We start from the raw sequence: 115,343 nt of genomic DNA, 5'->3' as shown, positions 1-115,343 counted from the left end.
TTGCTCTAGGGAATTAAAGATATTCTCAACTGTACCAAATTGTGTAATAAGGCTGCTTGCGGTTTTCGGTCCTATTGACGGCACACCAGGGATATTATCCGACTTATCGCCGATTAAAGCCATCACCTCACGTAATTTATCAGAAGTAACGCCGAATTTTTCAACAACATTATCTTCTGTAATATATTTGGCTTTTAGCGGGTCATATATTTTTATATTGTCATTCATTAATTGCAGTAAATCTTTATCAGAAGATATGACTACTACTTCTTCCCCAATAGAAGCAGTTTTAGCAGCAAAAGTTGCTATGATATCATCAGCTTCAAAGCCATTTTTTTCTAAAATTGGGAAGTTTAAATTTCTTGCAACATCACGCACTAATGGCAGTTGTGCAATCAAATCTTCAGGCGGTGGTGGACGATTAGCTTTATATTCAGGATAAATTTCATGACGGAAATTTTTACCGCCACTGTCAAATACTACTGCTGCATGCTTCGGCTTAAAGTCATTAAGTAGCTTTAGCAGCATTGAGGTAAAGCCGTAAAGAGCCCCTACAGGCTCACCTTTTGGTGAGGTTAAAGGCTGTTGGGCATAATACGCTCTGAAAACAAATCCATACCCGTCTATTAATAGTAAAGTATTTTTCTTGGTCATTTTGTACGAGGATTAAAGATAAATTATAATATAATAATGAATTAAAACAGTGATTTCAATTTAAGAATTTTACTCCTCTTTTTTTTAATCTCTGCTATATTCTGTATAATTACTTTTTAGCAGAAATGCATTATGTTTAAATTACTAAATCCTCATTATTTTGATAAATTGTCAAAAATAGTAATTCCTATATTGGCAATATTGACTTTTTTAACATCGGCTATTGGTCTTTATTTAGGGCTGGTAGTTTCCCCGCCTGACTATCAACAAGGCGAATTCGTACGTATTATGTATGTTCATGTGCCTGCCTCTTGGATGGCACTCGCTATTTATGTATTTATGGCAGCCTGTAGCTTCAGCTATTTAGTATGGAAAACTACTATGTCATATTTGCTTGCAGTAGCTGCTAGCTATATCGGGGCTACTTTCACTCTAATTAGCTTAGTAACGGGCAGTATATGGGGAAAACCTATATGGGGAGTATGGTGGGTATGGGATGCACGGCTTACTTCAATGTTAATATTATTCTTGCTATATTTAAGCTACATTATAATAGTTAATAGTGCAGAAGATATAAGAAAAGCACAAAATCCTGCTTCTATTATTGCTCTTATTGGGCTTATTAACATACCAATAATAAAATTTTCGGTAAATCTCTGGTATAGCCTGCACCAGCCAGCTAGCGTTTTAAGATTAGGATCACCAACCATCCACTCATCAATGCTAAAACCTTTAATTATAATGTTTGTAAGTTTTATATTATATTTTTTGTTAATATTATTTTTAAGAACCTCTATATTAATCAACAAAATTAAAAGCTGATAAAAAAAATGACCTACGCTAACTCAAGTTGCCAATTATTGCATAATTGCCAACTTGGCTTATATAAACAAAACTTACGCTATGTTATAGCAAATATGCTAAAAACTCTTATTACACAGCAATGTTTTATAGTGAAGCACTTCATAATATCCCTTAATTCATGGGCATTATATCAAACATAGCGTAAGTTTTGATAAAATTAATTGAATTAACAAAAGATGAAAACAGATTCTTAGAATTTTCTGCTTATTGTTTTAAAACTTATTATTATATTAATTGGGAAAAGAAAATAAAAAAGATAAAAGCAAATGCTCGAAAAAATAATAGCTCTATTATTAAAGCTAAAGAATTAAAATTATTGGAATAACAATCTTTCCAAATGTGTGCTATCTTTTAGAAAAACTAAAAACCTTAAAATCTTCATAAGGACACTATATTAATTTACCACTTAGGGTCACTATACTTCTAATAAATTGAACTTAACACTAATATCTTTGTAGGCTTTACTTAAAAATTCAAGCAAAATGTAATTGAATAAACAATAGGAATAAGGTGCTGGGAATTAAGCTCAGCCATTAATATAACGACTTCCGCTATACTTCTTATTTTAAAAATAATTATAATAGCAGATTCCCAGCATAAAGCGTATACTTGGAGTTAGTTTATATTAATAGTAGAGTTCAAATACTATTAGATAAGTAAACTATAGATAAAATTATTAATTAGTCAACCCTCAAATAAAAGTAATCCCCGCCGCAAGCAGCGGGGTATTTTAGAAGAAAGCTAGCTGATGATCCTCATGCAGTTTCTGATATTCCTTGCCTTGGTTTTTTACGTATTTTCCTATCATATTCTCATTTCCATGCTTACCTACCGTACTCGTAAAATATCCATCAGTCCAAAATTCTCCACCCCATAATTGTTTCTTTACCTGTGGACACTGTCTAAATATTTGACGAGCTGTAACACTTTTAATTGTTGTTACTATTTTTGTTACGCTATAGGTTGGTACAGATTGTACCAAAAAATGGACATGATCTTCATCAACCCCTATTTCTAAAAAATTTTATTTGATATCTCTTTTCTATCTCTAAACATATTTCTCGTAATACTTGATCAACTGATACGTCAAACACTGCTCGGCGATATTTTGCTGGAAATACCATGTGATACAGCAGTACCGTAACATTATGACTTTTATGTATATATTTGCTCATTCCGCCATATTACGCCGCAAGCGGCGGGGAATATACCCAAAAGAGATTTAAATTTATTTGACATTTTTATATAGCATAAGTCATTAAGGTACTGACAGAGCGAGAGTATCATGTTATAGTAAGCAAATATTAACAAGCATGTAAAGAGATATGGCACGAGCATATGCAATAGAACTAAGACTAAGAGTTATAAAAGCTGTAGAAGCAGGGATACGAATAAGTAAGGTAAGTAAATTATTTAATGTAAGTCGTGATACTATATATAAATGGAAAAAATTAAAAGATAAGCAAGGTACTTTAGAAGCAGCAACTGGTTATCAGAAAGGACATAGTCATAAGATAAAAGATTCAGAATCTTTTAAAGAATTTTTTAAAGCTAATATGAATAAAACATCAAAGGAGTTAGCAAAGCAATGGGGTAATATTGCATCTGTAACTATTTTAAGACAAATCAGAAAACTTGGCTATAGCTATAAACAAAACTCATTTTCATCCGAAAAGAGATATTAAATTAAGAAATGAATTTATAGCAAAGATACAAACCATCACAAAAGACAAATTAGTATATCTTGATGAATCTGGAATAGAGGATAATGCTTGCAAAGAGTATGGATGGAGCATTATAGGACAAAGGTGTTATGGAGAAAAGGTGTATCAACATAAATTTAGAATAAGTATGATAGCTGGTCTTTGTAATGGTAATCTTATTGCTCCTGTATTTGAAGGTAATTGTAATACAGAGGTCTTTAAAACTTATATTAGGGATGTATTAATTACAGAATTACAACCTGGGCAAACCGTTATTATGGATAACATTAATTTTCATAAAAATTCTAAAGTTAAAGAGTTCATTGAATCCGTTGGTTGTACCATATTGTATTTACCAACTTACTCTCCTGATTTAAATCCTATAGAGCATTACTGGTTTAAGATAAAAAATGAAATTAGGAAAGTTGTAGGAGATTTTGAAACATTTTATGATGCTGTTTTTAATACTATTAAATTGTCAGTATCTTAATGATTTATGCTATATCATCTTGCTTAATCTTGGTCAAAGTGTAGCATAAAATTAGTTCTATATAATCAACACCAATATCTATTTTAGCGAATTTAGGTAAAAGATCAGCTACTTCTTCCCACCTTTTTAATAAATCACGTTCATGAATATGCTTCATGAAAAACTGTAAAATTCCTGACCAAGCTTGTTTTTTTAGTTCTATATCAGGAATATCATGTACATTAATTAATTGATAGTCATTAGTCCATGTAGCTTTTACTAATTCACTGTTTTCAAATAATTCCCATAGATTTCGTGGAGCATTATATTTTTGCACTCCGTTATAAAATATCAAAGGATATATGAAAGGGAACTTTTTACTTTTTGTTGCTTTCTTATGGTATTCAGCAATTTTAAACATATATTTAAATAGCCGCAAAGCCATATTATATTTAGATGTGCTTTGATGTTCGAGCAACAGAAACAAGTAACCTTTTCTATCTCCAAACTTAGCAGAAAATAGAATATCTACTATAGATTTCTTAAGTTTTTTATCTACAAAACTATCTTTTTCCATTTTCAGCTTTTCAAAGGAAATCAAATTTTGTATATGGGGAGGTAAGGGCATTTGAAAAAATTCTTTGGCAACTATTGGATTTTCAAATGCACTTCGGATAATTTCGTCGTGTTTAGGTTTCTGGGACATAAGTAATAATGATATGTTGCACTATAAATATACCATTATTACAATTATTTCAATTAAAGATTAAATTTTTTATTACAACAAATTATAATTCTCTGACTGGTTTTAGTACTAATTTTTTCTTGTTAAAAATATTTATTTTAGCTAATAAGCTAATTTTAGCTTTTTTCAAACTACGTTTATAGTTTTCACCTGTTACTGCATCATAGCTAGTGATTAATGACGGGATAACTTCATTATAATATATTTTATAAAGCTCATGCATAGTTTCCTTTGTTGTGAGATACCCCCACTTTATTGCCTGCTGAGGTACTCGTGCTAGTGCTTCAATGCAGGCTACTGCCTCTTCAATTTCAGGATTTTTATTTTTATATACATCAGCTGATGGTGATAAATTAGCTTGCATATCTTTAAACATAGCATCAATCATTAATGCCATATATTTATCTGATTTAAATTTCCTGACAAAAACTAAACCATGTTTATTGCTATATCTTAAAAGCTTAAATTTATATATAAAAATCATGAAATTTATTGCTAGAATTTTTAAACCTCTTACTTTATTAGCATGATAAAATTTAAGCTTTGTCTCATAATCTAGCTGCTTTTTCATTCCTGCTTTAAGCAATTTATGCAGTAAATTACGGCAATGTTCTATATCTTTTTTACGAGCAATACGTGCTTTATCTGTTGCTTTAGTGCCAGAAAAATTAGCTGAATGGCGGGTGATTTGCCTGCCTTTATTGTCCCTTTTTATATCAGCAAAATGCCCAAGTTCTTGAGCTGCTATAATCTGAAGTCTTGCAACAGCAGCAAAACCACCACCATACATAGGGTGATCCTTACTATTTTCGGCGAAAGGATTACCGCCGCATGAAACAAAAATAGCTACATCTTTGCCATTAGTGCTTTGCATTCCACTATTACCGCCTACTTTCTGCCAGTTAACCATATCCATCATATCGCCGATATTATGGGAGTAGGTTATAAATATCTCTGTTTTATCAAGAAGTAGCCATTTTATGACGATCGGGTGAGTAGATTGTACAAAAATACGGGCTAACATTTCCATTACTTCTTTTTTGACTGGCTGTAGTTTATGGATTTGTTTTTTTAGATTATCAAAGACAGATTTTATTTTTTGATCGGTAGCAGAATTTCTATATAGATTTTGGAAAAGTTTTGTAGTTTCAGGGATTAAATGTGGTTCTGTTAGCTCTTCTTTGCTAACCATCATACTAATATTAAAAGCAGGGTCACTAAATCTTGCAAAATTGCAACAATCATCGGTATCTATTCTTAGCTTTCCCGACTTAATTATCTGCATTGCTAAGTTCTCATACTCTATTTCTATATCCTCTTTATAAATAGCAGGAACATGATCAAGAATATGGTATATAGTACTCATCCTTTTGCAGCACCTAATAAGACATCATTATGCTCATCAGTATGCTTAAGTATCTCAAAAGTCATCAAATCAATACCTATTGGTTCATATTTTATATTAAGTTTAGCTTTTTCAGCTTGAGCCTTTCTATACTCATCTAACTTAGGGCATACTCTTTTTAAGCAATTTTCAACAAACTGTTCTGAAGATTTTAATTTTAATATTTCTTTTGCATCCTTTCTACGCTCTTCATCTTTAATACATAAATCAATATTATGCTCTGTAACAAATAATTGAGGAGCCTCAGTTCTTGCTAGTTCAATTATATCTTTATTCTTTTTTGCAAAATTACGAATATTTTTTTCATAAGGCGATTGAGATTCAACCAGTTCATCTATGACTATTTCCATACTTCCATGTTTCTCTCTCTTATCATTAATTTCCTTTTTTAAAGTACGGATATTTTTATCATTAAGCTTACACATTTTATATAATAGCAATAACATAAAATGATTTAAATCTTGTTCTTCACAAGGAATATTTTTTTTCTCACATTCTTTTTTATAATATTCCTTATTACAAAAATGATTAATTCCTCTTTGTTCACCTGACCAAGAAAGCTTTTAAAAATATAAAGACCAAGGATTAATTGAAATATAAGATAATAGAATACTAGCCCATTGCCCTAGCTTCATTTTTTGAATTATAGTAATAAAAGTAATCCCCGCCGCAAGCAGCGGGGTATTTTAGAAGAAAGCTAGCTGATGATCCTCATGCAGTTTCTGATATTCCTTGCCTTGGTTTTTTACGTATTTTCCTATCATATTCTCATTTCCATGCTTACCTACCGTACTCGTAAAATATCCATCAGTCCAAAATTCTCCACCCCATAATTGTTTCTTTACCTGTGGACACTGTCTAAATATTTGACGAGCTGTAACACTTTTAATTGTTGTTACTATTTTTGTTACGCTATAGGTTGGTACAGATTGTACCAAAAAATGGACATGATCTTCATCAACCCCTATTTCTAAAAATTTTATTTGATATCTCTTTTCTATCTCTAAACATATTTCTCGTAATACTTGATCAACTGATACGTCAAACACTGCTCGGCGATATTTTGCTGGAAATACCATGTGATACAGCAGTACCATAACATTATGACTTTTATGTATATATTTGCTCATTCCGCCATATTACGCCGCAAGCGGCGGGGAATATACCCAAAAGAGATTAAATTCAGATAAATTATTTTCTATTTGTGAAAATTTATATTCTACAATATTGGTAGGATTACTTTTTACTTTCTCTTCCCATATTTCTTTTAATTCGGTTTTTGCTCTGCTGCCAATTTGAGCTAAAAATGGTGCAGACTCCTTTATCATAGTGTCAGCATTATATTCTATATAATTTATCAAAGACGCAATATCATTAAAGACTAAATTTAATATAAAGTCTTTATTATATAATTGACCAGAATCAGTGCAAGGAGGGTCATATTTAGTGCATCTCTTTTCTGCAAAGGAATTCCACAAGGCTTGATTATTGTTATATTCCACCTTAGTGTGATCGCTAATTACTGCAGCTTTTAGATCAGTGCATTCTTCCTGCCCTTCTTGTACATGCTGATCATTAGGATTAGTTATGAAGGGAACATTAAGCAGTGATATTCTCCATAATGATTTATCAGCTCTGCTGTTATAATAATCATCACTTTTTATAACTATCTGATCTCTATTGATAAGATTAGCTGCTTCTAGAGTCTTTAATGCCTTAGTAAGACTATTCCTATGTAATTTAAGTTCTTGTTGTAATTCTTGATAAGAAATTACAATAGAATTTGAATTTTGTGTTAAATAATCAACAGCGTTGTCATAATCGTATCTACTACCAGAACAGCCATGATCATATTTACTAACAGAAGATTTATAAATCTTCGTAAAAAAATATAATAACACAATCTTAGCTGTTGCAGAAATGTTACAATTAGAATTTAATTCTTTTAAGAACTGATAAGGTACTCTAATAAACATCTTAGTTTTTGCAAGATGTTGTCTCTTACCTTCTAAGGTAGGTATAAATGTTTTATCTATAGAATCAATATTATCTGACTGAGAATGATCAGTACCTTTAGTCTCTATATTATCATCACACCTTAAATTGAATCTATCAGGTTCATATTTAAGATCATTAAAAACATCATTAGGAATAGTAGCAGTAATAGTATTACGATTATTTTGTCCTTTGTCATTTTTCTCTTTGTAGATAATGAAATATCCCTTATCCTCTAGGGATTTCTGCAATATAAATACTTCAAATTTAGAACAAGCAAGTCGCTCTGCCCAGCTTTTAGCGGAAAGAGATACAGATCTATTACGTCCTTTAGAAGAGTTAATACAGATAAGAGAATCAGCTAAGATATAATACATCTTCTCAAGAGTAGATAACCTAGAGCATGATAATATATGAGAATAAGACATATCCAGTTATTGGGATGTATGATTGTGATTGATTCTTAGTGGTATCATGGAACCCATGTATACCAATATTATAACTTGGTAATCCAAGTGGATAAAATAATTGCATTTTATGCTCCTTTTATGGAGCTAAGTACCTGAAATCCTTGACTTTTTTATAAAAAAATATACTAATAAACTTATAAAGCCCTGCGAAAGCTTTTATAAGTTGTTAAGTCTTGGGGTATTTTAATTCTAGGACTTAACCCTTTGTTTGTTCTGCAAAATAAGCTCACGAAGTAGAGCCTATCACAACAAAAATCATTTGTCTACTCTTTTTCTAAAAAACAAGGACAAATGATCATATAGTACAATATTATTGTCATTAAAAAATTGTATAATCTCGAGTTCTTTCTGTTTGCCAAAAAGTGTTAAGCGTTGCTCATTTTGGTACTTTTCAGCCTCAATTATTACTGATCTATTTATATTTAGTACTTTAGCAAGATCGGATTGACTAATATTGAGAATGCATCTTGCACCTTTTAACTGGAATCTAGTTAGTGTACTCTCTGTGTTTATATTAATTATATTTTGTGGTTTGTATTGAATACTAAATGGATTAGGAAAATAGATATTATTACAAGAGAAAAAATGAACAAGTGCAGCATTATGTTTTAGTAAAAAATCACGAGTTTTGTTGAGTTCTACTTTGCTAATTGTAGTTTTACTAACATGTAATAATAATGCAATGTCGCGTACACCTAAATCTAAAATATTCCGAGCAACTTATTAACTGCAGAGCTGTTATATACATCATGTTCCATAATTAAATATTTAAAGATTTCGCAATATAATCACGTATGATGGCACTAACGGATTTTAATGAGCTCTTTGTCCTTTTATTATGTCTAGAGAGTTCCTCTAATTTGAATAAAACAGAAGAAGGAAGTGAAATTGTAGTACGAACAAGAGAGTCCTCTTCTTTTGCATAACCATAAGGTTTATCTGCTAATTCTTTTGCTAAATTCTCAATCTTTTGTTGAGAAATCTGCAATGGACGTTTTTTAAATGCCATAATCAGAACACTTCTTTAATTAATTCTAGTATTTCATTTTTAGCTTGTAAATTGTTATATTCTATTACTGCCTTCCCTAAAGGCATCACATCTCTATATATTTTTCGGTAATAACAACATGTATTTAATAGTTTTAGTTGAGGGAAATCACTAAGATAATCAAAAAATTCTTTTCTCTCATTTGTTCTTACAGTTGGGTTCGTGCTAGCCATAGTGTGTAATATGTAAGATGACAATTTGGGGTTAATATCTTTTACTCTTATGATTTGTTCTTGTAATTCAACTATAGTATCTAAATCTAATTGACTAGCTTGATGAGGAGATATTAGTACGTCAGCAACACTGAATCCTGTAATCATTTCCCTACTATTACGTCCAGCCACGTCAACAATAATGTAATTAAATTTTTTGTTTAATTCTTCTAAAGTAGTCGAAATATTATCATATTTCTCTATCAAAGTAATTGATGGCATAAGTTTTGCTTCTTGGCGATCTTGATGCCAACGTGACGCGGATCTTTGAAAATCAGCATCTACTAAACACACATCATAATTGCTATATGCAAGTGCTAATGCAATATTAGTGGCAGTAGTTGTTTTACCTGTACCACCTTTATTACTTCCTATAATTACAATCATAAAAATTTTTTACTAAATGTTAAAAACTAATTTTGCTATATCAAAATATAACACGTTAATAATAATTATACTGCATAAAAAATAATTATTCAATCATATATATTAATTCATAAAATCATCATTCATTTTTCATAAAAAATAATTATTACCTCATAAGTATGAATTATTCTTGACTTAAAGTTTTAAGCTTATATAATATATGAGATGTAGTAATAGAGAACAAAGAAGGAGATTATTACAGAAAAGAAAAAACCGATAGATGCTCGTCCTAGCCAAAGTTTGAGCATATACCAGTCAATGAAACAACCCATAAATCAATATGAGGTCATATATGAATATATCACACTATCCTTGTGATGGCAATAATGGTAGAGTATTAGCTGATCATGGATCAAACCAATCAAAACACCTACAACCTAACTACTTTTTACCTAGTAGTAAAAGCGAGAGTTACTATAGCAGAAAGTACAGCGGATCAATAAGCAGAATATTACGCATAGTATCTGCAAGCCTATTATCGGCTATGTTGCTCACAGCAACATTAGATGCTAAAGCACATCCTAGCGTAGAATCTCAAGAAGTTACTGTACAATCACCTAATACTGAGCCTAATGGAAGCCATAACAACACCTCAAGACGGTTTAAGTTCAAAAACCCATTGAACCATTTTAGTAATATATTAGGATTTAATAGCAGTAGTACTGCTCCTAAAGCTCAAGAAAAGCCAATTGAAAAGTTACAAGATCTATATAACAATGACCCCGAGGAACAAGCCGATAATAACTTTAATAATGTCAACACATCATTTAATTTTGGAGTAGATGGATCTGATACTCTCAGCAGAGATAGTATATATTTCACGCCTCAAGACAATCTTGTAACAAAAGATTGGGTTGAGGAGACTGTATATTCTAAGCCAAGGGATGATACTCTAATACAAGATTTACACTCAAGCATATATGATCATGGCTTATCCCAAACTGATCTATCACTATCAGTGCCACTTGCAGAGGAACTGCCATCTGCCCCACTACTAGAATACTTAGCATCAGCACCTAGTTATGATGATTCATCACAATCATTTAATTTTACTAACGAGGAGAAAAAAGCAATAGAAGTATTAGACCGAGTACAAGATGGAGATAGTGCATACAATACATTATCAGATGATACGATATCAGATACTTCATTAGAACACTCTTTAGAGTCAGGCTGCAGCATTCCAACCACGCCTAGCATAGCTAATGATGCATCAAGTCAAAATCAAGTCAAAATAGAGATAGGAGGAGCGAGTGTAACAATACCGTATCATTTTCTTGCAAGAAATGAAGAAGATACATCGAGTCTATCTAATTTTAGTGAGAATGATGCTGAGTGGGAGGATGACGCCATAGAAGATGTTACCACAAGAGTAACGCCGGAATTATCAAATGGCACAACAAACACAGAACCAGTAAATACTTTTAATGGTTCTGATACTACTAAGTCATCAACACCAGGTCCAACACAAGATTTACCTAAGATAGTAGGATATCAGTATAAAGAGCCATTAATGCCGAACAATCATTATAAAGCAAAGTCAAGTTCTGCTGAGATTTTAGCGAAACTTACGGCTCAAGATAAGTTGAAAGATAAGTTGTATAAGACATTAAGCAGTAAAAAAGCAGCAATGGAGATAGAAGAAGAAATAGATGATGAGTTAGAAGCTGGAACGATTAATTCAAAAGAAAAGGAGGTAGATGCTGTGTATTTAATAAAACTATCAGCATCTGAGGAAGCAAGACAAACTATCGCAAGCAATAAATCAGCAATAGCAAAGAACAAAGCCTTATTAGAAGAGCAATACGCTACTATTGCAAAATCAAGATTAGGCTTAGCATATCAAGATCCTGATACTGAGATAGGTAATACATTTACTTCTGAGTGTGAGTCAAAAAATAATGAATTAGTCATAGATAACGATGATGCAGCTTTAACATTGCCACCACCAACGGAAGCAGAATTAGCATTAATGGGGGAGAGTATGATACCTAATGCTAATGGCATCAATACCACTCAAACAATAGGCTACGACGTATTAGAACAGGAGCAAGAGAGGCTACCACTACCACCATACCCAGTAATAGAGGTGAATAGAGAGGAAAATATATCTGAAAAAGATGATGAGGATTTACCATTTCCACCCCCGCCAACTGCAGAGGAGTTAAAGAAGATGGGTATAGCGTCTGATATCATTGAGGATGACGATTTACCATTTCCTCCGCCTCCAATAGAAGAGGAACTAGCAGAGCTAGATAAACTTGCTACAGTATCAGAAGACGGTATTCAAAACTCTATTACTGAAGCAGATGCTGCACCTAGCAACGAACACTACGTACAGGATACCTCTATGGACAAAGAAGAGCTACTTAAAAAAGCATCTACAATAGCATCAAGCAGCACTCAAGCACGTCAGGCAAGCAAAATAGCAAGTCACCATATCAAACACCATATATTTGCAAGAGATATAGTAACTGCTGCAGTAGCTGCGGGTGATGATGAAGCCGATGATGCAGCTGAAAAACCCCACGGCTATAGTATATGGAGTAGTGGCACATTGGCATCATCTAAGCAAAAAGGGGAAGCAGCAGGTGCAGGTGGCTACAGTACTAAAATAGCTGGAGGTACTATAGGAGCAGACATTAACCTTGAAAATGACCAGCTTGTTGGTGCGAGTTTTAGCAAGTTTAGTAGTCGTGTTAAATATCAAGATCAAGGCGAGTCAAATGATTTAAGCAGCAGCGGCAAGAGTGTGAGCAGAGCTACTAGATATGATACTCAAATACTTAGTCTATACGGCTTGAGTCCAGTAAGCCGTAATATCAGCCTCTCAGCTATAGGTTCAGCAGGATATAGCAAAGGTGACAAAGCACATTCAAAACTATTGAGCCTTGAGTCGCACTTGCACTACAAAATAGCATTACCACAAAATATAACATTAATACCTCATATTGGCTTTAAGTACGAGTATGAGAAAGCAAAATGTTACCAAGAGCAAATAGGAAGCAACCTGTCTATAGAGCGAGGAAAGAAGAGCTACCAAGCCATGAGCGGCGAAATAGGCAGCAGAGTAATATTTGCTCCTATTAAACTAAATGCGAGTGGTACGTCTAACATCATACTATCTAATACCATACTAACACCTACTGCACATTTTTCGGTAGAGAGAAGAATAGGAAGCAGAGGAGGGCATAGTCCGTATCATTTAACATATCAAGGTAATGGCGGAGTAGCTCAAGAGATAGGTGCTAGTACCACGTACATTAATCCGCAGCACCAAAAGACAAGTTTTAATGCTGGCATTGGATTGATCGCAAGCCATCAGAACATCAAATTAGGGCTACTATACGATCATACAAGGCAGAAGCGATTTAAGTCTCACCAAGGAGTATTAAAGTTAAAGGTTAGTCTTTAAAGACGAAAAGAACTTTAGAAAATTTAGAAAGCATTTAAAAAATTAAATAAACAAAACTTACGCTATGTTATAGTGTCATTGTCAATTAAAAAGGGACCAGTAAATTGCACGAAAAAGGAACCACTATATTTAAAAATTTTTATGCCATATTACCTCCAGATTTATAGTTATTAATACGATAACTTTTACCTTTTATGTTTAGTATATGAGCATGATGTACCACTCGATCAATAATTGCATGAGTTAATACTTCATCAGCAAATATTTCATTCCATTTTTCAAAATCCTTGTTTGTGGTAATAATGGTAGATTTATTTTCATATCGTTTAGCAATAATATTAAAAAAGTCTTCTACTGAATGTTTTGGCAATTGCTTAAACCCGAGCTCATCAAGAATTAATAAATCAAACGATAGGAGTAATTTAACCTTTTTGTGATAACTATTATCTGCTCTTGCAATATGTAAATTATAAAGCATATCCGATACCGTAGTAAAATATACAGAGTATTCTCGTGTTAAAGCTTTTAATGCTAGCCCAATGGCAAGATGAGTTTTCCCAGTTCCTGAATCACCTATGAATATTACATTTCCCTTAGTATTAATATAATCACAAGTTGATAAATCACTTATTACTTTGGCATCAACACTTGGTTGGAAATTAAAATCAAAGTCTTCTAAATTTTTAGTTACCGGCAATTTAGCAGCACTTTTACGGCGACGGTAATTATTATCCTTACGGTTAGATTTTTCATCTTCACATAATAGTGATAGAAATTCTTTAAATCCTAGTTTATTATTTTGAGCATAAATAATCCTTTCATTTAAACTATTGACTATACCTGATAATCTAAAGCTTCGTAGGTCATTAAATAAGTTCTGCATTATTACCTCCAAACTCTGGTAATGGTAAGTTTACTGCATTACTATTTAAAATATTCTTAATTTTAGAGTAAGAACTTATACCATAATGTAGTGCTCTATGACAGGCTTTATCTATTAAGTCATCATTGTAAACCTTACGTAAAGAAATGATACCTCGTGCACAACGTTGCCAATCATTCACTCTTGTTTGTTGTAATGATTCTAATAATAAACTGCAATTATTCCCTATCTGCTGCATTTGTTGTTGATAATGTTCACTATATTCTATAAAACCTGGGCATAGACGTTTGTATTTAGCATAATGAGACGGATTAGTGGTAAATATCCCCTTGCCCTCTGTTCTAACGTGTCTTGCTATTAAATCATTTTGTATAGAAAATATTTGAACAAGTTTTGGGGACAATTGTACCATTACCTCACTGTATATATATTTTGCTGGTACAGAGTAATAATTATTATCTATGGTAATATGACAATCTTTTGCTACTTTTCGATTATGCCAAGATGACAAATCAAAAGTTTCTAATGGTAAAGGAATCAAACTACTTCTTTCCTCTTGCTCAAACAGTTCTCTAGGTATTCTCTTAGTAGTACCATGTATTCGGCTATTGGCCTTATTTAACCAATTTGCAAGACCATTTGTTAGCAACGGAAGTAAAATGATACAGAGCAACGGATAAAAATTGATACAGTATTAAAGTAATATCTTCTGAATAAGGAGGTAATGAATAATGATAATACTGGAGCAAATAATGGAAATAAAAATATTGAATAAACATGGTAAAAGCTTAAGAAGTATAGCAAGAGAAGTAGGTGCATCAGTAAATACAGTACGTAAATATTTAAAATATGATGGTAACCCTAAATATAAAGATAGGCCAAAGTTGGTAACAAAGCTTGCCCCATATAAAGACTACTTGAGTAACAGAATAAAATCTGCCCATCCTGTATCACTACCTGGTACTGTACTGTTTCAAGAGATAAAGGAGTTGGGTTACACAGGCGGGATGACCCAACTTAGGGATTATTTAAGGAGTATAAAGCCTGCAGCTAAACAGGAGGATATGATAAGATTTGAGACTGCTTCTGGCAAACAGATGCAAGTTGACTGGATAGAATTTCGTAAGGGGAAAAGTCCTCTATCAGCTTTTGTGGCTACATTAGGATTTAGTCGAGCAAGCTATGTAGAATTTGTTACTAATGAGAAGCTTGTAACATTAATAGAATGCCATAAGCGGGCATTTGAATATTTTGGCGGAGTGCCAGAAGAAGTACTGTATGACAACATGAAGACAGTAATACTGGATAGGGATACATATGGTCCTGGCATACACCGCTTTAATAAAGGTATGCTGGATTTTGCCAAACATTACAGTTTCCGATTAAAAGTGTGTAGGCCTTATAGAGCAAAAACTAAGGGCAAGGTTGAGCGATTTAACAGATATATAAGAGAAAGCTTTTATAATCCATTAGTAACAAAATTAAAAACTGCAGAGTTAGTGTTGGATGTGGATACTGCAAATTCAGAGGTACTAAAATGGTTGCGTGATACTGCGAATCGGCGTGTGCATGGAACAACAGGCGAAATACCTGCAGAAAGATTAAAGTTTGAAAGGAGCAATCTTCAGCCACTACCATTGGATTATAGTGGTAGTCATCCTGCAGCACTAGAGATTATGGAAGATAAAAGGGAACAATTTTCTACAGTTTCCTTACAACATTCCCTATGCATATACCAAAGTATACTGGAGGCATTATGAACCTGCAGCACCAACGTATAGAAGAGCTGTGCCGCTCTTTAAACCTTATTCAGATAGCTGAAAATTATTTTGATATTGCACAATCCTCTAGTAAAGAAGACTCAAGTTATATGGATTTCCTTGAGTCAATATTAAAAACAGAGCTGTTGGCACGACAGAATAGAAGTAAATCAATACTCACCAGAATGGCAGGTTTTCCTGCTATTAAAACGCTGGATAATTTTGATTATGATTTTGCTACAGGAATAAAACGCAAGATTCTGGAAGGTCTAAGGTCTCTGTCTTTTGTAGAAAGACAGGAAAATATTATTCTGCTTGGTCCTTCTAGAGTAGGGAAAACCCATATAGCTATTGCTCTTGGTTATGCAGCTACACAATGTGGAATCAAGACTAAATTTACAACAGCTGCAGATTTGATGCTTGTACTTAATACTGGGCTAAATCAGGGAAACCTGGACTCCATATTCAAAAGAGTCATACTACCATATAAATTACTTATAATAGATGAGTTTGGATATCTGCCGTTAAAACCAGAACAAGCTAATCTGTTATTTCAAGTTATAGCAAAGCGTTACGAAAAGGGTAGCATAATTCTTACAAGTAATCTTCCATTTGGACAATGGCATAATAGTCTTGCTCAGGATAGTGCTCTTACAGCTGCTATTTTAGATCGTCTGCTTCACCACTCCACTATACTTAATATTAAAGGTGATAGTTTCAGGCTTAAGGATAAAAAGAAAGCTGGTCTTGTGCCAATAGGAATTATTAATAAACAGGAGGAAAATCTTATGACTTAAATATCAGATAATTTTTTTATGATACTGTATCAATTTTCAGCCGTTGCATATTAAAAATCTGTATCATTTTTCGACCGCTGTTGACAATTTGTTAATTCTTCATATCTATCAAATTTACGACCAGCAAAAAAATTATTTTTAACGTATTTTATTCCCGACTCAACTTTGCCTTTTTCTTGAGGTTGATACACTCGACAAGGAGAAAGTAAAATTCCATAATGATCGGCTAAGCACTTATATTCCTTCTGATATACTGGCTCATAAAAATTGGCATCTACTACTCCAGCTTTAAGATTATCAAGTTTTATTACTTTTGGACTACCAGCAAAATAATTAAATGCATTGATATGACATTGAATCCATGTTTGACAACTTTGATCAAACACTACTTCATAATAATCAAGGCGACTATAGCTTAAACGCATATTAAATACATATGCTTTAACTCTACGCCCTTTAGAATTATACTGTAAGCCTATGTCACCAAAATCTACTTGTGCTTCCTCTCCTGCTAAAGTATGAAAACGAATGCAACTGTTATCCTTAATTTTATATTTTTTGATATAACGGGTCAAAGAAGTATAACTGCTTGTATAACCTTGATTTTTTAACTCCTCAAAAATTCTTATGTAACTCAGATTTTTTTCTAATAACTCAATTATTTTTTCGTGCCAAAAATCCAAAACTGAAGATCGTTCATAGATTGCTGGGGATTCTGTACCAGCCTCTACATAGCGGTTTATTATTTTTCGTACTGTTTTGCGGTCTGTTCTTGTTAGTTTGGCAATATTCCTTTGACTATTGCCTTGTTTATAAAGGGTGATAATTGTTGTATACATATTTATTCTTATCATTGTATCACTAGATATTTACTTGCTTAATTATCTAGTGAATATTGCACATTAACCTTATTAGGTCACACCAACTTCTCTGGTCCCTTTTTCGTGCAATTTACTGGTCCCTTTTATTTTAGCAATGACAGTTATAGCAAATATGCTAAAAACCCTTACTACAAAGCTATGTTTTTACAGTGCATCACTTTATAATATCCTTTAATTTATAGGAATTATATCAAACATAGCGTAAGTTTTGTAAATAAAAATTCAAGAGGAATATATGTACAGATTAGTAAGAGAAGCAAGAGATATAGCATGGTTAGAGATTGCAGGTATGAGCAATTACCGCAATTACGATTACAAGGAGGCAAGAGCAGATTTTTTAGCGAGTTTCCCGTCAATAGTTGGGACTATGGCAGCTCCAAAATCTGGTACTAATGATTTGCAGCAACCAATGCTACAGCGAGCTGTAATTGAGGTATGGCAAAAAAAAGCTCAAAAGCAGAAATCACTGATATAGCACACAGTGGCTAAGCAACAGAGACGAGGAGTACGCAAAAGAGCTTGGCAATATGTTATTTCCATTTACAAGAGATGGTCAATATGGAAGTTTCTTTAGCGGCAAAGCTGGCTTATCACTGAAGAAAGATATCGTAGTTATTGAAACTGACCACTTAAGAAGCGTACCTGAGTTATTAGCTGTAATAGTGCAAATTATGATTGTACATATAGCATAAATCATTAAGATACTGACAATTTAATAGTATTAAAAACAGCATCATAAAATGTTTCAAAATCTCCTACAACTTTCCTAATTTCATTTTTTATCTTAAACCAGTAATGCTCTATAGGATTTAAATCAGGAGAGTAAGTTGATAAATACAATATGGTACAACCAATGGATTCAATTAACTCTTTAACTTTAGAATTTTTATGAAAATTAATGTTATCCATAATAACGGTTTGCCCAGGTTGTAATTCTGTAATTAATACATCCCTAATATAAGTTTTAAAGACCTCTGTATTACAATTACCTTCAAATATTACAGGAGCAATAAGATTACCATTACAAAGACCAGCTATCATACTTATTCTAAATTTATGTTGATACACCTTTTCTCCATAACACCTTTGTCCTATAATGCTCCATCCATACTCTTTGCAAGCATTATCCTCTATTCCAGATTCATCAAGATATACTAATTTGTCTTTTGTGATGGTTTGTATCTTTGCTATAAATTCATTTCTTAATTTAATATCTCTTTTCGGATGAAAATGAGTTTTTTTATAGCTATAGCCAAGTTTTCTGATTTGTCTTAAAATAGTTACAGATGCAATATTACCCCATTGCTTTGCTAACTCCTTTGATGTTTTATTCATATTAGCTTTAAAAAATTCTTTAAAAGATTCTGAATCTTTTATCTTATGACTATGTCCTTTCTGATAACCAGTTGCTGCTTCTAAAGTACCTTGCTTATCTTTTAATTTTTTCCATTTATATATAGTATCACGACTTACATTAAATAATTTACTTACCTTACTTATTCGTATCCCTGCTTCTACAGCTTTTATAACTCTTAGTCTTAGTTCTATTGCATATGCTCGTGCCATATCTCTTTACATGCTTGTTAATATTTGCTTACTATAACATGATACTCTCGCTCTGTCAGTACCTTAATGACTTATGCTATACTATGCCGAATTGTTATAAAATTAAACTTCGCACGGTGGGTTATAGACTGGTCTATAAAGTTATAGATACGAGGTTAGTAGTGGCTTTGTTCGGAAGGGTAATAAAAAAGGAAGGGTAGTATGTAGAGAATACCATATAATATTCTGGAATAGATAAGTTATAAATTAAAAATGCCATACAAAGAAAGAACAAAAACAGGTTTGCCAAGAAAAATAGATAAGCCGAGATATAAAATAACCAATTGGTCACAATATAACGATAGTTTAAGAAAAAGAGGGATGGTCAGCCTGTATTTCCCTGAAGGTGATTTAGAGTCTTTGTTCATTAATACACAACCTTACGTAGAGGGAGAATCTGGGAGGACAACGACATACCAAGTACCATATATACAACTAATTTATACATTATATCGTTTATTTGATTTCGGGCAGCGTCAAATAACAGGTTACTTTGAGGATCTATGGCGGGGCAAGGGTCTTGAGATTCCAGTACCAAGTTTTGGTCATCTATGTGATTTATTTTCACAGATACCATTAGAGGTCAAACAGTTTTGCAATAAACTTGCTGTGCGTATCAAGAATGGCGAAGCTATATCTCTGATACTAGATAGCACAGGTCTTAGATTTAATACAGCTAGTAACTGGTATGAAACAAAATACAATAAAGTCTGTAAGAATAAGCCATGGCAGAAAATGCATATTTCTATAGATCCTGCAATGAATATTCATGATGTTGAGATTACTGATTGCTATACTGCTGATATAGAGATGCTAGAGTCCTTAATACCAGAGAATATATCGGTAGATAGAGTAATTGCTGATGGTGCTTACTATAGTATTGAAGGAGTTGAGAAATTAAGTAATTGCGGTATTACGCCAGTAATGCCTCCCCCACGTAATGCTAAGATATATGGTCAAGATAACACCATATGGCATGATAAGGTTGTAAGTTATATTAGTAAGAAAGTAACATTTATGCATTTTATAAAAAATACTGTTATGGAATTAGGGCACGAATTGAAGCTCAAATTTCAAGAATTAAGAGATGTATTGGTTCATCTCTATTAACTAAAAAAATATCATCACAAAAACGTGAAGCAATTGTTATTACCAATATTATAAATTTATGGAATTCATTCGGTAAATGTGTCACAGTCAAAATAGGATAATTACGTCTAAAAAAGACCAACAGATACCCTTCCGAACAAAGCCTGTGCCAACCAGAAGAAGAGATTGGTAAGTATTATAAGGCTGTTTGGAAATCAAGAAATATGAAGCATGTAGTAATTATTAAGACGTTACTTTATACTGGGGTACGAGTATCGGAATTGGTAAAAATAAAAATATCAGATATAGATTTAGATAGTTGTCAAATTAGAATTAACCAAGGAAAGGGTAATAAAGGTAGAATAGTTCCGTTTCCTAATGCATTTACAGAAGTATTGGCTGTACACATAGAAAATGTGAAGAAAAATAAGACAATTTACCTATTTGAATCTAGTTGGAAGAAACCTTATTCTGATCGAAGTATTAGAAAAATATTAATGAACTATACAAAAGAAGCAGGTATTGAGAACTCAATATCACCACATAAATTACGACATTATTCTTTTTACATGGATGAAGAAAAAAGGTGTAGATGATGCATTGATTCAACCTTATTCAGGGCATGAGAGTCGTCAATCGCTTGAAATATATTCAAAATTATCACTCGTAGACTGCCAACCAGAGTATGAAAAAAAGATAAAAGAATTCCCTGTTTAAATGTGGCGGCTCATCACAGCTACCTTAACACTGGTCCTGATTCTGATAAGGATTGGTTATTATGGTCATGCGATATATTAGCTAATCTTGCAGCTTTAGATTCAGCTTTGGATTTTGTACTTTTTTGTGAATGAGGTTTTTGTGGCAATGCACAAGCGTTGCTAGCGTTCCTAGAAGCAGCACTAGCTAAAGCTTTGTGTAAATTTGGAAAATGATCTGTGAGATTTATAGACATAGTTACAATAAGGATGTCTGTTTAATTCGTGACTAATTAATCATAGATGATTCCTTTTTAAGCTTAATAATGTTTCTTAGTTCTTTATTATTAAGTCAAAACTTACGCTATGTTTGGTTCTAAATATCGTAAAGATGGAGAACGCAGCTGTTGTTGCATATAGTCATCTAAAAGCCCTAACTTTATTTGGTAAACCGTTTTACCGATTGTATTTGCAGTCCTTTTGAGAAATGCCCAAACTAAAAATGCCCAACTAATATGATTACGTTGAATACGCTGTTTCCTGCATTGACAACGTTCTATCCCAGTAAGTTGCTTAATTTCTCTGTGCATGCTCTCAATTACCCATCGAAAGCCACACTCATCTTGTGCAGCTTTAGAAGATTTGTGAGTTTTGTTATTGGTAACAACATACTCAACTCTGTTGGTAGAAACAGTAAATTTAAACAAATTAACATGCTTATTTTTAGCAAAGCCTTTTATATGAATCTCTACTCCATGCCTGATCTCTTCATCTGAAAATGTCAACTCTTTTACAGCTTTATAAGGTTTAGAATCGTGTGTTTTACTAACGTTTCTATTGGCTTTAATAGGGGCATAATAATATTTCCCCAGAGAGTCAACATGTTGCATAATTTTGTGTGTAGAATACCATGTGTCAAAAAGTACTGTTTGAAAAGGAATCTTCTTGCTATAAACAGCATTATTTAACATGTTTAATAGGTGTTCTAGTTTTGTTGCTCCATCATGATCAGGTGCAAAAATTCGATAATCTATTACCCAAAACTTATTAATATCAGGGTTATAATATACCAGACTCACTACTCCTATACCTTTAGTAACTCTACCTGTAGCTCCACTGTACTGCGATCTTGCAATTTCTATTTGCTTCGTATTCCTTTTATTTAAAACCGTATCATCAAATATTGTATATCCATTAGATGAAAAAATAACATCATTCTTGATGTGTTCCCATAACAAAGAAGGTGTATATTTTTCATTCCTTAAAAATCTATTAATAACATCATGACTACATTTCTTTGCATGTTCAGCGTAGTAGGTTAAACTATAATTCTTTTGGCTAACTATTAAAAATTGACAATAATCTGTCCTATTAATTGGTATTGCTTGCAACTTTATCCTCTTTGACATGTTTAATTATTTTTACAATAATTTATCACTTTTTTACTCATAGCGTAAGTTTTGAAGTTTATCTTACCAAGATTATGTTTCTGCAGGACTTTATGTATAGTAGCCGTAGAAAACGAAATGTTATGTAAACGTTTTAGTTCATTCTGAATACGTCTTGCTCCTAATTTCCTCTCTTGTCGTAACACTAGTATTTGTTGCTCTGATATATCATTTAATTTCTGAAAAGGAAATGTATGCGGTTTCCTGCTTAAAGAATGCAGCTCCTCAATACCCAATAACTCATAACGTTTATACCATTTACGTAAGGTGAATCTTGAAATACCATAATAACTACACACTTTCCCTGCATTACCTGACTCTTAATATAATTTAACCCAACTCAAACATATTTTAATCTTAGAGTCCATTTTGGTATTTTTTATAACTAAATTACATTTGAGCTTACATCCTTATTATAACTATGTCTATAAATCACACAAATGATCAGCTAATACTCTACCATTATTGCCATCACAAGGATAGTGTGATATATTCATATATGACCTCATATTGATTTATGGGTTGTTTCATTGACCGGTATATGCTCAAACTTTGGCTAGGATGAGCATCTATCGGTTTTTTCTTTTCTGTAATAATCTCCTTCTTTGTTCTCTATTACTACATCTCATATAACTAATAATTATATAAGCTTAAAACTTAAGTCAAGAATAATTCATACTTATGAGGTAATAATTATTTTTTATGAAAAATGAATGATGATTTTATGAATTAATATATATGATTGAATAATTATTTTTTATGCAGTATAATTATTATTAACGTGTTATATTTTGATATAGCAAAATTAGTTTTTAACATTTAGTGTATACTCCACACTATTCATCCCAACACTACCAGCCACTCGTCTTATCACATGATAATAGTTATTCCTAATCCAATCAGCCATAAATCTTGTTGGCATTGTTAATGTCAAGGTTTTGGTTTCCTTACACTCGGCAACTTCTGCTTTTGCAAACCAAGCTTGGTCAATATGATCACCCAGCTCCTCCCTCACACCTTTTCTAATTTGATGCCATGCTGTCTCTTCTGCTTTTGCTTCTGATTCCCTAGTTGATCCTAGGTCTCCAATAGATTTGCCATTAGGATCAATATCAAATGTTTTTGTTTTTTGTGGTAGCATTTCTTCTCCTACTTCCTGCACATAATACCCATTAATGCCATATACTGCTTCTAATTGCACACTTAAAGTTGCTATTTGTCTCTCATTTTGTCAACAGCGGTCGAAAAATGATACAGATTTTTAATATGCAACGGCTGAAAATTGATACAGTATCATAAAAAAATTATCTGACAAAACTTACGCTATGAGTAAAAAAGTGATAAATTATTGTAAAAATAATTAAACATGTCAAAGAGGATAAAGTTGCAAGCAATACCAATTAATAGGACAGATTATTGTCAATTTTTAATAGTTAGCCAAAAGAATTATAGTTTAACCTACTACGCTGAACATGCAAAGAAATGTAGTTTTGTTATGGGAACACATCAAGAATGATGTTATTTTTTCATCTAATGGATATACAATATTTGATGATACGGTTTTAAATAAAAGGAATACGAAGCAAATAGAAATTGCAAGATCGCAGTACAGTGGAGCTACAGGTAGAGTTACTAAAGGTATAGGAGTAGTGAGTCTGGTATATTATAACCCTGATATTAATAAGTTTTGGGTAATAGATTATCGAATTTTTGCACCTGATCATGATGGAGCAACAAAACTAGAACACCTATTAAACATGTTAAATAATGCTGTTTATAGCAAGGATTCCTTTTCAAACAGTACTTTTTTTGACACATGGTATTCTACACACAAAATTATGCAACATGTTGACTCTCTGGGGAAATATTATTATGCCCCTATTAAAGCCAATAGAAACGTTAGTAAAACACACGATTCTAAACCTTATAAAGCTGTAAAAGAGTTGACATTTTCAGATGAAGAGATCAGGCATGGAGTAGAGATTCATATAAAAGGCTTTGCTAAAAATAAGCATGTTAATTTGTTTAAATTTACTGTTTCTACCAACAGAGTTGAGTATGTTGTTACCAATAACAAAACTCACAAATCTTCTAAAGCTGCACAAGATGAGTGTGGCTTTCGATGGGTAATTGAGAGCATGCACAGAGAAATTAAGCAACTTACTGGGATAGAACGTTGTCAATGCAGGAAACAGCGTATTCAACGTAATCATATTAGTTGGGCATTTTTAGTTTGGGCATTTCTCAAAAGGACTGCAAATACAATCGGTAAAACGGTTTACCAAATAAAGTTAGGGCTTTTAGATGACTATATGCAACAACAGCTGCGTTCTCCATCTTTACGATATTTAGAACCAAACATAGCGTAAGTTTTGAAGTTTTAAAGACCTCTGTATTACAATTACCTTCAAATATTACAGGAGCAATAAGATTACCATTACAAAGACCAGCTATCATACTTATTCTAAATTTATGTTGATACACCTTTTCTCCATAACACCTTTGTCCTATAATGCTCCATCCATACTCTTTGCAAGCATTATCCTCTATTCTAGATTCATCAAAATATACTAATTTGTCTTTTGTGATGGTTTGTATCTTTGCTATAAATTCATTTCTTAATTTAATATCTCTTTTCAGATGAAAATGAGTTTTTTTATAGCTATAGCCAAGTTTTCTGATTTGTCTTCAAATAGTTACAGATGCAATATTACCCCATTGCTTTGCTAACTCCTTTGATGTTTTATCATATTAGCTTTAAAAAATTCTTTAAAAGATTCTGAATCTTTTATCTTATGACTATGTCCTTTCTGATAACCAGTTGCTGCTTCTAAAGTACCTTGCTTATCTTTTAATTTTTTCCATTTATATATAGTATCACGACTTACATTAAATAATTTACTTACCTTACTTATTCGTATCCCTGCTTCTACAGCTTTTATAACTCTTAGTCTTAGTTCTATTGCATATGCTCGTGCCATATCTCTTTACATGCTTGTTAATATTTGCTTACTATAACATGATACTCTCGCTCTGTCAGTACCTTAATGACTTATGCTATATAGCTCACCATTGGATGCAACAAGGAAAGGAAGAAGCAAGAGAAGAAGCAAAAGCTATTATGGCTAAAAAAATGCTAAAAGAAGGCATACCATTAGATGCTGTTATAAAAATTACAGAATTATCTAAAGAAGATTTAGAAAGATAAAATCACTATATATTTAAGTATTTTGATAAAGACTAAGAATCTCAAAATCTTGCCCTCTTAAAAAGAACTTTTCTGGCAATGTAATTTTTGCTACAAAATTTTTTACTGATTTTCTTGATAAATATATTGTAGCTGTAGTATTACTATGCTCGTCGTTATTTATACGATTTGCAAGTAATGTTATTATTTGCTCTAATTCTACATCATTTTTAGGATAAAGCTGTAAATCAAATTGCTGATTGCTAGTTGCATTCTCAATTGATGAAAAGCTTTTAGCAGTGATTTTAATACCGCCTTCATCTTTAATGATATCGCAATTAACAACTACTAAACTTTTAACGTCAAGTAGATGTACGTAATCTTTTAAAACCTCTTCGCTAAAAATACTTAACTCAAATATATTTTCAGGATCAGAAAGCACTAAGGTAACAAACCTACCTCTTGCTGACATACGAGAATCTTTCTTTTGTATTACACCAGCAATCATTACTCTATTAGTACCATCAGGCAAATTATTATGTAAATCAGCTGAGCTTAAGATATTTAGACGATTAAATATTTCTTTATATTCTGTTAGCGGGTGATTTGAGATAAATAGCCCCATAGCTTCAAATTCATAAAAAGCTAAAGTATTTTTATCAGCGTAATCGCTTGAAACTAATATTTCTTTGCTTAAGCTAGAGACTTTAATTAAACTAAATTGATTAGATGCCTGCTCTTCATGGTAAGAAACCGAATATGCAAGAAGCTTAGAAATGCTTGAAAATAACTGCAATCTATTATCATGTAATTCATCAAAACAGCCAGCTTTAATTAGATTTTCAAGTAATTTACTGTTGATAGCTTTTGGTGGTAATCTCTCAATAAAATCAATGATCGATTTAAAAGCACCTCTTGCATTTCTTTCATCTGTTACTAGCTTACCAAAATTCGGTGTGACTCCTTTTATAGCTCCAAGTGCAAACACTATGGAATGCTCTAAAATACTAAAATATCCATCAGAAATATTAATATTCGGTGCAATAATTTTTATGTTATTATCTTTTGCTTCTTGTAGAAATAAATTAATTTTATCGTGATTATTTAGTTCAAGATTTAAGCATGCAACTACGAATTCTGCTGGATAATTAGCTTTAAGATATGCTGTTTGATATGAAATAGCCCCGTAAGCTGCGGCATGGGCCTTGTTAAAACCATAACCAGCAAATTTAGCAACAGTGGCGAAAATAGATTTAGCTTGAGCCTCAGAAATATTATTAGCTATTGCACCTTTAACAAAAATTTCTTCTTGCTGTTCCATCTCAGCTTTAATTTTTTTACCCATGGCTCTACGAAGCAAATCAGCAGCTCCTAGCGTATAACCAGCTAAAACTTGAGCAATTCTTTGAACTTGTTCTTGATATATCACTACTCCATAAGTTTCTTCTAAGATAGGCTTTAATAACTCATGCAAATAATCAGGCTGCTGTAATTTATGCTTACAAGCTATATAGGTTGGAATATTTTCCATAGGTCCAGGGCGATATAACGCACCAAGAGCTATCAAATCATGTATGGAGTCGGGTTTAAGACGTCTAAGTGCATCTTTCATCCCAACACTTTCAAACTGGAATACGCCGACTCCTTTACCTTTACATAACATTTGATAAGTTTTTTCATCATCAAATGTCATATCGTTAAAATCTATTTCTATATTTTGTTTTTTTAACAATTTCTTACAATTGGTAATAACAGTTAAAGTTTGCAGCCCAAGAAAATCGAACTTAATTAAACCCGCAAGCTCGCAATATTTCATAGAGTAGCCGACTACTAGCATATCGGAGTTAGCATCTTTGTAGACAGGTACTATATCAACTAAATCAGTACCAGCTATTACGATTCCTGCTGCATGTGTTGACGAGTGGCGATGCAGCCCTTCAAGAATTAATGAGGTATCAAGTACTAATTTAATTAATTCTAGCTCACCCTCTAAATTATATAATCCGTTACCTTTAGCAGCATTTGCAAGCTCTGGCACTTCTCGTATTGCCTGCTCAAGAGTGACGGGATTAACTGCACTAAACGGCACTAATTCAGTTAAATAATCCGCAAATTTATAGGGCAGGCTTAGTACTCGTGCTACATCCTTAATTACCGCTTTTGCCTGCATTTTACCGAAAGTTATAATTTGTCCTACTCTATTATTACCATATTTAGAACGTACATAATTAATAACTTCTTCTCGTCTTTCCTGACAAAAATCAATATCGAAGTCAGGCATTGAAATACGATCTGGATTTAAAAATCTTTCAAATAATAGACCAAATTTAATAGGGTCAAGATCAGTAATAAGTAGGCTCCAAGCAACAACTGATCCTGCTCCTGAGCCTCTGCCTGGTCCTACTAAAATACCTTGATTTTTACTCCATTTTATAAAGTCGGATACGATCAAAAAATAACCAGCAAAATTCATACTGCATATAATATTTAGCTCATAATCAAGGCGAGCAAAATACTCAGTTTTAATATTTTCTTGATCTTCTATGGAAATATTTTCAGATTTGAATTTTGTATCAAGTCTTGCAAGTAACCCGTCTTTTGCTTCTTTTCTAATTAAATCAGTTTCACTAATATCTTTAGTAGCAAAATTAGGAAGCATTGGAGGGTTTGTATGGGCAGCAAAATAACAACGCTGTGTTAAATTTACTGTATTTTCGATAGCACTAGGTAGATCGGCAAAAAGCTCTATCATTTCTTTTGCTGATTTAAAATAACAATTCTCGCTAACTGTTTTACGATCAGGATATTCTTTAGTAACACCGGCAGAAATACATAATAATACATCATGTGCATCATGCATGCTTTTTTTGCTGAATAATACTTTATTAGTAGCAACAAGCGGAATATTTAATTTTGATGCTATTTTAATATAATTATCTTCAATAAGTTGCTCTTCCGGTAGATCGTGCCTCATAATTTCAAAGTAGAAACGATCTCCAAAAATTTCTTGCAAGTTTCGTGCAAACATTTCAGCTTGCTCTTCTTTATTAGCAAGCAAGCATTTCCCTATAATACCCTCAGTATAACAACATAATGCTATTAATCCCTCTTGATATTCTTTTAAATTCTCAAAAGTAATATGGTTGCATATTTTACGATCATTCGTGGTAAAGGTGATACTGGATAGTTTAAGCAAATTTTTATAGCCAATTTCATCTTTAGCTATCAATAATATTTCTGCAAAAACGTTTGCTTCATATTGTATGTTTAAAATAACTCCGTGAATGGGCTGCAAACCTTTCTTTATTGCATATAAAGCAAACTCTAGCGATCCAAATAAATTTTCTTTATCTGTTAAGCAAATAGCAGGCATTTTATAAGAAGAGGCAAGCTCCACTATTTTTTCAGTAGTTAATGCACTCGCTAAGAAAGAATAGGAACTTTGCGTTCTTAAATGTATAAATTCAGTTTGCATTTTTAATTAGTGTTAAAGTGTAGGGTTTTGTTGTAGAGTCCTATGTCATTCCTGCGGAAGCAGGAATCTAGGCAAAAATTACAAATACGGCAAATCCTTTAGGATTAAAAGCTCGATTCATCTCGCTTTATGCCGGATTCCCGCCTATGCTGGAATGACATCAGCACTAAATCTTACTTCCTACTTTATAATATTTAAAGCCAATGCTCTTCATTTTATCAGCTTTTAAGATATTCCGTAGATCAATCATTATAGGTGATTTTACCAAGTTGTAAATTTTCTGCCAATCAAGTTCTTGAAATTCACTCCACTCGGTGGTAATAACTATAGCATCAGCAGAATCACAAGCTTTGATTACGGAATCTAGATATAACAAATTTTCATTTTGAAAAGTTTTTTGAGAATTTTCAAGACCCATGGGATCGAATGCCTTAACGTACGCCCCTTTATCTAATAAATTTTTAATGATCTCAATTGCAGGACTTGCTCTAACATCGTCGGTACCTGCTTTGTAGGTTAAGCCTAAAACTGCTATATTCTTACCTTTTAAATCTTCATCTAATAAAGTAGCTATCTTATCTACCATCAGGCTCGGACGCTCTTTATTACTTCTAATCACTGCTTCAAGAATTTTAGAATCTATGTGATTATTCTTAATGATACTATTTAATGCCAAGATATCTTTTGGAAAACATGAGCCTCCAAATCCAGGTCCAGCATTTAGAAAGGCTGTTCCAATTCTTTTATCAAGCCCTATCCCTTTAGATAAATTTTTAATCTCAGCCCCAATTTTCTCGCATAAATTGGCCATCTCATTAATAAAAGCAATTTTAGTAGCTAAAAAACTATTTGAGCCATATTTAATAAGCTCTGCTGTAACTAAATCAGTTACTACTAATTCTGCTCCATTATCCGTTAAAGGCATATAAATCTTTCGTAATATATCCTCTGATTCTTTATTATTTACACCAATCACGATACGATCAGGATATAAAAAATCTTCTACAGCATTCCCTTCACGTAAAAATTCCGGATTTGATGCAACATTAAATGAGAAGCCTTTTTCTTTTAAATAATTAATGATATTATTACAACTATTTGGTGGTACAGTTGATTTGATAACTATTAAACAATCTTTGTTTATATGTAGAGAAATTTTATCTATTGCCTCATAAACATAACTTAAATCGGCTTCGCCTGATTCTTTAGAGGGTGTACCGACTGTTATAAATACTGCTTCGGTATTTTTAAGTTCATCATTATAAAAGCTAGCAAACTTTAACCTTTCATGTTCCAAAGCTTGCATAAAATATTTATCAAGTTTAGCTTCATAAATTGGTAATATTTTCTTATTTAACTTAGAGATTTTGGCTTCATCATTATCAAGACAAGTGACATTATGACCTAGATAGTTCATCATAACACCTGAAACTAATCCCACATAGCCGCTACCAATAAATGTAATATTCATAATTTTTGATGATTTTTTCTAGATTATACTTTATATTTAACAAATATTACAAGTCTAAAACTTGCGTAATCTTTTAATCGATTTATAAACTCGAATGAATTTTCTCAAAAAAGCTTTTATTAGTATTTTTACAACTTTTGCTGCATTGTTTCTAGTTGCATATTTAATTTTTTATAGTGCAAATCATGGACATATGAATAAACCTTTTAAAAGAGTAATTGAATTTTATTTAAGTAAGAATGATATCAAAGCTGTAATAGATGACTTAAATTTTAAAGAAAATCACTTAATAATTAATAAAATTTCTCTATATCTTATAGATAATGCTGAAGGGGAAATTAATGACCTTGATATTACTTTAAATTTCAAAAATCTATTTTCTAATTCATTAATAGAAGCATATTTTAATGTAGCTCAATTTTCGGTAATATCAAATAATAAGGAAGAAATTATAAATACTCAAATAAATGGTGATTACTCCTTAAATATATTCCAAAGAAATATTTTAACTAACATACACCTAACTTCAATAAAAAGTGATATTTTAACAGATGAAAAAGGGGCAGGGCTGCCGCTTGGAAAAGCTATATGTGTTTATAAAACTAGCAATACAAAAAATAACCCTAAAATAGCTGATTGTAATCTGAATTTTGGGAACAAAGCTTCTTTATCTTTAAACAGTAAAGTAACCGATAAAAACATAGATGCCAATGCCAATATAGTAAATATTCCTCTGATAATTTACCAAACAGTAGAAAAAATTATTCCTAACAATCCTGTGATATCCTATTTGCGAGAGCATATAAAACAAGGTCACATTCAAAATGGCGAATTAAGCATTAAACTAGATAGAAAATTTTTAAAAGAAAATATTTTAGAAGATGATAATTTAAAAGCAAATTTGCATATATCAAATTTTGAATATAAATATTATAAAGATTTACCTGCTTTAACTAAAGTTGATACTAATGTAGTTATGTCAGGGGCAGAGGTAAAATTCCTAATTAACGAGGCTTATAGCGGTAACAGCGTTCTATCTAATGGTATTATGACTTTTAAATGGGAAGGACCTATTAAGTCACAATTTGTTTTTAACGCTACTGCTAAAGGTGAAATTAGTGATTTAGTTGATTTTATCCGAAAGGACGCATATCAAAATATTAAAAATGAAGATATTGATTTGAAAGGAATTAAAGGAAATGCCAATTCAATAATAGAGATAATAATTCCTATCAATTCTGAAATCGATAATAGCTATAATATTACCTCAACATTAACTGATATAAATTTTAATACTTTAAGTAATAATATATTGTTACAACAAGGTGAGGCAAAAGGTGTTTTTAGAGATAACCAATTAAATATTACTGGTAAGGGTAAAATCAATAACTATGTAAGTAATTTTACTTACGACCACGATATGGTAGATGAAAACAATAATTGTCTGCTTAAAATAAAAAGTAATATTACAGCAAATAATAAAAGTTTTGGCATATTAAAATTAATGTCAGGTAGTGCTGTTCTAGATTTTGAATATAAAAAGCAAAATAATAATACAACTATTGATCTTAATTCTAACCTTGATAATTTAGAGTTTTATATAGATAAAGTAGCTATCCACAAACAGTTGCGTAAAAAAGCTAATTTAAATATCCATACTAAATTAAGTGATAAGGGCTCAGATAAGAATATCGAATTTAATCTGTCAGGAGATGATAGTTTAAAAATTAGTGGTAATATCTTAGCTAAGAAAGATATTTATAATATATCTCTGTCTTCTATTAATCATAAAAATACAAGATTAAGAGGAAAAATAACCATAGATAGTCATAATCTAAATACTGAAATTTATGGAAGTGTACTAGATCTTTCAAACTCTAATATGATGGAGTTTTTACAAAAAGATAGCGATTCCACACGTAATGTAGTGTTAAAAACTAACATATATAAAATTTTATTAAAAGATAATGTAATTTTAGATAACTTTGATTTAGCAATTAAATGTGATAAAGTACGCTGTTTTTCTGGTTCTCTAAATAGTAATATTTCCAATAATGAAAAAGTGAGAATGTCTCTTACTGCACAAGAAAGCTATGAACAATGGTTAATTGAGTCAGATAATGCTGGAGCATTACTTAAAGGACTTGGGATGTATAGTTCTATGCAAGACGGTTATGCTAAAATTAACCTGAATACTAGAAGATACAAAGTTAAAAAAGGCGATATAATACCAATATTAGATGGTAAATTCTATATAACACGTTTTGCCTTAACCGATACTCCTTTTTTAACAAGATTAGTTTCTTTCGTTTCAATGCCTGGTCTTCTTAGCTCGATAACCAATAATAAGAATATTTCATTTGAAGATATGAACGGTAAATTTAGTTATCAAGGAAATGTAATTACATTATCCAGTGCAGAAGCACACGGACCATTTTTTGACTTTACTATGAAAGGTAATATTGATACCAACCAAAAATTAATTCAAATTAAAGGTAACGTTATCCCATCATTTTTCTTCATTAGTAGTATTGTAACTAAAATACCAGTAGTGGGTAAGATATTTTCTAAAGTTGCACCTTATTCTTTAAAAATACAATATAAATAATATGTTTTTGATAAAGAAAATAAGTATAGATAAAATATATTTACTTGGGATTTTGCTCTTAGGTCTGATTTCCGGTTTCACGTTTAATTTAATTTTTTTTACCGTTCCGTACCAATTATCCGAAGCAAGATATACAACCGATATAATAGGTTTAATATCGCTTGCTGCTTTTCCTTATTGTTTAAAGGTTGTATGGTCTCCCTTTATTGATAAATATTCTATCCCTTTTTTATGTTCTAAATTTGGAGCAAGACGTGGCTGGGTGATAGCATCACAGCTATGCCTAATTTTAGCGATGACCGGATTTTTAAGCTTTAGCCCTTGTGATAATATATATATTACAGCCACTATATTATTTATTATCTCTTTTTGTGCGGCTACTCAGGATATTGTACTTGACGCATACCGCATTGAGAGACCTAATTCACAAAAAGAACTTTCTTTAGTGTTTACTTTCGGCAGTATAGGATTCCGGCTTGGGATGTTACTCGGTAGCGTCGGTGCTTTATATATATCGGTTATTTTTGATTGGAGTACTGTTTATAAATTGGCTATTTGCATTACTCTTCTTGGACCTATAATTGTTTTATGCATTAAAGAACCAAAACAAAAACAACAATCTCATAGAACAAAAGATTTAATAAATCTGAAACAATATTTTGAAGTTATTAAAAGCAGCATTATATCCTTGAAAAACGAACAACGGCATTTATTGTTAATCATGCTATTTGTTTTTTTATATAAAGCCGCTGATTCTATACCTATGGCTATGAGTTCACCTTTGTTATTAGATTTAAGTTTTACTACTCATGAAATAGCTTTTATTTACAAAGCTTACGGATTGCTTATCATGATAGTAGGAGGAGCGTTAGGCGGAATTTTATCAACAAAAATCGGTATATTACGCAGTGTTTTAACCGGCGGCATTATTCAATTACTTTCACCTCTTATGTTCATGATCCTTGCTATTGTCGGATATAACGTAAAAATATTTATAATAACTATTACTACGCAAAATTTTTGCATTGGTTTTGCTGGAACTATTATCTCTATATATTTTGCAAATCTCTGTAATAGTGAATTTGTTGCTACCCAATATTCTATTATAGCATCTTTTAGCTCGGTTAGTCGTATTGTTTTAGCTGCTCTTGGTGGCATTTGTGCAAAATATCTTTCTTGGTCTTTATTCTTTTTTTGTAATACGTTATTTAGTATGTTATTTATACTGGTCTTCTTTAAAGTATATGATAAAAAAATATAAGTGTTATTACATGGATCGAAAAATGTCTTCAGTGTCATCCCGTGGCTTGGGAACTAGATCCAGAATAAAGCGAGATAAAATCGAGCTTTTAGCTCTAAAAATTTACTATATTTATGTTTATTTTACTGGATTCCGTCGACAAGCCACGGGATGACATCGAAAACAAAATTAATTATATTGGAAAGAAAAAGAATGAATAATAAAAAATCTAACCAAGCTGAAAAAAGTATATTAAGAGGCATACAAGAGGCTGTTCTATATTCTAAAGGAAAATTAAAAGGCATAAAAGCAAAAAAACATAACATCTCATTACCTGATGTTGATGTAATTTATAAAAAAAAATAGAAACAGAAGTTTTTATTTATGAAATTATATTCTTTTCAAGAACATTTATCAGAGGTTAAAGTAAGGTTATCCAGAATATTTATTATTTTTATAATTGCATTTGCTATTTGCTATTATTTTAGTGATAATATTTATAGTTTCTTATTGGAGCCACTTGCTAAACTAAGTAAAGATAATTTACGAAATATAATTTATACCGGACTTACCGAGGCATTCTTTACTTATATTAAGCTTGCAGCTTTTGCAGCTTTCGCTATTATTATACCAGTAATTGCTTTAGAATGTTACTTATTCATTAGTCCTGGATTATACTATCATGAGAAAAAAATTATTGCGTTTATTCTTTTTATATCGCCTATTTTATTCTGGTGTGGTAGTATTTTCGTTTTTTATTTCGTAATGCCAAAAGCTTGGAATTTTTTTCTTAGTTTTGAAAAGCGTGATTTAATAGTACCGATAGTTTTAGAAGCTAGGATTAGTGAATATTTAAATCTAGTTATTCATCTAATTATAGCTTTTGGTGTTGCCTTTCAACTTCCAGTTGTTATAATAATATTAAATATATTAAAAATAATTACAATAGAAACGCTTAAGCAAAAAAGACGCTTTGCGATAGTTATTAACTTTATTATTGCAGGAATATTAACTCCTCCAGATATATTAAGCCAGTTTGCTCTTGCAATACCGCTGCTTTTATTATATGAAATTTCAATAATAATATGTAATTATATAGAAAAAACCGAGGTCATAAATGCTAAATATTAAATGGATTAGAGAAAATCAAGAATTATTCGATGAAAAGCTTAGACAGAGATTTATTGAACCTATGGCAAAAAGAATCGAAGAGCTTGATGGTAAAAAAAGAAAAATCACTAATCTAATTCAAGAATTTCAGCACGCACGTAAAGTAAAGTCAAAAATTTTAGGTAACATGAACCCTAAAAGCGGAGAGGAATTTGAGGGATTACAAAGAGATGTCAAGGACATCAATGAAAAACTAGAAGAACTTGAACAAGATTTAAACAATAATAATAAGCTAAATGAGCTATTAAATACTCTTCCTAATATTCCCGATGAAGAAGTGCCATATGGTATTGATGAAAGTATGAATAAATTAATTCGTACTCATGGAGAAGTAGACCTTAATGTTCTAAATAAAAAACAGCATTTTGAACTAGGTGTAAAACTAGACCTAATGGATTTTGAGCAAACGGCAAAAATTTCAGGTGCTAGATTCGTAACATTAAAAGGTGATTTAGCAAAATTAGAGCGTGCTTTAGCCAATTTTATGCTTGATATTCATACTGGAGAGTTCGGTTTTCTTGAAGTGTCGCCTCCAGTGCTAGTTCGAGATAATGCTATGTATAATTCGGGTCAGTTACCTAAATTTGCCGATGAATCTTTTGCAACTACAAACGGTTATAGGCTAATTCCAACTGCAGAAGTATCGTTAGTAAATATGGTTGCCGATACTATTATTCCTCGTGAAAAATTACCTATGAGACTTGTTGCTTATACACCATGCTTTAGATCAGAAGCAGGTAGCAACGGCAGAGATACTAGAGGTATGATTAGATTGCATCAATTTGGTAAAGTAGAGCTTGTATCTATTACAACACCTGAAGAGTCAAAAAATGAGCATGAATATATGACTAATGCTTCAGAAACTATCTTACAAAAACTGGAATTACCTTATCGCACTATGCTACTTTGTACTGGTGATATGGGATTTGCATCACAAAAAACTTATGATATAGAAGTGTGGCTTCCTGGACAAAAACAATATCGTGAAATTGCTAGCTGTTCTAATTGTGGTGATTTTCAAGCACGTAGAATGAAAGCACGATATAAGGAATTTGGTAGTCATGATACTACTTTAGTTCATACCTTAAATGCTTCTGGCTTACCAATTGGTAGAACTATGGTTGCAATTTTAGAAAATTATCAAAATGAAGACGGTTCAATAACCGTACCGGATGTTCTGGTAAATTACATGGGAGGGTTACAAAAAATCACTGTATATAAAGAATAATCATTTATTAAACGTAAATAATTAGGTAAAGTTTTGTAATAATGTTTATTACATGATAAAGTTTTGCAGTAAGTGTTTGCGATTATAGCTTGGTGTTATACTGTGACTGGATCATCATTACATGGCTCGTTTTTCCCGTCATTGCGAGCGACTAAGAGGAGCGTGGCAATCTCATGAAACAGCATATGGTTTCTGAGATTGTGCTTAGTCGAAACTTTCAGTTTCTTCTCGCAATGACGGCTCTCAACCCATGCAACAAAGCCTTCAAGGGATGACAACAAATTAATTTAAATTAAGGTTATTTGTGTTTAGTGGTTTACGAAAGTTTGATAAGGATATATACAATTATAATGCTCCGAATTTTATACCTATAGCATGTCACTATAATGAGCATACTTTGCTTACCAAGGATGGTAAGTTACTACAAATTATTAAAGTTTATGGTATCAGTTCAGAAAAAATTAGCGATAACATACAAAATTTACGTGAAATAATTAGAGCTTCTGTAAAAAAGCATACAAATAGTTATGATTTTGCTTTTTGGATGCATACAATAAGAGAAAGACAAAATTTAGACGATCCTACTCCTTATAAAAAATTATTACCTGCTAACATCCATGCATTATGGCAGAGAAAAAATCACTGGAATGATAAATTTGTTAATACTTTATATATTTCCATAGTACATGATTCTGCCAAGATTAAAATTAAAAATTTTGGCTCCTTGATAAATTCTTTATCAACTAAATTAATCGTAGACTTTGAAAATAAATATTTAGAGTCTGCTGTTCAGAAGCTAGAAAGTCTTGCTAATAATATTTTGAATGACTTAAATGAATTTGATGCAGAAAAGCTTGGTATAACATTTGAAAATGAAAACACATTTTCTGCACCTTTATTTTTATATAACCGAATAGCTAATATTAACGATAGCGATTGTTTAGTACCTATAATAGATTTATCAAGTGCAATAGGTAGAAGTACTTATACGATTAGTGGCGATAAAATGATAGTCACGAATCAGGAACAAAATAAAAAATTTATTTCCTTATTATCTATCAAAGAATATCAAGAATCTCCTTCTGAAGCTCTTGATAAGTTTTTGCAGCTGCCGCTTGAATTAATAATAACCGAGATATTTTACTTTATTGATAAAAAAGTAGTGATTGCTGCTTTAAAGGGACAGGATTATATTTTAAAAATTACTAATGATAATAACTTAATTGAGCATAAAGGGATTAATAAACTTAATGATAATAAATCTTCTTTTGAGTTTTGTAATCAACAAATTTCAATTGCTATTATAGAAGAAGATGAAGATAAACTTACTGCTTCTGTTGCAAAAGCTGCAAGAGAGCTTTTTAAACTTGGTATTGTTCATGTAAAAGAAGACCTTAATATAGAACAAACATTTTGGGCACAATTACCGGCTAATTTTGCTTTCATACGAAGAATGTCGCCTTTATTGTCAGATCATATAGCATCTCTTGCTGCTTTGCACAACTCACCTTTAGGTAGCCAATATACTTCTTGGGGACGAGCATTAACACTACTTAGAACAGAAAGAGGTACTCCTTATTTTATGAATTTTCATGATAAAACTGGTAGGGGTAATACTTGTATTTTTGGTACAGAAAAAACTGGTAAAACAGTATTATTGAACTTTCTAATTTCAGAATCAACTAAGTATGATCCAACAATAATTTATATCTCTAATAGCAATGATTCTAAGATTTTTATCGAAGCATTAGAGGGTACATGGTTAGAGGTTGATAAACAAATTATCAATCCATTTTTAGTAGATGATACAGAAAAATCGCAAGCTTTCATTTTAGAATTTTTAAAAATGTTAAGTGGTCATTATATTTCACCGCTTAATGAAGTAGAGCTAACTTTTTTAGAGAAACTCAGAAGTAAAATTTTATCAATTGATAAGGAAAAGCGAATTTTTTCTGACATCTTAAAATGGGAAGATTTTAAAGAAGAGTGTGGTAGTACAATATTAGATAAATTAAAAGGTTTCACTGAGGGACAATTATATAGCGGTTTATTTGATCAATCAGTTTTTAATATTAATGAAAGCAATATTGTCGGTCTTAATTTATATAAGCTTTCAGATGAGCCTTTTGCTAAGCAATTCTATCCAAGTGAAAGAAAATATTTAGAACAATTTAATAATAACTTAAAAAAACACCAAAATGTTTGTGCTAGTGTAGTTTATGCACTTACTTACCATTTAAGCTTAGTAGGTACTAAACCTAAAATATTTGCTGCAGATAGTTTTGATAAACTCTATAAACCTGAAATTTATAGTGATAATATAAACTTAATTTTTAATAATTTATATGAAAGTAATGGGGTCTTTGTAGGTAATTTTAATTTTATTTATCTTAAAGCATATCCAAAATACACTTTAAAAGCATGGCTTGAGTTAATTAATACTAAAATTATTTTACCGTCTGATGTGAAAATCGAAGATCTAGACGAGATTTTAGGTTTAACAGACTCAGAAATACGTAAGTTATCACAATTAATACTTACTAGTAGAATGTTTTTAATTAATAAAGATAACGAATCTATAGCTTTAGAATTAAGTATAGCAGCATTAACTGGGGTCGTGCGTATTTTATCAAGTAAAAAGGAAGAAATGGCTATCTATAAAGAAGTGCTAGAAAAATACCAAGGACCACCAGATAATTGGATTAATTATCTATATGATGCATTAAACGTAGACTAGTCTACCTTTGATATTTCAAGATTTGGTAAGCCAAATTTCGGGATTCGCCTGTGCTCACGTAGTTATCTACGCTCCCGCAGGCTCACCACTTATTTGACTTCCAAATCATAAAATATCTGCGGTATATGACTACTATGTAACAATATATAACAACTATTTTATAACAATTACTCAAAGTGTTGAAAAAATATTTATTATTTTTTTTGTTTCTATTTTGCTCAATTAATACACATGCCAGTATTTGGGGTGATATAGGTGGTTGTATTACTGATCCTTGTAATTGTGGGCAAAGTGTAAGAACAGAAACTTGGAATAAAGGTCCAAATGAAATAACAAATACATTTAAAACAGGTGCAAATTGTCCTCCTTGGAATAAAAGTGATGGTCGTGATACTGATAATTGTTTATTACAATTCGGTTATCCTGGTAGATTTACACCTTTTGTATTAAATAGATGTGCTCAAGAGTCGCCAGACAGTAGTTATTTTACTCCTAAAATAACTATTAGAATTCAAAGCTGTAATGCTGCTGCTTGTTGGTCTCAGAACGCTAATTTAAACTGGAATGGACAATGCGTATTATGGCCAACCGGTTATGGTTTACCGCTAACTAGAGTTTGTGCCAGAATTGCAGTGCCTGCAATGCCACCTCCTCCTGGAATAAATTCTGATCCTTCCCCTGCTGATCCTGGATATACTGCAGGATTTCATCTTAATAAAGTTGGTTTTACCGATAGTGATGATACTATAGTTGGGGTAGACGGACAAATACTTACTATTTCTTCTCCTAAGCTTTGTGCATATAGTGATCCAGGGCTTGTAAACCTTGTATCAGATTCAGGGGCACATACTGATGCTTTGGATTGGAATCCTAATAGTCAACCACTACATAAAACTACTAAATTGAGTCCAATTGCCCAAGTATTAAAATTTTTAGTTACTACACTCGGCGGGGCAAATATACCGAGTTTACTTTCTAAACTTCTTGGTATGATAAGCCAAGATTCAGAAATAATAAAAGTACTTCAAACTCAACTTAATGCCATAGGTGACCTATTTAATTTTTTTCCTAATGCTGTAATAATACCAATTATTGAAGCTTTTGGTTCTTTAAATGGTTCTGTAGATGATTATTCTTTTGGTTGTGTACAATTACCTTTAGGTCCTTATCCACCACCATTTTGTAAAAGTTTAAACGAGCTAAGTGTTCCTGCAGTCATTAATAATATATGTAGTGTTAAAAATCCTGATGGGACTTTTAATCAATCTTCAGCTGTCTTACCTTGTGTAGTGTCAAATGTTAGAAATAATATTATTAATAATACAGTGCGTGTTAGCTTTAATAATCTTATACCTATTTGTACCGGTACCAATCCTGATCTTAATACTTGTGTACAAATAAATGGGGCATTTACTTCAGCAAGTAGTGCTCACGTAGCCACTGCTTATACAGATTTTATTAAACCTTGCGGTAGCTCTTCAAGTGGTGCTCCTTGCATTAATACAAATATAAAATTACCTTGCAATGTTACTGCTAATGGTTGTAATCAAGGTTTTAGAATAGTATATTCGCAGGTTATGGGTAGCCTTGAAACTCCTAGTGATTATTTTATAAGCGATATACCTGATTGTGGTACTGCAGAAGCAAATAACTCAACTTCTTGTCAAAAAATATGGGGAGCTAATATAGGTCAATTTGTTGATGTAAGCGTAAAATTTCCTGTAGTGCAAAATCAAAATTCAAGTAGTTTAATGCCAATACAGCAAAACTTTACTTTAAATGATAATAATGATAACCCAAGAAGTCTGTATGCTTCTATTAGTAATACTAAAACAGATATACAAGATCCAGCAGATATCTGTGTATTTGAATCGAGTAGTTTAGCAGGATGTGTGCCTAGAGTAAGTGATTCATATAGTTTAGCTACTTATGAATGTGAAAAACAATATTCGGGAATTACTTGCCCAAGTAATAGCTATTATACTCCACAATTCGTTGCTTCTATGCAAGTAATAGATGATAAGGGTAATATTATAGATCAAACTAGCACACTTGTAACCCCATTATCATATGCTGCTGATCCTAATTCTACTGCTACAGAAAGTGTAGTAACGCTTGCTGGTTATAATTATAGCTCCTCTGTTGCATTTATCCCTAAAGATCCGCCAAAATATCCGGATGATAAATATATTGCTATGCCATTTTCAGGTCCTAATGCATTAAACCAGATAACAATTCACGGCGTATATAAAGATAATATACCGCCTTATGACAATAATGGTAATCCAAACTCAAATGCAGTCTATTTAAAATATTTGGAATATATAAATGGTAAATATGTACAAGGTGGAACGCATACCTGCTTAATGCCTAAGAATTTCCAGCATTGTAGTCCTGTACCACCACCACCATCAACAACACCTGGTAATCCTAATAATAATCAACAAATAAATTGTGTGCTTGCTAAATTAGATCAACCAAATACTGTAGATTGTAGCGTATTTAAAAGTAAAGTTGCTAGTTATGCAAATCTTAGTTTATGTGAAAGCACAAGCGGTTGTTCTCAAGTAGAAACTTTATCAGGTGCAGGGAAAGGTATCACTATTTATAGCTGTGCTAACAATAGTAATTGTTATGTTAATAATGATAACCCTAATACTCCTGTGTGTGTCTTAACTACAGACTATTTAAATAGGATAAGTCCTGCATCTAATTTAGGTTCTATATTAGATGCTACTCAATATTACAAAGTTACATTTGACTCTAATAGTAACCCAACATATGATGTTAAGGTTTCAGATGTAAGAGATAAAACTTGGCGAGAATTAAATCTATGTTCGCCTATTTTAGCTCCTGTTTGTTCTGCAATTACTTCTCCACAATCTATTCACGGCAATGCATTATGGCCAGAAACAGATATAGGAGAGTTAGCACAAGGTACATGTCCTCCTAATTGGGTAGAAATAGACCCAAGCAAACCATTACAGCGTTATTGTTTATCAAATTTTGATAATAAAACTATCGAGTTTGAACCTTTAGGACAAAATGTTGGGTGTAGAGAATCAAAAGGACTGCCTATAGAAATTATTGAAAATAATTTTCCTACGGAATTAGTAAATACTCCTTATGATCCTACTACAAAAATCGGTGATTTTATTTTAAATATTGTACCATTACAACCTGATCCTAGCCTTGGAGTAGACGCATTCCCTCGTGATCCTAGAACTTTTATAGATGTATCAAATGAACCAGATGGTAGTAAATTATTTACTATAACATTTAAAGTAACTTTAGATGCTATTATGGCTGATATCGATTATTTTAAAATTCTAGATTTATGGTATGATGATTGTACACTTGTATATGTTAACGGCACAAAAATTCTCAGTGCACCTATAGCTTCTCAAGATTCTTTGGATCAAAAAGCTTATTGTAACAACGGTAATGATCAAGGTATGGCGTTACAAGCTAAAAATTTACCTCTTGATATCAAGCCTTATTTAAAACAAGGAGAAAATACTATAAAATTCCAGCTAAGAGTTATGAATGGTGGAGGATTATATTATCATATGCAATATAAAATGCTGAGATAAGTTATGAGTTGGATTATTTTTTACACCATAATTTTTGCTTTATTAGTACTTGATTTAGGGTTATACATAAAAAAAATGAAGTAATGAGCTTTAAGCAAAGCTTACTCTTTAGCCTTTTCTATTTTATAATATCCTGCTTATTTGGCATTTATATTTATTATAATATGGGAGCAGATAGCACACGTGAATATTATACTTGCTTTCTAATTGAAAAGGCTATGTCGCTTGATAATATCTTTAGTTATCTCAATTATCTTCCAATTTTTTAAGATTCCGCAAAAATATCAACATCGTGTTTTATTCTTTGGCATAATCGGAGTAATACCTTTTAGGGCTGTAATAATTATGGCGGGATTATTCTTATAAATAAATTCTCTTGGTTGTTATATATTTTTGCCGTGATACTTATTGCTACGGGCGTGAAAACTTTTTATGTATCTCACAAAACCTTTGATATACAAAATTCTTATCTTTATAAGTCAATAATAAAATATCTAAATGTTACACCTAACCTTGAGGGAGATAAATTCTTTGTTACACGTAACAAAAAACTATATGTTACTCCTCTTTTCATATCATTAATATTAATAGAAGCAATAGATTTAGTCTTTGCCATAGATAGTATACCCGCTATATTTGCTATTACTAATGATGCTTATATTATTTATACCTCAAATATTTTTGCTATTTTAGGGCTTAGAGCTTTATTCTTCTGTCTTGCAGAAATTGTTGAACGATTTAGCTATATCAAATATTCCTTAGCATTAATTTTAATATTTATCGGAATTAAAATATTTATTCATCATTATATAGCCATTCCAGCTTATATTTCTTTAACTGTTACTATTACTTTATTGCTATTAGGCATATTTGCTTCTGTAATTAGAAAAATATAGTTGACCGCTAATAGGCTAAAGATATAATATCCTTAAAAATTTTTCCAAGATAAATATAATGATCAAATTACTACAATTATTTACTGTTGCTTTATCCATTTTTACTACTAATGCTGTTTTTGCCGAAGAAAATATAAACGAGCAAACCGGCTTTTATATAGGAGGAGAAGGCGGCGTAGTTGAACCTGTTATTAGTAAATTTCGCCATAAACATTCTAATACCGAAATTATTTTAAAAAGAGCAGGTATGTATAGCGGAAAAATCGGTTATACGATTTATCCACAAATATCTGTCGAATTCTCGGCAACTTATCAACCTAAACATCGTCTGCATTACGTGTTACCGCCGCAAAATTTAAGCAATGGTTTAACTATACCTAAAACTCCTGGGAATACTAAAGTATTTTCGAACATATATATGTTAAATCTTATTTATGACTTAGAAGAGATGAATGGTATTACTCCTTTCGTAATAATAGGTGGTGGTATAGCTCAGGTAAAAGTTAAGCCTACCTCTTCAAAATGGGATGTGATAAATAGTGATTATTTTAAAGTAAGAAAAACACATAAGAATTGTGTTGCGTGGCAAGCAGGACTCGGAGTTTCAAAATCTCTTTCTTCAAATTTTAGTGTAGATCTAACTGCAAAATTACAAACAGTATATCGGGTGAGAATTAATTATGACACACTTGATATGAAAACAGGACAATTTTTACCCGCAAAACCTATTAAAAAAACTATAGGTGTTGGAGAATTTGGTATAGGATTTACTTATAGATTGCCATTTTAAAGATTCTGTGAAATATTTATATGGTAGCTTTGTCATTGCAAGGAGCGAAGCTTTGTTGCAAGGATCAAGAGTTGTCTGAGCTATGCGAATGAAATGAGTGTGGCAATCCAGAAAAAATAATAAAAAATGCTATAAGTTAGCATTTTTTATACTTTTTTGCTTCGTCAATTACTTCGTAATTTCCTCGCAATGACGGAAAAACCGAGTCATGCAACAAAGCTTCGCTCCTCGTAATGACGCTAATTATCGCAACTGTACTAATTAATCTAACTTATAAGGAAAAAATATGTCTTCAAAAGCTAGTAATTCTTCAAATCTTCCTAATGGTCACGATAAAACAACGAAAGAAAAGCATAATACTTATGACGAAGTGCCGTATGAAAGCTATCCATATTTCTTTACTAATCCTTTTCATTTAAGCACTTTTGCGACTCTTTTCGGTGTAGATGCCCCTAATGTGGAAACCGCAAAAATATTAGAGTTAGGTTGTGCTGCTGGTGGTAATTTAATTCCTCATGCTGTTCTTTATCCAAAAGCTCATTTTGTTGGTATTGATTTATCTAAAGTACAAATTGACGAAGCAAATAAAACTGTAAAAGAACTTGGACTGAAAAATATAGAATTTCATAATTGTTCTATACTTGATATTGATGATTCTTTGAATAAGTTTGATTATATAATTTGTCACGGTGTAATGTCTTGGGTAGCAAAAAACGTTAGAGATAAAATTTTTGATGTATGTAATAAAAACCTAAGCAAAAACGGTATAGCATATATCAGTTATAACACTTTACCTGGTTGGAATATGGTTTGTACAGTTAGAGATATGATGCTTTATCATTCTAATTCATTTGCAAATGTACGTGATAAAATAGCTCAGTCTAGATTACTATTAGATTTTGTTAAGGATAGCTTAGAGAATTCAAAAACACCTTATGCTGAAGTATTAAAAACTGAAGCTGGATTATTATCGAAACAAACAGATCATTATTTACTTCATAATCATTTAGAAGAAGAAAATGCTCAGTTTTACTTCCATGAATTTATGGAAGAGGCAAGGAAGCATAATTTACAATATTTAGCTGATTGTAACCTTTCTACTATGTATTTAGGTAATATGCCGCAAAAAGTAGTAGAGCAGTTATAAAGTCGTAAATGATATAGTTAGAACTGAACAATATATGGATTTCATTACAAATCGTCGTTTTAGAGCTACTTTATTATGTCATAATGATGTAAAAATCAACAGAAATATTAATAACGAAGACATAATGAAATTTAATATGATCTTCAACGTCGTTCCTGAAAAATCGCTTAAAGAGGTTGATCTTAATAATGCTTCTGAAAGCTTAGCATTCTTTTTGAACGGCAATAAAGATAGTAATTTAACAACTGCTTCACCCTACATGAAAGCTATTTTATATACTTTTAGTGAGCATCTTAATAACCCTCTAAGTTTTGAGAAAATAACCGAGGAAGCTAATAAAAAGCTACATGGTACTAAATTAAATGAAATAAAAGCTGAGCTTTTAGAAAATGCAATGAAGTTAGTATTACAAGGTTACATTAATATCACTACTCAGAAACATAGAGAAACACCTGAGCTTGATAAGCCTAAAACTACAAAGCTTGTGATACATCAAGCAATCCATACTCCTTATATGTGGGTTACAAATTTAAAACATGAGCCAGTAGGGGTTAATTTCTTTGAAAAACTTGCTATTAGATATATGGATGGTAAGCATGATAAGAAAGCTATTATTGACGCAGTGATGGGTCATGTAGTAAAAGGTGAAATAAATTTAAGCAAAGACGGACAAAAAATAGAAGATCAAGAAGTGATACGTAAAGAACTCGAGGTCTTATTTATACCAATGATTGACAAGTTTGCCGCTAACGCTTTATTGGTTTAATATATAATCCGTCATTGCGAGTGACTGCAAGGAGCGTGGCAATCTTAGGATATTTGACAAGATTGCTGAGTCGATGCCATGCATCTCCTCGCAATGATGTGAGGAAACATAATATAATAACTCATGCCAATATTTTTTTATTTATTTACAACATTAATCATAATTAGCAGTCTATGCGTTGTTTTGAGCAAAAATTCCGTATACTCAGTATTATGGTTAATTTTTGCCTTTATTAACGGCTCTGGACTTATGATATTGCTTGGTGCAGAATTTTTAGCAATGATGCTAATAGTCATATATGTCGGAGCAGTAGCAGTATTATTTTTATTTTTGATAATGATGCTGGATATGCATTTTAATAAAGCTATAATTCAGCTAAAGGAAAAGCCTATCTTAAGCATTTTTGTATCTTTGATTATGTTTGCTGATTTAGTAGTGATTATTTTACTTGGTACTAAAAATATTCATTTTAGTTCTGATTTATCATTTGCCATAGCAAGTGATGTATCAAATACTAAAGCAATAGGAAAAATATTATATACTGATTTTATGATACCTTTCCAAATCGCAGGGCTTATTTTATTTGTTGCCATGATTGGTTGTATTACCTTAACTCTTAGAAAACGTGACGGAGTAAAGCGTCAAAATATCACAAAACAACTTTCGCATAATAAGGAAAATGCTGTATTAATGACAAAGCCTCTTATAAATAAAGGAATTGAGAATATCAAATATGAATGAATATATAGGGCTTAATCACTATTTGATCTTAAGCAGTTTAGTGTTTACTATCGGAATGCTTGGATTATTTATGCACCGCAAAAATATTATCAATATATTAATGTCGATTGAACTAATGCTGCTTGCAGTTAATATAAATTTTGTTGCTTTCTCGGTATATATGCAAGAATTATCAGGGCAGATTTTTAGCATTATAATTCTAACTATAGCTGCTGCTGAAACTTCTATTGGTCTTGCGATATTACTGATATATTTCCGTAATAAAGGCTCGATTGAAGTCACAGATATCAATCAGATGAGAGGATAAAGATGTATCAAAGTATTGCTATAATGATTATTGTATTACCTCTTGCTTCCGCTTTAATAAACGGATTATTTGTAAGAAGAATAGATAAAAAACTAGCGTCTATAGTTGCAACATCGTTTTTATCTTTATCAGCATTATTTGCATTAATAATATTTAATCACACAGGATTAAACGGGCATATAATCCATATAAAATTATTGCCATGGATTGAAGTTAGCCAATTTAAGGTAGATTGGTCGATTTATATAGATCAGCTAACAAGCATAATGTTTATAGCCGTCACATGGGTATCTAGCGTCGTGCATATTTATTCTCTCGGCTATATGGCAGAAGAAGATAAGGGGATAGTACGTTTCTTATCTTTCCTGTCATTGTTTACTTTCTTTATGCTAATGCTAGTATCGGCGCATAATTTCTTACAATTATTTTTTGGTTGGGAGGGAGTTGGCGTCTGTTCGTATTTATTAATTGGTTTTTGGTACTCAAAAGAATCAGCAAATAAAGCAGCTATTAAAGCTTTTATAGCAAATAGAGTTGGAGATTTTGCCTTTATTTTAGGCGTAATAACGATTATTTTTTATTGTCATTCAGCAAATTATGAGGATGTATTTTTGCTTGCTCCAAAATTAGCTAATACAAAAATATTGCTAGCTGATTTTGAAATTTCTATCCTTGATATTGCCTGCTTATTGTTATTCATCGGTTGTATGGGTAAATCGGCACAGATAGGCTTGCATGTATGGCTTTCTGATGCAATGGAAGGACCTACTCCTGTATCTGCACTGATTCACGCAGCAACTATGGTAACGGCAGGAGTGTTTTTAGTAGCACGCTGTTCATATTTGTTTGAATACAGCCCTATGGTGCTACAATTCATCACGATCATCGGCGGTATTACTTGCCTTTTTGCTGCAAGCATTGCCATTATGCAAAACGATATCAAAAAAATTATTGCCTATTCAACTTGTAGCCAGCTTGGTTATATGTTTATGGCTTGCGGAGTATCAGCATATAATAGTGGTATATTTCATTTAGTAACGCATGCCTTTTTTAAAGCATTACTATTTTTATCAGCTGGCAGCGTTATACATGCAGTTCATCAGCAGGATATATTTAAAATGGGTGAGCTGCGAAATAAGATGCCTATAACTTATGGAAATTTTTTAATCGGTTCGCTTGCGTTAATAGGGATCTATCCGCTTGCAGGGTTTTATTCAAAAGATTCGATCTTGGAAGCGGTTTATAGCAGCGGATCATTTATGTTTATATTTGGTATATTAGCTGCAATACTTACCGCTATTTACTCAATGAAAATTATTATGTTGGTATTCCACGGCAAAACTAGACTAGAAAAAAATGTTTTCGAACACGCTCATGAACCACCTAAAGTAATGAATAATCCCCTTACATTATTGGTGGCAGGAAGCTTTTTTAGCGGGATGATTGGTTATTATCTGCTTTCGATGGATAAATCAAATGGTTATTTCCATGATAGTTTACTTAATTTACAAGCTTATAAGCTATTAATTACTCATCCACCTTTGCATATTAAATTATTACCAATGATAGTGGGAATAATAGGGATTGTTGCAGGGATTTATTTATATAAATCAGATGTTGTTATATCATTCCCGCGTAGGCGGGAATCCAGTAAAGATAATTACTTTACCAAAATATTAACTAATAAATATTATTTTGATGAGCTATATAATTTCTTAATAGTAAAACCTATTAACTGCTTAGCTTGTTTATTTTATTCTGGTGATCAAAAAATAATTGATCGTTTTGGTCCGAATGGTTTTGCAAGGAGTGTTAATTGTTTTAGTACTTTAACCGGTAAAACCCAAACTGGATATGTTTTTAATTATACTTTATATATAGTGTTGTTTGTTGTTGTAACAATTAGTTACTTTGTTTGGTTAGTTGTAGTGTAGTGTCATTACCGCTTAAGGCTTGCCCACGTGGATTATTTTCCCCTGTCATCCCGTGATTTATGAACTAGATGACTACCTTAGGGCGTTTTTCGATCCACGTGGGCAAGCCTTAAGCGAGAATAACATATGAGCCATTGCCATTGCTAAGAATGACAAAAAACTTATAAAATCTTAAAAAAATGTTAGAATTACCAATTATATCTATTACTATCTTCTTGCCGCTAATAAGCGTGCTATATATTTTGCTATTTATTAGTCAAAGCAAAAAACCCGATAAGCAAATACATACAATGTATGTTGCGGTGCTGAGTAGTGTTTTAACATTTATCTCAACTATATATATATTAATAGAATTTGATTCATCTAACCCTGCTTATCAATTTGTTGAACGATATAGCTGGCTTGATAAAATTGGGCTTGAATTCCATGTAGGTATTGATGGTATATCAATATTTTTCGTAAGCTTAACTTCCTTTCTCACTCTTATTTGCATTATTGGGAGCTTATTTACTGTTAAAAAATATATTAAAGAATATTTGGTATGTTTTTTATTAATGGAATCCTTTTGTATAGGGGCATTTACCTCAATAAATTTATTATTATTCTACTTATTTTTCGAAGTAATATTAGTACCAATGTATATTATTATCGGAGTATGGGGCGGTGAGAATAGAATATATGCGGCTGTTAAATTCTTCTTATATACTTTCTTTGGTTCGGTATTTTTCTTATTATCGATAATATATATTTATAGTAAGATTCACAGCTTTGATTTAAGCAATATTGGCGAATTTACTAATAATTTCCCTTTGCATGTGCAGCAAATTTTATGGTGGGCTATTTTTATCGCCTTTGCCATCAAAATTCCTATGATTCCGTTTCACACATGGTTACCTGACGCTCACGTACAAGCCCCTACCAGCGGCTCAGTTATTCTTGCTGGTATTTTGCTAAAACTTGGTGGCTATGGTTTTTTAAGGGTATTACTGCCACTTCTACCTAACGCATCGCAAGAATTTGCAATTTATGTAATTTGGCTTAGTGTTATTGCTATAATAGATGCCTCCCTTGTCGCATTAGCTCAAAAAGATATGAAGAAAATGATTGCTTATTCGTCTATTGCTCATATGGGTTATGTTACGATAGGTATTTTTAGCTTTACTGATAGCGGAATTAGCGGGGCATTATTCCAAATGTTAAGCCATGGTATAATCTCTTCCTGCTTATTCTTAATAGTTGGCACTTTATATGAAAGGTTACATACTAAAGAGATAGCTAAATATGGTGGTGTTGCAAGTAAAATGCCGGTGCTTGCCACGTTTTTTATGATTGCAATGCTTGGCTCTGTTGGCTTGCCAGGAACTAGCGGATTTATCGGTGAGTTTTTAAGCCTACTTGGAATTTATAAGGTAAATGTAATAGCAACTTTCTTAGCAGCTCTTGGTATAATTCTTGGTGCTGTTTATATGCTGAAGCTATATAAAGAAGTTATGCTGGGCGAAGTTACTAATAAAGAAATCATTAATTTCAGAGATTTATATAGTTACGAAATAATCTCAATTTCCCCTTTAATATTACTAATTATTTATTTCGGTCTAATGCCAAGTTCTATTTTAAATGTATTTCATTTGTCGGTAGAGAATTTGTTAGTTAAATTTTTCTAGTTGATTATAAAAGATTCAAGTGTTACTCTAATTATAGAACTTTAAATTGAGGTCTATATGTTAAAAAGAACAGAAAAAGAAGCTAAAAAAGTAAATGAGAAGTTAGATGATGCAAGTAGAGCAGTTGGTCAAGATGTTAATGAAGCAACAGGGATAAATGTAAGCCATGTTGTTAATCCAGAAGCATCTGACCATAAAGAAGCTTTAAGAAATGCTCGTGAAAAATTAGGAATCGGTAACAGCCAAGAAAAGGATAATACAGAACTTGCTGGGGATAATGATGAAGTTGAGTTAAACTCATGAAATCTAAACCTAATATATTATCTACAATTTTCTCTAAATTATTATCGGTAGAAGAAATGGCAAATGAAAATTTGCCATCTTCTGCTAATAACGTAACTGATATAAGCGGGGAAAGCCAATCTCTGGAAAATAATCCTAATCATGATATAGTATTATTAGAGCTATACTAAGATGCTATCATTTCACCAATTAAAATTTAATATATATCAAAAACAATTATTTGATAATTTAAGTATTACTTTTTTAGATTCTGCTATTACTTATATAAAAGGAGCTAATGGTTGTGGTAAAACTTCGCTATTACGCATGGTAGCGGGCATTATGCAGCCAAGTAACGGTAATATTTTCTACAGAAATCTTAATATTAACAATATTGCTAAGCCTTATTGCACTTATATTGGTCATAATTCAGGTCTAAAGCTTGAGATGACTGTTTTTGAAAATCTAAAATTTTGGTCAGAGATTTATAATTCAGTGGAAACTTTAGATGCTGCCATTCATTATTTTAAATTATATGACTTATTAGATGAAAAATGCTATACTTTATCCAGTGGATTACAGAAAGTTGTAGCTTTAGCAAGGCTTATTGCTTGCCAGTCGGATCTATGGTTGCTTGATGAAGTTGAAACTAATTTAAGTAAAGAAAATAGAGATTTACTAAATAACTTAATTGTCATGAAAGCAAATAGTGGCGGTATTGTACTTCTATCTTCTCACACCGAAAATCATATTAAATCAGCACAAATATTACAACTTACTTGAAGTATTAAATGAAATACTATAAAGTCAAAAAGTTCATAACTTTTTATTTATAGGAGTATAACTATGCAAGTAATAAAAGCTTTAGAACAGGTTTTAGCAGATAGCTACGCCTTATATTTTAAAACACAAAATTATCATTGGAATGTTGAAGGGGCTGAATTTAGAAGCCTGCATTTATTATTCGAAGGGCAATATGAAGATTTGGCAGAAAGTCTAGATGAGCTAGCTGAAAGAATAAGAACTTTAGATGCTAAAGTTCCGGCATTATCAAATTTAATAAAACTAGCATCTATAAGTGAGTCAAACCCTAATGCTTCTGCAAATGAAATGCTAAAAAGCCTTGTAAAAGATCAGGAAATCATTAGAGATACTTTATATAAAGGTCTAAAAATAGCCCAATCAGAGGGTGACGAGGGAACTGCCGATATGATTATTGGACGGATTAAAGTGCACGAGAAAAATAGATGGATGCTGAAAAGCAGTATACTCATTTAATTTGAAAAATTGGCTACGTCGCTTCTCATTTTTGATCCTCACTTTACTCGCGTGTACGCTGCGGTCAAAAATTCCGAGGCTTCTTGCTCTTTTCCAAATTAAACTTCGTCTACTGTATTTCACTTATAATTAACATTCAGTAAGTAATAAAACCAACCAACAAAAATAAGAACAACATGGAACAATATGATATAGCCGTGATAGGTGGTGGACCTGGCGGGTATGTTGCTGCAATTAGAGCAGTGCAATTAAAGAAAAAAGTTGTGTTAATAGAGAAAGAGCATTTAGGCGGAGTGTGCCTTAATTGGGGATGTATTCCGACGAAATCCCTACTTAAATCTGCTGAAGTGTTTGAGTATATAAAACACGCTAAAGATTATGGCGTTGATGCTGGTTCTGCTAAAATCGATATTAAGAAGATAGTTGAGCGTTCTAGAGAAATTTCAAATAAGCTAGCTAGCGGTGTTAAGATGCTACTTAAGAAAAATACAGTTACTGTTATAGATGGAGTAGCAAAGCTTGAAGCAAATAAGGTAATAAATATTAATGATAACCTTAAAATAAAAGCAGATAATATTATTATCGCTACCGGAGCAAGAGCTAGAGTTTTAAAAGGATTCGAGCCAGATGGTAAACAAATTTGGACTTCAAGGGAAGCTATGATACCGCAGCATGTGCCAAAATCTATGATTATCGTAGGTTCAGGTGCAATTGGTATAGAATTCGCCTCATTTTATAATGCTATCGGGGTGGATGTTACAGTAATTGAAGCTCATAGCAAAATATTACCGATGGAAGATATAGAGATTTCAAACCTTGCCCATAAAAGTTTTGAGAAGAAAGGTATAAAGATTATTACAAATGCTAAGCTAATTAAGCAAACAAAATCGAAAGATGGTTTAGAAGTCGAGCTAGAGATGGCTGGTAAAACACAAAAATTACAAGCTGAAATTCTGCTTATGGCGGTAGGTATTGTGGCAAATACTGAAAATCTAGGGCTAGAGAAGACAAAAGTTAAAGTAGAAAATGGTTATATAGTTGCTAATGGTTTGATGCAAACAGCGGAAGCAGGGATTTACGCAATAGGAGACGTAGCAGGTGCACCTTGTTTAGCACATAAAGCAAGCCATGAGGGCATTATTGCAGCGGAAAGTATAGTGGGCTTAAAGCCTCATGCTATCAATAAGCACAATATTCCTGGCTGTACCTATTCTTCACCACAAATAGCAAGTGTTGGTTTGACAGAAGAAGCTGCAAAAGCCTTAGGCTATGAACTAAAAATTGGTAGGTTTCCTTTTATGGCGAATGGTAAAGCTTTGGTTGGCGGGGATAGCGAAGGGTTGATCAAAACTATATTTGATGCTAAGACTGGTGAGCTACTTGGGGCACATATGATAGGTTTGGAAGTTACCGAATTAATACAAGGATATGTAGTTTCAAAGAATTTAGAGGGAACAGAGCTTGATTTAATTAATACCATATTCCCACATCCGACTTTATCGGAAATGATGCATGAGTCGGTGCTAGCTGCTTACGAAAGGGCTATTCATATATAAAAATTAGGAAAATGAATAAAGATATTTTAACTCAGAATTATGCAGTTGCGTTATTTGATAATGCTAAATCTGATAATACTCAAGATAAGATACTTGAAGAAGTCAATCTAGTGACTAGCATTATTGAAGATAATATAGAGGTTAAAGAGCTGTTATCTTCCCCTATAGTAAATAAAGTTGATAAAATTGGCGTGATTAATTCGCTGGTAAAAAATATTAAAATCAACAAAATAATGCAAAATTTCTTATTATTGTTGATAAAAAATTCCCGTACTTCTATCTTAGCAGATATAGCAAACACATATAGTAAATTATTATATGAAAGCAAGAATATTAAAATAGTGCAGGTAATTTCTGCAAGTAAATTGCAGCTAAAAGAACAAGAATGGGTTAAAACAAATATCGAAAAAGAGCTAAAGCAAGAAACAAAAATAAATTTTGAAATAGACCCTACTATTATGGGAGGGATCGTAATTAAATATGATAGTATCCTGCAAGATTATTCAATAAAAGGTAGTTTGGATAAGATAGCTAAAAGTTTAAAGAAAGTTGAGCTTAAGGTTTCTGGTTAAGCTTTATGTCATTTCCGCAAAAGCGGGAATCCAGCAATTGTAAAATACAAATATACTAAAATCTTAAAATTAAAATCTTGATTTATCTCAATTTTTTCTGGATCCCGTGGACAAGCCACGGGATGAAAATGGAATAATTAAAAAAACATAAACCATATGAAACTAAAACCTATTGAAGTAGCTGATATATTAAAAAAAGAGATAGCAAATATCAATTGCTTAAGCGAGCTTGAAGAAGTAGGGCAAGTAATAAATGTTGGTGATGGTATAGCAAAAATTTATGGTCTTGCAAATGTACAATCTGGTGAAGTAGTGGAATTTGAATCAGGTGTTAAAGGGCTGGTTTTAAATTTAGAGAATGATAGCGTTGGTGTTGTGATTATGGGTGAGGATAATCAGGTACAGCAAGGTGATAAGGTTAAAAGAACCAAAGTAGTGCTAGAAGTACCGGTAGGAGCTGCTTTGCTTGGCAGAGTTGTTGATGCACTCGGTAACCCTATTGATGGTAAAGGTGATATTAAGAGCAAAGAATATCGCCATATTGAAATGAAAGCCCCGGGAATAATCGATAGAACTAGTGTTAGTGAGCCTGTGCAAACCGGTATAAAGGCTATTGATTCATTAATCCCGATAGGAAGAGGACAAAGAGAATTAATAATAGGTGATAGACAAACTGGAAAAACAGCAATAGCTATCGATACTATTATTAACCAAAAGCAAGCTCATTCACTAAAAAATGAGAAAGATAAATTTTATTGTATTTATGTAGCAATAGGGCAAAAAAGATCAAGCGTTGCCCAGATAGTAAAAAAGCTGGAAGATGCTGGGGCAATGGATTATACAATCATTGTTTCGGCTACTGCTTCGGAAGCTGCTGCATTACAATTTGTTGCTCCTTATGCCGCATGTAGTATGGGTGAGTATTTCCGTGATAACGGCAAACATGCACTTATTATTTATGATGATTTAAGTAAACATGCTGTCGCATATAGACAAATTTCACTATTACTTAGAAGACCACCTGGACGTGAAGCATATCCTGGTGACGTGTTTTATTTGCATTCAAGATTACTTGAGCGAGCCGCTAAAATGTCAGAGGAAAAAGGCGGCGGCTCACTTACTGCACTACCTATAATCGAAACCCAAGCAGGTGACGTATCTGCTTATATTCCAACAAACGTAATTTCTATTACTGATGGTCAAATTTTCTTAGAAAGTGAGCTATTTTATAAAGGTATAAGACCGGCTGTTAATGTCGGAATTTCGGTAAGCCGTGTTGGTTCTGCAGCACAAATAAAAGCTATGAAGCAGGTTGCAGGCTCGATAAAGCTTGAATTAGCCCAGTTTAGAGAACTTGAGTCTTTTTCACAATTTGGTTCAGATTTAGATTCTGCCACTAAAGCACAAATCGAACATGGTAAGAGACTCGTTGAGATATTAAAACAAGCACAATATCATCCTTTTTCAGTCGAAGAGCAGATAATAAGTATTTATGCTGGAACTAAAAAATATTTAATTAATATACCTATAGAAAGAATTAAGGAATTTGAAGAAAAAATGCTTAGTAAGATAAAGCAGAATCAAAAAGATATTTTAGAGTCAATAAAAAGTGAAAAGCGTATCACTGAAGAAAATGAACAGAAATTAAAAACATTTTTAGAGAATTTTGCTAAAGATTTTATTAAAGCCAATTAATTTTTATGTCAAATTTAAAACAGCTAAGAACTAGAATAAAAAGCGTTAAATCTACACAAAAGATTACTAAAGCAATGCAATTAGTTTCGGCTTCTAAATTGACAAAAATAAAAAATCAAATAGCTCATTCAAATTTTTATGTTGAAGCTATTAGTAAAATGATGTCTACTGTATTATCCGCTGATATTTATGATTTTCCTATAGAAGCACAAAAATTTTTCAATACAGAAACCAACAAAGCAAATTTGCTAATAGTTATGACGTCTGAGCGTGGTTTGTGCGGAACGTTTAATTATATGATAATTAAACAAGTAAAAACTGATATTGAAAACTTAAAAAGTAAAGGCGAAAAAATCAAGCTTATTATTATCGGGAAAAAAGGTTATGAGGCATTAAAAAAGCCTTATGGAGATTATATTGATAGTTATTTTAACTTGCCAAAAAACCATGATGAAAATCTAATGTTGCAAATAAAGCAAAAGATTATGGCATTAGTAACAAGTTTAGAAGTAAGTAATTGTACTATTTATTTCAATAAATTTAAAAATGCTATGACTCAAATAATGACGAAGCAGCAAATCTTACTAATAGAAAAATATCATGATGATTCAAAGATAGAGGGAGCTAATGATATTTATGAGTATGAGGGAGAAAATCTAATTTCCAATTTGATTAATTTATATGTTAATTCACAAATAAATTATGCACTACTACAAAATAGAGCAAGTGAAGAAGGATCAAGAATGACTGCTATGGAAAATGCTACAAATAATGCTCATGATATAATTAATAAATTGGTATTAAAGTTAAATAGGTCAAGACAAGCAATTATTACTACGGAGTTAATAGAGATCATAGCGGGTTCTGAAGCGGTTTGACTAACTGTCATCCCGTGGACAAGCCACGGAATGACAAAGTAACAACATTATCTTAACAAAAGAAAAAATAATGAAAAAAAATATCGGGAAGATTACTCAAATTATTTCAGCGGTAGTTGACGTGAAATTTACCAATAAAGGTAAATTACCGCCGATTTTAAATGCTCTTGAGTGCTATAACGGTGAACAAAGAATAGTGTTAGAGATAGCTCAGCATATAGGTGATGATACAGTGCGTTGTATCGCTATGGACTCCACGGAAGGATTAGTGCGAGGTATGGAAGTAGTAGACACCGGTAGCCCGATTAGTATTCCGGTAGGAATCGAAACGTTAGGACGAATTATGAATGTCGTAGGCGAACCGATTGACGGCAAAGGAAAGATTAAAGGCTCAAGCATTTCGTCTATATATAAATCTGCACCTAGCTTTACTCAGCAGTCAACTGATCGTAATATATTAGTAACTGGCATTAAAGTTGTTGATTTACTTGCCCCTTATACTAAAGGCGGTAAGATAGGGCTATTTGGTGGTGCGGGGGTGGGTAAAACCGTGCTTATAATGGAGCTGATCAATAATGTTGCGAAAGCTCATGGTGGATATACCGTATTTGCTGGAGTTGGTGAGAGAACTAGAGAGGGTAACGATCTTTATCATGAAATGATCGATTCAGGAGTTATTAATCTTGAAGAGCCTGAAAAATCAAAAGTAGCTTTAGTTTATGGGCAGATGAACGAACCACCAGGTGCAAGAGCAAGGGTTGCATTAACGGGGCTTACTGTTGTGGAGAGTTTTAGAGATATGAACGAGGGGCAAGATGTTCTGTTTTTCATCGATAATATATTCCGTTTTACACAAGCAGGTTCAGAAGTATCGGCGTTGCTTGGTAGAATCCCGTCAGCAGTGGGTTATCAACCGACTCTTGCAACCGATATGGGTGAATTGCAAGAGCGTATTACCTCTACCAAACATGGCTCAATAACTTCTGTGCAGGCTATATATGTGCCGGCAGATGATTTAACCGATCCTGCTCCAGCGACGTCTTTCGCACATTTAGATGCAACAACAGTGCTTAGCCGTCAGATAGCAGAGCTTGGAATTTATCCGGCAGTTGACCCTCTAGATAGTACTTCGCAGGTGCTTGATCCGATGATTGTCGGGGAAGAGCATTATAATGTAGCAAGAAAAGTGCAGCAAATATTGCAAACTTATAAATCTCTACAAGATATTATTGCTATTCTAGGTATGGATGAGTTATCTGAAGAAGATAAACTAACAGTATCACGTGCAAGAAAAATACAGCGTTTCTTGTCGCAACCTTTCCATGTAGCTGAGGTATTTACAGGAGCCCAAGGAAAATTTGTTAATTTAGCGGATACTATAGCAGGCTTTAAAGGGCTTACAGAAGGTAAATATGATGATTTACCGGAAGCAGCTTTTTATATGGTGGGGACTATAGAAGAGGCGTTGGAGAAAGCGAAGACACTGAAATAAATTGTTATCCCTATTTCCTGTCATTGCGAGGAGATGCGTAGCATCGACGCAGCAATCTCATAAAACAGTATAATACTCCTGAGATTGCCACGCTCCTTACAGTCGCTCGCAATGACAAAAAATTATATTACCTTATGAACGAGACAATTAACGTTAAAATAATCACGCCTTTAAATATCGTTTTTGAAGAGCAGGCTAAAATGATAACACTTCCGGGTGAAGAAGGAGAGTTTGGCGTATTGCAGGGTCATGCTCCGATGATTGTTAGCCTAAAAGCTGGATTAGTACAAGTTTACATAGATGATATGCACAAGCCTAAAATTACTTATCTTATTGCTAATGGTGTAACCGAAGTGACAGGAAGTTATATTAACATAGCCACAGAAACAGCTATTAACGTTACAACTTTGAGTGAAGAGGAAATAATAAATAAACTCACTACTCTTCAAAAATCTATATAAATATCTTCACATTGGCATTAATTTGTTTTAAAAATCTACGTTTTGCGGTAAGGTTAAGTTGATGTCATTGCGAAGAGAAGCATAGCACCCCCCCGATGTCGTCTAGTTGCTTGACCACGGGATCCAGTAATAATAAAGTCTGAATATAGTAAGTTTTTAAAATTACAAGCTTAGGTATCTCGCTTTATGCTGGATCTAGTTCCCAAGCCACGGGATGACATCGAGGACATTTTGACAATAGAAAAACCAATCTATTCAAACGAGGAAAATATGCAAAAGATGCATAATTCGGAATATCTTAAAGAATTATCAGTTAATAATATCTCATACAAAATTTACGATATAAATAAAGCTGCAAGCGATATCAATTTGCCTTTAAAAAAACTGCCCTATAGTTTGAGAGTGTTATTTGAGAATGTGCTACGTACTGGTACAAAGCAAAATTTACTTGCGTTTAAAGAATGGCTAAAAAATAAAAAATCTGATACGGAAATAGATTTTATGCCAGCAAGGGTTTTGATGCAGGATTTTACAGGTGTACCGGCTATAGTCGATCTTGCTGCTATGCGTGATGCGATGAAGAAGATAGGTGGTGACCCACTAAAAATCAACCCACTTATCCCTGTTGATTTGGTTATAGATCACTCAGTTAGTGTTGATTCTTATGCGTCTGGTAGCTCATTTGACAAGAATGTAGCAATGGAAATGAAACGCAATATAGAGCGTTATCAGTTTCTTAAGTGGGGACAGCAAGCATTTAATAATTTCAAGGTAGTGCCGCCGGGCACTGGTATTTGCCATAAGGTAAATTTAGAGTATTTGGCAAAAGTCGTGTGGCATAGTAATGGTGTGGCTTATCCTGATAGTTTAGTTGGTACAGATAGCCATACAACCATGGTGAATGGGTTATCGGTACTTGGTTGGGGCGTTGGCGGGATTGAGGCAGAGGCTGCAATGCTTGGACAGCCGCTTACTATGATTCTGCCGGAAGTAATCGGCGTAAAGCTAACAGGTAAGTTAACAGGTACTGCTACTGCCACTGATTTAGTCTTAAAGATTACTGAAATGCTACGGAAGAAAAAAGTAGTAGGTAAGTTTGTTGAGTTTTATGGCGAAGGTCTTAAAGCTATGACAATTGCCGATCGTGCTACCATTTCTAATATGGCACCTGAATATGGTGCTACTTGCGGCTTTTTCCCAATCGATCAGGAAACTATCAAATATTTAGAGTTGACAGGTAGAGATAAGGAGCAAATCAAATTAGTAGAAGAATATTCTAAAGCTCAAGGTTTATGGTGTAATTTTGACCATGCAGCAGAATATACTGATATTTTAGAGCTGGATTTATCTGAAGTGACAAGTTCGCTAGCAGGTCCAAGACGTCCGCAAGATCGGGTAAATTTAAGTGATGTAGCAAGTGGTTTTAAGAAAGAGTTGCCGACTTTTTCTTCAAATAATATAAGTATTGATATAAAACATGCTGTAGCAAATCAAAATTACGAAATTGGCAATGGTGATGTGGTGATTGCAGCGATTACTAGCTGTACTAATACCTCTAATCCTTCTGTGATGATTGGGGCAGCTTTGCTTGCTAAAAAAGCAATAGAGCAAGGGTTAAAAGTTAAGCCTTGGGTTAAAACTTCACTTGCTCCTGGTTCGAAAGTTGTAACGGAATATTTAAAAAGCAGCGGGCTTAATCAATATTTAGATCAATTAGGATTTAATTTGGTCGGTTATGGCTGCACTACTTGCATTGGTAATTCAGGACCTTTAAACCCAGAAATAGAAGATACTATAAATAAAAACGGCTTAGTCGTTGCTTCTGTTTTATCAGGTAATAGAAATTTCGAAGGGCGAATTAACCCACTTACTAAAGCTAGCTATCTTGCTTCACCTATTTTAGTTGTAGCATATGCTCTTAGTGGTAGCCTTAATACTGATCTGACAAATCACCCCTTAGGAAAAAATGATAAAGGCAGAGATGTTTATTTAAAAGATATTTGGCCAAGTAAAGAAGAGATAGATAAGGTCATTGCAAATTCTATTAATTCATCTATGTTTGTAGAAAAATATTCCGATATATTTAGCGGGACAAAAGAATGGCAAAGCTTAGAGGTAATAAGCAGCTCTACCTATGCTTGGAATAAAAGCAGTACTTATACCCGCCGTATTTTGAAAATATAGGCAGTAAAAATAGTATAAAAGATATAAAATCTGCACGGATTTTAGCGATTTTTGGTGACTCTATCACTACCGATCATATTTCACCTGCGGGAAGTATAAGTAAAACTAGCCCTGCTGCTAAATATTTAACAGATCATCATATAGATCCTCTTGATTTTAATTCTTATGGGTCACGCAGAGGAAACCATGAAGTGATGATGCGTGGCACATTTGCTAATATTCGCATAAAAAATGAAATGTGCAGCGGAGTAGAGGGAGGCTTTACTATAAACCAGCTGAAAAACAAGCAGCAAACTATCTATGATGCAGCAATGGATTATAAAGCAAATAATGTATCTGTGGTAATTTTTGCCGGTAAAGAATATGGTAGTGGTTCATCAAGAGATTGGGCAGCAAAAGGTCCACAACTGCTTGGTGTTAAAGCTGTTATTGCTGAGAGCTTTGAGAGAATACACCGCTCAAATTTAGTCGGTATGGGAGTATTGCCGCTAATTTTTACAAATAATATGACTCGTTTTGATTTAAAATTAGACGGATCAGAATCTATTGATATTATAGGTTTAAATGAACATATAAAACCTTATAATCCGGTTAAATGTGTTATAAAAAAACAAAATGGTGAAACGCAAACTATTGATTTAATATTGCAAATATTTACAGATAATGAGATAAATTATATAAAGCATGGCAGTATTATGCATTTTGTGGTAGAGAATTTAAAGTAATATGCAAAGATATTTAGACCCAACAAATGATATAGCTTTTAAAAAGTTGTTTACGGATAAAGCAAGGTTAATCAGCTTTCTCAATAATATTATGAGATTACCAGAAGAATTAAAAATTATTGACCTTGAATATATTTCAAATGAACAAGTGCCGGATTTAGGACAGAATAAAAGGAGTATTGTTGACGTTAAAGTAAAAGATAATTCTGGCAATATTTATATTGTTGAGATGCAAAATGGCTATGCTGATGCTTTTTTAGCAAGAGTACAATTTTATGGTTGTGTGGCTTTTTCTTCACAATTAAAAAGAGGAAAAGACTATGCTGACCTTGCTCCTGTAGTTATGGTAGTAATTACTTCCGGATTTCAGGCATTACCTGAAGAAAAAGAATGTATTAGTTATCATCAAACTATTAATGTTGGTAATGGTAGGAATCAACTTAAATGTTTATCATATGTATTTGTGGAGCTTGATAAGTTTACAAAAGAAGCACATGAGCTTGAGACGATAGAAGATGATTGGCTGTATATGATGGCTAAGTTTGATAAAGCTAAAGAGCCGCCGAAACACACTCAAGATGAGATAGTATTATCAGCCTATAAGACTATTGAGCAATTTAATTGGAGTGAAGCAGAATATGACAATTATATTAAAGCGATGCTTGCTGCTCAAACAGAGGAATTAAACCAAAAAAGTAAATTTAATGAGGGTAAAGCGGAAAGAAGTATAGAAATGGCAAAAGAAATGTTACAAGATAATGAGCCTATAGAAAAAATCATTAAATATACTAAGCTTTCAAAAGAAGAAATAGAAAAGTTGAAATTAGAAATAGAGAAATAAAAGGTAGAAATATGGATAAACAACTTAAGGAATATACCGAAAGCGGTAAGAAAAATTTAAGTGTAGTATATATATTATATTTATGCGGAATAGTAGCACCAATATTGTCTTTAATTGGTGTATTTTTTGCATATCTTAACAAAGATAAAGGCGATAATTTTGCCACTAGCCATTATGTATTTTTATTCCGTACTTTTTGCCTTGGTATCTTAGGGTGGATTGTATGCTTCATATTTACGTTTATTGTTATTGGTGTAGTGTTATATTTTATTTTAGCTGGTTGGTATATATTGCGTGTTGCTATCGGCTTTAAATATATGATAGAAGATCAAGCATATCCAAATCCTATGACTTATTGGATTAAATAATGTGAACAGCAAATATATTATATAACCCAATTAAGTAGAAAAGAATTGTTTTGTATCGGTATTGCAACAATTTATGAAATGAATACCTCAGTAAAATTTACTAAAAAGTGATGATTTAAAAAATTTATAATTTCAAATCAAGTGAAGAACTGCTTCAAACTTGATTTGTACAATTTTAAAACAATAAGAATGATAAAATTTACGATAGATGGTCAAGAAATAGAAGTATCAGAAGGTACTACAGTTTATCAAGCCTGCACAAAAGCCGGTAAAGAAATCCCACATTTTTGTTATCATGAGCATTTAAAAATTGCTGGTAACTGCCGTATGTGTTTGGTTGAAATGGAAAAATCACCAAAGCTGATAGCTTCTTGTGCGATGCCTGTAGGCAATGGTATGGTTATTCATACTGATACGCCAATGGTGAAAAAAGCCCGTGAGGGGGTGATGGAGTTTTTGCTTGTTAATCACCCTCTTGATTGTCCTATTTGTGATCAGGGCGGAGAGTGTGATCTGCAAGATCAGGCTTTTAGATATGGCAAAGGCACTAATAGATTTCACGAAAATAAACGCTCTATTAAAGATAAATATATGGGACCGCTGATTAAAACAGTGATGACCAGATGTATACAATGTACTAGATGTATTAGATTCGCCAATGATATAGCCGGAATAGAAGAAATGGGGGCTATCTATCGGGGTGAGCATATGGAAGTTACCTCTTATTTAGAGCAAACTTTAGACTCTGAAATTTCCGGCAATATGATAGATATTTGCCCTGTTGGAGCTCTTAATTCCAAGCCTTATGCCTTTAAAGCTCGTAAGTGGGAGCTAAGACATACTGCTAGTATTGGTGTGCATGATGCTGAAGGTTCGAATATCCGGATTGATAGCAGAGGTGATGAAGTGATGCGAGTATTACCAAGAGTTAACGAGGATATAAATGAAGAATGGCTTTCGGATAAAAACCGCTTTAGCTATGATGGTCTAAAATATCAGCGTTTAGATCAGCCTTATATTAGAAAAAATGGTAAATTAGCTCCTGCAAGCTTCGATGAAGCTTTAAAAGAAATAGCTGATAAAATTAAGTCTATTAAGCCAGAAAAAATTAATGCTTTTGCTGGGTCTCTTACTTCCGTTGAAGCAATGTTTATGCTTAAAACTTTCTTACAAAAAATCGGTTGTAATAATTATAGCGTTAATCAGTTTGACTATAAATTAGATACTACGCAGCGAGGAAATTACTTATTTAATACAACTATTGCAGGGCTTGAAAAAGCTGATTTATGCTTATTAATTGGAGCAAATCCAAGACAGATAGCACCAGTGTTAAATAGTAGAATAGGCGGAAAAGTTCGAGTAGGTTCATTAAAAGTAGCAAGAATAGGAGAGGGACATAACCAAACCTATAAAATTAAGGATTTAGGAAGTGATCTCAAGATAATTGAAGAGCTAGCTTCCGGTAAGCATGAATTTGCAGAAGAACTAAAAGCAGCAAAATATCCGATGATTATAGTAGGTGATGGTGTTTATGGGCGAGATGACGGATATGCTATATTATCGCTAATCCATAAAATGGTCGATAAATATAATATCATGCGGGATGATTGGAAAGGCTTCAATATATTGCATAATCATGCATCGATGGTTGGTGGGCTTGATATCGGTTTTAATACTTCGTTAGGTAAATTAGAAGATATAGAACTTGCTTATTTACTTGGGGTGGATGAATTGCCATTTGATAAGCTGGGATCAGCTTTTATAATATATCAAGGACATCATGGAGATATTGGGGCTACGAAAGCGGATGTTATTTTACCATCAGCTGCTTATACTGAGCAGAGCGGCATTTACGTGAATTTAGAGGGTAGACCGCAAATAGCCGAAAAAGCAGTATCACCTGTAGGCAATGCTAAAGAAGATATAGCGATAATTAAGGAGTTTGCCGATTATTTGAAAGTGGATATTGGGGCAAGTAATTTACAGGAAATACGTACAAAGCTAGCTAAAGAATATCCGATATTTGCCAATATCAGTAAAATTATAGATAATAAGTTTGCTAAATTTAGTTCCAAAGATAAATTATCAAAAGAGCCTATAACTTCTAGACCTATTAATTATTACATGACTGATGTTATTAGTAAAAACTCGGTAACTATGGCAAGATGCGTAGAGGCTAAGCAGAAAAGGGATGAGGAGGCAGCGTAAAGGCTTGAACCGTCATTGCGAGCGAGCGAAGTGAGTGCGGCAATTATACTACCTCATAAGATTGCCGCGTCGATGCTACGCATCTCCTCGCAATGACGATGGGATGATAATTAAATAACATTATGACAGAACTCTTTTTTGAATATATTTTTCCGTTAATTATAATCGCCTTAAAGGTGGTGGCGATAACTATCCCATTAATATTATGCGTTGCATATTTAACATATGCTGAGCGTCGTGTGATTGGGCTTATGCAACTAAGACGTGGTCCTAATGTTGTTGGACCATTTGGGCTTTTGCAGCCTATAGCAGATGCGGTAAAGCTATTATTTAAAGAGCCGATCATCCCCTCTAATGCCGATAAAATATTGTTCGTCCTAGCACCGATGATAACCTTTATATTAAGCTTAATCGGTTGGGCAGTTATACCTTTTGTTAAAGGCGTAGTTCTTGCTGATATTAATGTCGGTGTTTTATATATTCTTGCTATTTCTTCCTTAAGTGTTTACGGCATTATTATTGCCGGCTGGGCTAGCAACTCAAAATATGCATTTCTTGGAGCTATACGCTCATCGGCACAAATGATTTCTTATGAAGTATCGATGGGACTTGTTATTATTACTGTCTTGCTGACTACTGGCACTTTGAACTTGAGCCAGATCGTTGAAGCACAGAGAACAATACCATGGTGGATTGATTTAATGCTCATGCCGATGGGAGTGGTATTTTTTATTTCAGTGCTTGCTGAAACAAATAGATTGCCTTTTGATTTACCTGAAGCTGAATCAGAGTTAGTTGCCGGTTATAATGTCGAATATTCCTCTATGGGTTTTGCCTTATTTTTCCTAGGTGAGTATGCTAATATGATATTAGTTAGTGCAATGACTACGACTTTCTTCTTAGGAGGTTATTTGCCACCATTTAATATATCGTGGTTATATTGTGTCCCAGGTTTCTTTTGGTTTGTTTTTAAAGTAGGATTTTTGCTATTTTGCTTTTTATGGATTAGAGCAACACTGCCACGATATCGTTATGATCAGTTAATGCGTCTTGGCTGGAAAGTATTTCTACCGCTAACTTTATTTTGGGTGGTGTTGGTGTCTAGTGTATTAATATATACTGATAATTTGCCGGGTATTTAACAGTTATGGGTAAAGAACTTTTTCCTGATTTTATCAAAGAACATTATGAAATTCATGAGTGGAAACATGCTATTGCTATTTTAAAAAATGATTTTGTTGATGAGTGGAGTGATATAATACAGGTACTAAAAGACTTTCGTTTTAGGAAAAGCTAGATTACTGTAGGAGGGGGTGAAAAATCTGAAATATCGAAATCAATAGATAAATCTTTTGCAGAATTAGGTTGGAAAGAAAAAATGTTTTCAACCAAAGTTATAGTAGATGAAAATTCTTTAGACTCTCCGACCCATAAAGTTGATTGTTATAAAAATAGAATAGCATTAGAAATTGAGTGGAATAATAAAGATCCTTTTTTTGATAGAGATCTAAATAATTTTAGACTTTTATTTGATTTGCGTGCAATAAGTATAGGAATTATAATAACTAGATGTACAGAGTTACAATAAATATTTAATTCTATCGGTAAAAGTAGCTCATATGGTGCTTCTACTACCCATATAGCTAAATTACTTCCAAGAATTGAGGGTGGCGGTGGGGGAGGTTGTCCAATTTTAGTTTTTGGTATTACTAACAAATTATACATAGAGGATTAAATCGTGAGTAATATTATAGCAGCAAAAGAAGATTTTGAAAATAATGTAAAAGGCAAATTTCATACTATCCTTGCTGATCCTCCTTGGCAATTTGAAAATAGAACAGGTAAGGTTGCCCCAGAACATAAAAGACTAAATCGATACCCCACATTAAAACTTGATGAAATAAAAAATATTCCTGTAGCAAATTGTATTCTTGAGCCAGCACACTTATATTTATGGGTTCCTAACGCTCTACTTTAAGAAGGGTTGAGGTAATGAAAGCGTGGGGCTTTACTTATAAAACAAATATAATTTGGTCTAAAATTCGTAAAGATGGCGGACCTGACGGTAGAGGGGTAGGATTTTATTTTCGTAATGTTACGGAAATAGTCTTATTTGGTGTACGAGGAAAAACTGCTTGTACTTTAGCCCCTGCTAGAAGCCAAGTTAATTTAATAAGTAGTAGAAAGCGAGAGCATTCTAGAAAGCCCGATGAATTATATGACTTAATAGAAAAATGTAGCAAAGGACCTTATTTAGAGCTTTTTGCTAGAGGTACAAGACTAAATTGGACACAATGGGGAAATGAAGTAGAAGATTATAACCCAAAATGGGTAACCTATTCAAATCATTCGCAAGTAACAAAACAAGAAGATATAAGTTACAGAGATAGGAGTTTGATTATTAAAAAGTCTGCTTGAAAAATAAAATATGATAAATTATTTAAAATCATTTTTTCTATACGAGATAATAAGAGGTCTGGCTTTGACTTTAAAATATTTCTTCAAAGCTAAAGTCACCATCAATTATCCTTATGAGAAAAGTCCAGTTAGCCCAAGATTTAAAGGTGAACATGCTTTGCGTCGTTATGAAAATGGCGAAGAGCGTTGCATTGCTTGCAAGCTTTGTGAAGCTATCTGCCCAGCCCAAGCAATAGTAATTGAAGCAGACGAGCGAGAAGACGGGAGTAGACGTACAACCCGTTATGATATAGACATGACGAAATGTATTTATTGCGGGCTATGCCAAGAAGCTTGCCCTGTTGATGCGATAGTCGAAGGTCCTAATTTTGAGTTTGCTAGCCTAACCCATACTGCCCTTATTTATGATAAAGAAAAATTGTTGCAAAATGGTGATCGCTGGGAACAGGCACTAGCTAGTAAACTTCACAAAGATTATGAGTATAGATAGTAATAACTCTTTTATTTATTAGGAGTATAATATGTTAAAAGATGCAAATCATCATATATCAAAGGAATTTACGGAAACTAGTAGTGGGGTAAAAGTTTATTGTGCTTATAATTCTGAGTTACCTACTTCTATTATTATAGATGTGACTAAATCGTTTGACACCGGTAACAATCATAACAAAACTTACGCTATGTTATAGCAAATATGCTAAAAACTCTTATTACACAGCAATGTTTTATAGTGAAGCACTTCATAATATCCCTTAATTGTCATTGCTAAAATAAAAGGGACCAGTAAATTGCACGAAAAAGGGACCAGAGAAGTTGGTGTGACCTAATAAGGTTAATGTGCAATATTCACTAGATAATTAAGCAAGTAAATATCTAGTGATACAATGATAAGAATAAATATGTATACAACAATTATCACCCTTTATAAACAAGGCAATAGTCAAAGGAATATTGCCAAACTAACAAGAACAGACCGCAAAACAGTACGAAAAATAATAAACCGCTATGTAGAGGCTGGTACAGAATCCCCAGCAATCTATGAACGATCTTCAGTTTTGGATTTTTGGCACGAAAAAATAATTGAGTTATTAGAAAAAAATCTGAGTTACATAAGAATTTTTGAGGAGTTAAAAAATCAAGGTTATACAAGCAGTTATACTTCTTTGACCCGTTATATCAAAAAATATAAAATTAAGGATAACAGTTGCATTCGTTTTCATACTTTAGCAGGAGAGGAAGCACAAGTAGATTTTGGTGACATTAGGCTTACAGTATAATTCTAAAGGGCGTAGAGTTAAAGCATATGTATTTAATATGCGTTTAAGCTATAGTCGCCTTGATTATTATGAAGTAGTGTTTGATCAAAGTTGTCAAACATGGATTCAATGTCATATAAAAGTAATCCCCGCCGCAAGCAGCGGGGTATTTTAGAAGAAAGCTAGCTGATGATCCTCATGCAGTTTCTGATATTCCTTGCCTTGGTTTTTTACGTATTTTCCTATCATATTCTCATTTCCATGCTTACCTACCGTACTCGTAAAATATCCATCAGTCCAAAATTCTCCACCCCATAATTGTTTCTTTACCTGTGGACACTGTCTAAATATTTGACGAGCTGTAACACTTTTAATTGTTGTTACTATTTTTGTTACGCTATAGGTTGGTACAGATTGTACCAAAAAATGGACATGATCTTCATCAACTGTCATTGTCAATTAAAAAGGGACCAGTAAATTGCACGAAAAAGGAACCACTATATTTAAAAATTTTTATGCCATATTACCTCCAGATTTATAGTTATTAATACGATAACTTTTACCTTTTATTTTTAGTATATGAGCATGATGTACCACTCGATCAATAATTGCATGAGTTAATACTTCATCAGCAAATATTTCATTCCATTTTTCAAAATCCTTGTTTGTGATAATAATGGTAGATTTATTTTCATATCGTTTAGCAATAATATTAAAAAAGTCTTCTACTGAATGTTTTGGCAATTGCTTAAACCCGAGCTCATCAAGAATTAATAAATCAAACGATAGGAGTAATTTAACCTTTTTGTGATAACTATTATCTGCTCTTGCAATATGTAAATTATAAAGCATATCCGATACCGTAGTAAAATATACAGAGTATTCTCGTGTTAAAGCTTTTAATGCTAGCCCAATGGCAAGATGAGTTTTCCCAGTTCCTGAATCACCTATGAATATTACATTTCCCTTAGTATTAATATAATCACAAGTTGATAAATCACTTATTACTTTGGCATCAACACTTGGTTGGAAATTAAAATCAAAGTCTTCTAAATTTTTAGTTACCGGCAATTTAGCAGCACTTTTACGGCGACGGTAATTATTATCCTTACGGTTAGATTTTTCATCTTCACATAATAGTGATAGAAATTCTTTAAATCCTAGTTTATTATTTTGAGCATAAATAATCCTTTCATTTAAACTATTGACTATACCTGATAATCTAAAGCTTCGTAGGTCATTAAATAAGTTCTGCATTATTACCTCCAAACTCTGGTAATGGTAAGTTTACTGCATTACTATTTAAAATATTCTTAATTTTAGAGTAAGAACTTATACCATAATGTAGTGCTCTATGACAGGCTTTATCTATTAAGTCATCATTGTAAACCTTACGTAAAGAAATGATACCTCGTGCACAACGTTGCCAATCATTCACTCTTGTTTGTTGTAATGATTCTAATAATAAACTGCAATTATTCCCTATCTGCTGCATTTGTTGTTGATAATGTTCACTATATTCTATAAAACCTGGGCATAGACGTTTGTATTTAGCATAATGAGACGGATTAGTGGTAAATATCCCCTTGCCCTCTGTTCTAACGTGTCTTGCTATTAAATCATTTTGTATAGAAAATATTTGAACAAGTTTTGGGGACAATTGTACCATTACCTCACTGTATATATATTTTGCTGGTACAGAGTAATAATTATTATCTATGGTAATATGACAATCTTTTGCTACTTTTCGATTATGCCAAGATGACAAATCAAAAGTTTCTAATGGTAAAGGAATCAAACTACTTCTTTCCTCTTGCTCAAACAGTTCTCTAGGTATTCTCTTAGTAGTACCATGTATTCGGCTATTGGCCTTATTTAACCAATTTGCAAGACCATTTGTTAATTCTTCATATCTATCAAATTTACGACCAGCAAAAAAATTATTTTTAACGTATTTTATTCCCGACTCAACTTTGCCTTTTTCTTGCGGTTGATACACTCGACAAGGAGAAAGTAAAATTCCATAATGATCGGCTAAGCACTTATATTCCTTCTGATATACTGGCTCATAAAAATTGGCATCTACTACTCCAGCTTTAAGATTATCAAGTTTTATTACTTTTGGACTACCAGCAAAATAATTAAATGCATTGATATGACATTGAATCCATGTTTGACAACTTTGATCAAACACTACTTCATAATAATCAAGGCGACTATAGCTTAAACGCATATTAAATACATATGCTTTAACTCTACGCCCTTTAGAATTATACTGTAAGCCTATGTCACCAAAATCTACTTGTGCTTCCTCTCCTGCTAAAGTATGAAAACGAATGCAACTGTTATCCTTAATTTTATATTTTTTGATATAACGGGTCAAAGAAGTATAACTGCTTGTATAACCTTGATTTTTTAACTCCTCAAAAATTCTTATGTAACTCAGATTTTTTTCTAATAACTCAATTATTTTTTCGTGCCAAAAATCCAAAACTGAAGATCGTTCATAGATTGCTGGGGATTCTGTACCAGCCTCTACATAGCGGTTTATTATTTTTCGTACTGTTTTGCGGTCTGTTCTTGTTAGTTTGGCAATATTCCTTTGACTATTGCCTTGTTTATAAAGGGTGATAATTGTTGTATACATATTTATTCTTATCATTGTATCACTAGATATTTACTTGCTTAATTATCTAGTGAATATTGCACATTAACCTTATTAGGTCACACCAACTTCTCTGGTCCCTTTTTCGTGCAATTTACTGGTCCCTTTTATTTTAGCAATGACACTATTAAAAATTGACAATAATCTGTCCTATTAATTGGTATTGCTTGCAACTTTATCCTCTTTGACATGTTTAATTATTTTTACAATAATTTATCACTTTTTTACTCATAGCGTAAGTTTTGATCGTATGAATATGCCTTTGCCATAAGTTTTTCATTTAGTATAATCCAACTCATACTATAAGTCACTACCTTATCGCATTAAGCTATAACTTACAACCTTATCATGCCATATGGTGTTATCTTGACCATATATCTTAGCATTACGTGGGGGAGGCATTACTGGCGTAATACCGCAATTACTTAATTTCTCAACTCCTTCAATACTATAGTAAGCACCATCAGCAATTACTCTATCTACCGATATATTCTCTGGTATTAAGGACTCTAGCATCTCTATATCAGCAGTATAGCAATCAGTAATCTCAACATCATGAATATTCATTGCAGGATCTATAGAAATATGCATTTTCTGCCATGGCTTATTCTTACAGACTTTATTGTATTTTGTTTCATACCAGTTACTAGCTGTATTAAATCTAAGACCTGTGCTATCTAGTATCAGAGATATAGCTTCGCCATTCTTGATACGCACAGCAAGTTTATTGCAAAACTGTTTGACCTCTAATGGTATCTGTGAAAATAAATCACATAGATGACCAAAACTTGGTACTGGAATCTCAAGACCCTTGCCCCGCCATAGATCCTCAAAGTAACCTGTTATTTGACGCTGCCCGAAATCAAATAAACGATATAATGTATAAATTAGTTGTATATATGGTACTTGGTATGTCGTTGTCCTCCCAGATTCTCCCTCTACGTAAGGTTGTGTATTAATGAACAAAGACTCTAAATCACCTTCAGGGAAATACAGGCTGACCATCCCTCTTTTTCTTAAACTATCGTTATATTGTGACCAATTGGTTATTTTATATCTCGGCTTATCTATTTTTCTTGGCAAACCTGTTTTTGTTCTTTCTTTGTATGGCATTTTTAATTTATAACTTATCTATTCCAGAATATTATATGGTATTCTCTACATACTACCCTTCCTTTTTTATTACCCTTCCGAACAAAGCCCGTAAATGGTGTAACTCACGAACCTAATGAAATAATCTAACAAATTCCAAAATTTTTCTTGATTTAATGGCAAATATGTGGCAAAAAGAGTTTGAAATAAAACTCCAAGCTCTATAAACATTTTTAGAAATATTTATAGAGCTTAAGCTACTATAGCTCAGGGGTAGAGCACTTCATTGGTAATGAAGAGGTCGGGGGTTCAATTCCCCCTAGTAGCACCACAATACACTCAAAAATTTACCAATTTTTTATATTATTTCTGCAAGATAATATCAGGAAATCTAACTAACGACATCGACGTGGCTTTGTTCGGAAGGGTATCTGTTGGTCTTTTTTAGACGTAATTATCCTATTTTGACTGCGACACATTTACCGAATGAATTCCATAAATTTATAATATTGGTAATAACAATTGCTTCACGTTTTTGTGATGATATTTTTTTAGTTAATAGAGATGAACCAATACATCTCTTAATTCTTGAAATTTGAGCTTCAATTCGTGCCCTAATTCCATAACAGTATTTTTTATAAAATGCATAAATGTTACCTTTCTTACTAATATATAGCATAAGTCATTAAGGTACTGACAGAGCGAGAGTATCATGTTATAGTAAGCAAATATTAACAAGCATGTAAAGAGATATGGCACGAGCATATGCAATAGAACTAAGACTAAGAGTTATAAAAGCTGTAGAAGCAGGGATACGAATAAGTAAGGTAAGTAAATTATTTAATGTAAGTCGTGATACTATATATAAATGGAAAAAATTAAAAGATAAGCAAGGTACTTTAGAAGCAGCAACTGGTTATCAGAAAGGACATAGTCATAAGATAAAAGATTCAGAATCTTTTAAAGAATTTTTTAAAGCTAATATGAATAAAACATCAAAGGAGTTAGCAAAGCAATGGGGTAATATTGCATCTGTAACTATTTTAAGACAAATCAGAAAACTTGGCTATAGCTATAAACAAAACTCATTTTCATCCGAAAAGAGATATTAAATTAAGAAATGAATTTATAGCAAAGATACAAACCATCACAAAAGACAAATTAGTATATCTTGATGAATCTGGAATAGAGGATAATGCTTGCAAAGAGTATGGATGGAGCATTATAGGACAAAGGTGTTATGGAGAAAAGGTGTATCAACATAAATTTAGAATAAGTATGATAGCTGGTCTTTGTAATGGTAATCTTATTGCTCCTATAATATTTGAAGGTAATTGTAATACAGAGGTCTTTAAAACTTATATTAGGGATGTATTAATTACAGAATTACAACCTGGGCAAACCGTTATTATGGATAACATTAATTTTCATAAAAATTCTAAAGTTAAAGAGTTAATTGAATCCGTTGGTTGTATAGCTTAATGCGATAAGGTAGTGATTTTTTAAGAGCATAGTAAACAGCATCAAAAAAGTGCTCAAAATTAGAAATAGTTTTTCTTATTTCATTCTTGATTTTAAACCAGTAATGCTCAATAGGATTTAAGTCAGGAGAGTAAGTTGGTAAAAATAAAATACTGCAACCAACAGATTCAATTAACGTTTTCACTTTTGTACTTTTATGAAAATTAATATTATCCATTACTACTATCTGACCAGCCTTTAATTCCTTGATCAATATCTCTTGTACATAAGTTTCAAAAATGTCCTTATTACATGTCCCATCAAATATTATTGGGGCAATAATATCTTTGACACACAGCCCAGCAATCATACTAATCCGTGATTTATGTTGATAGACCTTTTCACCATAACATCTTTGACCGATAATGCTCCATCCGTGTTCTCTACAGCTATTATCTTCTATCCCAAACTCATCGATAAATACTAAATCTTGTTTATCTATAGTTTTTAGTTTCAATATTCATTCCTTAGACCAATATCCCTTTTGGGATGAAGAAAAGTTTTTTTATAACTATAACCTAATTTATTAAGCAATCTTGATATCGTACTTGCAGATACTTTTTGACTCCAGTTATTAGCTAGCTCCATGGTGGTTTTATCAAAATTTAATTCTATAAATTTTTTAAATCCCTCTATGTCTCTTATTATTCTACGATGTCCTGTATGATAACCACTTTTTGCTTTGACATCCCCAGTTTGTTTCTTTAATTTTTTCCACTCTATTATAGTCTTCCTGAAAATTCAAGGACTTAAGTAGAACAAAACCTATAAATTTTCTGCCCAAATTTCATTGGGGGTTTTATAACCAAAAATCTTTCTTGGCATGTTATTTAAAATCTCAGCAATATTGTCAAGACCTCTTTGTGTAACGGTTGTAATATCTGTATTTTTAGGTAAAATTCTATGAATCATAGAATTCATTTTCTCCACTAGTGCTTTTTGTCTAGGGCGGTATGGATCACAAAAGAAAGTTTGAAACCCAGATAGTCTATAAGCAAGATGCCCTACAAACTCTTTGCCATTATCCATAGTAATAGTCTTTCTAACACTACTTGGCAGCGTTTTGATCTTTTTTAAAAACCCAGTGGTAACTGTTTTAGCTCTTTTGGAGTTATTCAGCACTAAAATAATCTTTTGACTCTTTTTATCCACCAGCACACCGATATTCATACTTTGATTACCTTTATGAAATGTAAGATCTGCCTCAAAATGCCCTACTTCTAGCTTTTGCATTGCTATTGCATCACGCTGATGTATTGAGATCCTTTGTGGTATAATGATCCTTTGATGCCTTGTCCCCCTTTCTTGCCTTTTATATCTTTTAGACGGTAAATAGCTATATAACTTTAATTTAGCTGCAACTGGAGAAGTGTAGACAAATCTATATATACTTTCTGTACTGATACAACAAGCTGTATTTTTGTCCAGTTTTAACTTTCCGGCTATAGCATCCGGTGACCATTTCTTGTGAATCATAGCATTTTTGATATAATTTAACAAAATAGGTTGAAAATGCAAGGACTAAGTAGAACAAAACCTATAAATTTTCTGCCCAAATTTCATTGGGGGTTTTATAACCAAAAATCTTTCTTGGCATGTTATTTAAAATCTCAGCAACATTGTCAAGACCTCTTTGTGTAACGGTAGTAATATCTGTATTTTTAGGTAAAATTCTATGAATCATAGAATTCATTTTTTCCACTAATGCTTTTTATCTAGGGCGGTATGGATCATAAAAGAAAGTTTGAAACCCAGATAGTCTATAGGCAACATGCCCCACAAACTCTTTGCCATTATCCATAGTAATAGTCTTTCTCACACTATTTGGAAGAGTTTTTATCTTTCTTAAAAAACCATTGGTAACTGTTGTAGCTCTCTTGGAGTTATTCAGCACTAAAATAATCTTTTGACTCTTTTTATCCACCAGTGCACCAATATTCATACTTTGATTACCTTTATGAAATGTAAGATCTGCCTCAAAATGCCCTACTTCTACCTTTTTCGTAGCTATTGCATCACGCTGATGTATTGAGATCCTTTGTGGTATAATGATCCTTTGACGCCTCTTCCCTCTTTCTTGCCTTTTATATCTTTTAGAAGGTAAATAGCTATATAACTTTAATTTAGCTGCTACTGCAGAAGTGTAAACAAATCTATATATACTTTCTGTACTGATACACAAAGCTGTATTTTTGTCTAGTTTTAACTTTCCGGCTATAGCATCCGGCGACCATTTCTTGCGAATCATAGCATTTTTAATATAATCTAACAACATAGGGTTCTTTTCTATTTTTAATAACTCTTGCTGATACATCCTATTTTCATATTTTTCCTGAGCAACACAAGGCATATACTTATCTTTTACCTTCAAAACTTACGCTATGTTATAGCAAATATGCTAAAAACCCTTACTACAAAGCTATGTTTTTACAGTGCATCACTTTATAATATCCTTTAATTTATAGGAATTATATCAAACATAGCGTAAGTTTTGCCTTATTTCTTTTTAGCCAAAACTTACGCTATGTTTGATATAATGCCCATGAATTAAGGGATATTATGAAGTGCTTCACTATAAAACATTGCTGTGTAATAAGAGTTTTTAGCATATTTGCTATAACATAGCGTAAGTTTTGTAGCTCCATACTAATAGTGCTTTTAGACCTCGTAAGATGTTGTGCTATCTTATTAATACTGACTCCTAGGTCATACATTCTTTTTATCTCATATCTCTCTTCTCGAGATAAGTGTCTATATTTTCTGTTCATCATTACCTATTTAAAATCTTATTATTTTAAATAGGTTCTGTTCTACTTACTTATAGTATTTTCACATTATTAATTTTGGAATATGACTTAGACTTATAAAATATAAACAACCCAATGGAAATAATTGACAAAAATATACCTACTGGGGGACCCCAATTTTGATGCTCTAGTTCCTGACTTATACTCGGTGATGGTGTCTGATTATTTTGTATATCTTGATCATCAATGGCACGTCTATAAGCAAAAATGCTAGTAAGTCTTGACATACACGACTCCACCTCCTCGATAAAAGAGGTTAATGAAATGCCAAGTATGAATTTGTTATAAAAATGTAACCTTTTGCATATAAGTAAATAAGGCCCTGTTGCAAATAGGAAATATTAGTATATAAGAATAGGGAATAAATTGTTATAGATAAGCTTTATGAATTTTTTTAAGAGACGTCATTTTAAATACGATATAATAATATGGGCAGTAAGGTGGTACTGTAAGTACGGTATTAGCTATCGAGATTTAGAAGAGATGTTAGAGGAAAGAGGTGTAGAGGTAGATCACTCTACAATTTACCGTTGGGTTCAGTATTATGCCCCAAAGATATTAGATAAATTAAAATGGTGCTGGAAGCCTAAGTCAGGGTTTAGTTGGAGAGTAGATGAGACATACATTAAAGTAAAAGGTAAATGGGCATATTTGTATAGAGCTGTAGACAAATATGGGGATACAATTGATTTTTACCTATCATCTACTCGTAATGCTAACGCTGCTAAGCGTTTCCTAGGTAAAGCCTTGAAATCAATCCCAGAATATTCACATCCGGAAACAATTAATACTGATAAGAACCCAGCTTATAGTAAAGCAATTACTCTACTCAAATCAGAAGGCAAATGCTCACAAGAGTTAGAACATCGGCAGATTAAGTATCTGAATAATATAATAGAATCTGATCATGGTAAGCTGAAACGACTGATTAAACCTACTCTTGGTTTTAAATCAATGAAAACAGCTTATGCAACTATTAAAGGATTTGAGATAATGCGAATGTTTAAAAAAGGAAGATTTGAATTATGGAAATATGGTCAAGGTATTCACGGCGAAATCAGAATTATTACTGAAAATCTATTAGCCTTTTAATACATAACATATTTCACTCCCTTCACAAAATACACCCACAATACCTATTTGCAACAGTGCCTAGAAAACTAATATATGCAAGATTTGCAGATGAGATAGCGGCTAAGCCAAGTGATGCTGCAGAGAATCAGAACCTTGAGACCAAGAGCCATGCTGCAAGAGAGCACGCAGAAGCTTGCAGTACTTACAGCATTACAGAGGAGTTTAAAATGTTTAAGGAACAAGGATACGATTTTGCAGCAACTAGAAAAGTATTGCAAAACCGAAACCAAGACACAAACCAAAGTCCCAAAAACATGCATGAGCGTATGAAGGAGTTATCCATATCAGGTTTTTTCTCAAGTTATGCGGGGGAGTCATTTTTAAGAAAGAATTTAAAGCAAATGAGCATTCAGAAGGACTTGGTAATTAATGAGTTCATGGAAAGAGTTGCAAGTAGGGTAGGTGAGCTAGAAGAATATAGCAGTGAATTACTAGGTTAATGAAGTCTTAAAACCAAGAGTTAACAACCAAAAAAGAATTAATACAAAACTTACGCTATGAGTAAAAAAGTGATAAATTATTGTAAAAATAATTAAACATGTCAAAGAGGATAAAGTTGCAAGCAATACCAATTAATAGGACAGATTATTGTCAATTTTTAATAGTTAGCCAAAAGAATTATAGTTTAACCTACTACGCTGAACATGCAAAGAAATGTAGTCATGATGTTATTAATAGATTTTTAAGGAATGAAAAATATACACCTTCTTTGTTATGGGAACACATCAAGAATGATGTTATTTTTTCATCTAATGGATATACAATATTTGATGATACGGTTTTAAATAAAAGGAATACGAAGCAAATAGAAATTGCAAGATCGCAGTACAGTGGAGCTACAGGTAGAGTTACTAAAGGTATAGGAGTAGTGAGTCTGGTATATTATAACCCTGATATTAATAAGTTTTGGGTAATAGATTATCGAATTTTTGCACCTGATCATGATGGAGCAACAAAACTAGAACACCTATTAAACATGTTAAATAATGCTGTTTATAGCAAGAAGATTCCTTTTCAAACAGTACTTTTTGACACATGGTATTCTACACACAAAATTATGCAACATGTTGACTCTCTGGGGAAATATTATTATGCCCCTATTAAAGCCAATAGAAACGTTAGTAAAACGCACGATTCTAAACCTTATAAAGCTGTAAAAGAGTTGACATTTTCAGATGAAGAGATCAGGCATGGAGTAGAGATTCATATAAAAGGCTTTGCTAAAAATAAGCATGTTAATTTGTTTAAATTTACTGTTCCTACCAACAGAGTTGAGTATGTTGTTACCAATAACCAAAACTTACGCTATGTTATAGCAAATATGCTAAAAACTCTTATTACACAGCAATGTTTTATAGTGAAGCACTTCATAATATCCCTTAATTCATGGGCATTATATCAAACATAGCGTAAGTTTTGTAACAAAACTCAAAAATCTTCTAAAGCTGCACAAGATGAGTGTGGCTTTCGATGGGTAATTGAGAGCATGCACAGAGAAATTAAGCAACTTACTGGGATAGAACGTTGTCAATGCAGGAAACAGCGTATTCAACGTAATCATATTAGTTGTGCATTTTTAGTTTGGGCATTAAAAGGACTGCAAATACAATCGGTAAAACGGTTTACCAAATAAAGTTAGGGCTTTTAGATGACTATATGCAACAACAGCTGCGTTCTCCATCTTTACGATATTTAGAACCAAACATAGTGTAAGTTTTGTATATATAGATTCGTCTACACTTCTGCAGTAGCAGCTAAATTAAAGTTATATAGCTATTTACCGTCTAAAAGATATAAAAGGCAAGAAAGGGGGACAAGGCATCAAAGGATCATTATACCACAAAGGATCTCAATACATCAGCGTGATGCAATAGCAATGCAAAAGCTAGAAGTAGGGCATTTTGAGGCAGATCTTACATTTCATAAAGGTAATCAAAGTATGAATATCGGTGTGCTGGTGGATAAAAAGAGTCAAAAGATTATTTTAGTGCTGAATAACTCCAAAAGAGCTAAAACAGTTACCACTGGGTTTTTAAAAAAGATCAAAACGCTGCCAAGTAGTGTTAGAAAGACTATTACTATGGATAATGGCAAAGAGTTTGTAGGGCATCTTGCTTATAGACTATCTGGGTTTCAAACTTTCTTTTGTGATCCATACCGCCCTAGACAAAAAGCACTAGTGGAGAAAATGAATTCTATGATTCATAGAATTTTACCTAAAAATACAGATATTACAACCGTTACACAAAGAGGTCTTGACAATATTGCTGAGATTTTAAATAACATGCCAAGAAAGATTTTTGGTTATAAAACCCCCAATGAAATTTGGGCAGAAAATTTATAGGTTTTGTTCTACTTAGTCCTTGAATTTTCACTCAAAGTAACCTGTTATTTGACGCTGCCCGAAATCAAATAAACGATATAATGTATAAATTAGTTGTATATATGGTACTTGGTATGTCGTTGTCCTCCCAGATTCTCCCTCTACGTAAGGTTGTGTATTAATGAACAAAGACTCTAAATCACCTTCAGGGAAATACAGGCTGACCATCCCTCTTTTTCTTAAACTATCGTTATATTGTGACCAATTGGTTATTTTATCAAAACTTACGCTATGAGTAAAAAAGTGATAAATTATTGTAAAAATAATTAAACATGTCAAAGAGGATAAAGTTGCAAGCAATACCAATTAATAGGACAGATTATTGTCAATTTTTAATAGTTAGCCAAAAGAATTATAGTTTAACCTACTACGCTGAACATGCAAAGAAATGTAGTCATGATGTTATTAATAGATTTTTAAGGAATGAAAAATATACACCTTCTTTGTTATGGGAACACATCAAGAATGATGTTATTTTTTCATCTAATGGATATACAATATTTGATGATACGGTTTTAAATAAAAGGAATACGAAGCAAATAGAAATTGCAAGATCGCAGTACAGTGGAGCTACAGGTAGAGTTACTAAAGGTATAGGAGTAGTGAGTCTGGTATATTATAACCCTGATATTAATAAGTTTTGGGTAATAGATTATCGAATTTTTGCACCTGATCATGATGGAGCAACAAAACTAGAACACCTATTAAACATGTTAAATAATGCTGTTTATAGCAAGAAGATTCCTTTTCAAACAGTACTTTTTGACACATGGTATTCTACACACAAAATTATGCAACATGTTGACTCTCTGGGGAAATATTATTATGCCCCTATTAAAGCCAATAGAAACGTTAGTAAAACACACGATTCTAAACCTTATAAAGCTGTAAAAGAGTTGACATTTTCAGATGAAGAGATCAGGCATGGAGTAGAGATTCATATAAAAGGCTTTGCTAAAAATAAGCATGTTAATTTGTTTAAATTTACTGTTTCTACCAACAGAGTTGAGTATGTTGTTACCAATAACAAAACTCAAAAACCTTCTAAAGCTGCACAAGATGAGTGTGGCTTTCGATGGGTAATTGAGAGCATGCACAGAGAAATTAAGCAACTTACTGGGATAGAACGTTGTCAATGCAGGAAACAGCGTATTCAACGTAATCATATTAGTTGGGCATTTTTAGTTTGGGCATTTCTCAAAAGGACTGCAAATACAATCGGTAAAACGGTTTACCAAATAAAGTTAGGGCTTTTAGATGACTATATGCAACAACAGCTGCGTTCTCCATCTTTACGATATTTAGAACCAAACATAGCGTAAGTTTTGTTATAATAATTATTATTTCAGAACAGATTACGTTTATGTTAATTACACACTTCCTTGACCCCAAGAATAATTTTGCATTCATACAAATATTTGGAAGAGAAAAGAATAAGGACATACTTATCCATTTTTTAAATGATATTTTAGGTTATACAGGGGAAGAACAAATTAAAGAAGTTACTTTTTTAAAAACTAATCAAGACCCTGATATTGCAATTTATAGACAATCTATCGTTGATGTGTTGTGCAAAGATGAAAACGGCACATAATTTATTGTAGAGATGCAAATAAGCAAACATCCAGGATTTGAAAAAAGAGCCCAACTTTATGCTGCAAAAGCCTATTCAAGGCAAATAATTAAAGAAGATGAAAATCATAAAAAAATGGCAGTATATGCAAAGCTAAAAGGCGTTATATTCCTTGCTATTGCTGATTTTGTCCTATTCCCAAATAAAAAGGACTGGAGATCAAACCATAGGCTACTTGATACTAAAACCTATGAGAATGATTTACAGGATTTTTATTTTATTTTTTTAGAATTAGAGAAATTTAATAAAGAACTAAACCAATTAGAGAATCTTCAAGAAAAATGGGCATATTTTTTTAAACATGCACATGAAAGTATAGCATAAGTCATTAAGGTATAGCATAAATCATTAAGATACTGACAATTTAATAGGTCATGATCTTATCATTAAAAAAGCTTTTTATGCTTTAGATCAAGCTAGTTGGTCGGAAGAAGATCTCAACACCTATGAAAAAATGGTAAAAACCGAAATGGATAATTTAGCTGTAGAAGAACAGAAAATTATGGATGCTGAAGCACGAGGCAAAGCTGAAGAAAAAATCATTATGGCAAAGGAAATGATAAAAGAAAAATTACCCTTAGAAACTATCATAAGAATAACAAAATTAACTAAGGAAGAGATAGAGAAACTAAAATAATAAATTTTTCAATTTCATCATTTTAAAGTAACTTATTATTTTCATCAAATAATAAAAGTAATCCCCGCCGCAAGCAGCGGGGTATTTTAGAAGAAAGCTAGCTGATGATCCTCATACAGTTTCTGATATTCCTTGCCTTGGTTTTTTACGTATTTTCCTATCATATTCTCATTTCCATGCTTACCTACCGTACTCGTAAAATATCCATCAGTCCAAAATTCTCCACCCCATAATTGTTTCTTTACCTGTGGACACTGTCTAAATATTTGACGAGCTGTAACACTTTTAATTGTTGTTACTATTTTTGTTACGCTATAGGTTGGTACAGATTGTACCAAAAAATGGACATGATCTTCATCAACCCCTATTTCTAAAAATTTTATTTGATATCTCTTTTCTATCTCTAAACATATTTCTCGTAATACTTGATCAACTGATACGTCAAACACTGCTCGGCGATATTTTGCTGGAAATACCATGTGATACAGCAGTACCGTAACATTATGACTTTTATGTATATATTTGCTCATTCCGCCATATTACGCCGCAAGCGGCGGGGAATATACCCAAAAGAGATTGAAAGACATCGAAATGACTGGCTATAGAAAATTTAGATCGTAAATCTAGGTGAGCAAATACTGCTTCCTCAGGGTTCATATGTACCGGTTGCATGAACCATCTTGGTTCATAAGCTCCTATTGGAATAAGGCTAAGTAAAATATTATATTTTTTGCCGATCTCTTTAAAAATATAACCTGAGTCACCTATAAAACAAATATCACCCATCTTGGTTTTAATAATAAAAGTTCCCCATAATGCTTTGTTCTTATCAAATATTCCTCTAGCGGACCAATGTTGTGCTGACTCTAAGCAATATTCTATATTTTGATCTTTGTAAGATTCACCCCACCCTAAAGTAAAAATTTCAGCATCTTTAATATGTTTTTTTATTATTATATCATTCTTAAGAGGAGTAATAATTTTAGGCTTATCCCGCAGCCATAAATCGTTAATCGTTTTAATATCTAGATGATCATAATGATTATGGCTTATTAATATAAAATCTATTTTAGGCAAATCGGCAAAATCAATACCGGGTTTTACTACAAAACTTACGCTATGTTATAGCAAATATGCTAAAAACTCTTATTACACAGCAATGTTTTATAGTGAAGCATTCATAATATCCCTTAATTCATGGGCATTATATCAAACATAGCGTAAGTTTTGACTACTCTTTTCGGTCCTACAAAAGTAAAAGGGCTTGCTCGCTCCAACCAAACCGGATCAGTTAAAATATTTAGACCTTGCACTTGAATTAAGAAAGTAACGTGACCTACATAGCTTACCCTTATATTCTCATCATGAGTTATTGGAGGAATATCGGTTATAATAGATTCCGATAATGGTAACCATTCTGACTTTTTTGAAGTCATTTTCCACTTTAAGATATCAAGCAAATTTTTGGGCTTAATATTAGGATCAAGGTTATAAAACATATTTTTATTTTAACGTGATCTTTCGGTTTGTTTATTAGATCGTTTAGCTTGCTCTTTTTCTGTAAAAGATTTTTTTGTCTCATTTGGCTTTTGTACTGATTTATGTGCAAACCCTGCTGCTTTTTCTCTTACTTCCATGACAGATTGCAGAGCTTCTTTTGGTAGTTGAGTTAAAAATGCTGGTATATTTGATTCTACTTCTTTCTTATTAATATTTATTTCTTTTGATTTCTTTAATTCTATTTCTTTAGCAAGATCTCTGCCAACAACTTCATCTAACGAAACTTGTATGTAATCAGCAAGAGCAACAATTGTTTTACTACTAGGCATATTTATATCATCTCTCATAAATCTATCTATTGTAGTTTCATGACATCCTAATATATTAGCTAACTTGTAATAACCTTTATCTGATTTTTGATTACCTTTTAATTTTTTTTCAACTATTACTTTGTCTATGAATTCTTTTAAATGCTCTCTATATTTTTCTTCAATTTTAGGCTTTTTTATAATTTCAATAGGATTATTACTTGCTTCAAATTTTTGCTTATTACTTCCATTATTTTTTAAAATTTCACCCATTGTTTTTTCCTACAGATATATATTCATTTCTAAGTGGTAAGGTTTTTATATTTTTTGAAAAATTATTTATTAATATATAACTAATAAATGGTAAATAGAAGATAATTTATTATGCAAACAATAAAATAGAGCTATTAGTGAAGTATTTTGGAGGTTTCAAGGAGATTATATAGATTACAGATTGTTTTCTCTACTTGCTTATCATTTATTAATAGAATAATTTTAATTTCTGATATTTGTATCATTTGAACATTTATATTATCTTTTGCTAATTCCGATAATATCATTTCAAGCAATTTCAAATCATTTTTAATCCCATGACCAATAATTGAAACTGTAGCAATTTCAGTATCAAAAGTGAAATTACTTATTTGATTATTATTTTTCAAATTAGTAAGTAATATATGTAAACTATTTTTATCTGTTAAATTAGTAATAAAACTATATCTTTTGTTATGCTCTATTTCTTGCATTAACTCAATATGATTATTATTTTGTGCAATGATACTCGCAACTTGGATAAAGTCTAATGAAGAGTTTTCTAAAGTTATATATAATAAATTTTTATTAGAAGTAATACCGCTAATTATCCTTTTTTCCATAATTTTATCTTTTGAAGTGATTAACGTGCAACCTGCTTTAGGTGCAAAAGTTGAAAGAATACGCATATCTATTTGATATCGCATTACTATTTCTGCTGCCCTTGGATGTAATACTTTTGCTCCACTTAATGCTAACTCTAACATTTCTGAAAAGTCTATCTCGTCTATCTTTTTTGCTTTTGGAATAATTCTTGGATCAGCAGCAAATACTCCCTCTACATCCGTATAGATATCACATCTATCAGCTTTCATGGCTGCAGCAATTAAAGCAGCGGTAGTATCAGAGCTGCCTCTACCTAATGTAACTAATCTATTATGTTTATTGATTCCTTGAAAACCAGCAATTATAGGAATAATATTTAGCTTTAAACATTCTTTCAATAATTTCGTGTCAACTGATTCTACTAAAGCTTTACTGTGGTTATCATCAGTCAAAATTGGTAATTGCCACGCCAAAAATGATCTGGCATTTATATTTTCTTCTTGAAGAGCAAGTGCAAGCAATGAAGCCGTAACTATTTCACCGCTAGAAAGTGCTACATCATATTCTGCAAGTTGAGATGATTTGTTAAGACTTGATACTTCATTACACAATGTAACAAGTTGATTAGTGACCCCTGCCATAGCAGAAACTACTATAATTACTTGATTATTTTTAGCTATTTCAGTTTTTATAATAGGGATGAATTTTTTTATTCTGTCAATAGTTGCAACGGAAGTGCCACCAAATTTTTGAATTATTAAGGCCATATATAGAAGCCTATTACTGCTGTTTTTGTGGGGTATTAATATTGTTTTGTTTTTTCGTCACTGCGAGGAGATGAATAGCTAAAGGTACGGCAGTCTAGTTAACTATAATGTCATTCTCGCTTAAGATTTACTTGCATGGATTAGTTTTTCCGTCATTGCGAGAAAATTATGAAGTAATTCATTTAAAAAATGCTAATTTATAGCATTTTTAACTGGATACCGTGAATAAATCACGGGATGACAAAGAAAAAAGATCTACGCAAGCAATGCCTCCCGTGGATAAGCCACGGGATGACAAGAGAAAAAACGACTCACGCAGGCAAGGCTATAAAATCTTAATTATGCACTAACGATTTCTGTAACGTTTACTATTTTATGATCACGCTTAGTTAAAAACTCTACTCTTCCTGATGTTAAAGCAAAAATAGTATGATCCTTACCAATCCCAACATTTACTCCAGGATGGATTTTTGTACCACGTTGTCTAACTATAATATTGCCAGGTATTACATATTGCCCATCAGCTTTTTTAACGCCAAGTCTTCGACCGGCTGAATCTCTTCCGTTCCTAGAACTACCACCAGCTTTTTTGGTTGCCATCTTATGATTCCTTTATTATTAACTTTTACAAAAAGTCTATTATTGTTTTGTAATATCTAATATTTTCAGCTCTGTCAATTCTTGACGATGACCGGCTTTACGACGATAATTTTTTCTACGTTTTTTCTTAAAAATTATAATTTTATTATCTCTAAGCTGGTTAGTAATTTCAGCTGTAACAACAGCTCCTTTTACTAATGGAGTACCGATAAAAGAAGGCTTTGAATATTCACCCATCATTAAAACCTGATTAAGCTGAATTTTAGAGCCAAGCTCACCTTCAATTTTTTCGACTTTAATAACGCTATTTTGGTCTACTTTATATTGTTTTCCACCTGCTTTTATAACTGCGAACATGAAAAATATCTCTTTAAAAATTTATAAATATTTGTCGTATCATATTATTATATTGGCAATTAGTCAATGATAATTTAAAGCGGTATATTCGTTTTATTTGAAAAATTGGCTACCCAACTCTTCATTTATTAAATGTATACTTAATATATTTTAGCTTTTAAATAAATGAAGAATAATTAGAAGCAATGTAAATAAACTACTTGCAAAATTTAACTTATAGAGAGGAATTTGAAAGAAACACGGAACGCAGGACCGCAGCGTAGTAAACCTACGTGAGGATCCGAGTACCGGATTGACGTACAAATTACCTCTAGAAGTTAATTTTGCAAAAGGTCTATTTTTGCGGCTAAAATAAAATCGCTCTCAGTAAGACCATCAATTTTGTGAGTCCATATTTCTACTATGCAAGCTCCCCAAGATATAGTCAAATCTGGGTGATGTACTTCCTGCTCGGCAATTTCAGCTATTTTATTAGCAAATTCTATAGGTTGCATAAAATTAGGAAATTTATACTTTTTGTATAGATGTCCTGACTCATTCACTATCCATTCATTTTGTAATTCAGATAGTAATTTATCGATTTCTTTTTTCTCAATAGGCGGAACACCTCCCTCGCATGGAATACATTTTTTATCACTTAGTGAACATGTTATTGTCATAATAAACCTATTTTTTAATTATTATTGTTTTATCTTTTTCCAGTCTAGATTATTTAGCATATCAAATAGCTGTTGAAAACTTTTAATTACAAAATATGTTTTCTGGAAAGAATCCGTCTCATACTCTGTTTTTATCACCTTATTTAAATCAAACTCCAAACGCATAGGAATTTCTGATTCTAAAGAGTAAATAGATTCACCTTTAGAGGAAATAATACCAGCTCCGTATATTCGCAAGTTATCATTTGACTGGATGAGCCTGAATTCAACCGTAAACCAATATAGAGCTGAGGCAAATTTAAGCATACCCGCTTCAATGGCTTCTAAACCTTTTAGCCCAAATTGCTGCATAAAGTCAGCAAATACGGGATTTACAAGTAACGGCACATGACCGAAAACGTCATGGAATATATCGGGTTCTTCCAAATAATCAAGTTGATGAGGCTGACGAATAAAACAGGTAGAAGGAAATTTACGCTCTGCTAGAAATTTAAAAAATAAATCTTCAGGTATAAAGCCTTTTACCGGTATTATAGAAAAATTGGTTTCTTTCATTAATATTCTATTAAGCTCGGTAAATTTAGGAATTCGATCATTACAAATTTTTAATTTTTCTATTCCTTCTACTATTTCGTTTGTAGCTCTGTTTTTTAATAATTCGGTATGTCTGTTAAATAATGTTTTCCAAATTTCATGATCTGTTTCAGTAAATTTTTCCAATTGCTCAGAACACACCATTGGGTGGTCTAATAAAGATGACATAGTTTCCTCATAAGAATAATATTGTTTAATTTAGTTATTCTCTTTTGAAGTACTATTTGTGTCATTCCCAGCAACGGCGGGAATCCAGTAAAAAATCATAAATATAACAGATTTTTAAAATTAAAAGCTCGATTCATCTCGCTTTATGCTGGATTCCCGCCTATGCGGGAATGACATAAGTCAAACCGAAAAAGTCGCAAATAATAAACAAAAGAGAATTTAGTTAATTGGTAATAATTTAGAATTCGATATTAATATCGATAATAAGAAACTTTAGTGTAGTAATATGAGAATGGGGTAGTGAAAGATATTAAATTAGCCACAACACGACTAAACGTGAGTGATGGAATTTTTATAAGCTGGATAGTTGTTGGTGAGATAGACATTGTTTAAACCTGTTTGTTAAATTACATAATCGAGATATTTTTGAATTTTGATAATAGTAATACATGATTTACTCCTTAATTAATCATAAATTAATTATAACATACTTAACATAAAGCTTCAATAAGTTTTATCAATTAACACAAATACAATTGCATATTGCGTTACTGCAGCGAAGATTGCAGCAGCTAAATCATCAACCATAACCCCAAGGCTACCTTTAATATTTTTATCAAGCCAATTAATAGGCCAAGGTTTTAATATATCAAAAAGACGGAACAGACAAAAAGGTAATATAAAAAGTAATATTATACTAACTTTTAAAGTACTTAAATGCTTTACTAGGTTTGAATCATTAGCAAAAATCGCTGAGAAAAATACTAAAATAACAGTTAGTAACTGCCCTACTACCTCGTCAATTACTACCTCTTTTGGGTCTTTAGAATCCGTATATTTTAAGTATATTTTAGTAAAATATGTGCCGAATATTAGAAGCAATAAACATATAGCAGAGGCTATAATGACCATACTGACAAGCTGAGCTTCATTAAGCGTAAGATTTGCAAAAGGAATAATTATCTTATTATCAACAACAAAATACATTATAGCGTAGCATAGGGGAAAAGCTGCAAGAGAGCCGAAAGTGCCTGGGCAATATTTTATTTTTCCGATATAAAAGAAAGTAACAAAGAATTCTGAGAATTGTTTTTTAGTGAACATTTTTGCTCTGGATTAGATTTATAATATATAATATAATAAAATTTTAACTTATATAGCAAGAAATACTATGGGAATGAGCTTCAGCCATTTATTAATAGTTCTATTAATTATTTTTGTATTATTCGGTGCTGGTAAATTACCACAAGTTATGTCCGACCTTGCCAAAGGTCTTAAAGCTTTCAAAGACGGAATGAAAGAGGATGACAGCACTAAAAAAGATTAGATATTGCAATTAAATATAGAATTTGATATGACAAATTTATCCATTACTATACCTGATGACATAGCTAAAGCAAGTAATGAGGTTGCTAAAAAACTAGGACTATCTAGAACAGCTTTTATTCGTCAAGCAATTATACATGAACTTGATAATCTTCAATCTAAATTTGAGCAGGAAGGTATTATTAAAGAGTTTTAATGCAATGAAAAAATCCCCTCAATATTTAGAAGAAGCGGAAGAAATAATGAATGGATTAAACTTTGAATTATTAGAAGAAGAAAGTTAAATCGAAAAACGTTTTCGGTGTTATTTAGTTGCTTGACCTAGGTTGCTGTATGACTTCGGTGTCATTCCTGCGGAGGCGGGAATCCATTAATTACTAAACATAAATATAACTGGTTTTTATAATCAAGAATTGTATTTATTTAAATTTTCTGGATTCCCGCCTCCGCGGGAATGACACCGAGATCACTTTTCGATCCACGCAGGCAATGTTGCCACGGGATGACGAACTAGAAAATAAAAGTAATCCCCGCCGCAAGCAGCGGGGTATTTTAGAAGAAAGCTAGCTGATGATCCTCATGCAGTTTCTGATATTCCTTGCCTTGGTTTTTTACGTATTTTCCTATCATATTCTCATTTCCATGCTTACCTACCGTACTCGTAAAATATCCATCAGTCCAAAATTCTCCACCCCATAATTGTTTCTTTACCTGTGGACACTGTCTAAATATTTGACGAGCTGTAACACTTTTAATTGTTGTTACTATTTTTGTTACGCTATAGGTTGGTACAGATTGTACCAAAAAATGGACATGATCTTCATCAACCCCTATTTCTAAAAATTTTATTTGATATCTCTTTTCTATCTCTAAACATATTTCTCGTAATACTTGATCAACTGATACGTCAAACACTGCTCGGCGATATTTTGCTGGAAATACCATGTGATACAGCAGTACCGTAACATTATGACTTTTATGTATATATTTGCTCATTCCGCCATATTACGCCGCAAGCGGCGGGGAATATACCCAAAAGAGATTAAAAAGAAAAGGAGTAATAAAAGATCAGATTATCCCTTATGATTCACGGATATCAATAATTTTAGAGTCAATAGAGGAAGTAAATAAGCAACTAGAAAAAGGAGGTTATTTATTATACCGATATAAAAAAAGAAGGAATACTTTTATACGACAGTGGTGAGTATACTTTAAGCGAAGCTAAAGATTTACCTTGGAGTGAGATGAAAGAAATTGCTCAAGATTATTTAGAATATTGGTTTGGAAGAGGAAAAGGATTTTTAAAAGGAGCAAATAACTATTTAAAAGATTCTGAGAATGCTATAGCAGCTTTTTCACTTCATCAAGCTACCGAAAGTTTCTATAGTGCTATTTTATTAGTTTTTTCTAACTATAAGCCTAAATTGCACGATATAGAAGAATTAGGAGGTATGGCAGGAAATTATAGCAGTAAGTTATTACAAGTTTTCCCTATTGCAACGCCTGAACGAAAAGAATGTTTCGAGTTGTTAAAAAAAGCTTATGTTGATGCACGATATGATAAAAATTATAAGATTACGAAAGAACAGCTGCTTTATCTTATTGAGCGAATAGAAAAATTAAAAGAAATCACCGAAAGAATTTGTATGGCAAGGATTAATGGATAGGTTGTCCTCCCGTGGCTTGGGAACTAGATCCAGCTTAAAAATACTAATAAAATTAGTATTTTTTATTATTTTCTGGATCTAGTTAGCAAGCCAAGAGATGACATCGAGAGCACTTTTCGATCCATGCGGGCAGAACTAATCACTCCCCATTAATCAGTTTTTTAAAGTAATTAATTTTATAAGACCAGAAGTAATTTTTATTACTTTTTAAGGCTTTTATATCTAGAGCAAAATCATTCTCATCATAGATGAAAATTTTAATTAACTTGAGATATGATAATGTACCAAGAATAATAGAACGAAATAAACCTAAGAAAGATTTTAAAAGTTGCTTATCAATTATAAGTATAATTTTATTGTATGGCGATTTAAATAAACTACGAATTAGAGTATAATAAGCGGCTTTGTTCGGAAGGGTATCTGTTGGTCTTTTTTAGATGTAATTATCCTATTTTGACTGCGACACATTTACCGAATGAATTCCATAAATTTATAATATTGGTAATAACAATTGCTTCACGTTTTTGTGATGATATTTTTTTAGTTAATAGAGATGAACCAATACATCTCTTAATTCTTGAAATTTGAGCTTCAATTCGTGCCCTAATTCCATAACAGTATTTTTTATAAAATGCATAAATGTTACCTTTCTTACTAATATAACTTACAACCTTATCATGCCATATGGTGTTATCTTGACCATATATCTTAGCATTACGTGGGGGAGGAATTACTGGCGTAATACCGCAATTACTTAATTTCTCAACTCCTTCAATACTTATAGTAAGCACCATCAGCAATTACTCTATCTACCGATATATTCTCTGGTATTAAGGACTCTAGCATCTCTATATCAGCAGTATAGCAATCAGTAATCTCAACATCATGAATATTCATTGCAGGATCTATAGAAATATGCATTTTCTGCCATGGCTTATTCTTACAGACTTTATTGTATTTTGTTTCATACCAGTTACTAGCTGTATTAAATCTAAGACCTGTGCTATCTAGTATCAGAGATATATAGCATAAATCATTAAGATACTGACAATTTAATAGTATTAAAAACAGCATCATAAAATGTTTCAAAATCTCCTACAACTTTCCTAATTTCATTTTTTATCTTAAACCAGTAATGCTCTATAGGATTTAAATCAGGAGAGTAAGTTGGTAAATACAATATGGTACAACCAACGGATTCAATGAACTCTTTAACTTTAGAATTTTTATGAAAATTAATGTTATCCATAATAACGGTTTGCCCAGGTTGTAATTCTGTAATTAATACATCCCTAATATAAGTTTTAAAGACCTCTGTATTACAATTACCTTCAAATATTACAGGAGCAATAAGATTACCATTACAAAGACCAGCTATCATACTTATTCTAAATTTATGTTGATACACCTTTTCTCCATAACACCTTTGTCCTATAATGCTCCATCCATACTCTTTGCAAGCATTATCCTCTATTCCAGATTCATCAAGATATACTAATTTGTCCTTTGTGATGGTTTGTATCTTTGCTATAAATTCATTTCTTAATTTAATATCTCTTTTCGGATGAAAATGAGTTTTTTTATAGCTATAACCAAGTTTTCTGATTTGTCTTAAAATAGTTACAGATGCAATATTACCCCATTGCTTTGCTAACTCCTTTGATGTTTTATTCATATTAGCTTTAAAAAATTCTTTAAAAGATTCTGAATCTTTTATCTTATGACTATGTCCTTTCTGATAACCAGTTGCTGCTTCTAAAGTACCTTGCTTATCTTTTAATTTTTTCCATTTATATATAGTATCACGACTTACATTAAATAATTTACTTACCTTACTTATTCGTATCCCTGCTTCTACAGCTTTTATAACTCTTAGTCTTAGTTCTATTGCATATGCTCGTGCCATATCTCTTTACATGCTTGTTAATATTTGCTTACTATAACATGATACTCTCGCTCTGTCAGTACCTTAATGACTTATGCTATAGCTTCGCCATTCTTGATACGCACAGCAAGTTTATTGCAAAACTGTTTGACCTCTAATGGTATCTGTGAAAATAAATCACATAGATGACCAAAACTTGGTACTGGAATCTCAAGACCCTTGCCCCGCCATAGATCCTCAAAGTAACCTGTTATTTGACGCTGCCCGAAATCAAATAAACGATATAATGTATAAATTAGTTGTATATATGGTACTTGGTATGTCGTTGTCCTCCCAGATTCTCCCTCTACGTAAGGTTGTGTATTAATGAACAAAGACTCTAAATCACCTTCAGGGAAATACAGGCTGACCATCCCTCTTTTTCTTAAACTATCGTTATATTGTGACCAATTGGTTATTTTATATCTGGCTTATCTATTTTTCTTGGCAAACCTGTTTTTGTTCTTTCTTTGTATGGCATTTTTAATTTATCAAAACTTACGCTATGAGTAAAAAAGTGATAAATTATTGTAAAAATAATTAAACATGTCAAAGAGGATAAAGTTGCAAGCAATACCAATTAATAGGACAGATTATTGTCAATTTTTAATAGTTAGCCAAAAGAATTATAGTTTAACCTACTACGCTGAACATGCAAAGAAATGTAGTCATGATGTTATTAATAGATTTTTAAGGAATGAAAAATATACACCTTCTTTGTTATGGGAACACATCAAGAATGATGTTATTTTTTTCATCTAATGGATATACAATATTTGATGATACGGTTTTAAATAAAAGGAATATGAAGCAAATAGAAATTGCAAGATCGCAGTACAGTGGAGCTACAGGTAGAGTTACTAAAGGTATAGGAGTAGTGAGTCTGGTATATTATAACCCTGATATTAATAAGTTTTGGGTAATAGATTATCGAATTTTTGCACCTGATCATGATGGAGCAACAAAACTAGAACACCTATTAAACATGTTAAATAATGCTGTTTATAGCAAGAAGATTCCTTTTCAAACAGTACTTTTTGACACATGGTATTCTACACACAAAATTATGCAACATGTTGACTCTCTGGGGAAATATTATTATGCCCCTATTAAAGCCAATAGAAACGTTAGTAAAACGCACGATTCTAAACCTTATAAAGCTGTAAAAGAGTTGACATTTTCAGATGAAGAGATCAGGCATGGAGTAGAGATTCATATAAAAGGCTTTGCTAAAAATAAGCATGTTAATTTGTTTAAATTTACTGTTTCTACCAACAGAGTTGAGTATGTTGTTACCAATAACAAAACTCACAAATCTTCTAAAGCTGCACAAGATGAGTGTGGCTTTCGATGGGTAATTGAGAGCATGCACAGAGAAATTAAGCAACTTACTGGGATAGAACGTTGTCAATGCAGGAAACAGCGTATTCAACGTAATCATATTAGTTGGGCATTTTTAGTTTGGGCATTTCTCAAAAGGACTGCAAATACAATCGGTAAAACGGTTTACCAAATAAAGTTAGGGCTTTTAGATGAATATATGCAACAACAGCTGCGTTCTCCATCTTTACGATATTTAGAACCAAACATAGCGTAAGTTTTGTTATAACTTATCTATTCCAGAATATTATATGGTATTCTCTACATACTACCCTTCCTTTTTTATTACCCTTCCGAACAAAGCCGTTATAGCCCTACTTAATGCTCAATCCGAAATAACACATCTTGCTAATAAGATTGAGACCAATAGTCTTCAAAAAAATTCCCAAGACGAAGAAAAATTTGCAGAAACTTTATCCACTATAGCAAGTTATCTAGAAAGCCTTGCACGCAAGATGGAAAAGTGATATATTAACGTTTGGCTGCTTGGTTCGTGAGCTTAATATTAGCCTAGGACTACCACTAACTTTAGGACATCGTCCCTGTCTAATACTCATTTAAGTTTAGATATATGAAGTCCACCTTTACATAAAGGTCTTTGAAGGATTTTAAGTAACGACTAAAGCGGTCATTTGTCATCCAGTGGCTTGGGAATTAGATCCAGCATAAAGAGAGATAAATCGAGCTTTTAATATTAGTATTTTTAACTGGATCCCGTGAATAAATCACGGGATGACAGAAGTGAAGTTGCCATGGGATGACACCGAAAATAACATTACACCTCTAAAATGAAACAAAAAAAACCTGCTAATAAAGTACTTGGTGCTTTTTTAGGTACCATCATTGAATATTACGACTACAGCCTATACGGATTTTCTGCTGCAATTATTGCTGAAAAATTCTTCTCCCCTGCTACGGATCAATTAACAAAACTTGTAAATGTTTTTGCTGTATATGCTGTTGCATATCTGTCAAAGCCTCTAGGAGCTTATACATTTGGGCGTATAGGTGATAAATATGGCAGAAAAAAAGCCCTTAGTTTTACGATTATCGGTATTATAATCCCTACCTTAATAATAGGGTTATTACCTGACTACTCTACCCTTGGAGTTTGGAGTACGATAATCCTTGTTTTATGCCGTTTTATGCAAGGTATATTTATTGCAGGTGAGTATGATGGTGCTGCAATTTACGTTATTGAACATTTAGGTCCAAAATACCAATTTACAGCTTCAGCTATCACTAGATGTACAGGAGTTATTGGATTATTATCAGGAATTGGGGTAACTAACTTTTTTAATGCACATATCTTTCCTGATTGGAGTTGGCGTATTCCATTTTTATTAAGCGTACCATTAGGGCTTGTAACTCTTTATTATCGTCAGAAATTTGATGAGACCCCTGAATTTAAAAAGGCTGGTGGTAATAATTCTATTCAAAAATTTAATGTTTTGATCAGAAAACAATGGAAGAATATTTTACCTCTTATATTTTTAGCAGGAGGTTTTGGAGCAACATATCAAATTGCAATCATTTTCATGAAGCAATATTTACCGCTTGTGCTGCCTGCAACCGGCGTTATAATGAGTTCCTTTTCGGTATTGGTAGTATTATGCTTTGCTGTTTTTATGCCAATCGCCGGATTTATTGCCGATCGTATTCGTGTTAATATAGTATTAAAAACTGCCCTCATATCTACCATTATAGCAAGTATAATTTTTACGATAGCAGTGCAGTATCAAATGACCAATTTAGGGCTTTTTGCTAGTTTAATGCTAGCTGCTTCAGTTGCTCCGTTTAATGCTCTCGCTCATAGCGTAGTTATTAAATCTTTTGCAGTTAGAGAGCGTTATCGTGTCATAAGTTTTGGGCATACTGTAGGTTCGATGCTAATGTCTGGTAATGCTAATTATATATGTCTATTAGTAATAAAAAAATATAATTTTACCTTATTCCCTATTTTATATATCTGCATTTTCAGTGTACTAGCCTGCTCTATGATTGGGTTATTTGATCATAAAACAAAATGAAAAATCAAATTAAGACTTCTTTTTAAACATCTCTAGCATTCTTCTTGTGACTATGAATCCGCCAAAGATATTGATAGATGCAAGCAGCGTTGCAAAAATTCCTAGTAAGCCAGAAAAACCAAAAGCACTACTACTTGCTGCTATCATAGAACTTAGCACTATAATGCCTGAAATAGCGTTAGTGATCGACATAAGAGGAGTGTGTAATGCCGGTGTTACTTTCCATACTACATAATAGCCTACAAAAGAAGCTAGTACAAAAACTGTTATAGCAAACACTAAAGGATCAATAGTAGAAGCTGCAACTTGCGAGCTGCCATCTATCACTAAATCTTTTAATTTATCTGATAGTTCTTGGGTATTTTGGGCAATTTCACTAGCTTGCTTAGCTATTATTGGTAATTGATTCATATTTTCTCTTTTGGTTGTGTTATGTATTAAGTATGTGGTGAGATATACGAAGATCAACTTGGAAAAGAGCAAGTAGTCTAAAGCCCTCGGAGCGGAGCGTACACTTTAGTACGTGAGCACCACAGATCTTATAAGACGACGTAGCCAATTTTTCAAGTTCATCGAGTATACTTCTCGTTCACAATTTTGCCATCCTTAGTAACCAACATAGACTGCACTAACTCATCATCCATATTAAGTTTGCCGTCTTGGAGTGCATAATTTAAAAAATTATATAAATTCTTAGAATATAATTTTGAGCTATCAGTTGCAATTTTAGCAGCAAGGTTTGATAAACCTATTATAGTAACGCCATATTTAGTAATGATTTTATCGAGTTCCGAGCCTTCAACATTTCCGCCTGTTGTGGTTGCTATATCAACAATAATCGATCCATGATTCATTGATTCTAGCATTTTATCTGTAACAAGCAAAGGTGCTTTTTTTCCAGGAATTTGTGCAGTAGTAATAACTATATCATAGTTTTTAATGATTTTTGCTAAAAACTCTTCTTGCTTGACTTTATAGCTTTCAGAGCTTTCCCCAGCATAACCTGATTTATCTTGTAGATCCTCTTGCAGTTCTGGCGAAACAAATTTAGCCCCTAAGCTCTCTACTTGTTCCTTTGTTGCCGATCTTACGTCATACCCTGCAACGACGCTACCAAGTCTTTTTGCTGTTGCAATTGCTTGTAGTCCTGCAACACCAATACCAAGTATTAGAGTTTTACAAGGTGAAACAGTGCCTGCTGCTGTCATCATCATCGGAAAAGCTTTGGTATAATGATAGCTTGCTTCAATCACTGCCCTATATCCTACTAAATTGCTTTGCGAAGATAAAGCATCCATATTCTGGGCTTTGGTGATTCTTGGCACTAGCTCCATAGCAAAGCTAGTCAGATTTTTTTTAGCTGCTGCTTTGATATATTCGTGATTTAAATAAGGCGAGAGAAGCCCGATAATAACAGCTCCTTTTTTCGCAAATTCAAGCTCGCTATATTTATCGCTAACAGGTGATGGCTGAACCTTTAATATAATATCAGCATCAGAAATAATTTCGAGTGGTACTGCAGATATTTTAGCACCTACTGCTATATATTCTTCGTCAAGAAAGCCGGCATGAACTCCTATATCTTTCTCGACAGTAACAGCAAAGCCTTTTTTAACCAAAAGGCTAGCTACTTCAGGTGTGATAGCAACTCGAGTTTCGTGCTTGACTTTTTCTTTTAAGGCAACAATTTTCATAAATACTATTTGTTTTAAGTATATAACTAAGGTATTTTAAACATAATTTAAAATATAAAACAATGAAAATGAATAAAATATTTTCTTTAATTATCATTTATCTTTCCATAAATTCGATTGCGGCATTTGGAGCAGCTGATAAAGCGGCAATTTTAGAGTTAAAAACATATCTGCGTACAATGAAATCGATTGCGGTAGATTTTACACAAGAAGATTCTAAAGGTAATATATCTCAAGGAAAATTATTGATCAGTAAGCCTTATAACTTCAGATGTAATTATTACCCTCCTTTCCCTATAATTATAGTAGGTACTAAAAATTTTGTATCTATGTATGATTATGATATGGAGCAAGTAAGTCGTATTGCTAGGGATGAAAATATATTTAATTTTTTACTTGAGGATAATGAAAATTTCGACAAAGATTTTGTAGTTGAATCAGTTGTTAATGAAAAAGAGTTCTCAAGGATTAATATTTATCACAAAGTAACAGAACGACATAGTGAAATTACTTTAAATAAAGCCAATAAACAAATTGAGTTGCTTAAAATATTTGAGGATACTAATGTAGTAACTATTAAATTTGATAAGATAGTTAAAGTACAAAAATTTGCTGAAGATTTATTTAAGTTAAAAAATCCTGAAATATTTGGTCCACCTAATAGGTTAACAAAATTAGAAATAGAAAAAAAATATGTTGTTTCTTCTAGCTAAAAAGGCTATGTTAATTATGCTAGTGGTGGGCATCGTGCTTATTTAGTTGGTCAGGTCCGAGAGGAAGCAGCCAGAGTAGGATTCGCTGGGTCACTACTAGCATTTACTTTTTATATAAACAGGGTGTCATCCCGTGGCTTGGGAACTATATCCAGTAGTACAAATTTTAATGTCATACTGCGGCTTGACCGCAGTATCTTAAGACGCAATTTATGACAAGAAACCCCGTGATCAAGTCACGGGGAGACAATAAAAAAACTGGATCCCGTGGACAAGCCACGGGATGACAGTGGTAAAATTGATCCACGCAAGAATGACATTAACCACTCTTCTAAAATTTAAATCGTGACCGATATAAATTCAAATAATCAATATATCCCTTTTGCTAGGAAATATCGTCCAAGTAGCTTTGCTGAGCTGCATGGGCAAGAGGTACTTGTAAAAGTCTTAAGTTACACTATCCTCAATAATCGCCTAGCGGGTGGGTATCTTTTAACAGGTATTAGGGGAGTCGGTAAAACTACGTCCGCTCGTATTATTGCTAAAGCGGTAAACTGCTCTGCTTTGATTACTGAAGATAATAATATTAAGACATGTGAGCAATGCGTAAATTGCGTTAGTTTCAACAACTATAATCACCCTGATATAATTGAAATCGATGCGGCAAGTAAAACTAGCGTTGATGATATACGTAGAATCATAGAGTCAGCTGAGTATAAACCGCTGCAAGGGAAGTATAAAATATTTATTATTGATGAAGTGCATATGCTTTCTAAAGGTGCTTTTAATGCACTTCTTAAAACTTTAGAAGAGCCGCCTCCACATGTGATATTTATTTTTGCAACAACCGAAGTGCAGAAAATCCCAGCAACGATTATTTCAAGATGTCAAAGATATGATTTAAAACGTCTTAGCTTTGAAGAAATTTTTAAACTACTTGAGTATATAGTTAAAGAAGAAAATCTAAAAACAGATATAGAAGCTTTAAGAGTAATAGCTTATAAATCAGAAGGTTCTGCTCGTGATGCGGTATCTATTCTAGATCAGGCAGCTAGTTTATCCGCTAAATCTGATAGTATGATTACAAGACAAGCGATTAATCAGATGCTTAGGCTTGTCGACAATAATGTTATACTAGAATTTAGTGAGTATATAGTTAATAGAGATATCGCAAATAGTATTTCTCTAATAAATAAGCTTTATTCTTCTTCAGTTAATCTTGAAACATTTATAGAATCAGTATCAGAATTTATAGCTTATCTTAATAAGGTGAAAATGTTGCCTAGCTATAGTATGCCGTTATATGAGTCATTTAATGATAGAATTAAAAATATTTTGAGTAAAATTAGTTTCCCGCATTTATCAATTTTATGGCAAATATATAGTAAAGGGGTAGCGGAAATCAAAATTTCTTATAATCAACTTATTGAAACTGAAATGTTGATTATAAAATCAATATATTCAGCCTCGTTGCCATTGGATGATTCACCGAGCGATAATAGAAATGTAAAGCAGCCATCTACTGAAGAAATAAAAAAAAAATTTGAAATTGTAGATTTTCTTAAGTATCTTTATGAAAATAATGAAATAGAAATATATTATTTTTTATTGAACAGTATAGAGCTTAAAAATTTTTATGATAATAAATTAGAAATTGTGAGTTCTGAGATAACAAGCAAAATAAAGAAACAAATAGAAAATTTATTGTTTGCTTTTAGTAATGAAAAAATCAAAATTATAATATTAAAAGAGCAGCAACAAACGACCTTAAAAAGTCAATTAATAGATAAAATTGAATCAGGTGATGGTTTTAGTTTAGTAAAAAAACATTTTCCTGATGCAAAAATCATGGATATTCTACTTAAAAATTAAAGGATAAAATTATGGTAAACTTTAATCAATTTTTAAAACAAGCTCAAACAATGCAGAAAAAAATGCAAGAAGCACAAAAGCAAATGGCAAATACTAGATATACTGGTAAAGCAGGAGGTGGGCTTGTAGAAATTATAGCAACAGGCAAAGGTGAGGTCGAAAAGGTTTCAATAGATGCATCTCTACTAAAAGAAGAAGAAAAAGAGATGTTAGAGGATTTAATTAAAGTCGCTTTTAACGATGCAAAACAGAAATGTGATGAAGATTCACAGAATTCTATGTCAGGTGCTTTAAGTGGTATGAGTTTGCCGCCAGGTTTTAAAATGCCTTTTTAATTTAAATTACTGGACGCCGTGGCGAGCCACGGCATATTTGATATCTAATTAATTATTTTAGCTTTTCAATCTCTTCTTTAGGTAACTTCGTTATTTTTATAATCGTTTCTAAAGGCTCTTTATTAGCCATCATTTCTTTTGCTAAAGTAATTTGAAAATACTATAAGTAAGTAGAACAAAACTTATTTAAAATAATAAGATTTTAAATAGGTAATGATGAACAGAAAATATAGACACTTATCTCGCGAAGAGAGATATGACAAAACTTACGCTATGTTTGGTTCTAAATATCGTAAAGATGGAGAACGCAGCTGTTGTTGCATATAGTCATCTAAAAGCCCTAACTTTATTTGGTAAACCGTTTTACCGATTGTATTTGCAGTCCTTTTGAGAAATGCCCAAACTAAAAATGCCCAACTAATATGATTACGTTGAATACGCTGTTTCCTGCATTGACAACGTTCTATCCCAGTAAGTTGCTTAATTTCTCTGTGCATGCTCTCAATTACCCATCGAAAGCCACACTCATCTTGTGCAGCTTTAGAAGATTTTTGAGTTTTGTTATTGGTAACAACATACTCAACTCTATTGGTAGAAACAGTAAATTTAAACAAATTAACATGCTTATTTTTAGCAAAGCCTTTTATATGAATCTCTACTCCATGCCTGATCTCTTCATCTGAAAATGTCAACTCTTTTACAGCTTTATAATGTTTAGAATCGTGCGTTTTACTAACGTTTCTATTGGCTTTAATAGGGGCATAATAATATTTCCCCAGAGAGTCAACATGTTGCATAATTTTGTGTGTAGAATACCATGTGTCAAAAAGTACTGTTTGAAAAGGAATCTTCTTGCTATAAACAGCATTATTTAACATGTTTAATAGGTGTTCTAGTTTTGTTGCTCCATCATGATCAGGTGTAAAAATTCGATAATCTATTACCCAAAACTTATTAATATCAGGGTTATAATATACCAGACTCACTACTCCTATACCTTTAGTAACTCTACCTGTAGCTCCACTGTACTGCGATCTTGCAATTTCTATTTGCTTCATATTCCTTTTATTTAAAACCGTATCATCAAATATTGTATATCCATTAGATGAAAAAAATAACATCATTCTTGATGTGTTCCCATAACAAAGAAGGTGTATATTTTTCATTCCTTAAAAATCTATTAATAACATCATGACTACATTTCTTTGCATGTTCAGCGTAGTAGGTTAAACTATAATTCTTTTGGCTAACTATTAAAAATTGACAATAATCTGTCCTATTAATTGGTATTGCTTGCAACTTTATCCTCTTTGACATGTTTAATTATTTTTACAATAATTTATCACTTTTTTACTCATAGCGTAAGTTTTGGTATGATAGCTGGTCTTTGTAATGGTAATCTTATTGCTCCTGTAATATTTGAAGGTAATTGTAATACAGAGGTCTTTAAAACTTATATTAGGGATGTATTAATTACAGAATTACAACCTGGGCAAACCGTTATTATGGATAACATTAATTTTCATAAAAATTCTAAAGTTAAAGAGTTAATTGAATCCGTTGGTTGTACCATATTGTATTTACCAACTTACTCTCCTGATTTAAATCCTATAGAGCATTACTGGTTTAAGATAAAAAATGAAATTAGGAAAGTTGTAGGAGATTTTGAAACATTTTATGATGCTGTTTTTAATACTATTAAATTGTCAGTATCTTAATGATTTATGCTATATCTTATTAATACTGACTCCTAGGTCATACATTCTTTTTAGCTCATATCTCTCTTCTCGAGATAAGTGTCTATATTTTCTGTTCATCATTACCTATTTAAAATCTTATTATTTTAAATAAGTTTTGTTCTACTTACTTATAGTATTTTCATGTCTAAAAGCACTATTAGTATGGAGCTAAAAAGAAATAAGGTAAAAGATAAGTATATGCCTTGTGTTGCTCAGGAAAAATATGAAAACAGGATGTATCAGCAAGAGTTATTAAAAATAGAAAAGAACCCTATGTTGTTAGATTATATTAAAAATGCTATGATTCGCAAGAAATGGTCGCCGGATGCTATAGCCGGAAAGTTAAAACTAGACAAAAATACAGCTTTGTGTATCAGTACAGAAAGTATATATAGATTTGTTTACACTTCTGTAGTAGCAGCTAAATTAAAGTTATATAGCTATTTACCTTCTAAAAGATATAAAAGGCAAGAAAGAGGGAAGAGGCGTCAAAGGATCATTATACCACAAAGGATCTCAATACATCAGCGTGATGCAATAGCTACGAAAAAGGTAGAAGTAGGGAATTTTGAGGCAGATCTTACATTTCATAAAGGTAATCAAAGTATGAATATTGGTGCACTGGTGGATAAAAAGAGTTAAAAGATTATTTTAGTGCTGAATAACTCCAAGAGAGCTACAACAGTTACCAATGGTTTTTTAAGAAAGATAAAAACTCTTCCAAATAGTGTGAGAAAGACTATTACTATGGATAATGGCAAAGAGTTTGTGGGGCATGTTGCCTATAGACTATCTGGGTTTCAAACTTTCTTTTGTGATCCATACCGCCCTAGACAAAAAGCATTAGTGGAAAAAATGAATTCTATGATTCATAGAATTTTACCTAAAAATACAGATATTACTACCGTTACACAAAGAGGTCTTGACAATGTTGCTGAGATTTTAAATAACATGCCAAGAAAGATTTTTGGTTATAAAACCCCCAATGAAATTTGGGCAGAAAATTTATAGGTTTTGTTCTACTTAGTCCTTGCATTTTCATTGTGACCAATTGGTTATTTTATATCTCGGTTTATCTATTTTTCTTGGCAAACCTGTTTTTGTTCTTTCTTTGTATGGCATTTTTAATTTATAACAAAACTTACGCTATGTTTGATATAATGCCCATGAATTAAGGGATATTATGAAGTGCTTCACTATAAAACATTGCTGTGTAATAAGAGTTTTTAGCATATTTGCTATAACATAGCGTAAGTTTTGATAACTTATCTATTCCAGAATATTATATGGTATTCTCTACATACTACCCTTCCTTTTTTATTACCCTTCCGAACAAAGCCGTTTTTAATAGTAATTTATTCTTATAAATAGGAGAAAAGTTGCTTTTATGCTTAAGTAATATTATAGTCTTGTACGAATATATATAGGAATATATAATTATTAATTAAGATATTTTAGTATTAAATTTTATGCTAGCAGAACAACAAACTGAGTGGATTATCAGTAACAACCTAGTAAATAAAGGTTGGCATATAGATAATGATGTTAAAAAAAATGTTTATTTTCAAAAGCCTAAGTTGAAAACAGAACAAACTAAGTTAAAAGGAAAACGACCAGATTATATTTTATATGAAAGTAACACTGATAGACCTATTGCAATAATAGAAGCAAAGAAAGCAGGTAAGGATTTAACTCAAGCTTTAGAGCAAGCAGCAGAATATGCAAAATTGCTTGATATTCCTATAGTATTCGCAATGAACGGAGCTTATTGTGAAGCTCGTTTTGTCGCTAACAATAAAGAGCTTATATTAAACGACGATGAAGTAAAAGAATTACTGCGTGAAAAAGAATTATTAGCTTTTGTAGACGTAAATAAGCACGAAGCTTGGACTATACCTAAAGAAGTCAAAGTCTCAGGTGAAGAATTAATATCCGTATTTAAAAACTTAAATAACCTTTTAAGAAGCGAGGGGCTTCGAGCAGGGATAGAAAGATTTAGCGAATTTGCAAATATATTATTCCTGAAATTACTAAGTGAGAATAATGAAAAAACTTGGTGGAATAGTATTAAAACTCAATCAGATGACGATATTATCGGTTACATTAACGGACATGTTATAGAACAAATTAAGAATAAATATGGTGGCGACGTTTTTACACCTATCTCTCTAAGCAATTCTAGTACTCTACGCCATATTATCGATGCAATTGATCCTCTTATTTTATCCACAATAGATACAGACATAAAAGGTGATGCATTTGAGTATTTTTTAGAAAAAACTAGATCAACCTGTGATTATTTGGGTGAATATTTCACTCCTAAAAATATAATAAAGCTTACGATCAATTATGTAGACCCTAAATTTGGTGAAACAGTATATGATCCTTTTTGTGGCAGTGGAGGGTTTTTAACAGAAGCTTTTAAATATATCAAAGAAAATAATATAATTAATACTGATGAAGATTTAGAAAAACTAAGGCATAATACGTTATATGGGAGAGAAATAACTAAAACTGCTAGAATTGCAAAAATGAATACTGTTTTACAAGGTGACGATGGATATAGTGAAATCAAACAAGTAGATAGTCTAAGAAGTCCTTGCTACATCAGCTCCAAGACAAACCAACAATTAAAATTTGACGTAGTTGTTACTAATATGCCGTATTTTAGCATGATTACACCTCTTTATTATAATAATATTGCTAAAAATAACGGTACTGCCGCTTGTGCCCTGCATTGTCTTCAAAATTTAAAAGAAGGCGGTAGAATGGCTTTGGTAATACCTGAAGGTTTTTTATTTAGAAAAGATATTTCTGGCGTTCGTCAATTTTTATTATCAAAAGCAAGATTACAAGCCGTTATTCTACTACCATATTTTTTACCTTATACAAGAGTAAAACCTTACATACTTTATTTCACTGACGCACATAAACCTAATTACCAAAGATACTATTGGTTTTATGAAAAAAAATACTAGTACCACCTCAAACAACAAAAAAAGAAAAAATAATTCTTCCAATTTCAAAAAAGTTGTTGAAAATTCAAAAATTGATATGTTTGAATTTAGTTTTGAGAGGATAGACTTAAAAGAAGTAAAGAATAATAATTATAATTTAGTTGGCTCTGCATATAGAGATACTAAAAATATTATTCCTACTAACCAAAAAGATTGTTATAGAAAAAATCATACTACTTGGTAAAAAGATTTTAGCAATAACTAGATAGTCAAAAATAACTTTAATGCACACTACCTACCTAAAAAACTTAATTAGTTTTGAATCTCTAACTCCCCAGAGTAACGGAGCTATTGAATATATTGACGATTTGCTTAAAGAACACGGCTTTAAGACCGAGGTAAAAATTTTTGGTGAGACCGAGCAAGTTACTAATCTTTATGCTGTTTATGGCTATAGTAAACCTAATATTTGCTTTGTTGGGCATGTTGATGTAGTTCCTACTGGTGATCCTAACCTTTGGCATGATTTTAATCCTTTCAAAGCTCATGAGCAGGACGAAAAAATATATGGTAGAGGGGCGGTTGATATGAAAGGGTCAATTGCATGTTTTTTAGCAGCTAGCTTAGACTTCATAAAAAATAATACCGATTTTGTAGGCTCTATTAGCTTTTTACTTACTAGCGATGAAGAGGGAAAAGCAAAGCATGGCACTAAGGAGATGCTACAATATATATATAATCAAAGACACGAAATTGATTTTGCTATTGTTGGTGAACCTACTTGCGAAAAAGAGATAGGGGACACAATTAAAATTGGCAGAAGAGGAAGTATTAATTTTAAGTTGGCTGTAAAAGGTTCAGGTGGGCATGTAGCTTATCCGCAAAAAGCAAATAATCCATTACCTTGCTTAATTAGAGTATTAAACGAACTAACAAATATTAAGCTTGATGAAGGTACTGAATTTTTTCAAAGTTCAAACCTTGAAGTAACAAATATTGACGTTGGTAATAATACTACAAATGTGATTCCCGAAACAGCAACTGCATATTTTAATATACGTTTTAATAACTTGCATAGTGCAGAAACTCTAGCAAAACAAGTAGAAGAAATTATTAAACAACACTGCCAAAAGTATAAAGTAGATTATAAGCTAGAATATAATAGCTCTGCCGATAGTTTTATTCAAAATCCTAATGATAAGATAAAAGAATTTGCTACAATAGTAGAAAAAACTCTTAATATAAAACCAAATTTTTCTACAAGCGGCGGTACATCCGATGCAAGATTTGTTAAAAATTATTGCCCCTTAGTAGAATTCGGTTTATTATCAGACACTGCACATAAAATAAACGAATATACCAAATTTAGCGATTTACAAAAATTATACGATGTGTATTATAATTTTTTGATGGAATTATTAAATGTTATTGGATTCCCGCCTATGCGGGAATGACATTAAAGCAAAATTGAACGATACAGCCAATTTTTGAAGTTTAATAAAAACAAGTAGACGAAGATCAACTTCAAAAAGAGCAAGGAGTCTATAAGACGAGGAACGAAGCGTATACTTAATACGTGGGTACTTAATAAGACGACTTAGCCAATTTTTGAAGTTCTATCTGAATATATGCGGATGTGATGGAACTGGTAGACATGCAAGATTTAGGTTCTTGTGCCGCAAGGCGTGGGGGTTCAAGTCCCTTCATCCGTACCACTTAAATTTTTTCTCATAAGAATAATATTAAGGTTTTTATGCAGCAATTTAGTATTTATCAAACGAGTGATGAATTACTGCTGAAAGCAATTTTTCTTTTGATAGAGAAATGTTATTATTCTGATCTTAAGAGCATTGTACTTACTGTTGATGCAGAGCAGCAAGAAATGCTAAATAAAAATCTTTGGACTTATTCCCGCAAGCAATTTATCCCTCACGGCAGTAAAGTTGACCCGCAACCTGAAAAACAGCCTATTTACATTACTGATACACTACAAAATCCCAATAACGCTAGCGTGCTTATTATTATTTCACCAAATAATATAGAGAAAATTTTACAAGCTAAAGAATATATCAGTGATTTTAAAAGAATAATTATAATAACCGATTTAACGGAAGATTTAAAAAAGCTGAGTTTAAAAATAAGCCAAATTACTGAACAGGAAAACAATATAGACTGTTTTACTCAAGATCAACGTGGCTCATGGAACAAAATATGATAAATTTAATTAATATAAAAAATATACAGATGATAAATTAATGCTTATGATCATGGTGGTGAGTATAAAACCCTAGAGAGGAAAGGGCATTTGAGAAATCAGAGTTTGGAGTTATAGCATTTGGAGTTCCAGTGCAACATATATGACCATTCAAGCATATTACTTGGTCAGAATTTTTAATTACTGTAAATAAATCATGTGAAATCATAAAAACAGTAATATCTAACTTCTTACGGGTTAAACTAATAAGCTGATAAAACTCTTGCTGGCTTGTAACATCTAAAGATTGTAGTGGCTCATCTAAAATAATTAGATCGGGTTTGCTAAGCAAAGAGGACGCAAGAACTATCTTTTGAAACTGTCCGCCTGAAAGCGTAGAAATCTCCTGATCTTTTAAACGTTCTAAATCAATAAATGAGTGGATTTCTTTAATATCATTAGTAATATTATTTGGTGCTAGTAAGTCTAAGAACTTCTTGACTGTGATTGGCAAATCAGAACTTAGGTTAAATTTTTGCGGCACATAACCGATCTTTAATTTAGGATTAATTATAACCTCGCCACTTGTTGGTTTTTCAAGCCCAAGCATTAACCTAACTATAGTAGTTTTACCTGCTCCGTTTGGTCCTATTAAAGTAGTGATATTATTTTTTTTGACTGTAAAACTAACATTATTTATTGGTAATTTATTACCGAATTTTTTAGATACGTTATGAAATTCTATTATGGGCTGCATGGACCAGTTTACTCCTGTCATCCCGTGATTTGTTCGATGTTATTGCATTAATTATTTTTCTCGTCATTACGAGGAGTCGTAGGCGACGTGGTAATCTTAGTAAATAAACTACTGAGATTGCGTACGTACAATTACTTCGTAATTTCCTCGCAATGACCATTGGATACCCATTTACGCCGAGTAAATACCTATCAGCTCCGCCTGACCTAATAAATGCTTTTGCAAAGCTAGTACTAAATCCTGCTTGCTAGCATTTTCTTCAAGCTCAAGATAATCATTTAAAGCATATAGCTTGAAAAAATACCGATGAGGCTTACCTGCTGGCGGGCATGGACCACCATATTTCTTTTCTTTCCAGCCATTATTTAAAACTTTAATATCATCATTTATTTGCCCTTCTTGGAGCTGCGTTATAGAGACCGGAATATTGTAGATTATCCAATGATCCCATATGCCGTGCGGCGGTGCTAATTCTACCGGAGCATCTGGGTCATCCATAATTAAAACAAAAGATTTAGTATTTGAAGGGAAGCCGCTCCACTCTAAATGTGGAGAAATATTCTGACCTTTACAAGTAAATTTATCAGGAATACGCTCGTTATGCTTAAACGCCGTACTTGTTATTTCAAAAGTCATTGGTTGCTCCTATGAGTAAGTATAATGTCATTCCCGCGTAGGCGGGAATCCAGGCATAAAGCGAGATAAATCGAGCTTTTAACTTTAAAAGCTTGCTGTATTTATACTTTTTTCTGGATTCCCGCCTACGCGGGAATGACATTAGGACTTAATTAACAACTTGCCATTGTCCATCAGGTTGACGGCAAGCAGTACCATAAGCTTTTTGTTGTTTTCCACCTACTACAACTGTTTGGGTATATTCACGGCAATATTGACCGGTATTGTTTTTATAAGCTTTGCTTGGTGTTACAGTACCATAATTACCATTATCAGGATTACGCCATTGTACACTGCTACCACTTGGTGCAGCTTCTAAAGCTCTTTGGGAGGTAAGCTCTGCAAGTTTTCTATCTTGTTCATCCATACCTGCACCAATTTGGTTACCAAGGATTGCACCAAGTAATGCACCTGCTCCTACTGCAGCAAGACGCCCTGTACCACCACCAAATTGAGAACCGAGTAATGCACCGGTTGTTCCACCGATTAGCGTACCGCTACCTTGCTTATTCATGCCGCCCGGACCTTGGCATGCTTGCAACATTGAAGCTGCAAGTAATATAACAATAATTTTAGATATTATTTTCATATGATTTCTCATTTTAAAGTACTATATATAACTAATTATACGGTTTTTGGAATTTTGTAAAGTATAAACCTAATTCTAATTGAATTTTATATTTTCTTTGTTAAACTACTAAAAGGAATTAGAAATATTATTTATGGACGTTAATAGTCGGAATTTATTAATAAAATCGGCATCTTACTTATCAGTTACTACGGCATTAATTATTTTAAGCGTAAAAATATATGCTTGGTTTGTGACTGATTCGCAATCAATACTCGCTTCTTTGATTGACTCAATGCTTGATATAACTTCTTCTTTTATCAATTTAATAGCTTTACGATTTGCTTTACAGCCGTCCGATCACGAACATCGATTCGGTCATGAGAAAATACAGGATTTAACTATTTTCTCACAATCAATCTTCTTTTTTGCTTCAGTTTTTTTCGTTGGTTTTTCTTCCGTCAAATCTTTATTTGAAAAAACACAGCTAGAAAATATTAGCGACGGTACAACAATAATGTACATATGTATATTTTTAACAATTATTTTAGTACTTTATCAAACTTACGTAATTAAAAAAACAGGTTCAGAAATAGTTAAAGCCGATAAGCTACATTATTTTACGGATTTGCTGACTAATATTATAGTAATAATTTCTATAAATTTAAGCGATCGTTTTTGGTTCATTGATTCTTTATTTGGGGTAGTTATTTCATTATACATATTTAAAACTTCTTATTCTTTATTTCAAAAAGCCTTTAAAAACTTAGTCGATCAAGAATTACCGGAGCAAGACAGGCAAAAAATTATATCGATAATTAATAAGCATCGCGGAGTGAAAGGTGTACATGAAATGAAGACTAGATATGCCGCCCAAAAAGCTTTTATACAATGTCATTTGGAAATGGATGGCAATATGTCGCTTTATAATGCTCATGAAATTAGCGATGAAATTGCCTTTGACATACTACAAGAATTCCCTGACTCTGAAATAATAATCCACCAAGACCCTTATGGGGTGGAAGAGCATGTCAATTATCGTGAATATATTGTCAGATGAATTTTGATAATTTTTTCATGCAAGAAGCTTTAAAACAAGCAGAACTTGCTTTTAGCAAAAATGAAGTACCAGTCGGAGCAGTTATTGTAGATAGAGAAAATCAGAAAATTATAGCTAAAAGTTATAACAATACTGAAGAAAAAAATAATGCTCTTTATCATGCTGAAATTATTGCAATTAATGAAGCATGTAAAATTATATCTTCTAAAAATTTAAGCAATTACGATATATACGTTACTTTAGAGCCTTGTGCCATGTGTGCGGCAGCTATCGCTCATAGCAGACTAAGACGCTTATTTTATGGTGCTTCTGATTCAAAACATGGAGCAGTTGAGAGTAATTTGAGATATTTTAATAGTAAAGCTTGCTTCCACCAACCGGAAATATATAGCGGAATTTTTGCTGAAGATTCTGCCTTATTAATGAAAGAATTTTTTAAAAAGATAAGAGACTAAGAAAACAACGTGATACATACGTTCAAATCAGTTTACTATTACTATATCAGTCAAAAGGTTTTACTATAACCATAATTACCGCAACAATCATGCAAATGGTAGGGATTTCGTTGACAATGCGATAAAATTTTTCAGAGTGAACGTTTTTGCCAATGGCAAAATCTTTTCGCCATCTTGCAAGTAAACCATGAAATATTACTAAAATTAATACAGCAAACATCTTAACGTGAAACCAAGCATCAAGGGCAGCAAATCCATAAATATAAGCGTTTATTAAACCAAATATAAAGGTGCTAATCATTGCGGGATTCATGATGAACCTAAGAAGCTTTAATTCCATTATTTGGAAAGTTTTATCTGTTTCACTACCTACTTTGACCTTAGTATGGTAAACATATATTCTTGGTAAATATAATAATCCAACCATCCAGCATATTGCAGAAATTAGATGAATTGATTTAAACCATAGGTAGTAATTTGCCATTTTCTATCCTTATTTTTATAATTTTTTATTTACTGGATTCCTGCGTAGGCGGGAATGAGGTAAAGCACAAACATTTACTAAATTTATCAGGACATATTCTTTCACTATTACTACTAGCTACTAAAAAATCACCCTCTTTTTTATTAATAAATTTTAATAAAGTACTTGTCAAACTTTTAATAAAAATTTTGTTTATGCTAAGCGTTGGGGGTCTATTATATTTTATTTTATACTTGTCTGCAATTAATTTATATTCAATATCAAGCTCAACTAGTGTTTCTACATGTTCAGAAACGAAAGCTATAGGCACAATTATTATATTTTTATTTTGCTTCCCTGCTATTTCTATTTCATCTTCTGTATTTGGCTTTAACCATTCTACAGGTCCTACTCTACTTTGATAAGTTACTTTATAATCTAAATCTTTTATATTTAACTCTTTAACTACTGCTTTTACTGTTTCTTCTACCTGAAAACTATAAGGATCTCCTGCATCTATTATTTTTTTAGGCAAACCATGAGCTGAAAATAATACTCTAGAGTTTTTATCAAATATCTTTTCTTTTATTAAAGCAACATGAGCCTTTACAAAATTTTCTTCTACTGGATAACAACAAACAACTTTAACCGGTATATTAAGATCAAAGTTATTTAAAAAATTCTTTACCGATGAACCAGTTGTTGTTATTGAGAATTGAGGGTATAAAGGTAATAATATCACCTCTGTAGGATTATATTCCTTTATTTTCTCAATTGTTTCTTCTATTTGCGGCGGGGCATAACGCATATTTATAAAAATATTAAAATCTTCATTGGTAGCTTGTTTTAAATTTTCTGCCAATGCTAATTTTTGTTTTTCTGTTTCTTCAAGTAAAGGCGATTTACCCCCTATTAGAGAATATATTTTTTGAGATTTCTTTTCTCTCGTTGTAGATATTAATTTAGCAATAATATAACGTAACGGGTTAGGTAGATTAATAATAGCTTTATCATAAAACAAATTAAATAGGAATGGCTTCACTGATTTAAGACTATCTGGACCACCCAAATTGAAAAGTACTATTGCTATTTTCTTTTTATTTATATTCATATTCCCTAATGCATTTTACTAAAAATTCTACATTTTCTGGTGGTGTTTCGGGTAAAATACCATGACCTAGATTGAAAATAAAATTCTTATTTCCCATTACTGATAAAATTTTATGAACTTTTTCTTTTATTATTTTTTTATTAGTAAGCAATATTACTGGATCTAAATTACCCTGCACTATTACTTTATTACTCCACAATTTCATTTTCTCAAGCGATATTAACGGGTCAATAGCTAAAACATCCATTTGTACTTCTTCTAAAAATTTTTCATATAAAAGCCCTGCACCTTTAGGAAAAGTAATAATAGGAATATCAGGAAAAGTTCCCTTTATACTCTTTATTATTTTCTTCGTTGGTTCTATTACAAATTTTTTAAATTCTTCTTCTGGTAAAATACCAGCCCATGAATCAAAGATTTTTACTATATTTGCACCTGATTTTATTTGATTTATAAGATGATGAATTGTTTTTTCTGTAATAAAATTAAGTAATTCTTTTGCTAATTCTTCATTTTCATAAATAAATTTTTTGCTAACTCTAAAGTCTTGTTTACCTTTTCCTTCTAACATGTAAGTCATTACTGTCCAAGGACTACCTGCGAAACCTATTAGAGAAGTAGATTTAGGTAATTCTTTCCTTACTTTTTTTACTATTTCATATACTTTTTCTAATTTATCATTTGAATTATCTTGTAAATATTTAAAATCTTCTTTTGATTTAAATTGCTTTAGTACCGGTCCAATATTTTCTTTAAAATCTACTTCCCAACCAAGAGCATGAGGCAATACTAATATATCAGAAAAAATTATCGCTGCATCAAAGCCAAAACGTTTTATCGGTTGTAGTGTTACTTTTGTTGCTTTATCTACATCATAACAAAACTCTAAGAAATTTTTCACCTCTTTTCTTACTGCCATATATTCAGGCAAATATCTACCAGCTTGTCGCATTAGCCAAATTGGTGGTTTATTATCTAATATTTTAATAGGATTGGAAATTAATGTCA

General features: G+C 32.3%; 122 protein-coding genes, 2 tRNA genes, 1 other RNA gene and 17 pseudogenes (1 of these 142 running past the window's edge). 83 read left to right on the top strand and 59 right to left on the bottom strand.

What is annotated here, in order from left to right:
- A protein-coding gene (gene polA / locus AAGD55_RS00710) for a DNA polymerase I (RefSeq protein ID WP_341791760.1) crosses the window boundary here: on the bottom strand, positions 1 to 654 show its beginning. 1,962 nt of this gene lie to the left of the window's left edge; only the first 654 of its 2,616 coding nucleotides appear in the window; the start codon lies at positions 652 to 654; the stop codon falls past the left edge of the window.
- Positions 655 to 786: 132 nt separating this feature from the next.
- On the opposite strand from polA, the gene AAGD55_RS00705 reads away from it, so the two are divergent.
- Complete coding sequence (locus AAGD55_RS00705; protein WP_341791759.1) at positions 787 to 1,476, top strand: heme ABC transporter permease; 690 nt, start codon at positions 787 to 789, stop codon at positions 1,474 to 1,476.
- Positions 1,477 to 1,666: 190 nt separating this feature from the next.
- Positions 1,667 to 1,843 (top strand): hypothetical protein, encoded by a 177-nt coding sequence (locus AAGD55_RS00700; protein ID WP_341791758.1) that lies wholly within the window; start codon positions 1,667 to 1,669, stop codon positions 1,841 to 1,843.
- A gap of 405 nt (positions 1,844 to 2,248) precedes the next feature.
- Here AAGD55_RS00700 and tnpA (AAGD55_RS00695) read toward each other — a convergent pair.
- Positions 2,249 to 2,693 (bottom strand): annotated as a pseudogene (tnpA, locus tag AAGD55_RS00695) (IS200/IS605 family transposase).
- Entirely contained in the window at positions 2,674 to 2,805 is a 132-nt protein-coding gene (locus tag AAGD55_RS00690) for a hypothetical protein (protein WP_341791757.1), read from the bottom strand. The pseudogene tnpA (AAGD55_RS00695) and the gene AAGD55_RS00690 overlap by 20 nt, the downstream one beginning before the upstream one ends.
- Positions 2,806 to 2,843: 38 nt before the next feature.
- Here AAGD55_RS00690 and AAGD55_RS00685 point away from each other — a divergent pair.
- Positions 2,844 to 3,711 (top strand): IS630 family transposase gene (locus AAGD55_RS00685; protein WP_341791756.1). Its coding sequence is split into 2 segments (ribosomal slippage): positions 2,844 to 3,170 and positions 3,172 to 3,711, totalling 867 coding nucleotides; the frame shifts between segments, so codons are not numbered across the junction.
- Between the two features lie 10 nt (positions 3,712 to 3,721).
- On the opposite strand, the pseudogene AAGD55_RS00680 reads toward AAGD55_RS00685, so the two are convergent.
- From AAGD55_RS00680 to AAGD55_RS00650, 7 genes and pseudogenes are all read right to left on the bottom strand, one after another.
- A pseudogene (locus tag AAGD55_RS00680) lies at positions 3,722 to 4,396 on the bottom strand (Rpn family recombination-promoting nuclease/putative transposase); the annotation flags it as partial.
- 82 nt (positions 4,397 to 4,478) lie between these two features.
- Complete coding sequence (locus tag AAGD55_RS00675) at positions 4,479 to 5,801, bottom strand: DUF2748 family protein (RefSeq protein WP_341791755.1); 1,323 nt, start codon at positions 5,799 to 5,801, stop codon at positions 4,479 to 4,481.
- A complete protein-coding gene (locus AAGD55_RS00670; protein ID WP_341791754.1) occupies positions 5,798 to 6,286 on the bottom strand; it encodes a hypothetical protein in 489 nt (162 codons plus the stop codon). Before AAGD55_RS00670 ends, AAGD55_RS00675 begins: the two co-directional genes overlap by 4 nt.
- Positions 6,287 to 6,526: 240 nt before the next feature.
- Complete coding sequence (gene tnpA, locus AAGD55_RS00665; RefSeq protein WP_341791228.1) at positions 6,527 to 6,970, bottom strand: IS200/IS605 family transposase; 444 nt, start codon at positions 6,968 to 6,970, stop codon at positions 6,527 to 6,529.
- Positions 6,971 to 7,177: 207 nt separating this feature from the next.
- Positions 7,178 to 8,369 (bottom strand): annotated as a pseudogene (locus AAGD55_RS00660) (chromosomal replication initiator DnaA); the annotation flags it as partial.
- 696 nt (positions 8,370 to 9,065) lie between these two features.
- Entirely contained in the window at positions 9,066 to 9,314 is a 249-nt protein-coding gene (locus AAGD55_RS00655; protein ID WP_341791753.1) for a hypothetical protein, read from the bottom strand.
- Between the two features lie 2 nt (positions 9,315 to 9,316).
- Positions 9,317 to 9,952, bottom strand: coding sequence for a division plane positioning ATPase MipZ (locus tag AAGD55_RS00650; protein ID WP_341791752.1), 636 nt, complete (start codon positions 9,950 to 9,952; stop codon positions 9,317 to 9,319).
- Between the two features lie 523 nt (positions 9,953 to 10,475).
- Between AAGD55_RS00650 and AAGD55_RS00645 the strand changes: the two genes are divergently transcribed.
- Complete coding sequence (locus AAGD55_RS00645) at positions 10,476 to 13,406, top strand: autotransporter outer membrane beta-barrel domain-containing protein (protein ID WP_341791751.1); 2,931 nt, start codon at positions 10,476 to 10,478, stop codon at positions 13,404 to 13,406.
- 139 nt (positions 13,407 to 13,545) lie between these two features.
- On the opposite strand, the gene istB (AAGD55_RS00640) is transcribed toward AAGD55_RS00645, so the two are convergent.
- Positions 13,546 to 14,289 (bottom strand): IS21-like element helper ATPase IstB, encoded by a 744-nt coding sequence (gene istB / locus AAGD55_RS00640; protein WP_341790851.1) that lies wholly within the window; start codon positions 14,287 to 14,289, stop codon positions 13,546 to 13,548.
- Entirely contained in the window at positions 14,273 to 14,938 is a 666-nt protein-coding gene (locus AAGD55_RS00635; protein ID WP_341791750.1) for a Mu transposase domain-containing protein, read from the bottom strand. Before AAGD55_RS00635 ends, istB (AAGD55_RS00640) begins: the two co-directional genes overlap by 17 nt.
- Before the next feature lie 103 nt (positions 14,939 to 15,041).
- Here AAGD55_RS00635 and istA (AAGD55_RS00630) point away from each other — a divergent pair, with 103 nt between their 5' ends.
- The gene (gene istA / locus AAGD55_RS00630; RefSeq protein WP_341792481.1) at positions 15,042 to 16,049 is read left to right on the top strand and encodes an IS21 family transposase; all 1,008 of its coding nucleotides are present in this window, start codon (positions 15,042 to 15,044) and stop codon (positions 16,047 to 16,049) included.
- On the top strand, positions 16,046 to 16,846 hold the full coding sequence (gene istB, locus AAGD55_RS00625) for an IS21-like element helper ATPase IstB (protein ID WP_341791749.1): 801 nt from the start codon (positions 16,046 to 16,048) through the stop codon (positions 16,844 to 16,846). Before istA (AAGD55_RS00630) ends, istB (AAGD55_RS00625) begins: the two co-directional genes overlap by 4 nt.
- A 50-nt stretch (positions 16,847 to 16,896) precedes the next feature.
- Here the strand turns inward: istB (AAGD55_RS00625) and istA (AAGD55_RS00620) are convergent, their stop codons facing one another.
- Positions 16,897 to 17,685, bottom strand: coding sequence for an IS21 family transposase (gene istA, locus AAGD55_RS00620; RefSeq protein ID WP_341791748.1), 789 nt, complete (start codon positions 17,683 to 17,685; stop codon positions 16,897 to 16,899).
- Between the two features lie 361 nt (positions 17,686 to 18,046).
- On the opposite strand from istA (AAGD55_RS00620), the pseudogene AAGD55_RS00615 reads away from it, so the two are divergent.
- Positions 18,047 to 18,419, top strand: a pseudogene (locus AAGD55_RS00615) (conjugal transfer protein TraC); the annotation flags it as partial.
- Between the two features lie 4 nt (positions 18,420 to 18,423).
- On the opposite strand, the gene AAGD55_RS00610 reads toward AAGD55_RS00615, so the two are convergent.
- The gene (locus AAGD55_RS00610; RefSeq protein WP_341791747.1) at positions 18,424 to 19,293 is read right to left on the bottom strand and encodes an IS630 family transposase; all 870 of its coding nucleotides are present in this window, start codon (positions 19,291 to 19,293) and stop codon (positions 18,424 to 18,426) included.
- Between the two features lie 252 nt (positions 19,294 to 19,545).
- On the opposite strand from AAGD55_RS00610, the gene AAGD55_RS00605 reads away from it, so the two are divergent.
- From AAGD55_RS00605 to AAGD55_RS00595, 3 genes are all read left to right on the top strand, one after another.
- Positions 19,546 to 20,442, top strand: coding sequence for a transposase (locus tag AAGD55_RS00605; RefSeq protein WP_341791746.1), 897 nt, complete (start codon positions 19,546 to 19,548; stop codon positions 20,440 to 20,442).
- A 203-nt stretch (positions 20,443 to 20,645) separates the two neighbouring features.
- Positions 20,646 to 21,017 (top strand): tyrosine-type recombinase/integrase, encoded by a 372-nt coding sequence (locus AAGD55_RS00600; protein ID WP_341791745.1) that lies wholly within the window; start codon positions 20,646 to 20,648, stop codon positions 21,015 to 21,017.
- Complete coding sequence (locus tag AAGD55_RS00595; protein ID WP_341791744.1) at positions 20,995 to 21,138, top strand: hypothetical protein; 144 nt, start codon at positions 20,995 to 20,997, stop codon at positions 21,136 to 21,138. The genes AAGD55_RS00600 and AAGD55_RS00595 overlap by 23 nt, the downstream gene beginning before the upstream one ends.
- A 19-nt stretch (positions 21,139 to 21,157) precedes the next feature.
- Here AAGD55_RS00595 and AAGD55_RS00590 read toward each other — a convergent pair whose 3' ends face one another.
- The 4 genes from AAGD55_RS00590 to AAGD55_RS00575 all read right to left on the bottom strand — a co-directional run bounded on the left by AAGD55_RS00590 (position 21,158) and on the right by AAGD55_RS00575 (position 23,765).
- The gene (locus AAGD55_RS00590) at positions 21,158 to 21,373 is read right to left on the bottom strand and encodes a hypothetical protein (RefSeq protein ID WP_341791743.1); all 216 of its coding nucleotides are present in this window, start codon (positions 21,371 to 21,373) and stop codon (positions 21,158 to 21,160) included.
- A gap of 102 nt (positions 21,374 to 21,475) precedes the next feature.
- Positions 21,476 to 22,525 (bottom strand): transposase, encoded by a 1,050-nt coding sequence (locus AAGD55_RS00585; protein WP_341790834.1) that lies wholly within the window; start codon positions 22,523 to 22,525, stop codon positions 21,476 to 21,478.
- A 2-nt stretch (positions 22,526 to 22,527) separates the two neighbouring features.
- The gene (locus tag AAGD55_RS00580; protein WP_341791742.1) at positions 22,528 to 22,863 is read right to left on the bottom strand and encodes a helix-turn-helix domain-containing protein; all 336 of its coding nucleotides are present in this window, start codon (positions 22,861 to 22,863) and stop codon (positions 22,528 to 22,530) included.
- A gap of 506 nt (positions 22,864 to 23,369) precedes the next feature.
- A complete protein-coding gene (locus AAGD55_RS00575; protein ID WP_341791741.1) occupies positions 23,370 to 23,765 on the bottom strand; it encodes a DnaA N-terminal domain-containing protein in 396 nt (131 codons plus the stop codon).
- Between the two features lie 165 nt (positions 23,766 to 23,930).
- Between AAGD55_RS00575 and AAGD55_RS00570 the strand changes: the two genes are divergently transcribed.
- Together AAGD55_RS00570 and AAGD55_RS00565 are read left to right on the top strand one after the other, a co-directional pair.
- Complete coding sequence (locus AAGD55_RS00570) at positions 23,931 to 24,080, top strand: hypothetical protein (protein ID WP_341791740.1); 150 nt, start codon at positions 23,931 to 23,933, stop codon at positions 24,078 to 24,080.
- Entirely contained in the window at positions 24,037 to 24,933 is an 897-nt protein-coding gene (locus AAGD55_RS00565) for a transposase (RefSeq protein WP_341791739.1), read from the top strand. The genes AAGD55_RS00570 and AAGD55_RS00565 overlap by 44 nt, the downstream gene beginning before the upstream one ends.
- Before the next feature lie 67 nt (positions 24,934 to 25,000).
- On the opposite strand, the pseudogene AAGD55_RS00560 reads toward AAGD55_RS00565, so the two are convergent.
- Together AAGD55_RS00560 and AAGD55_RS00555 are read right to left on the bottom strand one after the other, a co-directional pair.
- Positions 25,001 to 25,078 (bottom strand): annotated as a pseudogene (locus AAGD55_RS00560) (hypothetical protein); the annotation flags it as partial.
- Between the two features lie 212 nt (positions 25,079 to 25,290).
- Entirely contained in the window at positions 25,291 to 25,545 is a 255-nt protein-coding gene (locus AAGD55_RS00555; RefSeq protein ID WP_341791738.1) for an IS630 transposase-related protein, read from the bottom strand.
- 95 nt (positions 25,546 to 25,640) lie between these two features.
- On the opposite strand from AAGD55_RS00555, the gene AAGD55_RS00550 reads away from it, so the two are divergent.
- Entirely contained in the window at positions 25,641 to 25,772 is a 132-nt protein-coding gene (locus AAGD55_RS00550; protein WP_341791737.1) for a hypothetical protein, read from the top strand.
- Positions 25,773 to 25,785: 13 nt separating this feature from the next.
- Here the strand turns inward: AAGD55_RS00550 and dnaE are convergent, their stop codons facing one another.
- Both dnaE and AAGD55_RS00540 read right to left on the bottom strand, forming a co-directional pair.
- Positions 25,786 to 29,226 (bottom strand): DNA polymerase III subunit alpha, encoded by a 3,441-nt coding sequence (gene dnaE / locus AAGD55_RS00545; RefSeq protein WP_341791736.1) that lies wholly within the window; start codon positions 29,224 to 29,226, stop codon positions 25,786 to 25,788.
- A gap of 166 nt (positions 29,227 to 29,392) precedes the next feature.
- The gene (locus tag AAGD55_RS00540) at positions 29,393 to 30,697 is read right to left on the bottom strand and encodes a UDP-glucose/GDP-mannose dehydrogenase family protein (protein ID WP_341791735.1); all 1,305 of its coding nucleotides are present in this window, start codon (positions 30,695 to 30,697) and stop codon (positions 29,393 to 29,395) included.
- A 94-nt stretch (positions 30,698 to 30,791) separates the two neighbouring features.
- Between AAGD55_RS00540 and AAGD55_RS00535 the strand changes: the two genes are divergently transcribed.
- The 6 genes from AAGD55_RS00535 (at position 30,792) to AAGD55_RS00510 (ending at position 39,680) form a co-directional block, all read left to right on the top strand.
- Complete coding sequence (locus AAGD55_RS00535; RefSeq protein ID WP_341791734.1) at positions 30,792 to 33,305, top strand: AsmA-like C-terminal region-containing protein; 2,514 nt, start codon at positions 30,792 to 30,794, stop codon at positions 33,303 to 33,305.
- Position 33,306: 1 nt separating this feature from the next.
- Positions 33,307 to 34,566 (top strand): AmpG family muropeptide MFS transporter, encoded by a 1,260-nt coding sequence (locus AAGD55_RS00530; protein ID WP_341791733.1) that lies wholly within the window; start codon positions 33,307 to 33,309, stop codon positions 34,564 to 34,566.
- Between the two features lie 192 nt (positions 34,567 to 34,758).
- Complete coding sequence (locus tag AAGD55_RS00525) at positions 34,759 to 34,911, top strand: hypothetical protein (protein WP_341791732.1); 153 nt, start codon at positions 34,759 to 34,761, stop codon at positions 34,909 to 34,911.
- A gap of 18 nt (positions 34,912 to 34,929) precedes the next feature.
- Positions 34,930 to 35,676, top strand: a complete 747-nt coding sequence (tatC, locus tag AAGD55_RS00520) for a twin-arginine translocase subunit TatC (RefSeq protein WP_341791731.1) — start codon at positions 34,930 to 34,932, stop codon at positions 35,674 to 35,676.
- A complete protein-coding gene (serS, locus tag AAGD55_RS00515; RefSeq protein ID WP_341791730.1) occupies positions 35,663 to 36,943 on the top strand; it encodes a serine--tRNA ligase in 1,281 nt (426 codons plus the stop codon). Before tatC ends, serS begins: the two co-directional genes overlap by 14 nt.
- Positions 36,944 to 37,247: 304 nt before the next feature.
- Positions 37,248 to 39,680 (top strand): VirB4 family type IV secretion/conjugal transfer ATPase, encoded by a 2,433-nt coding sequence (locus tag AAGD55_RS00510; RefSeq protein WP_341791729.1) that lies wholly within the window; start codon positions 37,248 to 37,250, stop codon positions 39,678 to 39,680.
- 2 nt (positions 39,681 to 39,682) lie between these two features.
- Here the strand turns inward: AAGD55_RS00510 and AAGD55_RS00505 are convergent.
- Positions 39,683 to 39,809: pseudogene (locus AAGD55_RS00505) on the bottom strand (palindromic element RPE5 domain-containing protein); the annotation flags it as partial.
- A gap of 47 nt (positions 39,810 to 39,856) precedes the next feature.
- On the opposite strand from AAGD55_RS00505, the gene AAGD55_RS00500 reads away from it, so the two are divergent.
- The 31 genes and pseudogenes from AAGD55_RS00500 to AAGD55_RS00350 all read left to right on the top strand — a co-directional run bounded on the left by AAGD55_RS00500 (position 39,857) and on the right by AAGD55_RS00350 (position 69,907).
- On the top strand, positions 39,857 to 43,273 hold the full coding sequence (locus AAGD55_RS00500) for a hypothetical protein (protein ID WP_341791728.1): 3,417 nt from the start codon (positions 39,857 to 39,859) through the stop codon (positions 43,271 to 43,273).
- Between the two features lie 3 nt (positions 43,274 to 43,276).
- Positions 43,277 to 44,169, top strand: a pseudogene (locus AAGD55_RS00495) (TerC/Alx family metal homeostasis membrane protein).
- 58 nt (positions 44,170 to 44,227) lie between these two features.
- Positions 44,228 to 44,959: an outer membrane beta-barrel protein gene (locus tag AAGD55_RS00490; RefSeq protein WP_341791727.1), complete on the top strand. Its 732-nt coding sequence runs from the start codon at positions 44,228 to 44,230 to the stop codon at positions 44,957 to 44,959.
- Positions 44,960 to 45,245: 286 nt separating this feature from the next.
- Positions 45,246 to 46,872, top strand: a pseudogene (locus AAGD55_RS00485) (methyltransferase regulatory domain-containing protein).
- Between the two features lie 123 nt (positions 46,873 to 46,995).
- Positions 46,996 to 47,613: an NADH-quinone oxidoreductase subunit J gene (locus AAGD55_RS00480; RefSeq protein WP_341791726.1), complete on the top strand. Its 618-nt coding sequence runs from the start codon at positions 46,996 to 46,998 to the stop codon at positions 47,611 to 47,613.
- Complete coding sequence (gene nuoK / locus AAGD55_RS00475) at positions 47,606 to 47,920, top strand: NADH-quinone oxidoreductase subunit NuoK (protein WP_016948103.1); 315 nt, start codon at positions 47,606 to 47,608, stop codon at positions 47,918 to 47,920. The genes AAGD55_RS00480 and nuoK overlap by 8 nt, the downstream gene beginning before the upstream one ends.
- A gap of 2 nt (positions 47,921 to 47,922) precedes the next feature.
- On the top strand, positions 47,923 to 49,854 hold the full coding sequence (gene nuoL / locus AAGD55_RS00470) for an NADH-quinone oxidoreductase subunit L (protein WP_341791725.1): 1,932 nt from the start codon (positions 47,923 to 47,925) through the stop codon (positions 49,852 to 49,854).
- Between the two features lie 179 nt (positions 49,855 to 50,033).
- Positions 50,034 to 51,518, top strand: coding sequence for an NADH-quinone oxidoreductase subunit M (locus tag AAGD55_RS00465; RefSeq protein WP_341791724.1), 1,485 nt, complete (start codon positions 50,034 to 50,036; stop codon positions 51,516 to 51,518).
- Between the two features lie 57 nt (positions 51,519 to 51,575).
- The gene (locus AAGD55_RS00460) at positions 51,576 to 51,821 is read left to right on the top strand and encodes a hypothetical protein (protein ID WP_341791723.1); all 246 of its coding nucleotides are present in this window, start codon (positions 51,576 to 51,578) and stop codon (positions 51,819 to 51,821) included.
- A complete protein-coding gene (locus tag AAGD55_RS00455; RefSeq protein WP_341791722.1) occupies positions 51,818 to 51,991 on the top strand; it encodes a hypothetical protein in 174 nt (57 codons plus the stop codon). Before AAGD55_RS00460 ends, AAGD55_RS00455 begins: the two co-directional genes overlap by 4 nt.
- 1 nt (position 51,992) lies before the next feature.
- Positions 51,993 to 52,583, top strand: a complete 591-nt coding sequence (ccmA, locus tag AAGD55_RS00450) for a heme ABC exporter ATP-binding protein CcmA (protein ID WP_341791721.1) — start codon at positions 51,993 to 51,995, stop codon at positions 52,581 to 52,583.
- A 63-nt stretch (positions 52,584 to 52,646) separates the two neighbouring features.
- Positions 52,647 to 53,078: a Dps family protein gene (locus tag AAGD55_RS00445; RefSeq protein ID WP_341791720.1), complete on the top strand. Its 432-nt coding sequence runs from the start codon at positions 52,647 to 52,649 to the stop codon at positions 53,076 to 53,078.
- 176 nt (positions 53,079 to 53,254) lie between these two features.
- Positions 53,255 to 54,634 (top strand): dihydrolipoyl dehydrogenase, encoded by a 1,380-nt coding sequence (gene lpdA, locus AAGD55_RS00440; protein ID WP_341791719.1) that lies wholly within the window; start codon positions 53,255 to 53,257, stop codon positions 54,632 to 54,634.
- Between the two features lie 11 nt (positions 54,635 to 54,645).
- The gene (gene atpH, locus AAGD55_RS00435; protein WP_341791718.1) at positions 54,646 to 55,206 is read left to right on the top strand and encodes an ATP synthase F1 subunit delta; all 561 of its coding nucleotides are present in this window, start codon (positions 54,646 to 54,648) and stop codon (positions 55,204 to 55,206) included.
- Between the two features lie 156 nt (positions 55,207 to 55,362).
- Complete coding sequence (gene atpA / locus AAGD55_RS00430) at positions 55,363 to 56,901, top strand: F0F1 ATP synthase subunit alpha (RefSeq protein ID WP_341791717.1); 1,539 nt, start codon at positions 55,363 to 55,365, stop codon at positions 56,899 to 56,901.
- Between the two features lie 5 nt (positions 56,902 to 56,906).
- Complete coding sequence (gene atpG, locus AAGD55_RS00425) at positions 56,907 to 57,779, top strand: ATP synthase F1 subunit gamma (protein ID WP_341791716.1); 873 nt, start codon at positions 56,907 to 56,909, stop codon at positions 57,777 to 57,779.
- Between the two features lie 70 nt (positions 57,780 to 57,849).
- Positions 57,850 to 59,271, top strand: a complete 1,422-nt coding sequence (gene atpD, locus AAGD55_RS00420; RefSeq protein WP_341791715.1) for a F0F1 ATP synthase subunit beta — start codon at positions 57,850 to 57,852, stop codon at positions 59,269 to 59,271.
- Positions 59,272 to 59,405: 134 nt separating this feature from the next.
- Positions 59,406 to 59,732, top strand: a complete 327-nt coding sequence (locus AAGD55_RS00415; RefSeq protein ID WP_341791714.1) for a F0F1 ATP synthase subunit epsilon — start codon at positions 59,406 to 59,408, stop codon at positions 59,730 to 59,732.
- 270 nt (positions 59,733 to 60,002) lie between these two features.
- Positions 60,003 to 62,641 (top strand): annotated as a pseudogene (acnA, locus tag AAGD55_RS00410) (aconitate hydratase AcnA).
- A 1-nt stretch (position 62,642) separates the two neighbouring features.
- On the top strand, positions 62,643 to 63,482 hold the full coding sequence (locus tag AAGD55_RS00405) for an Rpn family recombination-promoting nuclease/putative transposase (RefSeq protein ID WP_341791713.1): 840 nt from the start codon (positions 62,643 to 62,645) through the stop codon (positions 63,480 to 63,482).
- 11 nt (positions 63,483 to 63,493) lie between these two features.
- Entirely contained in the window at positions 63,494 to 63,850 is a 357-nt protein-coding gene (locus tag AAGD55_RS00400) for a DUF4870 family protein (protein WP_341791712.1), read from the top strand.
- 189 nt (positions 63,851 to 64,039) lie between these two features.
- Positions 64,040 to 66,058, top strand: a complete 2,019-nt coding sequence (gene nuoG / locus AAGD55_RS00395; protein WP_341792480.1) for an NADH-quinone oxidoreductase subunit NuoG — start codon at positions 64,040 to 64,042, stop codon at positions 66,056 to 66,058.
- A 122-nt stretch (positions 66,059 to 66,180) separates the two neighbouring features.
- Positions 66,181 to 67,200, top strand: a complete 1,020-nt coding sequence (nuoH, locus tag AAGD55_RS00390) for an NADH-quinone oxidoreductase subunit NuoH (RefSeq protein ID WP_341791711.1) — start codon at positions 66,181 to 66,183, stop codon at positions 67,198 to 67,200.
- 5 nt (positions 67,201 to 67,205) lie between these two features.
- Positions 67,206 to 67,355, top strand: a complete 150-nt coding sequence (locus tag AAGD55_RS00385) for a hypothetical protein (RefSeq protein ID WP_341791710.1) — start codon at positions 67,206 to 67,208, stop codon at positions 67,353 to 67,355.
- Positions 67,356 to 67,793 (top strand): annotated as a pseudogene (locus AAGD55_RS00380) (BglII/BstYI family type II restriction endonuclease). It begins immediately after the preceding gene.
- A 3-nt stretch (positions 67,794 to 67,796) separates the two neighbouring features.
- Complete coding sequence (locus tag AAGD55_RS00375; protein ID WP_341791709.1) at positions 67,797 to 68,036, top strand: hypothetical protein; 240 nt, start codon at positions 67,797 to 67,799, stop codon at positions 68,034 to 68,036.
- A gap of 14 nt (positions 68,037 to 68,050) precedes the next feature.
- Positions 68,051 to 68,476, top strand: coding sequence for an MT-A70 family methyltransferase (locus tag AAGD55_RS00370; RefSeq protein ID WP_341791708.1), 426 nt, complete (start codon positions 68,051 to 68,053; stop codon positions 68,474 to 68,476).
- A 10-nt stretch (positions 68,477 to 68,486) separates the two neighbouring features.
- Positions 68,487 to 68,966, top strand: coding sequence for an NADH-quinone oxidoreductase subunit NuoI (gene nuoI, locus AAGD55_RS00365; RefSeq protein ID WP_341791707.1), 480 nt, complete (start codon positions 68,487 to 68,489; stop codon positions 68,964 to 68,966).
- A 31-nt stretch (positions 68,967 to 68,997) separates the two neighbouring features.
- Positions 68,998 to 69,165 (top strand): hypothetical protein, encoded by a 168-nt coding sequence (locus tag AAGD55_RS00360; protein WP_341791706.1) that lies wholly within the window; start codon positions 68,998 to 69,000, stop codon positions 69,163 to 69,165.
- Positions 69,166 to 69,375: 210 nt separating this feature from the next.
- The gene (locus AAGD55_RS00355) at positions 69,376 to 69,753 is read left to right on the top strand and encodes a helix-turn-helix domain-containing protein (RefSeq protein ID WP_341791705.1); all 378 of its coding nucleotides are present in this window, start codon (positions 69,376 to 69,378) and stop codon (positions 69,751 to 69,753) included.
- A complete protein-coding gene (locus AAGD55_RS00350) occupies positions 69,728 to 69,907 on the top strand; it encodes a hypothetical protein (protein WP_341791704.1) in 180 nt (59 codons plus the stop codon). The genes AAGD55_RS00355 and AAGD55_RS00350 overlap by 26 nt, the downstream gene beginning before the upstream one ends.
- On the opposite strand, the pseudogene tnpA (AAGD55_RS00345) reads toward AAGD55_RS00350, so the two are convergent.
- From tnpA (AAGD55_RS00345) to AAGD55_RS00330, 4 genes and pseudogenes are all read right to left on the bottom strand, one after another.
- Positions 69,904 to 70,176: pseudogene (tnpA, locus tag AAGD55_RS00345) on the bottom strand (IS200/IS605 family transposase); the annotation flags it as partial. The gene AAGD55_RS00350 and the pseudogene tnpA (AAGD55_RS00345) overlap by 4 nt on opposite strands.
- Before the next feature lie 69 nt (positions 70,177 to 70,245).
- On the bottom strand, positions 70,246 to 70,989 hold the full coding sequence (gene istB / locus AAGD55_RS00340) for an IS21-like element helper ATPase IstB (RefSeq protein WP_341791703.1): 744 nt from the start codon (positions 70,987 to 70,989) through the stop codon (positions 70,246 to 70,248).
- Complete coding sequence (gene istA, locus AAGD55_RS00335) at positions 70,973 to 72,379, bottom strand: IS21 family transposase (protein WP_341790850.1); 1,407 nt, start codon at positions 72,377 to 72,379, stop codon at positions 70,973 to 70,975. Before istA (AAGD55_RS00335) ends, istB (AAGD55_RS00340) begins: the two co-directional genes overlap by 17 nt.
- Before the next feature lie 333 nt (positions 72,380 to 72,712).
- Positions 72,713 to 73,510 (bottom strand): transposase, encoded by a 798-nt coding sequence (locus tag AAGD55_RS00330; protein WP_341791702.1) that lies wholly within the window; start codon positions 73,508 to 73,510, stop codon positions 72,713 to 72,715.
- A 235-nt stretch (positions 73,511 to 73,745) separates the two neighbouring features.
- Between AAGD55_RS00330 and AAGD55_RS00325 the strand changes: the two genes are divergently transcribed.
- A tRNA-Thr gene (locus AAGD55_RS00325) sits at positions 73,746 to 73,820 on the top strand.
- Between the two features lie 123 nt (positions 73,821 to 73,943).
- On the opposite strand, the gene AAGD55_RS00320 is transcribed toward AAGD55_RS00325, so the two are convergent.
- Complete coding sequence (locus AAGD55_RS00320; protein ID WP_341791701.1) at positions 73,944 to 74,168, bottom strand: hypothetical protein; 225 nt, start codon at positions 74,166 to 74,168, stop codon at positions 73,944 to 73,946.
- 73 nt (positions 74,169 to 74,241) lie between these two features.
- On the opposite strand from AAGD55_RS00320, the gene AAGD55_RS00315 reads away from it, so the two are divergent.
- Together AAGD55_RS00315 and AAGD55_RS00310 are read left to right on the top strand one after the other, a co-directional pair.
- Positions 74,242 to 74,601 carry an IS630 transposase-related protein gene (locus AAGD55_RS00315; RefSeq protein WP_341790906.1) on the top strand — a complete coding sequence of 120 codons (360 nt, stop codon included), beginning with the start codon at positions 74,242 to 74,244 and terminating at the stop codon, positions 74,599 to 74,601.
- A complete protein-coding gene (locus AAGD55_RS00310) occupies positions 74,552 to 74,971 on the top strand; it encodes a transposase (RefSeq protein ID WP_341791700.1) in 420 nt (139 codons plus the stop codon). The genes AAGD55_RS00315 and AAGD55_RS00310 overlap by 50 nt, the downstream gene beginning before the upstream one ends.
- On the opposite strand, the pseudogene AAGD55_RS00305 reads toward AAGD55_RS00310, so the two are convergent.
- The 5 genes and pseudogenes from AAGD55_RS00305 to AAGD55_RS00285 all read right to left on the bottom strand — a co-directional run.
- A pseudogene (locus AAGD55_RS00305) lies at positions 74,934 to 75,751 on the bottom strand (IS630 family transposase); the annotation flags it as partial. The gene AAGD55_RS00310 and the pseudogene AAGD55_RS00305 sit on opposite strands and share 38 nt — an antisense overlap.
- A 24-nt stretch (positions 75,752 to 75,775) precedes the next feature.
- Positions 75,776 to 76,510, bottom strand: a complete 735-nt coding sequence (locus AAGD55_RS00300; protein WP_341791699.1) for an IS30 family transposase — start codon at positions 76,508 to 76,510, stop codon at positions 75,776 to 75,778.
- A gap of 37 nt (positions 76,511 to 76,547) precedes the next feature.
- The gene (locus AAGD55_RS00295; RefSeq protein WP_341791511.1) at positions 76,548 to 76,712 is read right to left on the bottom strand and encodes a hypothetical protein; all 165 of its coding nucleotides are present in this window, start codon (positions 76,710 to 76,712) and stop codon (positions 76,548 to 76,550) included.
- 9 nt (positions 76,713 to 76,721) lie between these two features.
- Positions 76,722 to 77,381, bottom strand: coding sequence for an IS30 family transposase (locus AAGD55_RS00290; RefSeq protein ID WP_341791698.1), 660 nt, complete (start codon positions 77,379 to 77,381; stop codon positions 76,722 to 76,724).
- Positions 77,382 to 77,532: 151 nt separating this feature from the next.
- Entirely contained in the window at positions 77,533 to 77,781 is a 249-nt protein-coding gene (locus AAGD55_RS00285; RefSeq protein WP_341791697.1) for a helix-turn-helix domain-containing protein, read from the bottom strand.
- A 420-nt stretch (positions 77,782 to 78,201) separates the two neighbouring features.
- Here AAGD55_RS00285 and AAGD55_RS00280 point away from each other — a divergent pair, with 420 nt between their 5' ends.
- The 6 genes from AAGD55_RS00280 (at position 78,202) to AAGD55_RS00255 (ending at position 81,295) form a co-directional block, all read left to right on the top strand.
- Positions 78,202 to 78,909: an IS6 family transposase gene (locus tag AAGD55_RS00280; protein ID WP_341790969.1), complete on the top strand. Its 708-nt coding sequence runs from the start codon at positions 78,202 to 78,204 to the stop codon at positions 78,907 to 78,909.
- Between the two features lie 56 nt (positions 78,910 to 78,965).
- On the top strand, positions 78,966 to 79,391 hold the full coding sequence (locus tag AAGD55_RS00275; RefSeq protein WP_341791696.1) for a hypothetical protein: 426 nt from the start codon (positions 78,966 to 78,968) through the stop codon (positions 79,389 to 79,391).
- A 98-nt stretch (positions 79,392 to 79,489) separates the two neighbouring features.
- Positions 79,490 to 80,359, top strand: a complete 870-nt coding sequence (locus tag AAGD55_RS00270) for a transposase (RefSeq protein WP_341791695.1) — start codon at positions 79,490 to 79,492, stop codon at positions 80,357 to 80,359.
- A 78-nt stretch (positions 80,360 to 80,437) separates the two neighbouring features.
- Positions 80,438 to 80,584 (top strand): hypothetical protein, encoded by a 147-nt coding sequence (locus tag AAGD55_RS12280; RefSeq protein WP_410526104.1) that lies wholly within the window; start codon positions 80,438 to 80,440, stop codon positions 80,582 to 80,584.
- The gene (locus AAGD55_RS00260; RefSeq protein ID WP_341791694.1) at positions 80,533 to 80,664 is read left to right on the top strand and encodes a hypothetical protein; all 132 of its coding nucleotides are present in this window, start codon (positions 80,533 to 80,535) and stop codon (positions 80,662 to 80,664) included. The genes AAGD55_RS12280 and AAGD55_RS00260 overlap by 52 nt, the downstream gene beginning before the upstream one ends.
- A gap of 7 nt (positions 80,665 to 80,671) precedes the next feature.
- Positions 80,672 to 81,295, top strand: coding sequence for an IS30 family transposase (locus tag AAGD55_RS00255; protein ID WP_341792479.1), 624 nt, complete (start codon positions 80,672 to 80,674; stop codon positions 81,293 to 81,295).
- A 27-nt stretch (positions 81,296 to 81,322) separates the two neighbouring features.
- Here AAGD55_RS00255 and AAGD55_RS00250 read toward each other — a convergent pair whose 3' ends face one another.
- Positions 81,323 to 81,640 carry a hypothetical protein gene (locus AAGD55_RS00250; protein WP_341791693.1) on the bottom strand — a complete coding sequence of 106 codons (318 nt, stop codon included), beginning with the start codon at positions 81,638 to 81,640 and terminating at the stop codon, positions 81,323 to 81,325.
- Between AAGD55_RS00250 and AAGD55_RS00245 the strand changes: the two genes are divergently transcribed.
- The 3 genes and pseudogenes from AAGD55_RS00245 to AAGD55_RS00235 all read left to right on the top strand — a co-directional run bounded on the left by AAGD55_RS00245 (position 81,607) and on the right by AAGD55_RS00235 (position 83,604).
- The gene (locus AAGD55_RS00245; RefSeq protein WP_341791692.1) at positions 81,607 to 82,656 is read left to right on the top strand and encodes a transposase; all 1,050 of its coding nucleotides are present in this window, start codon (positions 81,607 to 81,609) and stop codon (positions 82,654 to 82,656) included. The genes AAGD55_RS00250 and AAGD55_RS00245 overlap by 34 nt on opposite strands.
- A gap of 41 nt (positions 82,657 to 82,697) precedes the next feature.
- A pseudogene (locus AAGD55_RS00240) lies at positions 82,698 to 83,291 on the top strand (Rpn family recombination-promoting nuclease/putative transposase).
- A gap of 130 nt (positions 83,292 to 83,421) precedes the next feature.
- Positions 83,422 to 83,604, top strand: a complete 183-nt coding sequence (locus AAGD55_RS00235; protein WP_341791691.1) for a hypothetical protein — start codon at positions 83,422 to 83,424, stop codon at positions 83,602 to 83,604.
- 86 nt (positions 83,605 to 83,690) lie between these two features.
- Here the strand turns inward: AAGD55_RS00235 and tnpA (AAGD55_RS00230) are convergent, their stop codons facing one another.
- The 10 genes from tnpA (AAGD55_RS00230) to AAGD55_RS00185 all read right to left on the bottom strand — a co-directional run bounded on the left by tnpA (AAGD55_RS00230) (position 83,691) and on the right by AAGD55_RS00185 (position 90,519).
- Positions 83,691 to 84,134: an IS200/IS605 family transposase gene (tnpA, locus tag AAGD55_RS00230; protein WP_341791690.1), complete on the bottom strand. Its 444-nt coding sequence runs from the start codon at positions 84,132 to 84,134 to the stop codon at positions 83,691 to 83,693.
- The gene (locus AAGD55_RS00225; protein WP_341792478.1) at positions 84,115 to 84,696 is read right to left on the bottom strand and encodes an MBL fold metallo-hydrolase; all 582 of its coding nucleotides are present in this window, start codon (positions 84,694 to 84,696) and stop codon (positions 84,115 to 84,117) included. Before AAGD55_RS00225 ends, tnpA (AAGD55_RS00230) begins: the two co-directional genes overlap by 20 nt.
- Positions 84,697 to 84,794: 98 nt before the next feature.
- Positions 84,795 to 85,040 carry a hypothetical protein gene (locus AAGD55_RS00220; RefSeq protein ID WP_341791689.1) on the bottom strand — a complete coding sequence of 82 codons (246 nt, stop codon included), beginning with the start codon at positions 85,038 to 85,040 and terminating at the stop codon, positions 84,795 to 84,797.
- A gap of 72 nt (positions 85,041 to 85,112) precedes the next feature.
- Positions 85,113 to 85,685, bottom strand: coding sequence for a hypothetical protein (locus AAGD55_RS00215; RefSeq protein ID WP_341791688.1), 573 nt, complete (start codon positions 85,683 to 85,685; stop codon positions 85,113 to 85,115).
- Between the two features lie 134 nt (positions 85,686 to 85,819).
- The gene (locus AAGD55_RS00210) at positions 85,820 to 87,037 is read right to left on the bottom strand and encodes an aspartate kinase (RefSeq protein ID WP_341791687.1); all 1,218 of its coding nucleotides are present in this window, start codon (positions 87,035 to 87,037) and stop codon (positions 85,820 to 85,822) included.
- Between the two features lie 339 nt (positions 87,038 to 87,376).
- On the bottom strand, positions 87,377 to 87,637 hold the full coding sequence (gene rpmA, locus AAGD55_RS00205) for a 50S ribosomal protein L27 (RefSeq protein WP_341791686.1): 261 nt from the start codon (positions 87,635 to 87,637) through the stop codon (positions 87,377 to 87,379).
- A 39-nt stretch (positions 87,638 to 87,676) separates the two neighbouring features.
- Complete coding sequence (rplU, locus tag AAGD55_RS00200; RefSeq protein ID WP_341791685.1) at positions 87,677 to 87,994, bottom strand: 50S ribosomal protein L21; 318 nt, start codon at positions 87,992 to 87,994, stop codon at positions 87,677 to 87,679.
- Between the two features lie 317 nt (positions 87,995 to 88,311).
- Positions 88,312 to 88,653 (bottom strand): 4a-hydroxytetrahydrobiopterin dehydratase, encoded by a 342-nt coding sequence (locus AAGD55_RS00195; RefSeq protein ID WP_341791684.1) that lies wholly within the window; start codon positions 88,651 to 88,653, stop codon positions 88,312 to 88,314.
- A 21-nt stretch (positions 88,654 to 88,674) separates the two neighbouring features.
- Positions 88,675 to 89,415, bottom strand: a complete 741-nt coding sequence (locus AAGD55_RS00190; protein WP_341791683.1) for a phenylalanine 4-monooxygenase — start codon at positions 89,413 to 89,415, stop codon at positions 88,675 to 88,677.
- Positions 89,416 to 89,919: 504 nt separating this feature from the next.
- Positions 89,920 to 90,519 carry a phosphatidylglycerophosphatase A gene (locus tag AAGD55_RS00185; RefSeq protein ID WP_341791682.1) on the bottom strand — a complete coding sequence of 200 codons (600 nt, stop codon included), beginning with the start codon at positions 90,517 to 90,519 and terminating at the stop codon, positions 89,920 to 89,922.
- A gap of 67 nt (positions 90,520 to 90,586) precedes the next feature.
- On the opposite strand from AAGD55_RS00185, the gene AAGD55_RS00180 reads away from it, so the two are divergent.
- Entirely contained in the window at positions 90,587 to 90,742 is a 156-nt protein-coding gene (locus AAGD55_RS00180; RefSeq protein WP_016947907.1) for a Sec-independent protein translocase subunit TatA, read from the top strand.
- 3 nt (positions 90,743 to 90,745) lie between these two features.
- Positions 90,746 to 90,937: a ribbon-helix-helix domain-containing protein gene (locus AAGD55_RS00175; RefSeq protein WP_341791681.1), complete on the top strand. Its 192-nt coding sequence runs from the start codon at positions 90,746 to 90,748 to the stop codon at positions 90,935 to 90,937.
- A gap of 356 nt (positions 90,938 to 91,293) precedes the next feature.
- On the opposite strand, the gene tnpA (AAGD55_RS00170) is transcribed toward AAGD55_RS00175, so the two are convergent.
- Positions 91,294 to 91,737, bottom strand: a complete 444-nt coding sequence (gene tnpA, locus AAGD55_RS00170) for an IS200/IS605 family transposase (protein ID WP_341790826.1) — start codon at positions 91,735 to 91,737, stop codon at positions 91,294 to 91,296.
- On the opposite strand from tnpA (AAGD55_RS00170), the gene AAGD55_RS00165 reads away from it, so the two are divergent.
- On the top strand, positions 91,730 to 91,945 hold the full coding sequence (locus tag AAGD55_RS00165) for a hypothetical protein (RefSeq protein ID WP_341791680.1): 216 nt from the start codon (positions 91,730 to 91,732) through the stop codon (positions 91,943 to 91,945). The genes tnpA (AAGD55_RS00170) and AAGD55_RS00165 overlap by 8 nt on opposite strands.
- Before the next feature lie 40 nt (positions 91,946 to 91,985).
- On the top strand, positions 91,986 to 92,408 hold the full coding sequence (locus AAGD55_RS00160; protein WP_341791679.1) for a HEPN domain-containing protein: 423 nt from the start codon (positions 91,986 to 91,988) through the stop codon (positions 92,406 to 92,408).
- Positions 92,409 to 92,851: 443 nt separating this feature from the next.
- On the opposite strand, the gene AAGD55_RS00155 is transcribed toward AAGD55_RS00160, so the two are convergent.
- The 4 genes from AAGD55_RS00155 to AAGD55_RS00140 all read right to left on the bottom strand — a co-directional run bounded on the left by AAGD55_RS00155 (position 92,852) and on the right by AAGD55_RS00140 (position 94,706).
- Entirely contained in the window at positions 92,852 to 93,202 is a 351-nt protein-coding gene (locus AAGD55_RS00155) for a hypothetical protein (protein WP_341791678.1), read from the bottom strand.
- Positions 93,180 to 93,482 (bottom strand): transposase, encoded by a 303-nt coding sequence (locus AAGD55_RS00150; protein WP_341792477.1) that lies wholly within the window; start codon positions 93,480 to 93,482, stop codon positions 93,180 to 93,182. The genes AAGD55_RS00155 and AAGD55_RS00150 overlap by 23 nt, the downstream gene beginning before the upstream one ends.
- Entirely contained in the window at positions 93,445 to 94,314 is an 870-nt protein-coding gene (locus AAGD55_RS00145) for an IS630 family transposase (protein WP_341790833.1), read from the bottom strand. Before AAGD55_RS00145 ends, AAGD55_RS00150 begins: the two co-directional genes overlap by 38 nt.
- Positions 94,315 to 94,385: 71 nt before the next feature.
- Positions 94,386 to 94,706 carry a transposase gene (locus tag AAGD55_RS00140; protein WP_341791677.1) on the bottom strand — a complete coding sequence of 107 codons (321 nt, stop codon included), beginning with the start codon at positions 94,704 to 94,706 and terminating at the stop codon, positions 94,386 to 94,388.
- 172 nt (positions 94,707 to 94,878) lie between these two features.
- Here AAGD55_RS00140 and AAGD55_RS00135 point away from each other — a divergent pair, with 172 nt between their 5' ends.
- From AAGD55_RS00135 to AAGD55_RS00120, 4 genes and pseudogenes are all read left to right on the top strand, one after another.
- Positions 94,879 to 95,094, top strand: a complete 216-nt coding sequence (locus tag AAGD55_RS00135; protein ID WP_341790946.1) for a hypothetical protein — start codon at positions 94,879 to 94,881, stop codon at positions 95,092 to 95,094.
- Positions 95,075 to 95,929, top strand: a complete 855-nt coding sequence (locus tag AAGD55_RS00130; protein ID WP_341791676.1) for a transposase — start codon at positions 95,075 to 95,077, stop codon at positions 95,927 to 95,929. Before AAGD55_RS00135 ends, AAGD55_RS00130 begins: the two co-directional genes overlap by 20 nt.
- 88 nt (positions 95,930 to 96,017) lie before the next feature.
- Positions 96,018 to 96,179, top strand: a pseudogene (locus tag AAGD55_RS00125) (cell division protein ZapA); the annotation flags it as partial.
- Positions 96,180 to 96,500: 321 nt separating this feature from the next.
- Positions 96,501 to 97,742, top strand: a complete 1,242-nt coding sequence (locus tag AAGD55_RS00120) for an MFS transporter (protein ID WP_341791675.1) — start codon at positions 96,501 to 96,503, stop codon at positions 97,740 to 97,742.
- Between the two features lie 9 nt (positions 97,743 to 97,751).
- Here the strand turns inward: AAGD55_RS00120 and AAGD55_RS00115 are convergent, their stop codons facing one another.
- Positions 97,752 to 98,153 (bottom strand): NAD(P) transhydrogenase subunit alpha, encoded by a 402-nt coding sequence (locus AAGD55_RS00115; protein ID WP_341791674.1) that lies wholly within the window; start codon positions 98,151 to 98,153, stop codon positions 97,752 to 97,754.
- 158 nt (positions 98,154 to 98,311) lie between these two features.
- Entirely contained in the window at positions 98,312 to 99,436 is a 1,125-nt protein-coding gene (locus tag AAGD55_RS00110) for an NAD(P) transhydrogenase subunit alpha (RefSeq protein ID WP_341791673.1), read from the bottom strand.
- Between the two features lie 68 nt (positions 99,437 to 99,504).
- Here AAGD55_RS00110 and AAGD55_RS00105 point away from each other — a divergent pair, with 68 nt between their 5' ends.
- The 4 genes from AAGD55_RS00105 (at position 99,505) to AAGD55_RS00090 (ending at position 102,356) form a co-directional block, all read left to right on the top strand.
- Positions 99,505 to 100,149 (top strand): outer-membrane lipoprotein carrier protein LolA, encoded by a 645-nt coding sequence (locus tag AAGD55_RS00105; RefSeq protein ID WP_341791672.1) that lies wholly within the window; start codon positions 99,505 to 99,507, stop codon positions 100,147 to 100,149.
- A gap of 14 nt (positions 100,150 to 100,163) precedes the next feature.
- Positions 100,164 to 100,257: signal recognition particle sRNA small type (gene ffs / locus AAGD55_RS00100), an RNA gene on the top strand.
- A 237-nt stretch (positions 100,258 to 100,494) separates the two neighbouring features.
- On the top strand, positions 100,495 to 102,021 hold the full coding sequence (gene dnaX / locus AAGD55_RS00095; RefSeq protein WP_341791671.1) for a DNA polymerase III subunit gamma/tau: 1,527 nt from the start codon (positions 100,495 to 100,497) through the stop codon (positions 102,019 to 102,021).
- Between the two features lie 11 nt (positions 102,022 to 102,032).
- Positions 102,033 to 102,356 carry a YbaB/EbfC family nucleoid-associated protein gene (locus AAGD55_RS00090; RefSeq protein WP_341791670.1) on the top strand — a complete coding sequence of 108 codons (324 nt, stop codon included), beginning with the start codon at positions 102,033 to 102,035 and terminating at the stop codon, positions 102,354 to 102,356.
- A gap of 266 nt (positions 102,357 to 102,622) precedes the next feature.
- On the opposite strand, the gene AAGD55_RS00085 is transcribed toward AAGD55_RS00090, so the two are convergent.
- Positions 102,623 to 103,477, bottom strand: a complete 855-nt coding sequence (locus AAGD55_RS00085; RefSeq protein ID WP_341791669.1) for a transposase — start codon at positions 103,475 to 103,477, stop codon at positions 102,623 to 102,625.
- Positions 103,458 to 103,673 (bottom strand): hypothetical protein, encoded by a 216-nt coding sequence (locus tag AAGD55_RS00080; RefSeq protein ID WP_341790946.1) that lies wholly within the window; start codon positions 103,671 to 103,673, stop codon positions 103,458 to 103,460. Before AAGD55_RS00080 ends, AAGD55_RS00085 begins: the two co-directional genes overlap by 20 nt.
- A 32-nt stretch (positions 103,674 to 103,705) precedes the next feature.
- Here AAGD55_RS00080 and AAGD55_RS00075 point away from each other — a divergent pair.
- The 7 genes and pseudogenes from AAGD55_RS00075 to AAGD55_RS00045 form a co-directional block, all read left to right on the top strand.
- Positions 103,706 to 104,074: pseudogene (locus AAGD55_RS00075) on the top strand (IS630 family transposase); the annotation flags it as partial.
- A gap of 162 nt (positions 104,075 to 104,236) precedes the next feature.
- A pseudogene (locus AAGD55_RS00070) lies at positions 104,237 to 105,106 on the top strand (IS30 family transposase).
- Positions 105,107 to 105,564: 458 nt separating this feature from the next.
- Positions 105,565 to 107,073, top strand: a complete 1,509-nt coding sequence (locus AAGD55_RS00065; protein WP_341791668.1) for an N-6 DNA methylase — start codon at positions 105,565 to 105,567, stop codon at positions 107,071 to 107,073.
- Entirely contained in the window at positions 107,057 to 107,296 is a 240-nt protein-coding gene (locus tag AAGD55_RS00060) for a hypothetical protein (RefSeq protein WP_341791667.1), read from the top strand. The genes AAGD55_RS00065 and AAGD55_RS00060 overlap by 17 nt, the downstream gene beginning before the upstream one ends.
- Positions 107,297 to 107,336: 40 nt before the next feature.
- A complete protein-coding gene (gene dapE, locus AAGD55_RS00055; protein ID WP_341791666.1) occupies positions 107,337 to 108,506 on the top strand; it encodes a succinyl-diaminopimelate desuccinylase in 1,170 nt (389 codons plus the stop codon).
- A 176-nt stretch (positions 108,507 to 108,682) separates the two neighbouring features.
- Positions 108,683 to 108,767, top strand: a tRNA-Leu gene (locus AAGD55_RS00050).
- Between the two features lie 38 nt (positions 108,768 to 108,805).
- The gene (locus AAGD55_RS00045; RefSeq protein WP_341791665.1) at positions 108,806 to 109,267 is read left to right on the top strand and encodes a DNA polymerase III subunit chi; all 462 of its coding nucleotides are present in this window, start codon (positions 108,806 to 108,808) and stop codon (positions 109,265 to 109,267) included.
- Between the two features lie 37 nt (positions 109,268 to 109,304).
- On the opposite strand, the gene AAGD55_RS00040 is transcribed toward AAGD55_RS00045, so the two are convergent.
- The 3 genes from AAGD55_RS00040 to AAGD55_RS00030 form a co-directional block, all read right to left on the bottom strand.
- Positions 109,305 to 110,003, bottom strand: coding sequence for a metal ABC transporter ATP-binding protein (locus tag AAGD55_RS00040; RefSeq protein ID WP_341791664.1), 699 nt, complete (start codon positions 110,001 to 110,003; stop codon positions 109,305 to 109,307).
- A 171-nt stretch (positions 110,004 to 110,174) separates the two neighbouring features.
- A complete protein-coding gene (locus tag AAGD55_RS00035) occupies positions 110,175 to 110,639 on the bottom strand; it encodes a YbhB/YbcL family Raf kinase inhibitor-like protein (RefSeq protein ID WP_341791663.1) in 465 nt (154 codons plus the stop codon).
- A 148-nt stretch (positions 110,640 to 110,787) separates the two neighbouring features.
- Positions 110,788 to 111,267, bottom strand: a complete 480-nt coding sequence (locus AAGD55_RS00030; RefSeq protein WP_341791662.1) for an RT0821/Lpp0805 family surface protein — start codon at positions 111,265 to 111,267, stop codon at positions 110,788 to 110,790.
- 133 nt (positions 111,268 to 111,400) lie between these two features.
- Between AAGD55_RS00030 and AAGD55_RS00025 the strand changes: the two genes are divergently transcribed.
- Positions 111,401 to 112,306, top strand: a complete 906-nt coding sequence (locus tag AAGD55_RS00025) for a cation diffusion facilitator family transporter (protein ID WP_341791661.1) — start codon at positions 111,401 to 111,403, stop codon at positions 112,304 to 112,306.
- On the top strand, positions 112,303 to 112,761 hold the full coding sequence (locus tag AAGD55_RS00020; protein ID WP_341791660.1) for a nucleoside deaminase: 459 nt from the start codon (positions 112,303 to 112,305) through the stop codon (positions 112,759 to 112,761). Before AAGD55_RS00025 ends, AAGD55_RS00020 begins: the two co-directional genes overlap by 4 nt.
- A gap of 46 nt (positions 112,762 to 112,807) precedes the next feature.
- Here the strand turns inward: AAGD55_RS00020 and hemJ are convergent, their stop codons facing one another.
- From hemJ to hemE, 3 genes and pseudogenes are all read right to left on the bottom strand, one after another.
- A complete protein-coding gene (hemJ, locus tag AAGD55_RS00015; protein WP_341791659.1) occupies positions 112,808 to 113,245 on the bottom strand; it encodes a protoporphyrinogen oxidase HemJ in 438 nt (145 codons plus the stop codon).
- Between the two features lie 25 nt (positions 113,246 to 113,270).
- Entirely contained in the window at positions 113,271 to 114,335 is a 1,065-nt protein-coding gene (hemH, locus tag AAGD55_RS00010) for a ferrochelatase (RefSeq protein WP_341791658.1), read from the bottom strand.
- 8 nt (positions 114,336 to 114,343) lie between these two features.
- Positions 114,344 to 115,315 (bottom strand): annotated as a pseudogene (gene hemE, locus AAGD55_RS00005) (uroporphyrinogen decarboxylase); the annotation flags it as partial.
- Positions 115,316 to 115,343: the final 28 nt, after the last annotated feature.

It is taken from the genome of Rickettsia endosymbiont of Gonocerus acuteangulatus, assembly GCF_964026435.1.
Classification (GTDB): domain Bacteria; phylum Pseudomonadota; class Alphaproteobacteria; order Rickettsiales; family Rickettsiaceae; genus Rickettsia.
This window is presented reverse-complemented; position numbering and strand designations above follow the sequence as displayed.

Coding starts and splice junctions, on each gene's coding strand:
- AAGD55_RS00705 (WP_341791759.1), top strand. CDS start 787: ATGTTTAAATTACTAAATCCTCATTATTTTGATAAATTGTCAAAAATA.
- AAGD55_RS00690 (WP_341791757.1), bottom strand. CDS start 2,805: ATGATACTCTCGCTCTGTCAGTACCTTAATGACTTATGCTATATAAAA.
- AAGD55_RS00675 (WP_341791755.1), bottom strand. CDS start 5,801: ATGAGTACTATATACCATATTCTTGATCATGTTCCTGCTATTTATAAA.
- AAGD55_RS00670 (WP_341791754.1), bottom strand. CDS start 6,286: ATGTTATTGCTATTATATAAAATGTGTAAGCTTAATGATAAAAATATC.
- tnpA (WP_341791228.1), bottom strand. CDS start 6,970: ATGAGCAAATATATACATAAAAGTCATAATGTTATGGTACTGCTGTAT.
- AAGD55_RS00655 (WP_341791753.1), bottom strand. CDS start 9,314: ATGGCATTTAAAAAACGTCCATTGCAGATTTCTCAACAAAAGATTGAG.
- AAGD55_RS00650 (WP_341791752.1), bottom strand. CDS start 9,952: ATGATTGTAATTATAGGAAGTAATAAAGGTGGTACAGGTAAAACAACT.
- AAGD55_RS00645 (WP_341791751.1), top strand. CDS start 10,476: ATGTTGCTCACAGCAACATTAGATGCTAAAGCACATCCTAGCGTAGAA.
- istB (WP_341790851.1), bottom strand. CDS start 14,289: ATGCAGAACTTATTTAATGACCTACGAAGCTTTAGATTATCAGGTATA.
- istA (WP_341792481.1), top strand. CDS start 15,042: ATGGAAATAAAAATATTGAATAAACATGGTAAAAGCTTAAGAAGTATA.
- istB (WP_341791749.1), top strand. CDS start 16,046: ATGAACCTGCAGCACCAACGTATAGAAGAGCTGTGCCGCTCTTTAAAC.
- istA (WP_341791748.1), bottom strand. CDS start 17,685: ATGTATACAACAATTATCACCCTTTATAAACAAGGCAATAGTCAAAGG.
- AAGD55_RS00610 (WP_341791747.1), bottom strand. CDS start 19,293: ATGGCACGAGCATATGCAATAGAACTAAGACTAAGAGTTATAAAAGCT.
- AAGD55_RS00605 (WP_341791746.1), top strand. CDS start 19,546: ATGCCATACAAAGAAAGAACAAAAACAGGTTTGCCAAGAAAAATAGAT.
- AAGD55_RS00600 (WP_341791745.1), top strand. CDS start 20,646: ATGAAGCATGTAGTAATTATTAAGACGTTACTTTATACTGGGGTACGA.
- AAGD55_RS00595 (WP_341791744.1), top strand. CDS start 20,995: ATGAAGAAAAAAGGTGTAGATGATGCATTGATTCAACCTTATTCAGGG.
- AAGD55_RS00590 (WP_341791743.1), bottom strand. CDS start 21,373: ATGTCTATAAATCTCACAGATCATTTTCCAAATTTACACAAAGCTTTA.
- AAGD55_RS00585 (WP_341790834.1), bottom strand. CDS start 22,525: ATGTCAAAGAGGATAAAGTTGCAAGCAATACCAATTAATAGGACAGAT.
- AAGD55_RS00570 (WP_341791740.1), top strand. CDS start 23,931: ATGTCAAAGAGGATAAAGTTGCAAGCAATACCAATTAATAGGACAGAT.
- AAGD55_RS00565 (WP_341791739.1), top strand. CDS start 24,037: ATGCAAAGAAATGTAGTTTTGTTATGGGAACACATCAAGAATGATGTT.
- AAGD55_RS00555 (WP_341791738.1), bottom strand. CDS start 25,545: ATGGCACGAGCATATGCAATAGAACTAAGACTAAGAGTTATAAAAGCT.
- AAGD55_RS00550 (WP_341791737.1), top strand. CDS start 25,641: ATGCAACAAGGAAAGGAAGAAGCAAGAGAAGAAGCAAAAGCTATTATG.
- dnaE (WP_341791736.1), bottom strand. CDS start 29,226: ATGCAAACTGAATTTATACATTTAAGAACGCAAAGTTCCTATTCTTTC.
- AAGD55_RS00540 (WP_341791735.1), bottom strand. CDS start 30,697: ATGAATATTACATTTATTGGTAGCGGCTATGTGGGATTAGTTTCAGGT.
- AAGD55_RS00535 (WP_341791734.1), top strand. CDS start 30,792: ATGAATTTTCTCAAAAAAGCTTTTATTAGTATTTTTACAACTTTTGCT.
- AAGD55_RS00530 (WP_341791733.1), top strand. CDS start 33,307: ATGTTTTTGATAAAGAAAATAAGTATAGATAAAATATATTTACTTGGG.
- AAGD55_RS00525 (WP_341791732.1), top strand. CDS start 34,759: ATGAATAATAAAAAATCTAACCAAGCTGAAAAAAGTATATTAAGAGGC.
- tatC (WP_341791731.1), top strand. CDS start 34,930: ATGAAATTATATTCTTTTCAAGAACATTTATCAGAGGTTAAAGTAAGG.
- serS (WP_341791730.1), top strand. CDS start 35,663: ATGCTAAATATTAAATGGATTAGAGAAAATCAAGAATTATTCGATGAA.
- AAGD55_RS00490 (WP_341791727.1), top strand. CDS start 44,228: ATGATCAAATTACTACAATTATTTACTGTTGCTTTATCCATTTTTACT.
- AAGD55_RS00480 (WP_341791726.1), top strand. CDS start 46,996: ATGCCAATATTTTTTTATTTATTTACAACATTAATCATAATTAGCAGT.
- nuoK (WP_016948103.1), top strand. CDS start 47,606: ATGAATGAATATATAGGGCTTAATCACTATTTGATCTTAAGCAGTTTA.
- nuoL (WP_341791725.1), top strand. CDS start 47,923: ATGTATCAAAGTATTGCTATAATGATTATTGTATTACCTCTTGCTTCC.
- AAGD55_RS00465 (WP_341791724.1), top strand. CDS start 50,034: ATGTTAGAATTACCAATTATATCTATTACTATCTTCTTGCCGCTAATA.
- AAGD55_RS00460 (WP_341791723.1), top strand. CDS start 51,576: ATGTTAAAAAGAACAGAAAAAGAAGCTAAAAAAGTAAATGAGAAGTTA.
- AAGD55_RS00455 (WP_341791722.1), top strand. CDS start 51,818: ATGAAATCTAAACCTAATATATTATCTACAATTTTCTCTAAATTATTA.
- ccmA (WP_341791721.1), top strand. CDS start 51,993: ATGCTATCATTTCACCAATTAAAATTTAATATATATCAAAAACAATTA.
- AAGD55_RS00445 (WP_341791720.1), top strand. CDS start 52,647: ATGCAAGTAATAAAAGCTTTAGAACAGGTTTTAGCAGATAGCTACGCC.
- lpdA (WP_341791719.1), top strand. CDS start 53,255: ATGGAACAATATGATATAGCCGTGATAGGTGGTGGACCTGGCGGGTAT.
- atpH (WP_341791718.1), top strand. CDS start 54,646: ATGAATAAAGATATTTTAACTCAGAATTATGCAGTTGCGTTATTTGAT.
- atpA (WP_341791717.1), top strand. CDS start 55,363: ATGAAACTAAAACCTATTGAAGTAGCTGATATATTAAAAAAAGAGATA.
- atpG (WP_341791716.1), top strand. CDS start 56,907: ATGTCAAATTTAAAACAGCTAAGAACTAGAATAAAAAGCGTTAAATCT.
- atpD (WP_341791715.1), top strand. CDS start 57,850: ATGAAAAAAAATATCGGGAAGATTACTCAAATTATTTCAGCGGTAGTT.
- AAGD55_RS00415 (WP_341791714.1), top strand. CDS start 59,406: ATGAACGAGACAATTAACGTTAAAATAATCACGCCTTTAAATATCGTT.
- AAGD55_RS00405 (WP_341791713.1), top strand. CDS start 62,643: ATGCAAAGATATTTAGACCCAACAAATGATATAGCTTTTAAAAAGTTG.
- AAGD55_RS00400 (WP_341791712.1), top strand. CDS start 63,494: ATGGATAAACAACTTAAGGAATATACCGAAAGCGGTAAGAAAAATTTA.
- nuoG (WP_341792480.1), top strand. CDS start 64,040: ATGATAAAATTTACGATAGATGGTCAAGAAATAGAAGTATCAGAAGGT.
- nuoH (WP_341791711.1), top strand. CDS start 66,181: ATGACAGAACTCTTTTTTGAATATATTTTTCCGTTAATTATAATCGCC.
- AAGD55_RS00385 (WP_341791710.1), top strand. CDS start 67,206: ATGGGTAAAGAACTTTTTCCTGATTTTATCAAAGAACATTATGAAATT.
- AAGD55_RS00370 (WP_341791708.1), top strand. CDS start 68,051: ATGAAAGCGTGGGGCTTTACTTATAAAACAAATATAATTTGGTCTAAA.
- nuoI (WP_341791707.1), top strand. CDS start 68,487: ATGATAAATTATTTAAAATCATTTTTTCTATACGAGATAATAAGAGGT.
- AAGD55_RS00360 (WP_341791706.1), top strand. CDS start 68,998: ATGTTAAAAGATGCAAATCATCATATATCAAAGGAATTTACGGAAACT.
- AAGD55_RS00355 (WP_341791705.1), top strand. CDS start 69,376: ATGTATACAACAATTATCACCCTTTATAAACAAGGCAATAGTCAAAGG.
- istB (WP_341791703.1), bottom strand. CDS start 70,989: ATGCAGAACTTATTTAATGACCTACGAAGCTTTAGATTATCAGGTATA.
- istA (WP_341790850.1), bottom strand. CDS start 72,379: ATGTATACAACAATTATCACCCTTTATAAACAAGGCAATAGTCAAAGG.
- AAGD55_RS00330 (WP_341791702.1), bottom strand. CDS start 73,510: ATGCCATACAAAGAAAGAACAAAAACAGGTTTGCCAAGAAAAATAGAT.
- AAGD55_RS00320 (WP_341791701.1), bottom strand. CDS start 74,168: ATGCTATATATTAGTAAGAAAGGTAACATTTATGCATTTTATAAAAAA.
- AAGD55_RS00315 (WP_341790906.1), top strand. CDS start 74,242: ATGGCACGAGCATATGCAATAGAACTAAGACTAAGAGTTATAAAAGCT.
- AAGD55_RS00285 (WP_341791697.1), bottom strand. CDS start 77,781: ATGATGAACAGAAAATATAGACACTTATCTCGAGAAGAGAGATATGAG.
- AAGD55_RS00280 (WP_341790969.1), top strand. CDS start 78,202: ATGAATTTTTTTAAGAGACGTCATTTTAAATACGATATAATAATATGG.
- AAGD55_RS00270 (WP_341791695.1), top strand. CDS start 79,490: ATGTCAAAGAGGATAAAGTTGCAAGCAATACCAATTAATAGGACAGAT.
- AAGD55_RS12280 (WP_410526104.1), top strand. CDS start 80,438: ATGCACAGAGAAATTAAGCAACTTACTGGGATAGAACGTTGTCAATGC.
- AAGD55_RS00245 (WP_341791692.1), top strand. CDS start 81,607: ATGTCAAAGAGGATAAAGTTGCAAGCAATACCAATTAATAGGACAGAT.
- AAGD55_RS00235 (WP_341791691.1), top strand. CDS start 83,422: ATGGTAAAAACCGAAATGGATAATTTAGCTGTAGAAGAACAGAAAATT.
- tnpA (WP_341791690.1), bottom strand. CDS start 84,134: ATGAGCAAATATATACATAAAAGTCATAATGTTACGGTACTGCTGTAT.
- AAGD55_RS00220 (WP_341791689.1), bottom strand. CDS start 85,040: ATGACTTCAAAAAAGTCAGAATGGTTACCATTATCGGAATCTATTATA.
- AAGD55_RS00215 (WP_341791688.1), bottom strand. CDS start 85,685: ATGGGTGAAATTTTAAAAAATAATGGAAGTAATAAGCAAAAATTTGAA.
- AAGD55_RS00210 (WP_341791687.1), bottom strand. CDS start 87,037: ATGGCCTTAATAATTCAAAAATTTGGTGGCACTTCCGTTGCAACTATT.
- rpmA (WP_341791686.1), bottom strand. CDS start 87,637: ATGGCAACCAAAAAAGCTGGTGGTAGTTCTAGGAACGGAAGAGATTCA.
- rplU (WP_341791685.1), bottom strand. CDS start 87,994: ATGTTCGCAGTTATAAAAGCAGGTGGAAAACAATATAAAGTAGACCAA.
- AAGD55_RS00195 (WP_341791684.1), bottom strand. CDS start 88,653: ATGACAATAACATGTTCACTAAGTGATAAAAAATGTATTCCATGCGAG.
- AAGD55_RS00190 (WP_341791683.1), bottom strand. CDS start 89,415: ATGTCATCTTTATTAGACCACCCAATGGTGTGTTCTGAGCAATTGGAA.
- AAGD55_RS00185 (WP_341791682.1), bottom strand. CDS start 90,519: ATGTTCACTAAAAAACAATTCTCAGAATTCTTTGTTACTTTCTTTTAT.
- AAGD55_RS00180 (WP_016947907.1), top strand. CDS start 90,587: ATGGGAATGAGCTTCAGCCATTTATTAATAGTTCTATTAATTATTTTT.
- tnpA (WP_341790826.1), bottom strand. CDS start 91,737: ATGAGCAAATATATACATAAAAGTCATAATGTTACGGTACTGCTGTAT.
- AAGD55_RS00160 (WP_341791679.1), top strand. CDS start 91,986: ATGAAAGAAATTGCTCAAGATTATTTAGAATATTGGTTTGGAAGAGGA.
- AAGD55_RS00155 (WP_341791678.1), bottom strand. CDS start 93,202: ATGGTGCTTACTATAAGTATTGAAGGAGTTGAGAAATTAAGTAATTGC.
- AAGD55_RS00150 (WP_341792477.1), bottom strand. CDS start 93,482: ATGCTGTTTTTAATACTATTAAATTGTCAGTATCTTAATGATTTATGC.
- AAGD55_RS00145 (WP_341790833.1), bottom strand. CDS start 94,314: ATGGCACGAGCATATGCAATAGAACTAAGACTAAGAGTTATAAAAGCT.
- AAGD55_RS00140 (WP_341791677.1), bottom strand. CDS start 94,706: ATGGTCAGCCTGTATTTCCCTGAAGGTGATTTAGAGTCTTTGTTCATT.
- AAGD55_RS00135 (WP_341790946.1), top strand. CDS start 94,879: ATGTCAAAGAGGATAAAGTTGCAAGCAATACCAATTAATAGGACAGAT.
- AAGD55_RS00130 (WP_341791676.1), top strand. CDS start 95,075: ATGTTATTTTTTTCATCTAATGGATATACAATATTTGATGATACGGTT.
- AAGD55_RS00120 (WP_341791675.1), top strand. CDS start 96,501: ATGAAACAAAAAAAACCTGCTAATAAAGTACTTGGTGCTTTTTTAGGT.
- AAGD55_RS00115 (WP_341791674.1), bottom strand. CDS start 98,153: ATGAATCAATTACCAATAATAGCTAAGCAAGCTAGTGAAATTGCCCAA.
- AAGD55_RS00110 (WP_341791673.1), bottom strand. CDS start 99,436: ATGAAAATTGTTGCCTTAAAAGAAAAAGTCAAGCACGAAACTCGAGTT.
- AAGD55_RS00105 (WP_341791672.1), top strand. CDS start 99,505: ATGAATAAAATATTTTCTTTAATTATCATTTATCTTTCCATAAATTCG.
- AAGD55_RS00090 (WP_341791670.1), top strand. CDS start 102,033: ATGGTAAACTTTAATCAATTTTTAAAACAAGCTCAAACAATGCAGAAA.
- AAGD55_RS00085 (WP_341791669.1), bottom strand. CDS start 103,477: ATGTTATTTTTTTCATCTAATGGATATACAATATTTGATGATACGGTT.
- AAGD55_RS00080 (WP_341790946.1), bottom strand. CDS start 103,673: ATGTCAAAGAGGATAAAGTTGCAAGCAATACCAATTAATAGGACAGAT.
- AAGD55_RS00065 (WP_341791668.1), top strand. CDS start 105,565: ATGCTAGCAGAACAACAAACTGAGTGGATTATCAGTAACAACCTAGTA.
- AAGD55_RS00060 (WP_341791667.1), top strand. CDS start 107,057: ATGAAAAAAAATACTAGTACCACCTCAAACAACAAAAAAAGAAAAAAT.
- dapE (WP_341791666.1), top strand. CDS start 107,337: ATGCACACTACCTACCTAAAAAACTTAATTAGTTTTGAATCTCTAACT.
- AAGD55_RS00045 (WP_341791665.1), top strand. CDS start 108,806: ATGCAGCAATTTAGTATTTATCAAACGAGTGATGAATTACTGCTGAAA.
- AAGD55_RS00040 (WP_341791664.1), bottom strand. CDS start 110,003: ATGCAGCCCATAATAGAATTTCATAACGTATCTAAAAAATTCGGTAAT.
- AAGD55_RS00035 (WP_341791663.1), bottom strand. CDS start 110,639: ATGACTTTTGAAATAACAAGTACGGCGTTTAAGCATAACGAGCGTATT.
- AAGD55_RS00030 (WP_341791662.1), bottom strand. CDS start 111,267: ATGAAAATAATATCTAAAATTATTGTTATATTACTTGCAGCTTCAATG.
- AAGD55_RS00025 (WP_341791661.1), top strand. CDS start 111,401: ATGGACGTTAATAGTCGGAATTTATTAATAAAATCGGCATCTTACTTA.
- AAGD55_RS00020 (WP_341791660.1), top strand. CDS start 112,303: ATGAATTTTGATAATTTTTTCATGCAAGAAGCTTTAAAACAAGCAGAA.
- hemJ (WP_341791659.1), bottom strand. CDS start 113,245: ATGGCAAATTACTACCTATGGTTTAAATCAATTCATCTAATTTCTGCA.
- hemH (WP_341791658.1), bottom strand. CDS start 114,335: ATGAATATAAATAAAAAGAAAATAGCAATAGTACTTTTCAATTTGGGT.